Source organism: Streptomyces sp. NPDC000410 (assembly GCF_040300305.1).
GTDB lineage: Bacteria > Actinomycetota > Actinomycetes > Streptomycetales > Streptomycetaceae > Streptomyces.
The window spans coordinates 554,993-666,108 of the sequence record NZ_JBEPDM010000001.1 but is presented as its reverse complement, the minus strand read 5'-3'; the positions used below and the strand labels follow the sequence as shown (position 1 = coordinate 666,108).

At 69.4% G+C, this 111,116-nt stretch carries 120 protein-coding genes, 4 tRNA genes and 1 pseudogene (1 of these 125 cut by a window edge); 93 read left to right on the top strand and 32 right to left on the bottom strand.

The window, feature by feature from the left end; translation table 11 throughout:
- Positions 1–922, bottom strand: partial view of an APC family permease gene (locus tag ABT342_RS03110; protein ID WP_351566092.1) — the 5' portion only. 356 nt of this gene lie to the left of the window's left edge; the window shows 922 of its 1,278 coding nt (coding positions 1–922); it begins with the start codon at positions 920–922; its stop codon lies off the left edge, out of view.
- A 126-nt stretch (positions 923–1,048) separates the two neighbouring features.
- On the opposite strand from ABT342_RS03110, the gene ABT342_RS03105 reads away from it, so the two are divergent.
- Positions 1,049–1,318 carry a GlsB/YeaQ/YmgE family stress response membrane protein gene (locus tag ABT342_RS03105; RefSeq protein WP_351566089.1) on the top strand — a complete coding sequence of 90 codons (270 nt, stop codon included), beginning with the start codon at positions 1,049–1,051 and terminating at the stop codon, positions 1,316–1,318.
- A 14-nt stretch (positions 1,319–1,332) separates the two neighbouring features.
- On the opposite strand, the gene ABT342_RS03100 is transcribed toward ABT342_RS03105, so the two are convergent.
- From ABT342_RS03100 to ABT342_RS03090, 3 genes are all read right to left on the bottom strand, one after another.
- Positions 1,333–1,995 carry an alpha-ketoglutarate-dependent dioxygenase AlkB family protein gene (locus ABT342_RS03100; RefSeq protein ID WP_351566086.1) on the bottom strand — a complete coding sequence of 221 codons (663 nt, stop codon included), beginning with the start codon at positions 1,993–1,995 and terminating at the stop codon, positions 1,333–1,335.
- Entirely contained in the window at positions 1,992–2,501 is a 510-nt protein-coding gene (locus ABT342_RS03095; RefSeq protein WP_351566325.1) for a methylated-DNA--[protein]-cysteine S-methyltransferase, read from the bottom strand. The genes ABT342_RS03100 and ABT342_RS03095 overlap by 4 nt, the downstream gene beginning before the upstream one ends.
- Before the next feature lie 305 nt (positions 2,502–2,806).
- The gene (locus ABT342_RS03090) at positions 2,807–3,295 is read right to left on the bottom strand and encodes a YajQ family cyclic di-GMP-binding protein (RefSeq protein ID WP_351566083.1); all 489 of its coding nucleotides are present in this window, start codon (positions 3,293–3,295) and stop codon (positions 2,807–2,809) included.
- 207 nt (positions 3,296–3,502) lie between these two features.
- On the opposite strand from ABT342_RS03090, the gene ABT342_RS03085 reads away from it, so the two are divergent.
- A tRNA-Tyr gene (locus tag ABT342_RS03085) sits at positions 3,503–3,584 on the top strand.
- A 366-nt stretch (positions 3,585–3,950) separates the two neighbouring features.
- Positions 3,951–4,142: pseudogene (locus tag ABT342_RS03080) on the top strand (IS5 family transposase); the annotation flags it as partial.
- A 55-nt stretch (positions 4,143–4,197) separates the two neighbouring features.
- On the opposite strand, the gene ABT342_RS03075 reads toward ABT342_RS03080, so the two are convergent.
- From ABT342_RS03075 to ABT342_RS03065, 3 genes are read right to left on the bottom strand one after another with little or no spacing between them, the layout of a single operon-like run.
- A complete protein-coding gene (locus tag ABT342_RS03075) occupies positions 4,198–4,608 on the bottom strand; it encodes a hypothetical protein (protein WP_351566080.1) in 411 nt (136 codons plus the stop codon).
- Between the two features lie 35 nt (positions 4,609–4,643).
- Positions 4,644–5,114, bottom strand: a complete 471-nt coding sequence (locus ABT342_RS03070) for a protease inhibitor I42 family protein (protein ID WP_351566077.1) — start codon at positions 5,112–5,114, stop codon at positions 4,644–4,646.
- Positions 5,115–5,127: 13 nt separating this feature from the next.
- Positions 5,128–5,916, bottom strand: a complete 789-nt coding sequence (locus ABT342_RS03065; RefSeq protein ID WP_351566074.1) for a hypothetical protein — start codon at positions 5,914–5,916, stop codon at positions 5,128–5,130.
- Between ABT342_RS03065 and ABT342_RS03060 the strand changes: the two genes are divergently transcribed.
- On the top strand, positions 5,876–6,643 hold the full coding sequence (locus tag ABT342_RS03060) for a hypothetical protein (protein ID WP_351566071.1): 768 nt from the start codon (positions 5,876–5,878) through the stop codon (positions 6,641–6,643). The genes ABT342_RS03065 and ABT342_RS03060 overlap by 41 nt on opposite strands.
- Before the next feature lie 71 nt (positions 6,644–6,714).
- Here ABT342_RS03060 and ABT342_RS03055 read toward each other — a convergent pair whose 3' ends face one another.
- The 4 genes from ABT342_RS03055 to ABT342_RS03040 all read right to left on the bottom strand — a co-directional run bounded on the left by ABT342_RS03055 (position 6,715) and on the right by ABT342_RS03040 (position 10,287).
- Complete coding sequence (locus ABT342_RS03055) at positions 6,715–7,098, bottom strand: hypothetical protein (protein WP_351566068.1); 384 nt, start codon at positions 7,096–7,098, stop codon at positions 6,715–6,717.
- A gap of 388 nt (positions 7,099–7,486) precedes the next feature.
- On the bottom strand, positions 7,487–7,675 hold the full coding sequence (locus ABT342_RS03050; RefSeq protein WP_351566065.1) for a helix-turn-helix transcriptional regulator: 189 nt from the start codon (positions 7,673–7,675) through the stop codon (positions 7,487–7,489).
- A gap of 532 nt (positions 7,676–8,207) precedes the next feature.
- Entirely contained in the window at positions 8,208–8,864 is a 657-nt protein-coding gene (locus tag ABT342_RS03045) for an SDR family oxidoreductase (RefSeq protein ID WP_351566062.1), read from the bottom strand.
- Between the two features lie 175 nt (positions 8,865–9,039).
- The gene (locus tag ABT342_RS03040; RefSeq protein WP_351566059.1) at positions 9,040–10,287 is read right to left on the bottom strand and encodes an amidohydrolase family protein; all 1,248 of its coding nucleotides are present in this window, start codon (positions 10,285–10,287) and stop codon (positions 9,040–9,042) included.
- Positions 10,288–10,539: 252 nt separating this feature from the next.
- Here ABT342_RS03040 and ABT342_RS03035 point away from each other — a divergent pair.
- The 6 genes from ABT342_RS03035 (at position 10,540) to ABT342_RS03010 (ending at position 13,274) form a co-directional block, all read left to right on the top strand.
- A tRNA-Thr gene (locus tag ABT342_RS03035) sits at positions 10,540–10,612 on the top strand.
- A 47-nt stretch (positions 10,613–10,659) separates the two neighbouring features.
- A tRNA-Met gene (locus ABT342_RS03030) sits at positions 10,660–10,732 on the top strand.
- 87 nt (positions 10,733–10,819) lie between these two features.
- Positions 10,820–10,984: a 50S ribosomal protein L33 gene (rpmG, locus tag ABT342_RS03025; protein ID WP_028427720.1), complete on the top strand. Its 165-nt coding sequence runs from the start codon at positions 10,820–10,822 to the stop codon at positions 10,982–10,984.
- Between the two features lie 109 nt (positions 10,985–11,093).
- Positions 11,094–11,546, top strand: a complete 453-nt coding sequence (locus ABT342_RS03020; protein WP_351566055.1) for an FAS1-like dehydratase domain-containing protein — start codon at positions 11,094–11,096, stop codon at positions 11,544–11,546.
- 5 nt (positions 11,547–11,551) lie between these two features.
- Positions 11,552–11,980 carry a MaoC family dehydratase gene (locus ABT342_RS03015; RefSeq protein WP_351566053.1) on the top strand — a complete coding sequence of 143 codons (429 nt, stop codon included), beginning with the start codon at positions 11,552–11,554 and terminating at the stop codon, positions 11,978–11,980.
- A 142-nt stretch (positions 11,981–12,122) separates the two neighbouring features.
- Positions 12,123–13,274 (top strand): UDP-N-acetylmuramate dehydrogenase, encoded by a 1,152-nt coding sequence (locus tag ABT342_RS03010; RefSeq protein ID WP_351566322.1) that lies wholly within the window; start codon positions 12,123–12,125, stop codon positions 13,272–13,274.
- Positions 13,275–13,367: 93 nt separating this feature from the next.
- Here the strand turns inward: ABT342_RS03010 and ABT342_RS03005 are convergent, their stop codons facing one another.
- Entirely contained in the window at positions 13,368–14,003 is a 636-nt protein-coding gene (locus ABT342_RS03005; protein ID WP_351566051.1) for an NAD(P)-dependent oxidoreductase, read from the bottom strand.
- A 90-nt stretch (positions 14,004–14,093) separates the two neighbouring features.
- Between ABT342_RS03005 and ABT342_RS03000 the strand changes: the two genes are divergently transcribed.
- On the top strand, positions 14,094–14,690 hold the full coding sequence (locus ABT342_RS03000) for a TetR/AcrR family transcriptional regulator (protein WP_351566048.1): 597 nt from the start codon (positions 14,094–14,096) through the stop codon (positions 14,688–14,690).
- Between the two features lie 225 nt (positions 14,691–14,915).
- Here ABT342_RS03000 and ABT342_RS02995 read toward each other — a convergent pair whose 3' ends face one another.
- A complete protein-coding gene (locus ABT342_RS02995; RefSeq protein WP_351566045.1) occupies positions 14,916–15,974 on the bottom strand; it encodes an adenosine deaminase in 1,059 nt (352 codons plus the stop codon).
- A 150-nt stretch (positions 15,975–16,124) separates the two neighbouring features.
- Entirely contained in the window at positions 16,125–17,351 is a 1,227-nt protein-coding gene (locus ABT342_RS02990) for a pyridoxal phosphate-dependent aminotransferase (RefSeq protein WP_351566042.1), read from the bottom strand.
- 181 nt (positions 17,352–17,532) lie between these two features.
- On the opposite strand from ABT342_RS02990, the gene ABT342_RS02985 reads away from it, so the two are divergent.
- The 17 genes from ABT342_RS02985 to ABT342_RS02905 all read left to right on the top strand — a co-directional run bounded on the left by ABT342_RS02985 (position 17,533) and on the right by ABT342_RS02905 (position 39,008).
- A tRNA-Trp gene (locus ABT342_RS02985) sits at positions 17,533–17,605 on the top strand.
- 105 nt (positions 17,606–17,710) lie between these two features.
- Complete coding sequence (gene secE, locus ABT342_RS02980; protein WP_266381527.1) at positions 17,711–17,998, top strand: preprotein translocase subunit SecE; 288 nt, start codon at positions 17,711–17,713, stop codon at positions 17,996–17,998.
- 77 nt (positions 17,999–18,075) lie between these two features.
- The gene (nusG, locus tag ABT342_RS02975) at positions 18,076–18,963 is read left to right on the top strand and encodes a transcription termination/antitermination protein NusG (RefSeq protein WP_351566038.1); all 888 of its coding nucleotides are present in this window, start codon (positions 18,076–18,078) and stop codon (positions 18,961–18,963) included.
- A 166-nt stretch (positions 18,964–19,129) separates the two neighbouring features.
- Positions 19,130–19,564 carry a 50S ribosomal protein L11 gene (gene rplK, locus ABT342_RS02970; RefSeq protein ID WP_003956479.1) on the top strand — a complete coding sequence of 145 codons (435 nt, stop codon included), beginning with the start codon at positions 19,130–19,132 and terminating at the stop codon, positions 19,562–19,564.
- A 106-nt stretch (positions 19,565–19,670) separates the two neighbouring features.
- Complete coding sequence (rplA, locus tag ABT342_RS02965) at positions 19,671–20,393, top strand: 50S ribosomal protein L1 (protein ID WP_351566034.1); 723 nt, start codon at positions 19,671–19,673, stop codon at positions 20,391–20,393.
- Positions 20,394–20,548: 155 nt separating this feature from the next.
- Positions 20,549–21,424, top strand: a complete 876-nt coding sequence (locus ABT342_RS02960) for an SCO4651 family lipoprotein (protein ID WP_351566031.1) — start codon at positions 20,549–20,551, stop codon at positions 21,422–21,424.
- 297 nt (positions 21,425–21,721) lie between these two features.
- A complete protein-coding gene (gene rplJ / locus ABT342_RS02955) occupies positions 21,722–22,252 on the top strand; it encodes a 50S ribosomal protein L10 (RefSeq protein WP_351566028.1) in 531 nt (176 codons plus the stop codon).
- A 116-nt stretch (positions 22,253–22,368) separates the two neighbouring features.
- Positions 22,369–22,755 (top strand): 50S ribosomal protein L7/L12, encoded by a 387-nt coding sequence (rplL, locus tag ABT342_RS02950; RefSeq protein ID WP_351566025.1) that lies wholly within the window; start codon positions 22,369–22,371, stop codon positions 22,753–22,755.
- A 549-nt stretch (positions 22,756–23,304) separates the two neighbouring features.
- Positions 23,305–26,787: a DNA-directed RNA polymerase subunit beta gene (gene rpoB, locus ABT342_RS02945; protein ID WP_351566022.1), complete on the top strand. Its 3,483-nt coding sequence runs from the start codon at positions 23,305–23,307 to the stop codon at positions 26,785–26,787.
- A 132-nt stretch (positions 26,788–26,919) separates the two neighbouring features.
- The gene (locus ABT342_RS02940) at positions 26,920–30,819 is read left to right on the top strand and encodes a DNA-directed RNA polymerase subunit beta' (RefSeq protein WP_351566019.1); all 3,900 of its coding nucleotides are present in this window, start codon (positions 26,920–26,922) and stop codon (positions 30,817–30,819) included.
- An 824-nt stretch (positions 30,820–31,643) separates the two neighbouring features.
- Positions 31,644–32,015: a 30S ribosomal protein S12 gene (rpsL, locus tag ABT342_RS02935; protein WP_003948652.1), complete on the top strand. Its 372-nt coding sequence runs from the start codon at positions 31,644–31,646 to the stop codon at positions 32,013–32,015.
- Positions 32,016–32,017: 2 nt separating this feature from the next.
- Positions 32,018–32,488 carry a 30S ribosomal protein S7 gene (gene rpsG, locus ABT342_RS02930; protein ID WP_006347241.1) on the top strand — a complete coding sequence of 157 codons (471 nt, stop codon included), beginning with the start codon at positions 32,018–32,020 and terminating at the stop codon, positions 32,486–32,488.
- Between the two features lie 39 nt (positions 32,489–32,527).
- Positions 32,528–34,654: an elongation factor G gene (fusA, locus tag ABT342_RS02925; protein WP_351566016.1), complete on the top strand. Its 2,127-nt coding sequence runs from the start codon at positions 32,528–32,530 to the stop codon at positions 34,652–34,654.
- A gap of 153 nt (positions 34,655–34,807) precedes the next feature.
- Entirely contained in the window at positions 34,808–36,001 is a 1,194-nt protein-coding gene (gene tuf, locus ABT342_RS02920; RefSeq protein WP_351566013.1) for an elongation factor Tu, read from the top strand.
- A gap of 188 nt (positions 36,002–36,189) precedes the next feature.
- Positions 36,190–36,645 (top strand): hypothetical protein, encoded by a 456-nt coding sequence (locus tag ABT342_RS02915; protein WP_351566010.1) that lies wholly within the window; start codon positions 36,190–36,192, stop codon positions 36,643–36,645.
- Positions 36,646–36,654: 9 nt separating this feature from the next.
- Positions 36,655–38,469 (top strand): alpha/beta hydrolase, encoded by a 1,815-nt coding sequence (locus tag ABT342_RS02910; RefSeq protein ID WP_351566007.1) that lies wholly within the window; start codon positions 36,655–36,657, stop codon positions 38,467–38,469.
- A 2-nt stretch (positions 38,470–38,471) separates the two neighbouring features.
- Positions 38,472–39,008 carry a hypothetical protein gene (locus ABT342_RS02905; protein ID WP_351566004.1) on the top strand — a complete coding sequence of 179 codons (537 nt, stop codon included), beginning with the start codon at positions 38,472–38,474 and terminating at the stop codon, positions 39,006–39,008.
- Positions 39,009–39,045: 37 nt separating this feature from the next.
- Here the strand turns inward: ABT342_RS02905 and ABT342_RS02900 are convergent, their stop codons facing one another.
- From ABT342_RS02900 to ABT342_RS02885, 4 genes are all read right to left on the bottom strand, one after another.
- Complete coding sequence (locus ABT342_RS02900; protein ID WP_502965449.1) at positions 39,046–41,151, bottom strand: PIG-L family deacetylase; 2,106 nt, start codon at positions 41,149–41,151, stop codon at positions 39,046–39,048.
- A 270-nt stretch (positions 41,152–41,421) separates the two neighbouring features.
- A complete protein-coding gene (locus ABT342_RS02895; protein ID WP_351566001.1) occupies positions 41,422–42,420 on the bottom strand; it encodes an SDR family NAD(P)-dependent oxidoreductase in 999 nt (332 codons plus the stop codon).
- A gap of 60 nt (positions 42,421–42,480) precedes the next feature.
- Positions 42,481–45,456: an RNA repair domain-containing protein gene (locus ABT342_RS02890; protein WP_351565998.1), complete on the bottom strand. Its 2,976-nt coding sequence runs from the start codon at positions 45,454–45,456 to the stop codon at positions 42,481–42,483.
- Positions 45,456–47,114, bottom strand: coding sequence for an RNA ligase family protein (locus tag ABT342_RS02885; protein ID WP_351565995.1), 1,659 nt, complete (start codon positions 47,112–47,114; stop codon positions 45,456–45,458). The genes ABT342_RS02890 and ABT342_RS02885 overlap by 1 nt, the downstream gene beginning before the upstream one ends.
- Before the next feature lie 102 nt (positions 47,115–47,216).
- On the opposite strand from ABT342_RS02885, the gene ABT342_RS02880 reads away from it, so the two are divergent.
- The 4 genes from ABT342_RS02880 (at position 47,217) to ABT342_RS02865 (ending at position 50,331) form a co-directional block, all read left to right on the top strand.
- Positions 47,217–47,699 carry a hypothetical protein gene (locus tag ABT342_RS02880; protein WP_351565992.1) on the top strand — a complete coding sequence of 161 codons (483 nt, stop codon included), beginning with the start codon at positions 47,217–47,219 and terminating at the stop codon, positions 47,697–47,699.
- A 191-nt stretch (positions 47,700–47,890) separates the two neighbouring features.
- On the top strand, positions 47,891–48,328 hold the full coding sequence (locus ABT342_RS02875) for a hypothetical protein (protein ID WP_351565989.1): 438 nt from the start codon (positions 47,891–47,893) through the stop codon (positions 48,326–48,328).
- Between the two features lie 51 nt (positions 48,329–48,379).
- Positions 48,380–49,819, top strand: a complete 1,440-nt coding sequence (locus ABT342_RS02870; RefSeq protein ID WP_351565986.1) for a hypothetical protein — start codon at positions 48,380–48,382, stop codon at positions 49,817–49,819.
- Positions 49,820–49,950: 131 nt separating this feature from the next.
- A complete protein-coding gene (locus tag ABT342_RS02865; protein WP_351565983.1) occupies positions 49,951–50,331 on the top strand; it encodes a hypothetical protein in 381 nt (126 codons plus the stop codon).
- A gap of 46 nt (positions 50,332–50,377) precedes the next feature.
- Here ABT342_RS02865 and ABT342_RS02860 read toward each other — a convergent pair whose 3' ends face one another.
- Entirely contained in the window at positions 50,378–51,250 is an 873-nt protein-coding gene (locus ABT342_RS02860) for a hypothetical protein (RefSeq protein WP_351565980.1), read from the bottom strand.
- A 114-nt stretch (positions 51,251–51,364) separates the two neighbouring features.
- Positions 51,365–51,805 (bottom strand): ATP-binding protein, encoded by a 441-nt coding sequence (locus tag ABT342_RS02855; protein WP_351565978.1) that lies wholly within the window; start codon positions 51,803–51,805, stop codon positions 51,365–51,367.
- Between the two features lie 155 nt (positions 51,806–51,960).
- Between ABT342_RS02855 and ABT342_RS02850 the strand changes: the two genes are divergently transcribed.
- Both ABT342_RS02850 and ABT342_RS02845 read left to right on the top strand, forming a co-directional pair.
- Positions 51,961–52,839, top strand: coding sequence for a helix-turn-helix domain-containing protein (locus ABT342_RS02850; protein WP_351565975.1), 879 nt, complete (start codon positions 51,961–51,963; stop codon positions 52,837–52,839).
- Entirely contained in the window at positions 52,836–53,045 is a 210-nt protein-coding gene (locus tag ABT342_RS02845; protein ID WP_351565972.1) for a DUF397 domain-containing protein, read from the top strand. Before ABT342_RS02850 ends, ABT342_RS02845 begins: the two co-directional genes overlap by 4 nt.
- Before the next feature lie 73 nt (positions 53,046–53,118).
- Here ABT342_RS02845 and ABT342_RS02840 read toward each other — a convergent pair whose 3' ends face one another.
- On the bottom strand, positions 53,119–53,535 hold the full coding sequence (locus tag ABT342_RS02840; RefSeq protein ID WP_351565970.1) for a PIN domain nuclease: 417 nt from the start codon (positions 53,533–53,535) through the stop codon (positions 53,119–53,121).
- A complete protein-coding gene (locus ABT342_RS02835) occupies positions 53,532–53,801 on the bottom strand; it encodes a type II toxin-antitoxin system VapB family antitoxin (protein ID WP_351565968.1) in 270 nt (89 codons plus the stop codon). The genes ABT342_RS02840 and ABT342_RS02835 overlap by 4 nt, the downstream gene beginning before the upstream one ends.
- Positions 53,802–54,546: 745 nt before the next feature.
- Between ABT342_RS02835 and rpsJ the strand changes: the two genes are divergently transcribed.
- From rpsJ to ABT342_RS02665, 34 genes are all read left to right on the top strand, one after another.
- Positions 54,547–54,855, top strand: a complete 309-nt coding sequence (gene rpsJ, locus ABT342_RS02830; RefSeq protein ID WP_003948644.1) for a 30S ribosomal protein S10 — start codon at positions 54,547–54,549, stop codon at positions 54,853–54,855.
- 13 nt (positions 54,856–54,868) lie between these two features.
- Positions 54,869–55,513 carry a 50S ribosomal protein L3 gene (gene rplC / locus ABT342_RS02825; protein WP_351565966.1) on the top strand — a complete coding sequence of 215 codons (645 nt, stop codon included), beginning with the start codon at positions 54,869–54,871 and terminating at the stop codon, positions 55,511–55,513.
- Between the two features lie 8 nt (positions 55,514–55,521).
- Complete coding sequence (gene rplD, locus ABT342_RS02820) at positions 55,522–56,172, top strand: 50S ribosomal protein L4 (protein ID WP_351565963.1); 651 nt, start codon at positions 55,522–55,524, stop codon at positions 56,170–56,172.
- On the top strand, positions 56,172–56,486 hold the full coding sequence (rplW, locus tag ABT342_RS02815) for a 50S ribosomal protein L23 (RefSeq protein ID WP_351565961.1): 315 nt from the start codon (positions 56,172–56,174) through the stop codon (positions 56,484–56,486). The genes rplD and rplW overlap by 1 nt, the downstream gene beginning before the upstream one ends.
- A gap of 39 nt (positions 56,487–56,525) precedes the next feature.
- A complete protein-coding gene (gene rplB / locus ABT342_RS02810) occupies positions 56,526–57,362 on the top strand; it encodes a 50S ribosomal protein L2 (RefSeq protein ID WP_351565959.1) in 837 nt (278 codons plus the stop codon).
- Positions 57,363–57,374: 12 nt separating this feature from the next.
- Positions 57,375–57,656: a 30S ribosomal protein S19 gene (gene rpsS, locus ABT342_RS02805; RefSeq protein ID WP_003956461.1), complete on the top strand. Its 282-nt coding sequence runs from the start codon at positions 57,375–57,377 to the stop codon at positions 57,654–57,656.
- A 43-nt stretch (positions 57,657–57,699) separates the two neighbouring features.
- On the top strand, positions 57,700–58,047 hold the full coding sequence (rplV, locus tag ABT342_RS02800) for a 50S ribosomal protein L22 (RefSeq protein ID WP_009327087.1): 348 nt from the start codon (positions 57,700–57,702) through the stop codon (positions 58,045–58,047).
- Entirely contained in the window at positions 58,047–58,880 is an 834-nt protein-coding gene (gene rpsC / locus ABT342_RS02795; RefSeq protein ID WP_351565956.1) for a 30S ribosomal protein S3, read from the top strand. Before rplV ends, rpsC begins: the two co-directional genes overlap by 1 nt.
- Positions 58,881–58,885: 5 nt before the next feature.
- A complete protein-coding gene (gene rplP / locus ABT342_RS02790; RefSeq protein WP_014047785.1) occupies positions 58,886–59,305 on the top strand; it encodes a 50S ribosomal protein L16 in 420 nt (139 codons plus the stop codon).
- Positions 59,305–59,529 carry a 50S ribosomal protein L29 gene (gene rpmC / locus ABT342_RS02785; protein WP_351565954.1) on the top strand — a complete coding sequence of 75 codons (225 nt, stop codon included), beginning with the start codon at positions 59,305–59,307 and terminating at the stop codon, positions 59,527–59,529. Before rplP ends, rpmC begins: the two co-directional genes overlap by 1 nt.
- Positions 59,529–59,813 (top strand): 30S ribosomal protein S17, encoded by a 285-nt coding sequence (rpsQ, locus tag ABT342_RS02780; RefSeq protein ID WP_351565951.1) that lies wholly within the window; start codon positions 59,529–59,531, stop codon positions 59,811–59,813. Before rpmC ends, rpsQ begins: the two co-directional genes overlap by 1 nt.
- 144 nt (positions 59,814–59,957) lie before the next feature.
- A complete protein-coding gene (rplN, locus tag ABT342_RS02775) occupies positions 59,958–60,326 on the top strand; it encodes a 50S ribosomal protein L14 (RefSeq protein WP_003956455.1) in 369 nt (122 codons plus the stop codon).
- A 2-nt stretch (positions 60,327–60,328) separates the two neighbouring features.
- Complete coding sequence (gene rplX, locus ABT342_RS02770) at positions 60,329–60,652, top strand: 50S ribosomal protein L24 (protein ID WP_351226551.1); 324 nt, start codon at positions 60,329–60,331, stop codon at positions 60,650–60,652.
- Positions 60,652–61,209, top strand: a complete 558-nt coding sequence (gene rplE, locus ABT342_RS02765; protein ID WP_153486744.1) for a 50S ribosomal protein L5 — start codon at positions 60,652–60,654, stop codon at positions 61,207–61,209. Before rplX ends, rplE begins: the two co-directional genes overlap by 1 nt.
- Positions 61,210–61,214: 5 nt before the next feature.
- On the top strand, positions 61,215–61,400 hold the full coding sequence (locus ABT342_RS02760; protein ID WP_003956452.1) for a type Z 30S ribosomal protein S14: 186 nt from the start codon (positions 61,215–61,217) through the stop codon (positions 61,398–61,400).
- Between the two features lie 211 nt (positions 61,401–61,611).
- A complete protein-coding gene (rpsH, locus tag ABT342_RS02755) occupies positions 61,612–62,010 on the top strand; it encodes a 30S ribosomal protein S8 (RefSeq protein ID WP_017949652.1) in 399 nt (132 codons plus the stop codon).
- Positions 62,011–62,032: 22 nt separating this feature from the next.
- Positions 62,033–62,572, top strand: a complete 540-nt coding sequence (gene rplF / locus ABT342_RS02750) for a 50S ribosomal protein L6 (RefSeq protein ID WP_351565946.1) — start codon at positions 62,033–62,035, stop codon at positions 62,570–62,572.
- 3 nt (positions 62,573–62,575) lie between these two features.
- On the top strand, positions 62,576–62,959 hold the full coding sequence (gene rplR / locus ABT342_RS02745; RefSeq protein WP_351565943.1) for a 50S ribosomal protein L18: 384 nt from the start codon (positions 62,576–62,578) through the stop codon (positions 62,957–62,959).
- Positions 62,960–63,002: 43 nt separating this feature from the next.
- Positions 63,003–63,608, top strand: coding sequence for a 30S ribosomal protein S5 (gene rpsE, locus ABT342_RS02740; RefSeq protein WP_005313527.1), 606 nt, complete (start codon positions 63,003–63,005; stop codon positions 63,606–63,608).
- Positions 63,608–63,790, top strand: a complete 183-nt coding sequence (gene rpmD, locus ABT342_RS02735) for a 50S ribosomal protein L30 (RefSeq protein ID WP_005313525.1) — start codon at positions 63,608–63,610, stop codon at positions 63,788–63,790. Before rpsE ends, rpmD begins: the two co-directional genes overlap by 1 nt.
- A 2-nt stretch (positions 63,791–63,792) precedes the next feature.
- Positions 63,793–64,248 carry a 50S ribosomal protein L15 gene (gene rplO / locus ABT342_RS02730; protein WP_351226540.1) on the top strand — a complete coding sequence of 152 codons (456 nt, stop codon included), beginning with the start codon at positions 63,793–63,795 and terminating at the stop codon, positions 64,246–64,248.
- A 197-nt stretch (positions 64,249–64,445) separates the two neighbouring features.
- On the top strand, positions 64,446–65,765 hold the full coding sequence (gene secY / locus ABT342_RS02725) for a preprotein translocase subunit SecY (protein ID WP_351565938.1): 1,320 nt from the start codon (positions 64,446–64,448) through the stop codon (positions 65,763–65,765).
- Positions 65,765–66,424, top strand: a complete 660-nt coding sequence (locus ABT342_RS02720) for an adenylate kinase (protein ID WP_351565935.1) — start codon at positions 65,765–65,767, stop codon at positions 66,422–66,424. Before secY ends, ABT342_RS02720 begins: the two co-directional genes overlap by 1 nt.
- A gap of 160 nt (positions 66,425–66,584) precedes the next feature.
- Positions 66,585–67,421, top strand: a complete 837-nt coding sequence (gene map, locus ABT342_RS02715; protein WP_351565933.1) for a type I methionyl aminopeptidase — start codon at positions 66,585–66,587, stop codon at positions 67,419–67,421.
- Between the two features lie 140 nt (positions 67,422–67,561).
- Positions 67,562–67,783 carry a translation initiation factor IF-1 gene (gene infA / locus ABT342_RS02710; RefSeq protein ID WP_003956442.1) on the top strand — a complete coding sequence of 74 codons (222 nt, stop codon included), beginning with the start codon at positions 67,562–67,564 and terminating at the stop codon, positions 67,781–67,783.
- Between the two features lie 59 nt (positions 67,784–67,842).
- Positions 67,843–67,956, top strand: a complete 114-nt coding sequence (gene rpmJ / locus ABT342_RS02705) for a 50S ribosomal protein L36 (protein WP_003956441.1) — start codon at positions 67,843–67,845, stop codon at positions 67,954–67,956.
- Positions 67,957–68,142: 186 nt separating this feature from the next.
- Positions 68,143–68,523, top strand: a complete 381-nt coding sequence (gene rpsM, locus ABT342_RS02700) for a 30S ribosomal protein S13 (RefSeq protein WP_007265919.1) — start codon at positions 68,143–68,145, stop codon at positions 68,521–68,523.
- A 109-nt stretch (positions 68,524–68,632) separates the two neighbouring features.
- Positions 68,633–69,037 carry a 30S ribosomal protein S11 gene (rpsK, locus tag ABT342_RS02695; protein WP_003948617.1) on the top strand — a complete coding sequence of 135 codons (405 nt, stop codon included), beginning with the start codon at positions 68,633–68,635 and terminating at the stop codon, positions 69,035–69,037.
- A 116-nt stretch (positions 69,038–69,153) separates the two neighbouring features.
- Positions 69,154–70,176, top strand: a complete 1,023-nt coding sequence (locus tag ABT342_RS02690) for a DNA-directed RNA polymerase subunit alpha (protein WP_003956430.1) — start codon at positions 69,154–69,156, stop codon at positions 70,174–70,176.
- 160 nt (positions 70,177–70,336) lie between these two features.
- The gene (gene rplQ, locus ABT342_RS02685; RefSeq protein WP_351565928.1) at positions 70,337–70,828 is read left to right on the top strand and encodes a 50S ribosomal protein L17; all 492 of its coding nucleotides are present in this window, start codon (positions 70,337–70,339) and stop codon (positions 70,826–70,828) included.
- A 78-nt stretch (positions 70,829–70,906) separates the two neighbouring features.
- Complete coding sequence (gene truA / locus ABT342_RS02680; RefSeq protein WP_351565925.1) at positions 70,907–71,761, top strand: tRNA pseudouridine(38-40) synthase TruA; 855 nt, start codon at positions 70,907–70,909, stop codon at positions 71,759–71,761.
- Positions 71,762–72,086: 325 nt separating this feature from the next.
- Complete coding sequence (locus ABT342_RS02675) at positions 72,087–73,511, top strand: glycosyltransferase family 2 protein (protein ID WP_502965448.1); 1,425 nt, start codon at positions 72,087–72,089, stop codon at positions 73,509–73,511.
- Entirely contained in the window at positions 73,508–74,719 is a 1,212-nt protein-coding gene (locus ABT342_RS02670; RefSeq protein WP_351565920.1) for an ArnT family glycosyltransferase, read from the top strand. The genes ABT342_RS02675 and ABT342_RS02670 overlap by 4 nt, the downstream gene beginning before the upstream one ends.
- Positions 74,716–76,203 (top strand): glycosyltransferase family 39 protein, encoded by a 1,488-nt coding sequence (locus ABT342_RS02665; protein ID WP_351565917.1) that lies wholly within the window; start codon positions 74,716–74,718, stop codon positions 76,201–76,203. The genes ABT342_RS02670 and ABT342_RS02665 overlap by 4 nt, the downstream gene beginning before the upstream one ends.
- On the opposite strand, the gene ABT342_RS02660 is transcribed toward ABT342_RS02665, so the two are convergent.
- On the bottom strand, positions 76,197–77,054 hold the full coding sequence (locus ABT342_RS02660; protein ID WP_351565914.1) for a hypothetical protein: 858 nt from the start codon (positions 77,052–77,054) through the stop codon (positions 76,197–76,199). The two genes, ABT342_RS02665 and ABT342_RS02660, sit on opposite strands and share 7 nt — an antisense overlap.
- Before the next feature lie 56 nt (positions 77,055–77,110).
- On the opposite strand from ABT342_RS02660, the gene ABT342_RS02655 reads away from it, so the two are divergent.
- The 5 genes from ABT342_RS02655 (at position 77,111) to ABT342_RS02635 (ending at position 83,230) form a co-directional block, all read left to right on the top strand.
- The gene (locus ABT342_RS02655) at positions 77,111–78,733 is read left to right on the top strand and encodes an ABC-F family ATP-binding cassette domain-containing protein (RefSeq protein ID WP_502965441.1); all 1,623 of its coding nucleotides are present in this window, start codon (positions 77,111–77,113) and stop codon (positions 78,731–78,733) included.
- Between the two features lie 378 nt (positions 78,734–79,111).
- Entirely contained in the window at positions 79,112–79,555 is a 444-nt protein-coding gene (gene rplM / locus ABT342_RS02650; RefSeq protein WP_351565911.1) for a 50S ribosomal protein L13, read from the top strand.
- Positions 79,556–79,597: 42 nt separating this feature from the next.
- Positions 79,598–80,119, top strand: a complete 522-nt coding sequence (gene rpsI / locus ABT342_RS02645; protein ID WP_351565908.1) for a 30S ribosomal protein S9 — start codon at positions 79,598–79,600, stop codon at positions 80,117–80,119.
- 188 nt (positions 80,120–80,307) lie between these two features.
- Positions 80,308–81,666 (top strand): phosphoglucosamine mutase, encoded by a 1,359-nt coding sequence (gene glmM, locus ABT342_RS02640; protein ID WP_351565905.1) that lies wholly within the window; start codon positions 80,308–80,310, stop codon positions 81,664–81,666.
- Between the two features lie 157 nt (positions 81,667–81,823).
- Positions 81,824–83,230, top strand: a complete 1,407-nt coding sequence (locus ABT342_RS02635; protein WP_351565902.1) for an alpha/beta hydrolase family protein — start codon at positions 81,824–81,826, stop codon at positions 83,228–83,230.
- Here ABT342_RS02635 and ABT342_RS02630 read toward each other — a convergent pair.
- Positions 83,225–84,175, bottom strand: a complete 951-nt coding sequence (locus ABT342_RS02630; protein WP_351565899.1) for a DUF389 domain-containing protein — start codon at positions 84,173–84,175, stop codon at positions 83,225–83,227. The genes ABT342_RS02635 and ABT342_RS02630 overlap by 6 nt on opposite strands.
- Before the next feature lie 59 nt (positions 84,176–84,234).
- Complete coding sequence (gene coaA / locus ABT342_RS02625) at positions 84,235–85,227, bottom strand: type I pantothenate kinase (protein ID WP_351566312.1); 993 nt, start codon at positions 85,225–85,227, stop codon at positions 84,235–84,237.
- A gap of 67 nt (positions 85,228–85,294) precedes the next feature.
- Here coaA and glmS point away from each other — a divergent pair, with 67 nt between their 5' ends.
- From glmS to ABT342_RS02590, 7 genes are all read left to right on the top strand, one after another.
- Positions 85,295–87,142, top strand: a complete 1,848-nt coding sequence (gene glmS / locus ABT342_RS02620; protein WP_351565896.1) for a glutamine--fructose-6-phosphate transaminase (isomerizing) — start codon at positions 85,295–85,297, stop codon at positions 87,140–87,142.
- Positions 87,139–87,507, top strand: coding sequence for a holo-ACP synthase (locus tag ABT342_RS02615; protein ID WP_351565893.1), 369 nt, complete (start codon positions 87,139–87,141; stop codon positions 87,505–87,507). The genes glmS and ABT342_RS02615 overlap by 4 nt, the downstream gene beginning before the upstream one ends.
- A 158-nt stretch (positions 87,508–87,665) precedes the next feature.
- Positions 87,666–89,099, top strand: a complete 1,434-nt coding sequence (locus tag ABT342_RS02610) for an NAD(P)H-hydrate dehydratase (RefSeq protein WP_351565890.1) — start codon at positions 87,666–87,668, stop codon at positions 89,097–89,099.
- A gap of 185 nt (positions 89,100–89,284) precedes the next feature.
- Positions 89,285–90,487 (top strand): alanine racemase, encoded by a 1,203-nt coding sequence (gene alr / locus ABT342_RS02605; RefSeq protein ID WP_351565888.1) that lies wholly within the window; start codon positions 89,285–89,287, stop codon positions 90,485–90,487.
- Positions 90,488–90,499: 12 nt separating this feature from the next.
- Positions 90,500–91,690, top strand: a complete 1,191-nt coding sequence (locus tag ABT342_RS02600) for an alpha/beta fold hydrolase (RefSeq protein ID WP_351565885.1) — start codon at positions 90,500–90,502, stop codon at positions 91,688–91,690.
- A gap of 141 nt (positions 91,691–91,831) precedes the next feature.
- Positions 91,832–92,338, top strand: coding sequence for a tRNA (adenosine(37)-N6)-threonylcarbamoyltransferase complex ATPase subunit type 1 TsaE (gene tsaE / locus ABT342_RS02595; RefSeq protein WP_351565882.1), 507 nt, complete (start codon positions 91,832–91,834; stop codon positions 92,336–92,338).
- Between the two features lie 427 nt (positions 92,339–92,765).
- Entirely contained in the window at positions 92,766–92,957 is a 192-nt protein-coding gene (locus ABT342_RS02590; RefSeq protein WP_351565879.1) for a hypothetical protein, read from the top strand.
- Between the two features lie 62 nt (positions 92,958–93,019).
- Here the strand turns inward: ABT342_RS02590 and ABT342_RS02585 are convergent, their stop codons facing one another.
- The gene (locus ABT342_RS02585; protein WP_351565876.1) at positions 93,020–93,574 is read right to left on the bottom strand and encodes a hypothetical protein; all 555 of its coding nucleotides are present in this window, start codon (positions 93,572–93,574) and stop codon (positions 93,020–93,022) included.
- Between the two features lie 103 nt (positions 93,575–93,677).
- On the opposite strand from ABT342_RS02585, the gene tsaB reads away from it, so the two are divergent.
- From tsaB to ABT342_RS02555, 6 genes are all read left to right on the top strand, one after another.
- Positions 93,678–94,331, top strand: a complete 654-nt coding sequence (gene tsaB / locus ABT342_RS02580; protein ID WP_351565873.1) for a tRNA (adenosine(37)-N6)-threonylcarbamoyltransferase complex dimerization subunit type 1 TsaB — start codon at positions 93,678–93,680, stop codon at positions 94,329–94,331.
- A complete protein-coding gene (rimI, locus tag ABT342_RS02575; protein WP_502965440.1) occupies positions 94,328–94,861 on the top strand; it encodes a ribosomal protein S18-alanine N-acetyltransferase in 534 nt (177 codons plus the stop codon). The genes tsaB and rimI overlap by 4 nt, the downstream gene beginning before the upstream one ends.
- The gene (gene tsaD, locus ABT342_RS02570) at positions 94,854–95,951 is read left to right on the top strand and encodes a tRNA (adenosine(37)-N6)-threonylcarbamoyltransferase complex transferase subunit TsaD (protein ID WP_351565870.1); all 1,098 of its coding nucleotides are present in this window, start codon (positions 94,854–94,856) and stop codon (positions 95,949–95,951) included. Before rimI ends, tsaD begins: the two co-directional genes overlap by 8 nt.
- On the top strand, positions 95,948–96,205 hold the full coding sequence (locus ABT342_RS02565; RefSeq protein ID WP_351565867.1) for a hypothetical protein: 258 nt from the start codon (positions 95,948–95,950) through the stop codon (positions 96,203–96,205). Before tsaD ends, ABT342_RS02565 begins: the two co-directional genes overlap by 4 nt.
- A gap of 92 nt (positions 96,206–96,297) precedes the next feature.
- Positions 96,298–97,146 (top strand): polysaccharide deacetylase family protein, encoded by an 849-nt coding sequence (locus ABT342_RS02560; protein WP_351565864.1) that lies wholly within the window; start codon positions 96,298–96,300, stop codon positions 97,144–97,146.
- Positions 97,147–97,233: 87 nt separating this feature from the next.
- A complete protein-coding gene (locus ABT342_RS02555) occupies positions 97,234–97,884 on the top strand; it encodes a hypothetical protein (RefSeq protein ID WP_351565861.1) in 651 nt (216 codons plus the stop codon).
- A 16-nt stretch (positions 97,885–97,900) separates the two neighbouring features.
- Here the strand turns inward: ABT342_RS02555 and ABT342_RS02550 are convergent, their stop codons facing one another.
- Positions 97,901–99,082 (bottom strand): THUMP-like domain-containing protein, encoded by a 1,182-nt coding sequence (locus ABT342_RS02550; protein WP_351565858.1) that lies wholly within the window; start codon positions 99,080–99,082, stop codon positions 97,901–97,903.
- Between the two features lie 109 nt (positions 99,083–99,191).
- Between ABT342_RS02550 and ABT342_RS02545 the strand changes: the two genes are divergently transcribed.
- From ABT342_RS02545 to groL, 3 genes are all read left to right on the top strand, one after another.
- Positions 99,192–100,127, top strand: a complete 936-nt coding sequence (locus tag ABT342_RS02545; RefSeq protein WP_351565856.1) for a polysaccharide deacetylase family protein — start codon at positions 99,192–99,194, stop codon at positions 100,125–100,127.
- Between the two features lie 265 nt (positions 100,128–100,392).
- Positions 100,393–100,701, top strand: coding sequence for a co-chaperone GroES (gene groES / locus ABT342_RS02540; protein WP_015035628.1), 309 nt, complete (start codon positions 100,393–100,395; stop codon positions 100,699–100,701).
- A 162-nt stretch (positions 100,702–100,863) separates the two neighbouring features.
- Positions 100,864–102,492, top strand: coding sequence for a chaperonin GroEL (gene groL, locus ABT342_RS02535; RefSeq protein WP_351565853.1), 1,629 nt, complete (start codon positions 100,864–100,866; stop codon positions 102,490–102,492).
- Between the two features lie 120 nt (positions 102,493–102,612).
- Here groL and ABT342_RS02530 read toward each other — a convergent pair whose 3' ends face one another.
- From ABT342_RS02530 to ABT342_RS02515, 4 genes are all read right to left on the bottom strand, one after another.
- Complete coding sequence (locus ABT342_RS02530) at positions 102,613–103,305, bottom strand: ester cyclase (protein WP_351565850.1); 693 nt, start codon at positions 103,303–103,305, stop codon at positions 102,613–102,615.
- A 50-nt stretch (positions 103,306–103,355) separates the two neighbouring features.
- Positions 103,356–104,405, bottom strand: a complete 1,050-nt coding sequence (locus ABT342_RS02525) for a hydroxyacid dehydrogenase (RefSeq protein ID WP_351565847.1) — start codon at positions 104,403–104,405, stop codon at positions 103,356–103,358.
- A 177-nt stretch (positions 104,406–104,582) separates the two neighbouring features.
- Positions 104,583–105,356, bottom strand: a complete 774-nt coding sequence (locus ABT342_RS02520; RefSeq protein WP_351565844.1) for an SDR family NAD(P)-dependent oxidoreductase — start codon at positions 105,354–105,356, stop codon at positions 104,583–104,585.
- 107 nt (positions 105,357–105,463) lie between these two features.
- Positions 105,464–106,135 carry an MOSC domain-containing protein gene (locus ABT342_RS02515; protein WP_351565841.1) on the bottom strand — a complete coding sequence of 224 codons (672 nt, stop codon included), beginning with the start codon at positions 106,133–106,135 and terminating at the stop codon, positions 105,464–105,466.
- A gap of 80 nt (positions 106,136–106,215) precedes the next feature.
- Between ABT342_RS02515 and ABT342_RS02510 the strand changes: the two genes are divergently transcribed.
- Positions 106,216–107,106, top strand: a complete 891-nt coding sequence (locus ABT342_RS02510; protein WP_351565838.1) for a LysR family transcriptional regulator — start codon at positions 106,216–106,218, stop codon at positions 107,104–107,106.
- Between the two features lie 121 nt (positions 107,107–107,227).
- Here ABT342_RS02510 and ABT342_RS02505 read toward each other — a convergent pair whose 3' ends face one another.
- Complete coding sequence (locus ABT342_RS02505; protein ID WP_351565835.1) at positions 107,228–107,551, bottom strand: WhiB family transcriptional regulator; 324 nt, start codon at positions 107,549–107,551, stop codon at positions 107,228–107,230.
- Positions 107,552–107,935: 384 nt separating this feature from the next.
- On the opposite strand from ABT342_RS02505, the gene ABT342_RS02500 reads away from it, so the two are divergent.
- The 3 genes from ABT342_RS02500 to guaB all read left to right on the top strand — a co-directional run bounded on the left by ABT342_RS02500 (position 107,936) and on the right by guaB (position 111,006).
- Positions 107,936–108,547 (top strand): response regulator transcription factor, encoded by a 612-nt coding sequence (locus ABT342_RS02500; protein ID WP_003948568.1) that lies wholly within the window; start codon positions 107,936–107,938, stop codon positions 108,545–108,547.
- A gap of 241 nt (positions 108,548–108,788) precedes the next feature.
- A complete protein-coding gene (locus ABT342_RS02495) occupies positions 108,789–109,376 on the top strand; it encodes a sigma-70 family RNA polymerase sigma factor (RefSeq protein ID WP_351565832.1) in 588 nt (195 codons plus the stop codon).
- 127 nt (positions 109,377–109,503) lie between these two features.
- Positions 109,504–111,006 (top strand): IMP dehydrogenase, encoded by a 1,503-nt coding sequence (gene guaB, locus ABT342_RS02490; protein ID WP_351565829.1) that lies wholly within the window; start codon positions 109,504–109,506, stop codon positions 111,004–111,006.
- The last annotated feature ends 110 nt before the right edge of the window (positions 111,007–111,116 follow it).

Here is a 111,116-nt window from a genome sequence, read left to right as displayed (position 1 = left end):
GGAGATGGCCGTCCCGGGCCATCGCCAGTGTCGTGCGCGAAACACCGAGGATCAGCGCCAGCAGCGAGCCGAGCGCGGCCACTGCCGCGCCCACCCGCACCACCGGGGCCAGCCAGTCCGCACCGGCCGCCCGGACGGCGTCCGCGAGCGGAGCCGTCGCCTGCCCCAACTGCCCCGCACCCAGCACGGAAAGGATCGCCACCGCCACGCATACGTACACGACGAGCGCGATACCGAGCGCCAGCGGAATCGCCCGCGGGATCGTCCGGGCCGGATCCCGGACCTCCTCGCCGAGCGTCGCGATCCGCGCGTACCCGGCGAACGCGAAGAAGAGCAGACCGGCCGCCTGCAGCACCCCGCCGACCGCACTGCCGACCCCGCTGTCGGGGAGGCCCGCCCCCAGCCGCCCGAGATCGGCCGGCGCCGATGTGAGAGAGGAGACGACCACCGCCGCCAGGACCGCCAGGACGACCGCCACGATCGCCCGGGTCAGCCAGGCCGACTTCTGAACACCCCCGTAGTTCAGGGCAGTCAGCCCCACGACCGCGGCGACCGCCACCGCATGCGCCTGCTCGGGCCACGCGTAGGCGCCGACGGTCAGCGCCATCGCCGCACACGAGGCGGTCTTGCCGACGACGAAGCCCCAGCCCGCCAGATAGCCCCAGAACGGGCCGAGCCTCTCCCGCCCGTACACATAGGTCCCGCCCGAAGCGGGGTACCGGGCCGCGAGCCGTGCCGACGCCATCGCGTTGCAGTACGCCACCACCGCGGCCAGCCCCAGCCCCACGAGCAGCAGCGGCGCCGAGCCTGCCGCCCCGGCCGCAGGCGCCAGGGCCACGAAGATCCCGGCCCCGACCATCGACCCCAGCCCGATGACGACGGCGTCGAAGACCCCCAGCGACCGCCGCAGTTCCTGTGTCATACGACGCACCCTACGGACGGTCGCAACCGCGCCCCGCACCGCAGTCGTCCTCCGCGACAACACTGCAAGAAAGACAGCACAGCACCGCACGACGACAGCACCGCACGAAGAAAGGCAGGTCACGGCATGGGCATCATCAGCTGGATCGTTCTGGGGCTGCTCGCCGGGGCGATAGCCAAGATCCTTCTTCCCGGCCGCGACCCGGGCGGGCTCATCGGCACCACACTCATCGGAGTCGCCGGTGCCTTCATCGGCGGCTGGATATCGTCCCGCTGGCTGGACCGGCCGATCACCAAGGAGTTCTACGACGGCGCCACGTGGATATCGGCCATCGGCGGGGCGCTCGTGCTGCTGATCGCGTACCGGATCCTGTTCGGCCACTCGCGCTCGCGCTGACCAGAGCGCGGTCGTCAGCCGGCGAGCCCCGTCTCGCGCAGGGTGATGTTCAGCCGGCCGGTCAGGCCCAGCTCCGGGTCGGCCGTGCCGGGGTACACCTTGGGCACACCGTGATACGCGAAGCGCGATGCCCCGCCGAAGACGAACAGGTCTCCGGACGCCAGCTCCACATCCGTGTAGGGCCGTCCCCGGCTCTCGGTGTTCCCGAAGCGGAAGAGGCAGGTGTCGCCGATGCTGAGGGACACCACCGGCGCGCTCGACCGCTCGTCCTTGTCCTGGTGCATGCCCATCTTCGCGGCGCCGTCATAGAAGTTGATCAGCGCGGTGTCCGGGGCGTAGCCGCCGTGGTCCCCGTCCCGCTCGCCGTACGCCTCGTCCAGCGCCTCACGCCCCAACTCCACCAGCCAGCCCGGGAACTCGGCGACCGGTTCGCCGTTCACATCGTCGGCCGTGCGCGTATAGCGGTACGGCTGCCAGTGCCAGCCCACGCACACCGTCCGCACGGACATCACCCCGCCGCGCGGCAGCCTGGTGTGCCGGATCGGCACCGGCTCGCGCGCCCAGCCCCGGCACGCCTCGACCAGCTCGCGCTGCCGCGCCATGGCCAGCCACCCGGGCACGTGCACCGCGCCGGGCGCCACCACGACCCGTTCCTTGGGAAAAAGCCCGCCGCTCACGACACCAGCGCGCCTTCCAGGCCGAGCAGCCGCTCCTTGCGCTCCACCCCGCCCGCGTAGCCGCGCAGCGCGCCATCGGCGCCGATCACCCGGTGGCAGGGCCGCACGACGAGCAGCGGATTGCGCCCGATCGCGGTCCCCACCGCCCGTACGCCTGCCCCCGCCGAACCGACCCGCTCGGCGATCTGCCCGTACGTCACCGTCTCCCCGTACGGAATCTCCTCCAGCGCCCGCCAGACCCGCCGCTGGAAGTCGGTGCCGGCGTCGCCCCGCGCGTACTCGATCGTGAAGTGGGTCAGCTCGCCGGCGAAGTACGCCCGCAGCTGCCCCGCGATCTCCTCGAACGCCGCCGGATCGTGCCGCCAGCCGTCCTGGACGACCGCCGCGCCCTTCTGCCCCGGCAACGAGAGCGACGCGAGTGCCGTGCCGCCCGGGGCGGTGGCGGACGGTTCGCCGACCAGCAGCAGCTCACCCAGCGGGCTGGCCACGGTCGCGTACGCCGTCACGGCCTCGCTCGCGCCCTCGCGCACGGCCCGGTCCACGGCGTCGCTCGCGGTCGGGTCCAGGGTCCGGTCCACGGCGTCGCTCGCGGTCGGGTCCAGGGTCCGGTCCACGGCCTCGGCCACAGCCAGATCCACGGCTCGGTCCACGGCTCGGTCCACGGTCTCGTCCATGGCTTCGTCCTCTCCTCGTACCGTCTCGCAGCTACGAGTCTGACCCGGTGGGCCTGCTGCGGCTGGCGGTATTCGGACATCGTGCACATGGGGCGGTGGCGAAGCGGCCCGGCCGCTCCGCCCCCGAACGCCCGGATTCAGCGGTAGTTCACGAACTGCAGCGCGAAGTCGAAGTCCTTGCCCTTCAGCAGCGCGATCACGGTCTGCAGGTCGTCCCGGCTCTTCGAGCTGACCCGCAGCTCGTCGCCCTGCACCTGCGCCTTGACGCCCTTCGGGCCCTCGTCACGGATGACCTTGGCGACCTTCTTGGCGTTCTCCTGGGAGATGCCCTCCTCGATCGAGGCGAAGATCTTGTACTCCTTGCCGGAGAGCTGCGGCTCGCCCGCGTCCAGCGACTTCAGCGAGATGCCGCGCTTGATCAGCTTGGACTGGAAGATGTCGAGGATCGCCTTGACCCGCTCCTCACCGCTCGCCTGCATCAGGATCTTGTCGCCGGACCACTCGATGGTGGCGCCGGTGCCCTTGAAGTCGTAGCGCTGCGAGATCTCCTTGGCGGCCTGGTTGAGGGCGTTGTCGACCTCCTGCCGCTCGACCTTCGAGACGATGTCGAAACTGGAGTCGGCCATGTGCTGTGGCTCCTTGAAGTCGGGGGCGAAAACGGGTGCGTGGGCAGCCTGCGGGGCTGCTCGGACCATTGTGGTCAGCCTAGTCACCCGCGCCCCGCACGGGCGCTGATCAATCCGGTGGCGTAGCACCCCCGGATATCAGGTATCGTTTACGTCGTTGCCACGGAGCGCCGCCGAAATGCGGGGTCTCCAGCGGTGACATCCCATGGCGGTGTGCCCGAGTGGCCAATGGGAGCGGACTGTAAATCCGTCGGCTTAGCCTACCCAGGTTCGAATCCTGGCGCCGCCACGCGACAAGACGGCCCCTGATCTGCGGAAACGCGGATCAGGGGCCGTTTTCGTACGTGAGGTGGGCAGATGAGACTGTCTCGCTCCGTCTCCCTGTTTCGCATCTTTACCAGCGGCTGTGGACGAGGCGTGGACGGAGTCCGAGCCAGCTTGACCGTCCGACGGAGGTGCGCTGTTCCGCCGTGGCGGACTGCGCGTCCGGCCGGGCCGCTATTCTGGTCCGCGTTTCATCACGGGTGGGGAATGAGACGAGCAGGGGCCTCCATCGCCGCTTGCGTGGTTGCGGCCACGATGCTCTCGCGGGTTGCGAGGGGAACACTGTGACGGACGCACCGGAGCCCCGGTCCAGACTTCGCCCCAGGCCCTCAGCCGCAAGAAGCGCGGCTCGCGCGGCGGCCGGCCGCCGAAGTTCGACGCTCAGGACTACAAGCCTCGGCACGCGATCGAGTGCGGCATTAATCGCCTCGAAAGGCATCGGGCCGCGGCCATGCGGTACGACAAGCTCGGCGGTCCGCTACGAGGCGGCCGTCCTCGTAACGGCCATCAACAGTGGCTGTGAACAGCACATTCGATACACGCCCTGGTGCCTCTCCGGCCAGCAACTCTCGTTTGGATCAGGCCGGACCGGGCCCCGCTGTCGCGTCCCGGCTGGTGCGGCGCATCGCGACGATCTCCGCGACCGTCTCCAGCCAGTGGGCCGCGCGCGTCTCGTCACCCGGGGCCTCGGCCACCTGCGCGGCCGTCTCCAGCCAGTCCCGCAGGAACGCGGACGCCTCACGCGACGGCAAGGGCTCGGGCAGTCCGGCCGCGTAGGCGAGGCCGCCGGCCCGGACGATCTTCGCCACGTACGTCACCGAGCGCGGCAGCACACCGAGCCGGTCAAGGGTGACGGCGGCGGCGATCGCACCGTCGCCGAAGAGCGCGGTGCGGAAGGTGTCGCGGCTGAGGCCGTGGCGCAGCAGCGCCTCGATGTCGGTGGCGGCGAGCACCTCGTCGTCGGTGCGTGTGGAGCGGTCGTGGACCATGGTGATTCCGTCCCGTCGTTCCGTTCCCGTGCAGGTCAGCGGACGGTGATGGTGTAGATGTAGTAGGCGACCTCGTCGTCCGACTTCGTCGGGGCCGCCGTGGTCGTGGCCGTCGGGACCGGGCTCGCGCTCACCTCCGCGGCGCTCCCGCACAGGCCGTGCGGGCAGAACAGCAGTTTCACCGTCGTCCTGCCGGCCGCGTGCGCCTTGAAGTCGAAGAACTGGGCGCCGTCGCCGCTGCCGATGCGGTCTTCGTCGCCGCCTTCTTCCTCCTCGCGTCTGCCCTGGTACGTGACGACGTCCTTGTCGGGGTGCGGGCTCGCCAAGTACCAGTTCTGGCCGAGGGCGGGGTTGGCCGGGACCTCGAGCGTGAACGTGTCGCCCTTGTCGACGGAGACGCTCCGCTCGCCCGGCCCGAAGGCGGCGGGTCCGGTGGAGCCGCCGCATCCGGAAAGGGTGACGAGGGCGGCGGACGAAGCGGCCGCAGTACGCACAATGTTTCGCATTCGCACGGTGAGTTCAGTCCTGCTGGATGTAGACGCGGTTGACGTCGCCCTTGTTGGCCTTGGAGTAACGGTCGTCGGTGGCGGCCTCGAGATCACCGTTGATGAAATCGTCTTCGCTGATCCAGGACGTGGTGCCCCACGGGTTGTAGATCTGCAGCTTGCCGTTCTCCTGCCCGATGATCATCAGGCTGTGGCCGTGGCGGTCGCCGTTCTCGTCGACGCGCGTGATGTTGATGGGCACGGGCTTGCCCTCGGCGACGGACTTCTCGATGTCGGGCAGGACGCCGCGCCGGTCGTCGGCGCTGTCCATCTCCTTCTGGTCGTACTTGTCGCCGGTATGCGGGCCGAGCTCCTTGTTGGAGATCTCTTCCTGCCCGTCGGAGTCCATGCCGGCCGGTTGACGGTCCCACCACCAGCCGTCGTACTCGCCGTCGCCCTCGTCGTTCATCCGGAACTGCTCGTCGTGCAGGCGCTTGCGGAAGTGGTCGGGGTCGTCGTCGGTGCCGTCGGGGCCGCCGGTGAGTTCGAGGGCGTACACCGGGTCGACGAGGGCGCGGGCAGTGACTGTCGAGGACGGGACGCAGGTCTCGTCATCCTGGTTCCAGAGCTCACCACGGAAATCCTGCTGCTCCTTGCCGGAGGAGACGGAGTTCGTGGTGACCGGTGTCAGGTGCTCCGAGAGCCACGCCGAGTCCTTGCCGTGGATCTTCCCGCCGAACTTCTCGACCTCGCCGACGTCGTAGCCCGAGGCGAGGGCCTTCATGAGGTACGCCTTCTCCTGCTGGCTCGACGCGTTCGCCAACAGCTTTTCCATGCGGGCCCGTTCGGCGGGCGACATGTTTTCCATGGCGCGGCCCGAGCGTTCGAGGTCGTTGGCGCTGAGGATCTCGTTCAGCTCGGGGTCGCCGCCGGGGTTGGCGGTGTCGGCGAGGGCGAGGCGGGTCGGCGGCGGTCAGTTCGTCGGTGTCCATCTGGCCGGCGCGGGCCTCGGCGGCGAACTTGTTGAGGTCGCGGGCCGCGATGCGGGCGGCGTTGTCGGCGTTGGCGGCTGCCGTGTGCAGGTCGTCGATGCCTTGGGAGGCCAGCGAGCGGGCCTTGAGGCGGAGGGCTTCCTCGTCGTCGTCCTCGTGCCAGTCGTCGAAGAAGCCGTCCTCGCCGCCGAGCATGGTGCGGGCGTCGCGCAGCTTGCCGCGGCCGGTGCCGTCCATGGTCTGCGCGGCCTCCAGCGCGTCGGACAGCGCGATCAGTGCCTTGCCGCCGCCCTGGAACGCCTCGAGCATCTGCTGGGCGTCGCGGGAGGCGGCGCCCACCACCTCGGAGGCGAGGACGCTCGTGTCGCCGATCCAAACCCGCGGAAGACCCGTGCGGGCGATCTTGTCGATCCGGTCGCTCACCGCGTCGGCTGCGTCGGTCTGGCCGGTGTAGCGCTTGCCCAGGGCCTCGATCACCTTCGGGTCGCCGACCGGTGCCGAGACGCCGAGGGCGTCCTCGATCGCGTCGATCAGGTCGTTCTTGCTGCCGGCCGATGAGATGCGCCCGCGCGGGCCGTCGAGCTTCTGCTTGCGGTCGTTCGTGGATTCCGTCATGGACGCGTACCCCGTCAGTAGGCGGCCAGCGCGGACGGGCGCTGGGCGTGGGCAGGCATCGTGTTGACGCCCGAGTCGGCCGCCGAGCCGACGGAGACTGCGTGGACTCCCGTACGGACGTCGATGTCGGAACCGCGGTACGCGTGGCTTGAGAGGCGGATCTTGTCGGCGAGTTCGTGCAGAGCCGCTTCGAGGACCTTGGTCTCGGCCTCCCAGGCGGCCGCGAACGCGTTGAACGCGGGCCCGGTGTCGGAGCCGCCGAGGGCGTCCTGCGTGTAACACATCGTGCCGGCGACAGCCTTGCGGATGTTGCCCACGTCGTTGCCGGAACCGTCCAGTTCGCCGGCCTGGCCCGACATCCCCTTGTGCTTGACCTGGTAGCCCTCCGCAGAGGTCATGGCCGTTCCCCCGTTTCCCGCGTCCCCGACCCACCTTCCGAACAGGGAAGTTGGGCCAGGTCATAACCGTCAGGAAGCTAGCAGAAGACTGCCCTTGGGGTGCGGCCCTCCGCCGTATCGGTGAACCGCGGTGCTACGTGACCAGTACCTCGTAGTTTCCGCCCGTCGCAGGGCGCGTCCGGACTGTCCGGCTAAGGCTCTGACCAGCGGATACGGGCCGGGCAGCTCTGAGAGTAGGTGTCCGGGCTGTCCAGTCGAAGACGGCTGCAACACCAGCCCCGGTGTTGCAGCCCGTCGGCGCAGCCGGCCCGTGGGTCGTGTCGCCGGAGGCGACTCTTCTCCTGGCGCCGCCACGTGAGAGATGGCCCCTGATCTGCGGAAGCGCGGATCAGGGGCCATCGGCGTCCAGGGCGCTGCGCCGGATGCGGAGATGTCCGTTGGGGAGGCGCTTCACCTCGGGGCCGTAGCCGCGGTTGCGCCAGCGGTACCAGGTGGCCCGGGTGATGCCGATCTCGGCGAGGACGTCGGTCAGGGGCAGCAGTTCGTCGGCGGGCTGACGGACAGTGCGGACGGTCACCAGGAGGCTCCTTCGGCAGCAAGCGGGGCCATGACGGGAGGGGCGGGCGCCGCAGAAACCGCAGAATCCGCAAGAATCCCCGGACTTGCGGTCTGACCTGCGGTGTTGGGGTGGTGGGGGTGGTTGCCGCAAAGATCGCGAGAATTTCCGCAGAAATAGGGGGCGGGCGCCGGGCCAGCGTGCCGCCAAGCCACGTCGACTGGCTCGTCCTGGGTGACTGCACTCTCGTCCTGGACCACGGAGGCGCTGGCGGTCACGCCGGAACGAGCCCCAAGGTCGCTGACGCAGCCGTTCGCTACCGTGCCTCGGGCGAGCCGCTGCAGATCATGTGGGGCGCATCAGGCCCGTACCGGAAACGGTTGGGTGGTCAGATCGCTTACCCGTAGTGGGCGTTGACGAATCGGTGGAGTCGCGACCTGCGTCGACAGCCCGGACAGCCCGGACAAGACGATGTGAGGCTGTCCGGCTGCGGGCGGCGGGCGGACGCGGCGCTCAGCAGTCGGCCAGGCTGCCGCGCACGTCGGCCGCGGTGTCAGTTGCCGGCGATGTCCTTCACCGCGACCGTCACCGGCACCGTCCCGCCGATCAGTTCCAGGGTCAGACCGGCCGTCGCCGGGGTCTCCAGGAGTTCGGCGATGACCGCCGCCACGTCATCCCGCGGCACCGGGCCGCGGCCGGTCGAGGCCTCGAGCCGGACCAGGCCCGTTCCCGCGTCGTTCGTGAGCATTCCGGGGCGCAGGATCGTCCAGTCCAGGTCGGCCTTGGTGCGTACGTACGCGTCGGCCTCGCCCTTGGCCCGCAGGTACACGTCGAAGACGTCGTGGCCCTGGTGGGCCGGGTCGGCGCCCATCGACGAGATGACGACGTACCGGCGGGCGCCCGCGCGTTCGGCCGCGTCCGCGAAGAGCTTCGCGGCGTCGCGGTCCACCGTCGCCTTGCGGGCGGCGCCGCTGCCCGGGCCGGCGCCCGCGGCGAAGACCACGGCGTCGGCACCCTGGAGCACCGCCGCGACCTGCTCCACCGAGGCCGACTCCAGGTCCAGCAGGACCGGCTCGGCGTTGGCCTCCCGGAGGTCGTCGCCCTGGTCCCGGTTGCGAATGATTCCTGCGACCTCGTGCCCGGACGCCGAGAGCAGCCGCTCGAGGCGCAGCGCGATCTGACCGTGTCCTCCAGCTATGACAATGCGCATGCTCACGACCGTACGCCGGTCCGGTACGACCCGCTCGCGACGCCCGCGTCCACGGCCCGTCCCCGCGTCTACGGGGCCATGTGCACGGCCCCGGGTCCCGACCCTCGGGACGCCCGCTTCCACGACCCGCGCCCACGGTCCACAGTCGTAGCCCCGGGTCCCCGGGTCCCCGCGTTCACGGCCCCGGATCCCCGCGCCCCTGGCGCGGCAGGTCGAGGGCGAACGCCGCCGCCGAGTCGCAGTACTCACGGACCGCGCTCGTCCGCGCCACCACCCGCCCCCGATGCACGACGATCCGGCTGTACGCGAGCGACAGCACGCCCGTCAGCTGCTCCCCGCGCACGGCGAGCAGTTCGGCCGGGAAGCCCGCCTCCACCCGCACCTCGGCCAGGCCCATCGCCGCCCGGGCCGCCGCGCTGACCGCCTCGTACGCCTCGGGGGCGCCCAGTCCGCCCTGCGAGGCCAGCAGGAACGCCGCCTCCAGCGGGTCGCCGCGCCCCACCGGGTTCGTCACGTCGCGCATGGCCCCGCTGCCCGCCGCGACCCGTACTCCGGCCGCCCGCAGCAGCCGTACGGGCGCACCGCCGCGCTGTTCCGTGCCCGCGCAGCCGCCCTGCGGCAGGCACACCACCGTCACGCCGGCCGCCGCCAGCTGATCCGCGGTCCGGGAAGCGACCTCGGTGGGCAGCCGGGCCAGGCCCGCGCAGGGGCCGATCGAGACCCCTGGCCGCAGCCCGCCCGCCATGGCCGCGAGCCGGGCCAGGCGCGCGGGGTCGTCACCGTCGGTGTGCAGATCGACGGGGCAGCCGTGCTCGGCGGCGACCTCCAGCACCGCCTCCGTGTAGCCGGTCGGGTCAGGGTCGAGGTCGGGGGAGCCGCCCACCACGGACGCGCCCATCTTCATCGCGTCGCGCAGCATCGCGAGTTCGTCGGCGCCGGCCAGGCCCGTGAGCAGCCGGGGCACGGCCACGGTGGTCAGATCCGTCAGCCCGCGCAGCGAACGCCGCGCCTGGAGGACCGCCTCCATCGGGCCGAGCCCCTGCACGTCGCCGATCCGTACATGGGAGCGCAGCGCGGTCGCCCCGTGCCCGAGCTGGAGCAGGGCCGCCTCGGTGGCGCGCCGCTGGACGTCCTCGGTGGCGTACGACACGGGCCCCGCGCCCTGGAGCGCGGTCAGGGCGGTGTCGCCGTGGGCATGCGGCTCGGCGGGGGCGGGGAGCAGCAGGAACCCGCTCAGATCGACCCGCGCGGAGTGCGCCTTCGGTGCCGCGCTGAGGCTTCCGGCGGTACCCACGGCTTCGATACGGCCGCCGCTGAGCCGTACGTCGACGGTCCGGCCGTCGGTGAGGCGGGCGCCGCACAGGAGCAGCGCGGTGAGGTCTGCGGTGGCGCCGTCGGGCGGCTGCGCCTGGCTGTCGGGCATCGAGTCGCTCCTCGCTCAGGACGACGGTCGGGAACGATCGGGGAGGGGCAGGGACGATCAAGATCACGCGGCGTGGGTCGAGCCTAGGGGCGCATCGCCCGCGCTTCGAGGAGGAGCGCAATAGTCGTACCGGTCTGACGTCGTACCGGTGTGACTACCGGGTGCGTACGGGGCGGGCGAGATGCCCTGGGCGAGGGGCCCGTAAACGGATTTGGGCGATCGGCGGCCGACCGTGTAATGTCTTCATCGCTCGCCCCAATAGCTCAGTCGGCAGAGCGTCTCCATGGTAAGGAGAAGGTCTACGGTTCGATTCCGTATTGGGGCTCTGATGTTGTGTGATCCCCGCCTTCGGGCGGGGTGATCCGACATCGAAGCGGTGTAGCTCAGTCGGTAGAGCAAGCGGCTCATAATCGCTGTGTCACCGGTTCAAGTCCGGTCACCGCTACACACAGTAGCCGATTGTGGGGTCGGTCCTTCGATCGGCTACTCTTTTTGCGTTCATCCGTCCATCCGTCCGTCAAGGAGCACTCACGTGGCTGCCACCGACGTCCGCCCGAAGATCACGCTGGCCTGCGTGGAGTGCAAGGAGCGGAACTACATCACCAAGAAGAACCGGCGTAACAACCCGGACCGTCTTGAGATGAAGAAGCACTGCCCGCGCTGCAACCAGCACACGGCGCACCGCGAGACGCGCTGAAGCTGAAACCAGGCTCGAATGCGAGGCCGTCCCCATCACGGGGGCGGCCTCGCATCGTTATGTACCGGTGTTACCGGTAAGGCAATAAACCCCAGGAGGTAGCGAGTCCATGGCGCTCGACCAGTCCTTCGTCGGGCGGACCTATCCGCCCACCGCGCCGTACGAGGTCGGCCGGGAAAAGATCCGCGAGTTCGCGGAGGCGGTCGGTGACGCGAATCCCGTGTACACCGATCCCGACGCCGCGAAGCAGTTGGGCCACTCGGATGTGATCGCTCCGCCGACTTTCGTGTTCGCGATCACTTTCAAGGCGGCGGGCGAGGTCATCGCCGATCCGCAACTGGGGCTGGACTACAGCCGTGTGGTGCACGGCGACCAGAAGTTCGTCTACGGCCGCCCGGTCCGGGCCGGGGACCGGCTCACGGTCACCTCGACGATCGAGGGGATCAAGTCCCTCGCGGGCAACGACATCCTGGACGTCCGCGGTGAGGTGCACGACGAAGCCGGCGAGCTCGTCGTGACCGCCTGGACCAAGCTGGTGGCGCGCGCCGCCGAGGAGGCGTGATCGTGATGGCAGCGAAGATCGCATACGCGGACGTCGAGGTCGGCACCGAGCTGCCCGCGCAGAGCTTCCCGGTGACCCGGGAGACGCTGGTGCGGTACGCGGGCGCCTCCGGGGACTTCAACCCGATCCACTGGAACGAGAAGTTCGCCAAGGAGGTCGGGCTGCCGGACGTCATCGCGCACGGCATGTTCACCATGGCCGAGGCGATCCGCGTGGTGACGGACTGGGCGGGGGACCCGGGCGCGGTCGTCGAGTACGGGGTCCGCTTCACCAAGCCCGTGGTCGTACCGAACGACGACGAGGGCGCGCTCATCGAGGTCAGCGCCAAGGTCGCGGCGAAGCTGGACGACAACCAGGTCCGTGTGGACCTGACGGCGATGTCGGCCGGCCGGAAGGTGCTGGGCATGTCGCGGGCGGTCGTACGGCTCGCCTGACGGCTCCAAGGGCTCCGGGGCGAGGCGGCCCGCCTGACGGCCGGCGGCTGAGGGAGCTCCGGAGGGGGCGTACCGCTCGGGCCTGGGCGGCTGACGGGCTCCGGGGGCTCCGGGGCGAGGCGGCCCGCTTGACGGCCGGCGGCTGAGGGAGCTCCGGAGGGGGCGTACCGCCCTCGGCCGGAGCCGTACGCGGGTCCGCCCGGCCGGGCGGACCCGGGCGGCCCGTACCCTTGTGCGCGTGCAGGAACTCCACGACGCCCCCCTCGCCCCGCTGACCACCTTCCGGCTCGGCGGACCGGCCACCCGCCTCGTCACCGCAACCACGGACGACGAGGTGATCGCCGCGGTCCGCGCGGCGGACGCCGCCGGTACGCCGCTGCTGCTCATCGGCGGCGGCAGCAACCTGGTCATCGGCGACAAGGGCTTCGACGGTACGGCCCTGCGCATCGCGACCACCGGATTCCGCCTCGACGGCACGAGGCTGGAGCTCGCCGCGGGCGAGGTGTGGACCGACGCCGTCGCGCGCACCGTCGAGGCCGGCCTCGCCGGTCTCGAATGCCTGGCGGGCATCCCCGGCTCGGCCGGGGCGACCCCGATCCAGAACGTCGGGGCGTACGGCCAGGAGGTCTCCAGCACCATCACCGAGGTCGTCGCCTACGACCGCCGCGCGGGCGAGACGGTCACGCTCACGAACGCCGAGTGCCGCTTCTCGTACCGCCACAGCCGCTTCAAGGCCGACCCCGACCGCTATGTCGTCCTGCGCGTCCGGTTCGAGCTGGAGGACGCGGGGGGCCTGTCCGCGCCCATCAAGTACCCGGAGACCGCGCGCGTCCTCGGTGTCGAGGCCGGGGACCGGGTCCCGGCGGCGACGGCCCGCGAGGCGGTGCTGAAGCTGCGCGCCGGGAAGGGCATGGTGCTGGACGCCGAGGACCACGACACCTGGTCGGCCGGGTCGTTCTTCACCAACCCGATCCTGACCGCGGCCGAGTACGAGACCTTCCTCACGCGGGTACGGGACCGGCTCGGCGACGGCACGACCCCGCCCGCGTACCCCGCCGGGGACGGCCACACCAAGACCTCCGCCGCGTGGCTGATCGACAAGGCCGGCTTCACCAAGGGGTACGGCGCCGGCCCGGCCCGTATCTCCACCAAGCACACCCTCGCCCTCACCAACCGCGGCGAGGCCACCACCGAGGATCTCCTCGCGCTCGCCCGTGAGGTCGTCGCCGGGGTCCGGGACGTCTTCGGGGTCACCCTCGTCAACGAGCCCGTGACGGTCGGCGTCAGCCTCTAGCCGCAGCCGCAGCCGCAGCCGCAGCCGCAGCCGCAGCCGGGCCGAGCGCCGGCGCCGCGGCCGGCTCAGCAGTACCGGCTCAGCAGCGCCGGCTCAGTACGCCACCGCGACCGGCTGCTTGACCGTGGCCGGGTCCGTGGCCATCGCCAGCATCGCGTGCGCCACGTCCGCGCGGGAGATCTTCGCACCGCCGCGCAGGTTCGTGCCGACGGCAGTGCGGTAGCGTCCGGTCAGCGGGCCATCGGTCAGCCGCGGCGGACGCACCGCCGTCCAGTCCGTGGCGCTGCGCCGCATGTCGTCCTCCATCACCCGCAGGTCGTCGTAGTGCTTCCGCAGCACGCGCGACACCAGCGGCGTGGCCACGTACCGCAGGAGGAACGTCTCGTTCTCCGGTACGGGACCGAGGGGCGCCGCGCTCACCGCGAGGAACCGGCGCGTCCCCGTCGCCTCCAGCGCCTCGACGACCGGGCGGGTGAGCCGGGAGGTGACGCCGGCCTGCTTGGTGCCGCGCGGGCCGAGGCCCGAGAGCACCGCGTCCCGGCCCGCGACGGCCTGCCGAAGGGCCTCCGGGTCGTCGAACCGGGCCACCCGCACCTCCAGCCGCTCGCCCGTCACCGTCAGCCGTGCCGGATCGCGGACCACGGCCGTGACCTCGTGGCCCGCCGCCAGGGCCTGCCGGACGATCTCCTGGCCGATACCGCCGGTCGCGCCGAACACCGTGAGCTTCATGTCAGTGTCTCCAGAGGTGGTGGGTGAGTACTTACTCACCTATAGAGTGGGTAAGCACTCACCCACCCGTCAAGCCCGAATGGAGCGCCCATGCAGAAGCCCGCCCGTGAGCGCATCCTCGACGCCGCCCACGAACTGATGCTCACCGTCGGCCTGGCCCGTGCCACCACCAAGGCGATCGCCAAGGCCGCGGACTGCTCCGAGGCCGCGCTCTACAAGTACTTCGCGAGCAAGGAGGACCTGTTCGTGACGGTGCTCCGGGAACGGCTGCCGCAGCTCGCCCCACTTCTGGACCGCCTCGTCGCCGACCCGGGCGAGCGCACGGTCGAGGAGAACCTCACCGAGATCGCCCGCCGGGCCGCGCTCTTCTACGCACAGAGCTTCCCGATCGGCGCGTCGCTGTACGCCGAGACGAAGCTCAAGGCCCGCCACGACGACGCCATGCGGGAGCGGGGCCTGGGACCGCACGTGCCGATCGAGAGCCTCGACGCCTATCTGCGCGCCGAGCGGGAAGCGGGCCGCATCGCCCCGGACGCGGACACGTTCGCCGCGGCGTCCCTGCTCCTCGGCGCCTGCGCGCAGCGGGCCTTCGCCTACGACGCGACCGTCGGCAAGCGGCCCCCACAGCCGGTCGACGACTTCGCCAAGGCCCTCGCCCGCACGCTGCTCAGAGGTATCTCCGCGTAGGACGTACCAGGCCCGCACCGCGGCCCGGATGCTTGCGCAGGCCGTACGGGACGCCCGCCTGCCGCCCCGGGCGCCCGCGCCGACCGTCGCTCAGGGGCGCCGCCGGCCCGCACCGCGGCCCGATCCGATCCAGCGCCGGCGCACCGAGCTCGGCCCTGCTCGGCCGCCGGTCCCGATCGCGAGTCCCGCATCCCGGCCTGGGGTCCGCCCCCGGCGGGCGTGGGTTCAGACGGTTGCCGTCAGCCAGTCGTCGATGCCCGACAGCAGCTTCTTCCGTACGTCCTCCGGCGCCGCCGACGCGCGCACCGACTGGCGGGCCAGTTCGGCCAGTTCGGTGTCCGTGAAGGCGTGGTGGCGGCGGGCGATCTCGTACTGTGCCGACAGCCGGGAACCGAAGAGCAGGGGGTCGTCCGCGCCCAGCGCCATCGGTACCCCCGCGTCCCACAGGGTCCGCAGCGGTACGTCGCCCGGCTTCTCGTAGACGCCGAGGGCCACGTTCGACGCCGGGCAGACCTCGCAGGTCACCCCGCGCTCGGCCAGCTTGCGCAGCAGGCGCGGGTCCTCGGCCGCCCGTACCCCGTGGCCGATCCGCGAGGCGTGCAGGTCGTCCAGACAGTCACGTACGGACGCGGGCCCGGTCAGTTCGCCACCGTGCGGGGCCGCCAGCAGGCCGCCCTCCCGCGCGATCGCGAACGCCCGGTCGAAGTCCCGGGCCATGCCCCGCCGCTCGTCGTTGGACAGCCCGAAGCCGACCACCCCCCGGTCCGCGTACCGCACGGCCAGCCGGGCCAGCGTGCGCGCGTCCAGGGGGTGCTTCATGCGGTTGGCGGCGACCACGACCCGCATCCCGAGCCCGGTCTCACGGGCCGCCTGGTCCACGGCGTCCAGGATGATCTCCAGCGCCGGGATGAGCCCGCCCAGCATCGGCGCGTACGAGGTCGGGTCGACCTGGATCTCCAGCCAGCCCGAACCGTCCCTGACGTCCTCCTGGGCCGCCTCCCGAACCAGCCGCTGGATGTCCTCGGGCGCGCGCAGACACGACCGCGCGATGTCGTAGAGCCGCTGGAAACGGAACCAGCCGCGCTCGTCCGTCGCCCGGAGCTTCGGCGGTTCGCCGCCGGTCAGGGCGTCGGGGAGATGGACGCCGTACTTGTCGGCGAGTTCGAGCAGGGTCGAGGGCCGCATCGACCCGGTGAAGTGCAGATGCAGATGCGCCTTGGGCAGCAGGCTGAGATCGCGGACTTTCGGGGGGTTCGGGGGGTGCCCCCCTGACTGGTGCAGCATTACAGGATCCTGCCGCAGACACCCGCCGCGCGGCAGCCCCTTTCCCCGATCGTGTTCTTGCCCGAACGAAGAAACGGGCCCCCGGCCGTTCAGCCGGGGGCCCGTTCCGTCCGCGAGAGCGGCGACAGATTCAGCGGGTGGCCGCGAGGATCAGTCGCGGGCCTCCGCCAGCAGCTTCTGGATCCGCGAGACACCCTCGACCAGGTCCTCGTCGCCCAGCGCGTACGACAGCCGCAGATAGCCCGGCGTACCGAAGGCCTCGCCCGGGACGACCGCGACCTCGACCTCGTCCAGGATGAGCGCCGCGAGCTCCACCGACGTGGCGGGGCGCTTGCCGCGGATCTCCTTGCCCAGCAGGCCCTTGACCGACGGGTACGCGTAGAACGCGCCCTCCGGCTCCGGGCAGACGACGCCGTTGATCTCGTTCAGCATCCGCACGATGGTCTGGCGGCGGCGGTCGAAGGCCTCACGCATCTTCGCGACGGCGGTGAGGTCGCCCGAGACGGCGGCCAGGGCCGCGGCCTGCGCCACGTTCGAGACGTTGGAGGTGGCGTGCGACTGCAGGTTGGTCGCGGCCTTCACCACGTCCTTGGGGGCGATGAGCCACCCGACCCGCCAGCCGGTCATCGCGTACGTCTTCGCGACACCGTTGACGACGATGCACTTCTCGCGCAGCGCCGGGACGAGCTGGGGCAGCGAGGTGAACGTCGCGTCGCCGTAGACCAGGTGCTCGTAGATCTCGTCCGTCAGCACCCACAGGCCGTGCTCGGCGGCCCACTCGCCGATCGCGCGGGCGTCGGCCTCGCTGTAGACGGCACCGGTCGGGTTGGACGGGGAGACGAAGAGCACCACCTTGGTGTTCTCCGTGCGCGCCGCCTCCAGCTGCTCCACCGAGACCCGGTAGCCGGTGGTCTCGTCCGCGACGACGTCCACCGGGACACCGCCCGCGAGACGGATCGACTCGGGGTACGTGGTCCAGTACGGGGCCGGGACGATGACCTCGTCGCCCGGGTCGAGGATCGCCGCGAAGGCCTCGTAGATCGCCTGCTTGCCACCGTTGGTCACCAGGATCTGGGCGGGGTCGACCTCGTAGCCGGAGTCGCGCAGGGTCTTCTCGGCGATGGCCTTCTTCAGCTCGGGCAGGCCCCCGGCCGGGGTGTAACGGTGGAACTTGGGGTTCTTGCAGGCCTCGATCGCGGCCTCGACGATGTAGTCGGGGGTCGGGAAATCGGGCTCGCCCGCGCCGAAGCCGATCACCGGGCGGCCGGCGGCCTTGAGGGCCTTGGCCTTGGCGTCGACGGCGAGGGTCGCGGACTCGGAGATCGCGCCGATGCGGGCGGAGACCCGGCGCTCGGTGGGAGGAGTTGCAGCGCTCATACGGCCATCGTCCCAGACCCCCGAGGCCCCGGGCACAAGGGTTTCGCGAAGCGGACAACCACGTACCGAAACCGCCGCGACGCTATCTGTTCGACGCCGGGCCTCTGACCACGTACACTCACTGCTCGTTGGCCCTCACCGACCACCTCATCGCATGGGGTAGGTTTGGGGGGAACCACAAAGGGTCGTAGCTCAATTGGTAGAGCACTGGTCTCCAAAACCAGCGGTTGGGGGTTCAAGTCCCTCCGGCCCTGCTACACACACCTTCGCCAGGATGTGTGCGCAGGTACGTACTTCATGCACCGCCGTGCGGCTCCACCGGGCGCGGCACGGCCACGACCCGGAATCAGGTGAGAGACGTGACGGACGCCGTTGGCTCCATCGACATGCCTGATGCCGAGGACGAGGCGCCGGAGTCCCGGAAGAAGACCCGGAAGGGCGGCAAGCGCGGAAAGAAGGGCCCTCTGGGCCGTCTCGCGCTGTTCTACCGCCAGATCGTCGCCGAGCTCCGCAAGGTCGTATGGCCTACTCGCAGCCAGCTGACGACCTACACCACTGTGGTGATTGTCTTCGTTGTCATCATGATCGGGCTGGTGACCGTGATTGACTATGGCTTCCAGGAAGCAGTCAAGTACGTCTTCGGCTGATCCCGCGGAGGGCGCCTTCACTCGGCGCCCGTTTTCGCATGTTCCACCCCATCTGTATCCAGGAAGAAGCAGCCACCGTGTCTGACCCGAACCTGAACGACGAGTCCGCTGAGGACCAGCTCGACATCGTCGAGGCGGCCGACGAGGACCAGGCAGAAGCTGCTGACGCCGCCGCGGGCGAGCCCGCCGAGGAAGCCGCGATCCACGTCGAGGAAGAGATCGACGCCGAGGCCGACACCGACGTCCCGGACGAGGCCTTCGACGACGAGGACGAGGACGCCGAGATCGTCGAGGCCGAGGCGGACGAGGACGCCGAGGAGGCGCCGGCCGCCGAGCCCGAGGCGCCCGTCGACCCGGTCGCCGCGCTCCGCGACGAGCTGCGCGGTCTGCCCGGCGAGTGGTACGTGATCCACACCTACGCGGGCTACGAGAAGCGCGTGAAGGCCAACCTCGAGCAGCGTGCCGTCTCGCTGAACGTCGAGGAGTTCATCTACCAGGCCGAGGTGCCCGAGGAAGAGATCGTCCAGATCAAGAACGGCGAGCGCAAGAACGTCCGGCAGAACAAGCTGCCCGGCTACGTGCTCGTCCGGATGGATCTGACGAACGAGTCCTGGGGCGTCGTCCGCAACACCCCCGGCGTCACCGGCTTCGTGGGCAACGCCTACGACCCGTACCCGCTGACCCTGGACGAGATCGTCAAGATGCTCGCCCCGGAGGCCGAGGAGAAGGCCGCCCGCGAGGCCGCCGAGGCCGAGGGCAAGCCGGCTCCGGCCCGCAAGGTCACCGTCGAGGTCCTGGACTTCGAGGTCGGCGACTCGGTCACCGTCACCGACGGCCCGTTCGCCACGCTCCAGGCCACGATCAACGAGATCAACGCCGACTCGAAGAAGGTCAAGGGCCTCGTCGAGATCTTCGGTCGCGAGACCCCGGTCGAGCTGAGCTTCGACCAGATCCAGAAGAACTGACTCTTCTGGAACATACGCCTCCGAACAGGTCAGAGCGGCTCTCGCAGCCGCTCTGACCTGCTCGGTTTTTGGCCGCGCAGTGGTACCCGTTATCGTTGTGCGGTATGCCTCCATCCGGATGATCGGGTGGCGGGCGGAAAACTCTCACTAGGACCCGGAGAGAGCAATGCCTCCCAAGAAGAAGAAGGTCACGGGGCTTATCAAGCTCCAGATCCAGGCCGGCGCGGCCAACCCGGCTCCGCCGGTCGGCCCCGCGCTGGGTCAGCACGGCGTCAACATCATGGAGTTCTGCAAGGCCTACAACGCCGCGACCGAGTCGCAGCGTGGCATGGTCGTGCCGGTGGAGATCACGGTCTACGAGGACCGTTCCTTCACCTTCGTGACCAAGACTCCGCCGGCCGCCAAGCTGATCCTCAAGGCCGCGGGTGTGGACAAGGGCTCCGGCGAGCCGCACAAGACCAAGGTCGCCAAGCTGACGCGCGACCAGGTCCGTGACATCGCCACCACCAAGATGCCCGACCTGAACGCCAACGACCTGGACGCCGCCGAGAAGATCATCGCCGGCACCGCCCGTTCCATGGGCATCACGGTCGAGGGCTGATTCAGTCCCCGTACGACCTGAGTGGCAGGGCCAGGCGCTGGCCCGGACCACGACTCCACACCTGCCACGCGGCGGAGCCGCATGGTGTAACTCCACAGGAGAAGAAGTGAAGCGCAGCAAGGCTCTCCGCAACGCGGACGCCAAGGTCGACCGGGAGCGTAACTACGCCCCGCTCGAGGCCGTCCGCCTTGCGAAGGACACCGCCTCCACCAAGTTCGACGGAACCGTCGAGGTCGCCTTCCGCCTGGGTGTTGACCCGCGCAAGGCCGACCAGATGGTCCGCGGCACCGTGAACCTTCCGCACGGCACCGGTAAGACCGCCCGGGTCCTGGTCTTCGCGACCGGTGACCGTGCTGCGGCCGCGGAAGCCGCCGGCGCCGACATCGTCGGCTCCGACGAACTGATCGACGAGGTTGCGAAGGGCCGTCTGGACTTCGACGCCGTCGTCGCCACCCCGGACCTCATGGGCAAGGTCGGCCGCCTCGGCCGCGTGCTCGGTCCCCGTGGTCTGATGCCGAACCCGAAGACCGGCACCGTGACCATGGACGTCGCCAAGGCTGTCACCGACATCAAGGGCGGCAAGATCGAGTTCCGCGTCGACAAGCACTCGAACCTGCACTTCATCATCGGCAAGGTCTCCTTCGACGAGACGAAGCTGGTCGAGAACTACGCCGCGGCGCTGGAGGAGATCCTCCGTCTGAAGCCGTCCGCCGCGAAGGGCCGCTACATCAAGAAGGCGACCCTGACCACCACCATGGGCCCCGGCATCCCGCTGGACTCCAACCGCACCCGCAACCTCCTCGTGGAGGAGGACCCGGCCGCGGTCTGAGCCTGACAGCTCAAAACGGTCCGAACGAAACCGGCCCCCGCACCTCTCAGGAGGTGCGGGGGCCGGTTTTATTTATGTGGCGTTGTCAGTGCGAGCCGGTAGTGTCGCGAGGGTTTGCGCAATGCGCCTGAAAACTTCACATCCATGGGGGGATCATGAAGACTTCTGTACGCAAAAAGGCCACCGGAGCCGTCCTCGCGGCTGCCCTGCTGTGCGGTGGCGCCACTGCCTGTACGTCTTCCTCGACCTCGGGCACCAGCAGCAGCCCGGACAAGAAGGCGGGCCAGAAGCCGCTCAACGTCGAGCCCGCCGCCGCCGTGAAGCAGGCCGCCGAGTCGACGGAGAAGCTCACGTCCTTCTCGTACCGGATGAAGGGCCAGACCCCGGAGGGCCAGCAGGTCACCGGCGAGGCCGGGATGAACCTGAAGCCGCTGGCCATGAAGATGCAGATGTCGTCCGGTGGCGAGACGGTCGAGTTCCGGCTCACCGGCGACGGCTTCTACATGGGGGGTGGGAAGCCCGACCCCGAGACCGGCAAGAGCTGGCTCAAGTTCCCCGCCGCCGCGCTGAAGGAGGCCGCCGGCGGGTCGGCGTCCGGGTCCGGGTCCGGGCAGGCGAGCCAGGCCGAGCAGAACCCGGCGACGGAGGCCGGGATGATGGAAGGCGCCGAGAACGTCAAGAAGGTCGGCACCGAGACCGTCGACGGCGTCGAGACCACCCACTACACGGGCACCGTCACCCTCGCCGCCATGCGGGCCGGCCTCAAGGACGAGGACGCCGCCACCAAGCAGCGCCGGGAGAAGCAGCTCAAGCAGTACGAGAAGCAGGGCCTGAAGCAGCTCACCATGGACATGTGGATCGACGGTGACAACCACACCAAGCAGTTCCGCACGCGTGGTGCGACCAAGACCGGTCCGCTCGACATGACCATGACGTTCTTCGACCTGAACGAGCCGGTCACGGTCACGGCCCCGCCGGCCGCCCAGGTCATGGACCTCGGCGCCGAGATGGCCGAGGGCCAGCAGGGCTGATCACCGGTCTGAGCCACCGGTCTGGCGCGGGAGCCGATTTGCATGCTAGGCCGGTGTCTCATACCCTCTTCAGGAAGCCAAAGACCGCTGGTCGTTGCCATGCCCCGCAAGGGTGTGGCGGCCGAAGGATCCGCTAGCTGCGGACGACCCGCGCAGGTGACTGTGGATGAGCTCCCGGATGTCCCTCTTTGAGGGTGCAGTCGGTCGAGCCACGCCCCGTGCGCCTGCGCCGGGGCGTTTCGTTTTGTTCAGCCCCTTCTGAGCGGTCCTCATCACCCGGAAGGAGGCCGACGCTCTATGGCAAGGCCCGACAAGGCTGCCGCGGTAGCCGAGCTCGCGGACCAGTTCCGCGACTCGAACGCCGCTGTGCTGACCGAGTACCGGGGTCTCACCGTGGCGCAGCTCAAGACGCTGCGTCGTTCGCTCGGTGAGAACGCCCAGTACGCCGTGGTGAAGAACACGCTGACCAAGATTGCGGCCAACCAGGCCGGGATCACCGCGCTCGACGACCAGTTCGCTGGTCCGACCGCGGTCGCCTTCATCACCGGTGACCCGGTGGAGTCGGCGAAGAGCCTGCGTGACTTCGCCAAGGAGAACCCGAATCTCATCATCAAGGGCGGTGTCCTTGACGGTAAGGCGCTGACCGCCGATGAGATCAAGAAGCTTGCGGACCTCGAGTCCCGCGAGGTTCTGCTCAGCAAGCTGGCCGGCGCGTTCAAGGGCAAGCAGTCCCAGGCTGCCTCGCTCTTCCAGGCGCTGCCGTCGAAGCTCGTCCGCACCGTGGACGCGCTTCGCGCCAAGCAGGCCGAGCAGGGCGGTGCCGAGTAATTCGGCTCGCGCATTGATCAGCGCCACGTAGACGGCGCTGATCGCAGCGGGCCCAACGTACGCCCGCCGACATGTACATCCCGGCACCAGCCGAATTAGTGGAAGGATCGCCCATCATGGCGAAGCTCAGCCAGGAAGACCTGCTCGCGCAGTTCGAGGAGATGACCCTCATCGAGCTCTCCGAGTTCGTGAAGGCGTTCGAGGAGAAGTTCGACGTCACCGCCGCCGCGGCCGCCCCGGTCGTCGTCGCCGGTGGTGCCGCTGGTGGCGCCGCCGAGGCCGTCGAGGAGAAGGACGAGTTCGACGTCATCCTCACCGGCGCCGGCGAGAAGAAGATCCAGGTCATCAAGGTCGTGCGTGAGCTGACCTCCCTGGGCCTGAAGGAGGCCAAGGACCTCGTCGACGGCACCCCGAAGCCGGTCCTCGAGAAGGTCGCCAAGGACGCCGCCGAGAAGGCCGCCGAGTCCCTCAAGGCTGCCGGCGCCTCCGTCGAGGTCAAGTGACCTCGCGAGTCGTCTGACTCTCGCGCTGTAACGCGCACACACTGAAAGGCGATCACCCATCTGGGTGGTCGCCTTTCGGCGTTCCCGGCCACACCAGGGTGGTCGTCTTGCACTGTCCGCTGCGGAGAGTAAGGTGATCTTCGCCGTGCGCCAGGTGACGGTCCCCACCGAGTGGGGGGCCTTGACGAACCGCACGCAGCGCGCAATTCTCAGGACGCGTCGTCACAACGATCCGAGTCCGAGGCATGGATCGACGCACGAACGGGCAGTATCGGTGTGCGCCCCCAGCGCACGGCATACCGCGGAGTTGAGAACAACGAGGGTCTCAAAAAACCCGACCTGGACATCAGTGGGCCAAGTGGCTACACTGACCCTTTGCGCTGCCTGTTAGCTGCCCCCTGCCCGTCACCAGGGGCATACCCTCGCAAGAGCATCGTTGACTGAGCACCTCTGACCTGGCCTTTTGGCTAATCAAGGAACGTCTGTCTTCGTGCCTCGCTGGGGACCGGTACGCGCGTAGTGAGTCCGAGCCCTCGGAAGGACCCCCTCTTGGCCGCCTCGCGCAACGCCTCGACCGCGAATACGAACAACGGCGCAAGCACCGCCCCGCTGCGCATCTCCTTTGCAAAGATCAAGGAGCCCCTCGAGGTTCCGAACCTCCTCGCGCTGCAGACCGAGAGCTTTGACTGGCTGCTCGGCAATGCCGCCTGGAAGGCTCGTGTCGAGGCGGCTCTGGAGTCCGGACAGGACGTCCCCACCAAGTCCGGTCTGGAGGAGATCTTCGAGGAGATCTCGCCGATCGAGGACTTCTCCGGGTCGATGTCGCTGACCTTCCGCGACCACCGCTTCGAGCCCCCGAAGAACTCGATCGACGAGTGCAAGGAGCGCGACTTCACGTACGCCGCGCCGCTCTTCGTCACGGCCGAGTTCACCAACAACGAGACCGGTGAGATCAAGTCCCAGACGGTCTTCATGGGCGACTTCCCGCTCATGACCAACAAGGGCACCTTCGTCATCAACGGCACCGAGCGTGTCGTGGTGTCGCAGCTGGTCCGCTCGCCGGGTGTCTACTTCGACTCCTCCATCGACAAGACGTCCGACAAGGACATCTTCTCCGCCAAGATCATCCCCTCCCGGGGTGCCTGGCTGGAGATGGAGATCGACAAGCGCGACATGGTCGGTGTCCGCATCGACCGCAAGCGCAAGCAGTCCGTCACCGTCCTCCTGAAGGCTCTCGGCTGGACCACCGAGCAGATCCTCGAGGAGTTCGGCGAGTACGAGTCGATGCGCGCCACCCTGGAGAAGGACCACACCCAGGGCCAGGACGACGCGCTGCTCGACATCTACCGCAAGCTGCGCCCGGGCGAGCCGCCGACGCGCGAGGCCGCGCAGACGCTTCTTGAGAACCTGTACTTCAACCCGAAGCGTTACGACCTCGCCAAGGTCGGCCGCTACAAGGTCAACAAGAAGCTCGGCGCGGACGAGCCGCTGGACGCCGGCGTGCTCACCACCGACGATGTCATCGCGACCATCAAGTACCTGGTCAAGCTGCACGCCGGTGAGGTCGAGACGGTCGGCGAGAACGGCACGCAGATCGTCGTCGAGACCGACGACATCGACCACTTCGGCAACCGTCGTCTGCGTAACGTCGGCGAGCTCATCCAGAACCAGGTCCGTACGGGTCTGGCTCGTATGGAGCGCGTCGTGCGTGAGCGCATGACCACCCAGGACGTCGAGGCGATCACGCCGCAGACCCTGATCAACATCCGGCCGGTCGTCGCCTCCATCAAGGAGTTCTTCGGCACCAGCCAGCTGTCCCAGTTCATGGACCAGAACAACCCGCTCTCGGGCCTGACCCACAAGCGCCGTCTGTCGGCGCTGGGCCCCGGCGGTCTGTCCCGTGAGCGGGCGGGCTTCGAGGTCCGAGACGTGCACCCGTCCCACTACGGACGCATGTGCCCGATCGAGACCCCCGAAGGCCCGAACATCGGTCTGATCGGTTCGCTCGCCTCGTACGGCCGTGTCAACGCGTTCGGCTTCGTCGAGACGCCGTACCGCAAGGTCGTCGACGGCCAGGTCACCGACGAGGTGGACTACCTGACGGCCGACGAGGAGGACCGCTTCGTCATCGCGCAGGCCAACGCCGCGCTCACCGATGACCTGCGCTTCGCCGAGTCCCGCGTGCTGGTCCGCCGCCGTGGCGGCGAGGTCGACTACGTCCCGGGCTCGGACGTGGACTACATGGACGTCTCGCCGCGCCAGATGGTGTCGGTCGCGACCGCCATGATCCCGTTCCTCGAGCACGACGACGCCAACCGTGCCCTCATGGGCGCGAACATGATGCGCCAGGCCGTTCCGCTCATCAAGGCGGAGGCCCCGCTCGTCGGCACCGGCATGGAGTACCGCTGTGCCACCGACGCCGGCGACGTCATCAAGGCGGAGAAGGACGGTGTGATCCAGGAGGTTTCGGCCGACTACATCACCGTCGCCAACGACGACGGCACGTACACCACGTACCGCGTCGCCAAGTTCTCCCGCTCCAACCAGGGCACCTCGGTCAACCAGAAGGTCGTCGTCTCCGAGGGCGACCGGGTCATCGAGGGCCAGGTCCTCGCCGACGGCCCGGCCACCGAGAACGGTGAGATGGCGCTCGGCAAGAACCTGCTGGTCGCGTTCATGCCGTGGGAGGGTCACAACTACGAGGACGCGATCATCCTGTCGCAGCGCCTCGTGCAGGACGACGTCCTCTCCTCGATCCACATCGAGGAGCACGAGGTCGACGCCCGTGACACCAAGCTCGGCCCGGAGGAGATCACCCGGGACATCCCGAACGTCTCCGAGGAGGTCCTCGCCGACCTCGACGAGCGCGGCATCATCCGGATCGGTGCCGAGGTCGTCGCCGGCGACATCCTGGTCGGCAAGGTCACCCCGAAGGGTGAGACCGAGCTGACCCCGGAGGAGCGCCTGCTCCGCGCGATCTTCGGTGAGAAGGCCCGTGAGGTCCGTGACACCTCGCTGAAGGTGCCGCACGGCGAGACCGGCAAGGTCATCGGCGTCCGCGTCTTCGACCGCGAGGAGGGCGACGAGCTTCCCCCCGGTGTGAACCAGCTGGTGCGCGTGTACGTCGCGCAGAAGCGCAAGATCACCGACGGTGACAAGCTCGCCGGCCGTCACGGCAACAAGGGTGTCATCTCCAAGATCCTGCCGATCGAGGACATGCCGTTCCTGGAGGACGGCACCCCGGTCGACATCATCCTCAACCCGCTGGGTGTCCCGTCCCGAATGAACCCGGGACAGGTCCTCGAGATCCACCTCGGCTGGCTCGCCAGCCAGGGCTGGAAGGTCGAGGGCAGCGAGGAGTGGATGCAGCGTCTGCAGGCCATCGGCGCGGACGACGTCCAGCCCGGTACGAACGTGGCGACGCCGGTCTTCGACGGCGCCCGTGAGGACGAGCTGGCCGGCCTCTTCGAGCACACCATCCCGAACCGCGACGGCGAGCGCATGGTGCTCCCGTCCGGCAAGGCCCGGCTGTTCGACGGCCGCTCCGGTGAGCCGTTCCCGGACCCGATCTCGGTCGGGTACATGTACATCCTCAAGCTCCACCACCTGGTCGACGACAAGCTGCACGCCCGGTCGACCGGTCCGTACTCGATGATCACCCAGCAGCCGCTGGGTGGTAAGGCTCAGTTCGGTGGCCAGCGCTTCGGTGAGATGGAGGTGTGGGCGCTGGAGGCTTACGGCGCCGCGTACGCCCTCCAGGAGCTGCTGACCATCAAGTCCGACGACGTCACCGGCCGCGTGAAGGTCTACGAGGCCATCGTCAAGGGCGAGAACATCCCGGAGCCCGGCATCCCCGAGTCCTTCAAGGTGCTCATCAAGGAGATGCAGTCCCTGTGCCTCAACGTGGAGGTGCTGTCCTCGGACGGCATGTCCATCGAGATGCGCGACACCGACGAGGACGTCTTCCGCGCCGCGGAGGAGCTCGGTATCGACCTGTCCCGGCGCGAGCCGAGCAGCGTCGAAGAGGTCTGACAGGTTGGCCGGCCGCCCCCACAAGGCGGCGGCCGGCCCGCCCCGGACCCTCCCCCTACGCCCTGCGGGCGTGGGAGGACCCCCATCAGACCATTGATTTTGAGACACGACCCTGAGAGGGATTGACGCATAGTGCTCGACGTCAACTTCTTCGACGAGCTCCGGATCGGCCTGGCCACCGCTGACGACATCCGTCAGTGGTCCCACGGCGAGGTCAAGAAGCCCGAGACGATCAACTACCGCACGCTCAAGCCCGAGAAGGACGGACTCTTCTGCGAGAAGATCTTCGGTCCGACCCGGGACTGGGAGTGCTACTGCGGCAAGTACAAGCGCGTCCGCTTCAAGGGCATCATCTGTGAGCGGTGTGGCGTCGAGGTCACCCGCGCCAAGGTGCGCCGTGAGCGGATGGGCCACATCGAGCTGGCCGCCCCCGTCACCCACATCTGGTACTTCAAGGGCGTTCCGTCGCGTCTGGGCTACCTGCTCGACCTGGCCCCGAAGGACCTCGAGAAGGTCATCTACTTCGCGGCGTACATGATCACGTACGTCGACGACGAGCGCCGCACCCGTGACCTGCCGTCGCTGGAGGCCCACGTCTCCGTCGAGCGCCAGCAGATCGAGAACCGCCGCGACTCCGACCTGGAGGCCCGCGCCAAGAAGCTCGAGGCCGACCTGGCCGAGCTCGAGGCCGAGGGCGCCAAGGCCGACGTGCGCCGCAAGGTGCGCGAGGGCGCCGAGCGCGAGATGAAGCAGCTGCGCGACCGTGCCCAGCGCGAGATCGACCGTCTCGACGAGGTGTGGAGCCGCTTCAAGAACCTCAAGGTCCAGGACCTTGAGGGCGACGAGCTGCTCTACCGCGAGCTGCGTGACCGCTTCGGCACGTACTTCGACGGCTCGATGGGTGCCGCGGCGCTGCAGAAGCGCCTGGAGTCCTTCGACCTCGACGAGGAGGCCGAGCGCCTCCGCGAGATCATCCGTACCGGCAAGGGCCAGAAGAAGACCCGTGCGCTCAAGCGCCTCAAGGTCGTCTCCGCGTTCCTGCAGACCAGCAACAGCCCCAAGGGCATGGTTCTGGACTGCGTCCCGGTCATCCCGCCGGACCTGCGTCCGATGGTGCAGCTGGACGGTGGCCGCTTCGCGACCTCCGACCTGAACGACCTGTACCGCCGGGTCATCAACCGGAACAACCGTCTGAAGCGTCTGCTCGACCTCGGTGCCCCCGAGATCATCGTGAACAACGAGAAGCGGATGCTCCAGGAGGCCGTCGACGCGCTGTTCGACAACGGCCGCCGCGGTCGCCCGGTCACCGGTCCCGGTAACCGCCCGCTGAAGTCCCTCAGCGACATGCTGAAGGGTAAGCAGGGTCGCTTCCGTCAGAACCTGCTCGGTAAGCGAGTCGACTACTCGGCGCGTTCCGTCATCGTCGTCGGCCCGCAGCTGAAGCTGCACCAGTGCGGTCTGCCCAAGGCCATGGCCCTGGAGCTCTTCAAGCCGTTCGTGATGAAGCGCCTGGTCGACCTGAACCACGCGCAGAACATCAAGAGCGCCAAGCGCATGGTCGAGCGCGGCCGCACCGTCGTGTACGACGTCCTCGAAGAGGTCATCGCCGAGCACCCGGTGCTGCTGAACCGTGCGCCCACGCTGCACCGCCTCGGCATCCAGGCCTTCGAGCCGCAGCTGGTCGAGGGCAAGGCCATCCAGATCCACCCGCTCGTCTGCACCGCGTTCAACGCGGACTTCGACGGTGACCAGATGGCCGTGCACCTGCCGCTGTCCGCGGAGGCGCAGGCCGAGGCCCGCATCCTGATGCTGTCCTCGAACAACATCCTGAAGCCGGCCGACGGCCGTCCGGTCACGATGCCGACCCAGGACATGGTCCTCGGTCTGTTCTTCCTGACCACCGACGGTGAGCTCCGTGACACCAAGGGCGAGGGCCGCGCGTTCGGCTCCACGGCCGAGGCGATCATGGCGTTCGACGCCGGCGAGCTCGCGCTGCAGTCGCAGATCGACATCCGCTTCCCGATCGGCACCGTTCCGCCGCGCGGCTGGGTTCCCCCGGTCGCCGAGGAGGGCGAGCCGGAGTGGCAGCAGGGTGACTCGTTCCGTCTGCGTACGTCGCTGGGCCGCGCGCTCTTCAACGAGCTGCTGCCCGAGGACTACCCCTTCGTCGACTACTCGGTCGGCAAGAAGCAGCTCTCCGAGATCGTCAACGACCTCGCCGAGCGCTACCCCAAGGTCATCGTGGCGGCGACGCTCGACAACCTGAAGGCGGCGGGCTTCTACTGGGCGACCCGTTCCGGCGTCACCGTGGCCATCTCCGACGTCGTCGTTCCCGAGGCGAAGAAGGAGATCGTCAAGGGCTACGAGGCGCAGGACGAGAAGGTCCAGAAGCAGTACGAGCGCGGTCTCATCACCAAGGAAGAGCGCACTCAGGAGCTCATCGCGATCTGGACCAAGGCGACCAACGAGGTTGCCGAGGCCATGAACGAGAACTTCCCCAAGACGAACCCCATCTTCATGATGGTTGACTCGGGTGCCCGAGGAAACATGATGCAGATGCGTCAGATCGCCGGTATGCGTGGTCTGGTGTCGAACGCCAAGAACGAGACGATCCCGCGTCCCATCAAGGCGTCCTTCCGTGAGGGTCTCTCCGTCCTCGAGTACTTCATCTCGACGCACGGTGCCCGTAAGGGTCTGGCCGACACCGCCCTGCGTACCGCCGACTCGGGTTACCTGACCCGTCGTCTGGTGGACGTCTCGCAGGACGTGATCATCCGCGAGGAGGACTGTGGCACCGAGCGCGGTCTGAAGCTGCGGATCGCCGAGAAGGGTGCCGACGGCAACCTGCGGAAGACGGACGACGTCGAGACCTCCGTGTACGCGCGGATGCTCGCCGAGGACGTCGTCGTGGACGGCAAGGTCATCGCGCCGGCCAACGTCGACCTGGGTGACGTGCTCATCGACGCCCTCGTGGGCGCCGGCGTGGAGGAGGTCAAGACCCGCTCGGTCCTGACCTGTGAGTCCGCGGTCGGTACGTGTGCGTACTGCTACGGCCGTTCGCTCGCCACCGGCAAGCTGGTCGACATCGGTGAGGCGGTCGGCATCATCGCCGCCCAGTCCATCGGTGAGCCCGGTACCCAGCTGACGATGCGTACCTTCCACACCGGTGGTGTGGCCGGTGACGACATCACCCAGGGTCTGCCGCGTGTCGTCGAGCTCTTCGAGGCCCGTACCCCGAAGGGTGTCGCCCCGATCTCCGAGGCCTCCGGCCGCGTGCGGATCGAGGAGACCGAGAAGACCAAGAAGATCGTCGTCACCCCGGACGACGGCAGCGACGAGACGGCGTTCCCGATCTCGAAGCGTGCCCGTCTGCTGGTGGGCGAGGGCGACCACGTCGAGGTGGGCCAGAAGCTCACCGTGGGTGCCACCAACCCGCACGACGTGCTGCGCATCCTCGGCCAGCGCGCCGTCCAGGTCCACCTGGTCGGCGAGGTCCAGAAGGTCTACAACTCGCAGGGTGTGTCGATCCACGACAAGCACATCGAGATCATCATCCGGCAGATGCTGCGCCGCGTGACGATCATCGAGTCCGGCGACGCGGAGCTGCTGCCGGGCGAGCTCGTGGAGCGCTCGAAGTTCGAGACCGAGAACCGTCGTGTGGTCACCGAGGGCGGTCACCCCGCCTCCGGCCGTCCGCAGCTGATGGGTATCACCAAGGCCTCGCTCGCCACCGAGTCGTGGCTGTCGGCGGCGTCCTTCCAGGAGACGACCAGGGTCCTGACCGACGCGGCGATCAACGCCAAGTCGGACTCCCTGATCGGCCTCAAGGAGAACGTCATCATCGGTAAGCTCATCCCGGCCGGTACGGGCCTGTCCCGCTACCGCAACATCCGGGTCGAGCCGACCGAGGAGGCCAAGGCCGCGATGTACTCGGCCGTCGGCTACGACGACATCGACTACTCGCCGTTCGGCACGGGCTCCGGCCAGGCCGTTCCGCTGGAGGACTACGACTACGGTCCGTACAACCAGTAAGGCGTACGTCTGACCGAAGGGCGGTCACCCCGTTGCGGGGTGGCCGCCCTTCGGCGTTCTGCTGGATCAGCTTGCGCAGAGTGGGCATCAGATCCGGGTAGGCGATGCAGAGCTGATTTGCCGTCACCTTCCAGCCGGACTCCTTGAGGGCGATCGTGCTCTCGTAGTCCTCGACCGGATTCGCGTGGCCCCGAGAAGACCTCGCCGCGCCGGGGCGGAGCAGGCTGAGCAGGGCCTCCGTGCGGTGGAAGGAGCCGACGCCCGAACGGTGTCGAAGGGGACGTCACGGCGGGGGCGCGAGCCGGCGGCGGCGGTGGCCGCGACCCGCGGACCGGCTTATGCGCGATGATCGCGCATCGGATAAGGCGTGACCGAACGTGACACAACATGCCCCAGGCTTCGTCCGGCGGGCTCCTCCCCAGTCACCCGGCAAGGAGATTTTTCTCCACAGAACCTCCACGCTTGCGCCACGAGGTGAAGAGTTGCAGGTCGCTGTGGGGCATTATGTGCGGTGCGTGAAGATCGAACAGCACCGTGTCGCGAACCCTCTCCCGGGCCCGTCTTCCGAGGCCGGGCGGCCCTGGCGTGCGTGGGCATTTGTTTTGACCGGAGTGCATACGGTAGGTACGCTCAGACCTTGTGCCTGGGGTGTGCCTGGGCTCATGTGCGTGTCCTCAACCGCACAACGAGCCAAGACCGGTCACCGCAATCTGCGCCCTTTCCGCCTCACGGCGGGAGTCTGCAGCATTCGACACACCCGACCGCGTGGGTCGGCGACGTTCCAGGTTAGCTTCACTACACGGCACACAGAAACCGGAGAAGTAGTGCCTACGATCCAGCAGCTGGTCCGTAAGGGCCGGCAGGACAAGGTCGAGAAGAACAAGACGCCCGCACTGGAGGGTTCCCCCCAGCGTCGCGGCGTCTGCACGCGTGTGTTCACGACCACCCCGAAGAAGCCGAACTCGGCCCTCCGTAAGGTCGCGCGTGTGCGTCTGACCTCCGGCATCGAGGTCACGGCCTACATTCCGGGTGAGGGACACAACCTGCAGGAGCACTCCATCGTGCTCGTGCGTGGTGGCCGTGTGAAGGACCTGCCGGGTGTTCGCTACAAGATCATCCGCGGTTCCCTCGACACCCAGGGTGTCAAGAACCGCAAGCAGGCCCGCAGCCGCTACGGCGCCAAGAAGGAGAAGTAAGAATGCCTCGTAAGGGCCCCGCCCCGAAGCGCCCGGTCATCATCGACCCGGTTTACGGTTCTCCTCTGGTGACCTCGCTGATCAACAAGATTCTGCTGAACGGCAAGCGCTCCACCGCCGAGCGCATCGTCTACGGCGCCATGGAAGGCCTCCGCGAGAAGACCGGTGCCGACCCGGTCATCACGCTGAAGCGCGCTCTCGAGAACGTCAAGCCGTCTCTTGAGGTCAAGTCCCGCCGTGTCGGTGGCGCCACCTACCAGGTGCCGATCGAGGTCAAGCCCGGTCGCGCCTCCACCCTCGCGCTGCGCTGGGTCGTGGGTTACTCCCGCGCCCGCCGCGAGAAGACCATGACCGAGCGCCTCATGAACGAGCTGCTGGACGCCTCGAACGGCCTCGGCGCTTCGGTCAAGAAGCGTGAGGACACGCACAAGATGGCCGAGTCCAACAAGGCCTTCGCGCACTACCGCTGGTAGTCGCTACCCACATCGAGAACCGAGAGAAGACTGAGCCTTATGGCCACCACTTCGCTTGACCTGGCCAAGGTCCGCAACATCGGGATCATGGCCCACATCGACGCGGGCAAGACGACGACCACCGAGCGCATCCTGTTCTACACCGGTGTTTCGTACAAGATCGGTGAGGTCCACGACGGCGCTGCCACGATGGACTGGATGGAGCAGGAGCAGGAGCGCGGCATCACGATCACGTCCGCCGCGACGACCTGTCACTGGCCGCTCGAGGACGTCGACCACACCATCAACATCATCGACACCCCGGGTCACGTCGACTTCACCGTCGAGGTGGAGCGTTCCCTGCGTGTGCTCGACGGTGCCGTGACGGTGTTCGACGGCGTCGCCGGCGTCGAGCCGCAGTCCGAGACTGTCTGGCGTCAGGCGGACCGCTACGGCGTTCCGCGTATCTGCTTCGTCAACAAGCTGGACCGTACGGGTGCCGAGTTCCACCGCTGCGTGGACATGATCAGCGACCGCCTTGGCGCGCAGCCGATCATCATGCAGCTCCCGATCGGTGCCGAGGCGGACTTCAAGGGCGTCATCGACCTGGTCCGCATGAAGGCCCTGGTCTGGTCCGCCGAGGCCGCCAAGGGCGAGATGTACGACATCGTCGACATCCCGGCCACCCACACCGAGGCTGCCGAGGAGTACCGCGGCAAGCTCGTCGAGGCCGTCGCCGAGAACGACGAAGAGATCATGGAGCTGTACCTGGAGGGCCAGGAGCCTTCCGAGGAGCAGCTGTACGCCGCGATCCGTCGTATCACCATCGCCTCCGGCAAGGGCAAGGGCACCACGGTCACCCCGGTGTTCTGTGGCACCGCGTTCAAGAACAAGGGCGTCCAGCCCCTGCTCGACGCGGTCGTGCGCTACCTCCCGTCGCCCGTCGACATCGAGGCCATCGAGGGCCACGACGTCAAGGACGCGGACCTGGTCGTCAAGCGCAAGCCGTCCGACGACGAGCCGCTGTCCGCGCTGGCGTTCAAGATCATGAGCGACCCGCACCTGGGCAAGCTCACCTTCGTGCGCATCTACTCCGGCCGTCTGGAGTCCGGCACCGCGGTGCTGAACTCCGTGAAGGGCCGCAAGGAGCGCATCGGCAAGATCTACCGCATGCACGCGAACAAGCGTGAGGAGATCGAGTCGGTGGGCGCCGGTGACATCGTCGCCGTCATGGGCCTGAAGCAGACCACCACCGGTGAGACGCTCGCGGACGAGAAGAACCCGGTGATCCTGGAGTCCATGGACTTCCCGGCGCCGGTCATCGAGGTCGCGATCGAGCCCAAGTCCAAGGGTGACCAGGAGAAGCTGGGTGTCGCCATCCAGCGTCTCGCGGAGGAGGACCCCTCCTTCCAGGTGCACACCAACGAGGAGACCGGCCAGACCGTCATCGGCGGTATGGGCGAGCTTCACCTCGAGGTGCTCGTCGACCGTATGAAGCGTGAGTTCAAGGTCGAGGCCAACGTCGGTAAGCCGCAGGTCGCCTACCGCGAGACGATCCGCAAGGCCGTCGAGCGCGTGGACTACACCCACAAGAAGCAGACCGGTGGTACCGGTCAGTTCGCCAAGGTGCAGATCGCGATCGAGCCCATCGAGGGCGGCGACGCCGCGTACGAGTTCGTGAACAAGGTCACGGGTGGCCGCATCCCGAAGGAATACATTCCTTCCGTGGACGCCGGCGCCCAGGAGGCGATGTCGTTCGGCATCCTCGCCGGTTACGAGATGACGGGCGTCCGCGTCATTCTTCTCGACGGTGCCTACCACGAGGTCGACTCCTCCGAGCTCGCGTTCAAGATCGCCGGTTCGCAGGCCTTCAAGGAGGCCGCGCGCAAGGCGTCCCCCGTGCTCCTTGAGCCGATGATGGCCGTTGAGGTCACCACGCCCGAGGACTACATGGGCGATGTCATCGGTGACATCAACTCCCGCCGTGGCCAGATCCAGGCCATGGAGGAGCGTGCCGGTGCCCGTGTCGTCAAGGGCCTGGTGCCGCTGTCGGAGATGTTCGGCTATGTCGGCGACCTCCGTAGCAAGACCTCGGGTCGCGCAAGCTACTCGATGCAGTTCGACTCCTACGCCGAGGTTCCGCGGAACGTCGCCGAGGAGATCATCGCGAAGGCCAAGGGCGAGTAACTCACCCGAGTACACGCTTTAGGCTTGACGCCGTAACCGTCGGGGCGTTTCCCACAAACCCGTGAGGCTCGCCCCGGCGGACGGCACCACCAGCAAAGATCACCCTGGCGCCGATGAGTAAGGCGTACAGAACCACTCCACAGGAGGACCCCAGTGGCGAAGGCGAAGTTCGAGCGGACTAAGCCGCACGTCAACATCGGCACCATCGGTCACATTGACCACGGTAAGACGACCCTCACGGCCGCCATTACCAAGGTGCTGCACGACGCGTACCCGGACCTGAACGAGGCCTCGGCCTTCGACCAGATCGACAAGGCTCCTGAGGAGCGCCAGCGCGGTATCACGATCTCCATCGCGCACGTCGAGTACCAGACCGAGTCGCGTCACTACGCCCACGTCGACTGCCCCGGTCACGCGGACTACATCAAGAACATGATCACGGGTGCGGCGCAGATGGACGGCGCCATCCTCGTGGTCGCCGCCACCGACGGCCCGATGCCGCAGACCAAGGAGCACGTGCTCCTGGCCCGCCAGGTCGGCGTTCCGTACATCGTCGTCGCCCTGAACAAGGCCGACATGGTGGACGACGAGGAGATCCTGGAGCTCGTCGAGCTCGAGGTGCGTGAGCTCCTCTCCGAGTACGAGTTCCCGGGCGACGACCTGCCGGTCGTCAAGGTCTCGGCGCTCAAGGCGCTCGAGGGCGACAAGGAGTGGGGCCAGTCGGTCCTGAACCTGATGGCCGCCGTCGACGAGGCGATCCCGCAGCCCGAGCGTGACGTCGACAAGCCGTTCCTGATGCCGATCGAGGACGTCTTCACGATCACCGGTCGTGGCACCGTCGTCACCGGCCGTATCGAGCGTGGTGTCCTCAAGGTCAACGAGACCGTCGACATCGTCGGTATCAAGCAGGAGAAGACCACCACCACGGTCACCGGCATCGAGATGTTCCGCAAGCTGCTCGACGAGGGCCAGGCCGGTGAGAATGTCGGTCTGCTCCTCCGTGGCATCAAGCGCGAGGACGTCGAGCGCGGCCAGGTCATCATCAAGCCCGGTTCGGTCACGCCGCACACCGAGTTCGAGGCCCAGGCCTACATCCTGTCGAAGGACGAGGGTGGCCGTCACACCCCGTTCTTCAACAACTACCGCCCGCAGTTCTACTTCCGTACCACGGACGTGACCGGCGTCGTGACCCTCCCCGAGGGCACCGAGATGGTCATGCCGGGCGACAACACCTCCATGAAGGTCGAGCTGATCCAGCCGGTCGCCATGGAGGAGGGCCTCAAGTTCGCCATCCGTGAGGGTGGCCGGACCGTCGGCGCCGGCCAGGTCGTCAAGATCACGAAGTAATTCGCGTTCTGACCTGGTAGCTCCGCGAGCGAGCTCCTGAAAAAGGGCCCGCACGACTTCTGTCGTGCGGGCCCTTTTTGCTGTGCCCGGTGAGCTGGGGTGTTTGATTTTCGGCCCTGTGCTTGGGAATCATGGCGGCGTGGCCCGGGGGGCGCCCGGGACGGGGATACATAAACGGGGAGCCACATATGGCTTGGGACGAGTGGGAGCAGCTCAAGGCGGATGCGGCGGGGCGTGGTTCGGGGCAGATGCAGTTGAACCAGCTTCCGGCTGATCCGGGGGGCAGTGCTCCCGCCGCTTCGGAGGATCTGAAGTCGGACAAGAAGGCCTGGGTGAAGGCCGGCGAGGGCGTCAAGGGCCTGAAGGACGGCGCCGGCAAGGCGCTCGCGTCGCTGGAGGACGGGCAGGCGGGGCTGGGGGACGGGGCGGGGGTGCAGAGCGCGGCGGCGCAGAAGGAGCTGTACGAGTCCTGGAAGAAGTACGTCGGTGACGTGAACGGCCGTTGTGAGGCGCTGGGCGGGCTGCTGGAGCGGTCGGGGCACGACCTTGCCAAGTCGGACGAGGCGGTCCTTGCGGATATCGACAAGCTCAAGTCGCAGTACAGGGACACCGAGGCCGTCGGCGGCCAGGCGAAGGGGAAGTGATCGGCGGTCATGGATCTCGCGACGCTGAAGGGCTTAAAGCCGGAAGAGTACGAGCAGGCGGCGGACGGTTACCGGGCGGTCGGTGACATGGCCAGTGCAGCCAAGGACACCATCAGCAACGAGGTCTCCGCAGGCATGCGCAAGGACAATCTGGAAGGCAAGGCGGCGACGGCCGCCCTGGGGGAGCTTCAGGAGCTCTCGAAGAACTTCCACTACGCACAGACCGAGTGCGGCCTCGTCAGTACGGCGCTGAATGGTTTCGCCTTCGACATGGCGGCGGCGAAGCGGAAGCTGGACACGGCGCTGGCGGACGCCGCCGCGAACGGCTGCACGGTGAACCAGGACGGCTCGGTGTCGTATCCGGCGGGCCGCAAGCCGGGCGAGGAGAAGGATTCCCCCGCCGGCACGGTGTCCGGGAGCGCCGGGGGCAGCGAGACGTCCGACGCGATCGAGCGCCAGGCGATGAACATCCATCCGAACCCCAACTACGGCAAGGCGATGGGGTACGCGAACCGGATCGCCGACGCGCTGAAGGAAGCGACGGACGCGGACGCGAAGTGGGCGCCGAAGCTGCGTGCGCTGAAGGCCGACGACGATCTGAAGGTCTCCAAGCAGGACTGGGCCGACGCGCAGTCGGACATGGGTGGGGTGCGCGAGGCGGGCAAGAGCTACATCGAGTCCTTGCCGGAGCCCCCGAAGTCCGGCGACCCGAAGGACAACGCCTCGTGGTGGAAGGGCCTCAGCCCGGAGGAGCAGGCGGCGTGGCTCTCCCTGCGGCCCGACACCGTGGGGGCGCTCGACGGGCTGCCCTCCACGGTGCGCGACGAGGCGAACCGCGTCGTCTTCGAGGAGAAGCGGGGCCAGCTCCAGATGGAGCTGGACTCGATCCCGAAGCCGCCCGCCAACGAGTGGACCTGGATCACGGCCGGCAGGGTCCCGGTCAAGGTGCACACCGACGAATGGATGGACTGGCACAGGCAGTACGGGGACCGGTACGAGCAGCTCAACAAGACCCTGGGCGGCATGGGGAAGATCCAGGAACGCTTCGACGCGACCGGCCAGAAGGGCCTGCCCGAGGCGTACCTGCTCGGATTCAGCCCGGAAGGCAACGGCCGGGCCATCGTCGCGAACGGGAATCCGGACACGGCCGACCACCAGGCGGTCTACGTGCCGGGTACGGCAGCGAACCTGGGCAAAATCGGCGGCGACATCAACCGGATGGTCGAGCTGTGGCGCGTTGCCGATGCCGCCCCCGGCAACGACTCGGTTTCCACGATCACCTGGCTCGGGTACGACGCCCCGCAGGACATGGTCAAGGACTCGCCGTTCAGCCACTACGCCAATGACGGCGCCCCGGCCTACAACCGCTTCCTGGACGGCCTCGACGCGTCGCGCGCCGTCGATTCGGACCCGCACCGCACGGCGGTCGGCCACTCGTACGGCACGACCCTCATCGGCTCCGCGGCCCGGCAGGGTGACCTGAACGTGGACGACGTGATCCTGGCCGGCAGCCCCGGCGTGCAGGTGAGCAAGGCCGAGGAACTGGACGTTCCCAAGGGACACGTCTGGAACCAGGAGGCCGACGGGGACTACGTCCCGGACATCGGCCGGTTCGGGCACGGCGGGACCGACTGGGACGGCCCTTGGACGATTCCCAGCGACGAACGCTTCGGCGCCAACCAGATGTCCACGGACACCGAGGGCCACAGCTACTACTGGAAGAAGGACACCCAGAGCCTCCTGAACCAGGGCCTGGTTGTGGTCGGGCAGGGCGACGACGTGAAGATGGAAGAGCGGCGCCCCGCCTATGAAAGGACCCGATAGCGGTGAAGACCGGACCGGGTGCCTCGGCGCTCCTCCTGTCCCTCGCCCTCATGACCCTCACCGGATGCGGCATGACTGACACCAATGAGTCGTCCGACAACCTTCCCCTCGCGGGCACCAGCACCTCGGCGGCTGCCGCCGACAAGGCGGAGAAGGTGTCCAGCGAGATCTACGACCTGATCGGCATCAAGGGGAAGGCGTCCGAAACCGGGCCCGGCGTCTCCGAGTGCGAGGGCAAGGATCCGGAGAAGTACTTCCAGATCTTCCATCCGTGGAGCTTCACCCCGGCATCGGCCGACCAGCTCGACGGCGTGATGGAGCGGCTCAAGAAGCAGCTGCCCGAGCACGGCTGGAAGGTCGTCGAGTACGGGCCCGACACCAGCAAGAACAAGAACATCAACCTCACGGCCGACAACGACGCCAAGAAGTACAGCGTCAACATCGTGCACCGTGCGAAGTCCGACCCGCCGCACCTGGCCCTGACGGTCGTGTCCGGCTGCTACCAGGTGCCGGACGGCGAGAAGGTCGAGCACTTCTGAGGCTGCCGCCCAGGGGTCGTCCGACGCGGCGGGCCGGTCAGCCCGCCGCGTCGGTGCGCGGCGTCCACGACCACGGGCGCGCGTCCGCGCCCATGCCGACCGCCATGGCGCCGGAGCGGCCGAGATGCAGGACGGGGAAGTCCAGCGCCTCGGCACCCTGCGTGCGCGTGAGCACCCGCCCGCCGGAGCGGAGCTGGATCCGTCCGCGGAGGTCCTTGCCGAGCAGTACGGGCCCCTGGGGCGTGGCGGCCGCGCTCAGCGTGCCGTAGCCGTCGAAGCCCTCCTTGCGGGCACGGGCGGGGCTGCCTCCGGCGCGTACGGCCGTCACGGACGCGACCGCCGGCCCCCGGTAGTACAGCTCGACGCCGCCGTCGGCCACCGGCAGGGCGGCGAGCGGATCACCAGGAACGGGCAGCAGCGCGCCGCCCTCCCGGAAGGAGATCTCCCCTCCCGCCGCGTTCTGGGTCCAGTGGTGCACGGTCTCGCGGCCCGCCGCGAACACGTGCACCCGCCCGGTGCCGTCCACGACCGCCGACAGCCCGTCCTGGACCTCGCCGCCGCCGAGATCGCGCCAGCGGCCCCAGCTGCCGCCGGTGTCCCGTACGCGCGTGCTGATGCCCTTGTCGGCGTTGCGTACGAAGAGATGGACCCGTCCGTCGGCGCCGGTCACCGCGACGGGCACACCGATACGGCGGCCGCGGTCGTCGTCGCGCTCGGGGTTGCCGAGCCCGTCCCAGGCGAGGAACCCGCCGCCGGGGGAGCGCTGCTCCAGCAGCACCACCTCGCGCCGGTTCGGCCCGCCGTGCCCGCCGAGCGCGGCGAACCGCAGCCCGAACAGCAGCACCCGCCCGTCCGGGAGCGTCGCCGAGCCCAGCGCCGGCGCCAGCGGCCCGCCGCCGAGGTCCTCCGGGTCGCCCCACTGACCGCTGCCGCGCCCGGTCTCCCGCCAGCGCACGGCCCGCAGCCCCAGCACCCCGTACGCGGAGAGCCGCCCGTCCGCCTCTTCGGCGACGACGGTCCGGGCACCCGGGTAGCGGTGGTGGGTCGAGCGGACCCAGCCCTTCTTGTTCGTCAGCGGGCGCGTACCGCCCACGTTGTAGTCACCGCAGCCCGACGTGTTCGCGCACTCCCAGTCCGGGTCGCCGCCGTACGGGACGAGGTGCGCGGCCTTCTCCCGGAGCACCGCGGAGGGGAGGTTCTTCGGCCAGTGCCGGTTGTAGTACCCGCGGAACGCCGTCGCGACGAAGCCCGGCACCTGCCCGCCGTCCTTCGTCGCCTCGGCGACCCAGCGCAGCATCGCGGCCCAGCTGAACGACGCCACGGCGGTGTGGTCGGCGTGGTCCGAGTAGCCGCGCTGCTCGCTGTCCTTCTTGCGGGTCGCCTCGTCGCTGTGCTGGATGTCCGGGTCCGGGTCCAGGGTCTGGATCACGGTCGGCCGGTACTGCTCCATCAGCCCGACGAGGACGTCGACGAGCTCGCCGTGGTCGTACGAGTCCGTCTTACGCACCGGCGAATCGGCGGCGATGACGGTGTGCAGGTCGACCGCCCGCTCGTGCCAGAGGCCGGGGATCGCCTCCCAGCGGCGGCGCGCGTGCATCGGCAGATTGAGGAAGATCAGCTCGACCCGGCGGTGGCCGTTGGTGAGCGTGTTGATCTCGGCGCGGTGGTTGCCGGCGAGGGTGGCGACGCCCTTCTGCCAGCCGGTGAACTTGTCGAGGCCGAGGAGCGTGGCGTACGCCTGGCGCAGGCCCTGGTGGCGGGCGGAGGAGTACGCCGCCTTGTCGGCGGGGACGTTCCAGTTCCCCGGTATGTGGTTCTTTCCGTCGTGCTCGCCCGCGCTCACGTACACGCACAGCAGGGGCACCCCGGCGTCCAGCATTCGCTGGCTGTCCGGGTTCATGAAGTACAGGTCGTCGTCCGGGTGGGCCAGGATCTGCATCAGCTGCGCGCGGTGCGCGTTGGCTATGGGGATCCCGGGCGCGGGGTCGGCCGAGGGGGTGGCGCGGCGGGGCGCCGGTACGGAGCAGGCACTGAGGGCGGCGGCTCCGGCGAGGGCGCTCATCGCGGCGACGACGGTACGACGACGGGGCGACAGCGGGGCGCGGGGGCCGCCGGGTATCGCGCCGGGGCCGTCTGCGGGCATGCCTCGCGCAGCGCTGTCGTTCACTTGTGGTGCTCCGTCCGCTTCCCCCCGCAGCGGGCGGGCCGTGCCCCCGTCTGCGTACCGTCATCTCCCCAGGTCGCGGAGGGCCGGGCCGGGTCGGAGCCGCCTTCCGCGAACAGCTAGACGGATTTATGACGCGCAGGGTTGCGTGCGATGTCGCCTTTTGTTCGCCGGTTTGTTCGCGGGCTTTGTTCGCCGGTTTCGTTTCGCGGGTTCCGTACGTCGGCGGAGCGCTCCGGGTGCGGCGGTTCAGGCGGCCGGAGCGAACGCGTCGACCCCGGTGAGCCCGGCCGAGAGCGCCCACAGCCGGGCCGCCCGCTCCGGGTCCGTCGCGTAGGGGCGTACGCCGCTGGTGAGCCCGCCCATGCCCGTGGGCGCGCCGGTGGGTGTGGGCTCCGCGATCTCGCAGTCCTCGCAGTACACCCCGCCCATGCCCGCCAGCCGCGGGGACGTCGCCGCCCACACCTGTGTGGCCGCCCCCTGCGCGGGCGTCTTGAAGCCGGGGTCCACCAGGTTGCCCTGCTCGTCGATCCAGCCGGCGGCGAGCATCTCCTCCTTGGCGAGGTGACGTACCAGGTCCGTGAAGATCTCACCAGGATGGACGGAGAACGCGCGCACTCCGGCATCCCGGCCGAGCGTGTCGAGCTGCACTGCGAACAGCACGTTCGCGGTCTTCGCCTGCCCGTACGCCTGCCACTTGTCGTAACCGTGCTCGAAATGCACGTCGTCCCAGCGGATGTCGGAGAGCTGGTGCCCCCGGGACGACACCGAGACGACGCGTGCACCCGGTGCGCCGCCGTCGCGCGCGAGCGCGGGCCAGAGGCGGTTGACGAGGGCGTAGTGGCCGAGGTGGTTCGTCGCGAACTGGGCCTCCCAGCCGTGCGGTCCGACGCGGGTCTCCGGGCAGGCCATGATCCCGGCATTGTTGATCACCAGGTCGATGGCGCGGCCGGAGGCGAGGAAGCGTTCGGCGAAACCGCGGACGCTGTCGAGGTCGGCGAGGTCCAGGTCGTCGACCTCGACGCCGTCGACGCCCGCGAGCGCCTCCTCGGCGGCGGCACGACGCCTGGCGGGTACGACGACCCGGGCGCCGGCGCCGGCCAGCGCCCGGACCGTCTCCAGGCCGAGGCCGGAGTAGCCGCCGGTGACGAGAGCGAGCTTTCCGGTGAGGTCGATCCCGCGCAGGACTTCCGCCGTGGTGCTGCGGGCTCCGAAGCCGGAGCCGATGGCGTGCTGAGGAGTGGTCATCCCCCGACGCTAGGAATTGAAGCGCGCTCCAAGTCAACCGACACGTCGGGTCAGGTCGGGTCAGCTCAGGGTGGGCACCTCGCCGCACTCCGCCCAGGTGAGCGTCGTCCCGGGTAGTCCCCTGAGCCACCGCTCGGCGATCTCCGCGAGGCGGGCGCGGTCCGGGGGAGTGGCGCCGAGTCCGACGGCGTAGCTGATCCCGGCCGGACCGGACGCGAACGGGCGCGGCCAGGCGTGGGCGTCCGGAGCGCCTGCCTCCGTGAGGGCGGTGAGCAGAGCGCGCATACGGCCCCGGGCACGGCCCTCGTCCGGCCCGGCGGGGACGTTCACGACCGCCCAGGCCGCGTGACGGCGGTGGAGGGGCGGCGGGGCCAGGACCTCGGACCAGGGTGCCCCGGCCTCCAGGAGCTCCCAGGCCCGGTAGAGCTCCTGGGCGAGCAGGTCCCGGCCGCCCGCGCTCACCTGGTCGGTGCAGGAGCGGACCGGCTCGGTCGGGGTCATGACCATCGGCTCACGCCAGTCCCAGACGGCCCAGGCCGCGAAGAAGCGCCGCAGAAGGTCGTCGACGGGGCCGGTCGTGGAGCTGGCGGAGGGTCCGGCCGCGGCGTCGGCTGCGGGCCTGGTCATGGCCGCGCTCGCGGTCGCAGTCGCGACCTCGGTCGCGGTACCGGTCCCGGCCTTGCTCACGGGCTTGGCCTCGGGGCCGGGTTCGGCCTCGGTGGCGGTGGCGCTCGCGGCCTTGGCCACGTCCTCGCTCACGCTCACGCTCTCGCTCGCCGTCCGGGCCGCGAGGACCGACCAGGCCAGGCCGGGCAGGCCGCCGAACGGGGCCGAGTCCAGGCCGCGGGCGCGGGCCCATGCCTTGACCTCGCCGGCCAGACGGACGAACGTCTCCCGGTGCCCGGCCGTCATGGCGAGTACGGCGTCCGCGTCGCTCACCGCGCTCAGCGCGACCGCCGCCTCCTCGCCCAGCTCGCCGCGGCGCGCGACCGCTTCGGAGGGCGGCACCGTTCCTGTGGCGACGACGACCAGATCGACGCCGAGCCCGTCGACGTACAGCCGCAGCCCAGGCACCCTCGCCCCGATCACCTCGCGCACGCCCGTGGCCTCGGGGAGCCCGGCCAGCACCCGGGCCCGTACCTCCGCGATGTCGACGGCGTCGCCCGGCAGCGCCGCCACCAGGTCCAGGTCGGAGCCGGGCAGCGCGCACCCCATGCGCCGTGAGCCGACGACGTACACGAGGCCGTCGGGGAGCGCGTCGGACACGCGCTGCGCGGTGCGCCGGGCGTGGGCGGCCTCCTCCACGGCCTCGCCCACCGCCTCCTCCACACCTTCAGGTACGTCGCCGGCTTCGCCGTCCTCCCGCACCCACCGCACCTCGCCCGTCCCCAGCGCCACCGTCGCCCGGACCCGCATCGGCTCGTCCCCCCGACGTGACAGCAGGACCAGCTCCCCGACCCGCGCGGTCATACCGTCCAGCAGGGCCTCGCACTTCGCGGCGAGGTCGTGCGGATCACGGGTCCGCCCGAGAGAGAGGTGAGGCGTGAAGCCCTTGGCGCGCCCCTCGCACAGCGGGAAACGCGCTTCCAGCGCGGCGCGCAGCAGGGCCCACGGCTCCTCCCCGTCCGCCGCCGGGTCCAGCCACACGGTGGAGTCCTCCCGGTGACCGAACCACTGCACCCCTTCCAGCCGGGCGGTGAACACCGGTGTCTCGGCCGCCGCCGCGGCGAGCAGCGGGGCCGCCCGCTCGAAGTCGGACTCGGGTACGAAACCGAAGAGCACGTTCACGTGCGGCGGCCAGCGGCGGATCTGGCGGTCGTGTTCCCGCCGGATGAGCTGGATCGGCGGCCACAGCTCCTGCGGCGGGATCCAGGCCACCGCCGTACGGGCCGTCGGCCGTACAGCGAGGACGCCGTCGCCGGGCCCGGCCGCGCCGTCGAGGACCAGGTCGGCCCGTACGGCGTAGTGGTCGGAGACGTACAAGCCGTCCGTCGGGGTGTCACCGACCAGCGCGACCGCGTCCACCCGCAGCGCCTCGCCGCGCAGCAGCACCCGGTCCAGCCGCGAGGCCCGCCCGGACAGCGACGCCACGGCGGCGAGCGGATTGACGCCCGGGTCGAACGTCGGCGTCCGGTCGCCGAGGCCGTGCACGTGGAGCCACGCGTCCCGCATCCCGAGCGTCGTCTCCGGCAGGTCGCCGCCGTCGTTGAAGTCGCCCAGCAGGATCAGTTCGCCGCCCTCGACGCCCGCCAGCCCCTCCGCGAGCGCGACGAGCTCGGCCTCCCGCCGTCCGGCCCCGTTCTCGGAGTGGTCGCTGCTCAGATGGGTCGCGGCGATCGCGAGCGGGCGGTCGTCCCCGGTGTCCACGACCACGGCCGTGACGGCCTTGTGCGGGCCGAGCACGTGCAGGCCCGCCTCCCGCACCGGCAGCCGGCTGAGCAGCAGCAGCCCGCAGTCGTCGACGTCCTTCCCGTACGGGTCGGTGCCGAGGGTGTACGCGTCCCGCACCCACCGCTCCGCCAGCAGCATCGCGAGCAGACCGGCCTCGACCTCCTGCAACGCGATGACGTCCGCGTCCGCCTCGCGCAGGGCGTCGAGGAGGAGCGGCCGGCGCCTGGCGGTGTCGATGCGGTCGCTGTCGTACCGGTCCCACAGCGTGTTCCACGTCAGTACGCGCAGACCGGTGGTGGCGGGCAGTCCCCGGGGCTCATCGGCCGGAACCCAGCCGCGCGCCGGATCGAAGACGTACGGGGTGCGCGCCGCGAAGAACGGCGCCCGCAGCCGCCGCGGGTTCCGTATCCGCCCGGCATCGGTCGCGTCGATCCGGTCCACGCCCGACGACCGGTCCCAGACCAGTTCGCCGTCCGCCTCGAAGAACAGCACCCGGTGCCACGGGATCTCGCCGCCGGGGTCGAACGCGTCCAGCGGCATCCGCTTGGGCGCGGCGCCCCGCTGGTTGATCCCCATCACGAACCGGGCCGGGTCGAAGCGCGGATCCCAGCGGACCCGGTGATAGATCTCCTCGCTGGTACGCACTACGCCTCCTCCTCGACGGACCCGCCCGCTCCGACGTACCAGGTGCGGTGCGCCGCCTGGCCGGGGTACGGCGGGACGAACCGGTGCAGCTGCGCGGCGAGCACCTGGGGCGGCACCGGGTGCGCCCGGTCGGCGTTGCGCCGGGCCAGCTCGTCCTCGTCGACCAGCACCACCGCGTGGGTGATGAGCGCGTCGCGGCGGTGCGCGACCGCGTGCACCAGGGAACGCTGGTGCGGGTTGAGCGATGTGGCGTCCCACACCACGGTGCCACCTTCCGCGAGCGCGGTGTCGAGGCGGCTCAGTCCGTCCCTCAGCACATCGCCGTTGGCCCGCTGATCGGCCCGCGCGCCACGGCCCTCACGCAGCTCGTCGAGTGATACGTACGCGTCCACGCCCGGCAGCCCGCGGGCGAAGGTGCTCTTGCCGCTGCCGGACGGCCCGACCAGGTGGATCAGCCGCGGAAACGCGCCGGACCGCCACCGCCAGGTCGCGGCCACCGCCTCCTCGACGGTGTGGACCCGCCCCTGCGCGTACGCCTCCCGGGCCTCGGCGAGGCACCGCGCGGCGGCGTCCGCGTCCAGCCCGCCGAAGGCCTCCCGCAAGGCTTCCAGCCCTCCGGCCTCCTCGGCATGCAACGCGGACCACTCCACCTGCTCACGCGCCTCGGCATCCGGCGCTACCGCCCCCGCGACGGCGTGCAGGACGTCCAGGTCGACGGCGTACGACATCCGTACGAGCCCGGCCCTGCGGTCCTCGTCGGGATACGGGCGGTGCAGCCCGGCGTGCAGCCCGACCAGATCGGCCACGCGCCGCGCGAGCGGCATCCCGAGCGCCCCGGCGAGCTTCCCCGCGAGCGCCCCTCGCCGGCTCCGGTGCAACAGCCCGGCCAGCACCCCCGCGAGCCGCGCCTCCCCGGTCCGCCCGACCCGTGCGGCCACCGCTGCGGCGGCGGCCTCGTCCCCCTCCGCCATCCCCAGGGCCTCCAGCAACGCCCCGGCGTCGGGCGCGCCCCCGGACCTCACGTCCCACAGCGCGGCCTGCGGCCCTCGCCCGTTCTCCACCACCGCGGCGTGCATCCAGTGCGTACTGGTCTGTACGTGCCCGGCCCGCACCCACTTCGCCACGCGCCGCCCGAACTCCTCCGCCGCGAAGCCGTCGACGGTCCGTACGACGTACCCCTCCTGCACGGCGGGATCGAGCTTCAGCCGCCGCAGCACCCGCTCGTCGAAGACCCCTCGCCACAGCACGGGCGCCACGGGCACCCCGAGCCCCCGCAGAAACGCGACGGTCCGGTCCCAGTCCAGGCACCGCCCGTCCCCGTCCCACACCGAGAACCCGTAGAACCAGCTGTCCAGCCGCCCGTACGCGAGCGAATGCCGGGCGTACGTGTTCTCCCCGCACACCCGCCACCCGCCCGGAATCCCGTGCCCGATCCGCCCCTGCAGCGCCTTCACCCACGCCCGCGACGGATGATGCGCCGAGTCCAGCGACCGGGCGTGCAGCCCGTCCGCGTACAGCGTCGTGTTCTCCCCGTCGAGCTTCTCGGTCACCACGACCTCACGCCCGACAAGCCCGGACAGATCCACGACCCGCACGTCGTCGGAGGCGGCGCCGGGGGACCAGGGCAGGTGCGGCGTGCGCGGATAGTGCGTCCGCATGATCATCTCCCCCGGTGCGACGGCGTGCCCGGTCACTGTAGGAGCGGGCGCCGATCTGATCCATGGATTAACGTGCTGTGATCGTCTGAGGGGAAGTCGGAGATGGACATGACGGCAGGGCCCGCCTTCCCGGATGGGTGGTTCGACCGTCGGCAAACGTATGTCGCCCTCTTTCCGAGGACGGGTGACGATTGGTACGCCACTGTCGTAGCGGCGGTACAGGAATTTCCGGCCTTGCGATGCGTCGATCGGCAGGCGCTGGAAGAGAACCTGACGGAGATCTCAGACATCGGCGCCTTCGACCTGTGCAAACTCATTTCTTTCGGGTCTCTCCTCCAAGGCCCGCACGCCTCTCTGCGTCAGCCGGACACCCATCGCGATGAATGCCTTGCGCGAGTGCTGGAAAGCCTGGGGCCGAGCGCCCGGTTCTGGACGAATCACGGACATGCCGAGCACGGTGACGCGGCGCACTTCCTGGCGTCTTCCTTTCACGTCAACGGCCTCGCTGACGCCACCATCGACGTGTGCCTCGTCGGGGTGTCGACAGAGTCCGTCCTCACGCTGTGGCGATTCGAGAACGACTGACCCGCAATCATCGGATGTCGGTCGGTGGGTTGTCGCAGAGATCCCCGGAGAACGGTCCCCCCTCGGCACATCCGCTGCCCCCCCGGGAATCGGCCACACCGTTGCTGAGGCTGGCTGAGCTCATGCTTTCCCGTTGTGAAATCCCGGTCCGTATGTTACGCAGAGAGCGATCATCGTCACTGGGGGGAATCATGGCCTGGGAAGAGTGGGATCAGATCAAAGCCGAGGTGACCACCCGGCAGGCTGACCAGATGAGGCTGAACCAGCTCGCCCCGGAGCGGGGAGGCGGCGGAACCACCCCGGATCTGGCTTCCAGTCCAGCCAAGAAGCAGGCGGCGGTGAAAGCGATCAACGATGACCTGGAGCCTGGCGTCGAGCGAGACGGCAAGCATGCCGCCGTGAGCGTGAGCGCGGTGGTCAAGGAGTTCGGGGCGAGGGACGGGCACGGCTGGGACACTTCGGGCGCGCTGAAGAAGGCCCACGAGGCGTGGGAGAAGCAGGTCAAGATGCTGCGCGGACGCCTGGCAACGGAGAAGGGCCTTCTCAGCGCGACAGCCATCGGCCTTCAGAACAACGACATCGATATCGCCGGGCAGCTGGCGCAGCAGTCGCGGATCGATGGCTACTGAGCTGTTGACCGACCGGCTCAAGGGGGATGCGTGCCGACTTACCACGAAGTGATGAGTACCGACCTGTCCAAGCTCACCGACGCGGCCGACAAGTGGGACGAGATCGCCGGCAAGTTCAAGAAGCTCGAGGACCAGTACAAGCGAGATGTCCATGGCATCTCGCTCGGAACGTCGTGGCAGGGGCTGAGCGCCCAGGCCGCGAACGGCAGGTTCACTGTGACGCTCAAGGAGTTCCAAGGGGCCCAGCGAGAGGCAAAGGCGGTCGCCTCCATCCTGCGCGAGGCTCACACTCAGCTCACCGACCTTCGAAACAGGATCAAGGGAGTGCGCGCCGATGCCATCAAGGACGGCATGCGCGTCTCCGATCAGGGAGTGGTCGCCTTCGACACCGGACAACTCAGCCAGGGCGAGCGCACCGCGTACGCGCACGACCCCAGCTATCAGGAGAGCGGCCGCGTGATGGCGGCGGAGTGGGCTCAGCGCCTCGACCAAGCGGTCAAAGCGGTCAGTGACGCTGATGACGGCATACGTATCGCACTTGAAACCGCCGTTCTCGACTCCGACTTCCTCGACGGCACGTTCAACGGTTTCAACAGGAACCCTTCGGACAGCCCGTACTCCTCCCTTGAGGAGGCAGGCAAGGCCGCCAACATGCCCAAGGACAGGGAGAAGGTCCCGGAGTGGTGGCACGGCCTCGATCCGGTCACCCGCGGGATCCTGCTCCGAGAGCGCGGTGACGAGCTGCGGGCAGCGGGGATCATGGACCCGCTGTACAAGTGGACGAGCCCGGACAAGGGCTCAGGAGCCTTCGGCACAGAGGAGCCCACCCCGCGCGACCTATGGTTCCTCGCCCGAGCACAGGCGATCGCCGCCGCTGGCGACGTCACGGGAGAGGTTGGTGCGTCCCGAGGTTTGGAGCACTACCTTCGTGGCACTGGTGAGCCGCTCAGCCTGGACATCGACCGGATACTGCATGACGAGCCCGGATTCCGCTCCGAGATCGCAACACTTCACATTGCCGAGAACCAGGACGCCTGGCAGCAGAAGGCTCTCGATGAATTCGCGAAGGCCGGTGGCGACAAGACCGTTGTCGTCCCGGTGGAGAGCCGGGCTCTTGGCCGGACATTCCCAGAGGGCGAATGGTTTCATGCGGTCGGGTCGCACCAGCAGAACGTCTCGGGAATGGTCACAGTGAGTCCAGGCGAGGGCGGCAAGCCCAAGGTCTCGCTCGACTACCAGGTCAACGTGTGGGACCGCTACAACTGGGACGTCGGCAAGGGGGCGACGTTTCCCGGGGGCATCTACATCCCGGACGAGGAAATGGGACGACTGCACAAGGTGGGCTTCGCGCAGGAATTCGACATGCGCGGCAGCAGCTCCACTTTCACGCACGACCTGAACAGCGGCGCGGCCCCCACAGTGACACCGGCGGACCCCGGCCGGGAGGGCACCCGCGGAGACGTCTCGCGAGGCGACGAGGAGAACAGGTGAACACTCGGCGCATGGTCTGGCCCCGACTGTGCGCGGGTCTAGCTGTCGCGCTGCTCCTGACCTCTTGTTCCGCCCCGGGCTCAGACGATCCCAATGTGTCCGACGGGCGCACCTCCACATGGGGTGAGGGTATGGGCGCCCCCACGGCATCGGACTTCATGAAAGTGAAGGTGCCCAAGGGTGCGACGGAGGTGAAGGGAGCCGTCCAGATCAATCCCCGGGAGGACATCCACCTTCTCTCCTTCGTCACGGACGAGGAGAACGCCGCTCGGATCGCAGAGGACCTCCGGTCCGAGGAGCCGCTGCGCACCAGAAAGTACATGATCCCGCCGACGGCCGAACTCTTCGGGCACCTCGGGCTTGACGAGCCGCAGACTCTTGAGGGTGTGCGCTGGGCGGGTGTGTGCCCGCCCTGCGTTGGTGACCAGCGTCGGAGCGAGGTCGCGTGGATCGAGATCTACGTCCATGCCGGGGCCCAGGGCAAGGCCCGGGTGTACCTGCAGGCGTACTGACCTCGCTCGCAGACGCAGACTTGGCGTCTGTGAGCGAGGGACAGGGCTACTCCTCCGCGAAGATCTCCTCGGCGGCGGAGACGGTGACGGCGCGCGTGAGCCATTGGCGCAGAATCTCAGGGTCGTCACACCCGGTGACGCGCTCGCGGATCTCGTCGGAGATGTCCATGCCGCGCTGTTCCAGGACGAGAAGGACGTCCTCGGCGCCGCGCTGAACACGGCCTTCGTCTCGGATCTCTTCTGAGAGCCACGACTTGTAGAAAGAAAGGTCCACGGCCACCAGGTTCCTCCACTGTTGTGCGGCCGGGCGGTTGGCCAGGCCCTGTGCTGTGAGTTCGACGATCGGGGCGGCGACGGTCTCCGGTGTGTCCCGCAGCGCTGTGGACAGTGCTTTGAGTATGGCACCGATGTCCGGGTCGGCCACATGCGTGATCGCGGACAGGGTGGCCAGCGCCAGATCCGCCTTCGCCTCGGCCGGGTCGGTGATCACCGGCAGGTTGTGCGGGCCCGCCACGAGCGGGCGCAGGGTGAGTGCGGCCCACTGTCTGGGGCCCATGTGGACCGGGCGCGCCGCCCAGTCGGCCGTGGCGGGGTCCTGGCAGACGACCAGCAGCAGGGGCTGCAGTCGGTACTTCGTGTGCAGGTACGACAGGTAGTACGCCCAGCTGGCGGGCTTGTCCGGATCCTTCTTGCCTTGGGCCTCGATCGCGAGGAGGAAGGACTCGCCGTCCGCCATGTCGAGTCGTAACAGGGTGTCGACGCGGCGCTCGACCGGGCGTGTCTCGGTCAGGTCGGTGGGCATCACGGTGACTGAGGTGGGGGAGGGGAAGGCGAGGCCCAGCACCTTGGAGACGCGGGAGAAGAGTCCCGGGTGGTCCTGGAAGATGCGGTGCATCGCCTCGTGGGGCGGGCTGACCATGTGGGTCCTTGCGGTCGCGGGACGGTGGAGAGTTGCCGCTGGCACATGCCAAGGCGTTGTCGTTGCCGAGCGTAGGAAGGCAACGCGCACTGCTGCCCGGTGAATTGGGGATGTTCACCCACAGGGGTGAGCGAGGTCGAGTTCGGCCCACACCGTCTTGCGCGGGACCGGACCCGACGTCACGCCCCAGCGGTCCGCGAGTGCTTCGACGAGTAGCAGCCCGCGCCCCGATTCGTCGTCGGGGGAGGGGGCGTAGGGGTGACACCTCGGAAGCCGGTCGCCGCGCGTGTCGGTCACCTCGACACGGAGGGCCCGGTCTGTCGTGCCGAGGGTGAGGCGGAAATCCCGGCCCAGCACGCGGCCGTGCGTGACCGCGTTCGCGGCGAGCTCGGCGATGAGGTGCGCGGCGGATTCGGCTACTCCGTACGGCAGGTCCCAGGCGCGCAGCCGCTCGGTGGCGAGCAGGCGTGCGAGGCGGGCGCCGCGTGGCGTGGGGGACAGCTGCACGGCGAAGTGGCGGGTGGGGGAGTGGAGTTGGGCGGTTTTCTGGTTCACGTCACTCAGCGTGGCGGGACGTGCCTACGCTGAACAGTGACACAGCGGATGCGTGCGGTGACTGTCCGGAGCTTGTCCGGTGCTGTCCGGGCTGTCCGGAGGCCCATACGGGCAGGGGGTGTCGCAGGTACGGCGCTACGTCGGAGGTGGCACGGATGCTGGCTGAATCGAACGGTACGGAACAGCCCCAGGGTGAGGCGGACGAACCCGGCTGGGAGATCGACCCCGACGACGAGTCGGGTGTGGCGGTCGTCGCGACGGTGGGGCGGCAGCTCAAGCTGCGGCGGGAGGCGGCTGGCATGCGGGCAGCCGAGTTCGGACTGGCGATCGGGTACGGAGAGGACCTGGTCTACAAGGTCGAGTCGGGCAAGCGGATCCCCAGGCCGGAGTACCTGGACAAGGCGGACGAGGTCCTCGACGCCGGCGGGCTGATCGCCGCGATGAAGAAGGACGTGGAGGAGGTCCGGTACCCGAAGAAGATCCGGGACCTGGCGAAGATGGAGGCTAAGGCGGTTGAGATCGCTGTGTACGCCAACCACGGCATCCATGGCCTGCTGCAGACAGAGGGGCATGCGCGGGTGCTGCTGGAGACCCGCCAGCCGCCGTACTCGCAGGACGAAGTGGAGCGAGGTGTAGCGGGCCGCATCGCCAGGCGATCGGTTTTCGAACGGTCGCCAGCGCCGTCGCTCAGCTTTGTGCAGGAGGAAGCATCGCTGCGACGTCCGATCGGCGGCACAATGGAGTGGCGCCGACAGCTCGAACGTCTCCTGGAGGTGGGCCAGTTGCGGAACGTCTCACTTCAGGTGATGCCGATCAACGTGGAGACCCATCCTGGGTTGGGTGGCGGGATCGAGGTGCTGAAGTTCGGAGACGGCACAGCGGTGGGACGCTCCGACGGCGCATTCAACGGACGCCCGGTCTCCGACCCGAAACAGCTCAGGATCCTTGAGCTGCGGTATGGCATGATCCGGGCCCAGGCTCTCACGCCACGGGCGTCACTGGCATTCATCGAGCAAGTGCTGGGAGAAACATGATCCGCAAGACCTCTGCCGGGAAACCCGACACGCTCGTCTGGTTCAAGAGCAGCTACAGCGACAGCAGCAGCGGGAACGACTGCGTCGAGGTCGCCGCCACCCCCGACACCGTCCACGTCCGCGACTCCAAGAACACCGCGGGCCCCCGCCTCGCCGTCGCCCCCGCCACGTGGGCCGGCTTCGTGGCGTACGCGTCCGAGCGCTGACGCCACAGCAGCACAACGGCAACGCCCCGCCCCCGGTCGTCCCGGGCGCGGGGCGTGCTGCTGAGGAAAGGGATCAGTCCGCCGTGCCCGGTTCCGCGACCCAGCGGGTCCACTGGCCGGTGATCTCCGCGATCATGTCGAAGTCGCCGTCGTAGTGAAGGATCGTGAGGCCCTCGCGTTCGGCGACGGCGGCGATCAGCAGATCCGAGAACGACAAGGCGCGGGAGCCTCGAATCAGCGCTTCGTTCTGGATCTGGAGTGCGCGCTCCAGCTGCTCGTCGTCGCAGGGGGTGTAGGAGAAGCCGCGCATCCAGCTGCGCAGGCGCATGGCCTCTTCCTTGGTGCGCGCGCTGTGGATCATCTCGTATTCGGTCGGTGCGCAGATGGCGAGCAGCCCGCGCTCGTCGAGGTCGTCCAGGACCTCGGCAGCCGCGTCCCTGTCCCAGCGGCAGAGGGCGGATGTGTCGACAAGGAAGGCCGCTGTGTTCACACGGCCTCCCGCGCGGCGCTCTTCGCGTCCTTGTCGCCGGCCTTCCGCTTCAGCGTGCCATCGCGGTTCTTCGGGCCGGTGGACTCGATGATCTCGGTGGTGTCGATCTCGCCGCTGCGGATGGCGTCGCGGAGTTCGCGGCGCAGTCGGCGCTTCACCGCGTACTCCACCGCCGCACGGACAGCGGCGGCCTTGGTGGTGGTGCCGTACAGGTGCATCGCCTCGGCCACGATCTCGTCGTCCAAGTCGATCACGGTTCGGGACATTCTCACTCCTCTCCGTGGTGTCGATATCGGCCAATGGCGCAACGCTGATATCGCCCAGAGGTCACGGCCGCCGAGAGGAAGATGCGATCAGCGTCATTTCCGCGTCCGGCCCCTTTCAGGCCCGGTGCCTGCGGACAGCTCTGCGCGATGTACGCCCAGCGCCCGGCCCCCACCGCCAGGAACACCACCGACGGCGCCGGCCACCACCGCCCTCCCGCAGACCACCAGCGCGGAAGATCGCGAGACGAAACGGGTCGCGAGAGACGCGGCACCCGGACCCGCAGACCCACTCCGCGTGCCGCGGTTTGACAGCGAACCCCATCGGGGTAATCTCTTCGGCTCGATTGGCGTCGGCAGTGGCCCGTATGGCAGACTGTCCGGGTTGCTCGGTTGAGTGCCGATGCTGCGCGCCTCCCGCCGGGAGGACCGGAAGCGAGTCCCACAGTACTCGTCGTCCCAACTGCCCTCGGGCAGCGCTGGGGCGGACGTACGGGAATCTTCCGGGAAGTGTCAGCGGGGCCCCGGCCAGGCGCCCGGTGGGTGTTGTTCCCCCGGCTTGCGGTCCTCGGTGGTCCGTACCCCCTTCGCTGGGAAATCCTTCGGGAGATCTTCGTAGAGGGAGTGCGACACGCCCGACCGCGTGGGTCGGAGGAAGAGCGTGCGGACGCAGTCGTGGAAACGCGACAGCGGAACGCGATCGCACCGGGTCCCAGAGCGTTACGAGAGACAGGACTACGAAGTAGCCATGGCGGGACAGAAGATCCGCATCCGGCTCAAGGCCTACGACCACGAGGTCATCGACTCCTCGGCGAAGAAGATCGTCGAGACGGTGACCCGCACTGGTGCGTCGGTCGCGGGCCCGGTGCCGCTGCCCACTGAGAAGAACGTGTACTGCGTCATCAAGTCGCCGCACAAGTACAAGGACTCGCGCGAGCACTTCGAGATGCGCACGCACAAGCGCCTCATCGACATCCTCGACCCCACGCCGAAGACGGTTGACTCGCTCATGCGCCTCGACCTGCCGGCGGGCGTCGACATCGAGATCAAGCTCTGAGGTGACGCGCGAGATGGCTAAGAACATCAAGGGCATCCTGGGCGAGAAGCTCGGCATGACGCAGGTCTGGGACGAGAACAACCGGGTCGTCCCGGTGACCGTCGTCAAGGCCGGTCCGAATGTCGTCACCCAGGTGCGTACGAACGACACCGACGGCTACGAGTCGGTCCAGATCGCCTTCGGCGAGATCGACCCGCGCAAGGTGAACAAGCCCCTCAAGGGTCACTTCGCCAAGGCCGACGTCACCCCGCGCCGCCACCTGGTGGAGCTCCGCACCGCTGACGCCTCCGAGTACACGCTCGGCCAGGAGATCACCGCCGAGGTCTTCGAGGCCGGCGTGAAGGTCGACGTCACCGGTAAGAGCAAGGGCAAGGGCTTCGCCGGTGTCATGAAGCGCCACAACTTCCGTGGTGGCAAGGCCTCCCACGGTGCCCACCGCGTGCACCGCAAGCCCGGTTCCATCGGTGGCTGTGCCACTCCGGGCCGTGTCTTCAAGGGCATGCGCATGGCCGGTCGCATGGGCAACGAGCGTGTGACCACCCAGAACCTGACCATCCACGCCGTTGACGCGGAGAAGGGCCTGCTGCTCATCAAGGGCGCGGTTCCTGGTCCGAACGGCGGCCTCGTCCTGGTCCGTACCGCGGCCAAGGGGGCCTGAGGTAACCGATGAGCACCATTGACATCCTTTCGCCCGCTGGCGACAAGGCCGGGACCGTCGAGCTCCCCGCGGAGATCTTCGACGCCAAGGTCAGCGTTCCGCTGATCCACCAGGTCGTCGTCGCGCAGCTGGCCGCTGCCCGTCAGGGCACGCACAAGACCAAGACCCGCGGCGAAGTCCGTGGCGGTGGCAAGAAGCCTTACCGCCAGAAGGGCACCGGCCGCGCCCGTCAGGGTTCGACCCGCGCTCCGCAGTTCGCCGGCGGTGGCGTCGTCCACGGCCCCGTGCCGCGTGACTACTCGCAGCGGACCCCGAAGAAGATGAAGGCCGCCGCCCTGCGCGGTGCCCTCACCGACCGGGCCCGTCACTCCCGCATCCACGTCGTCTCCGGCGTGGTCGAGGGTGACGTCTCCACCAAGGCCGCCAAGACGCTGTTCGGCAAGATCTCGGAGCGCAAGAACCTGCTCCTGGTCGCCGACCGCGCCGACGAGGCCGCGTGGCTTTCCGCCCGCAACCTGCCCCAGGTGCACATCCTGGAGCCGGGCCAGCTGAACACGTACGACGTGCTCGTCTCCGACGACGTGGTCTTCACCCAGGCCGCCTTCGAGTCCTTCGTGTCTGGCCCCAAGGCCGCTGACAACGAGGGGAGCGAGGCCTGATGGCCGAGATCACCAGCAAGACCTTCACGGACCCGCGCGACGTTCTCGTCAAGCCGGTTGTCTCGGAGAAGAGCTACGCGCTGCTCGACGAGAACAAGTACACGTTCATCGTCGCGCCCACCGCCAACAAGACCCAGATCAAGCAGGCCGTCGAGGCGGTCTGGTCGGTCAAGGTCACCGGGGTGAACACGATCAACCGCCAGGGCAAGCGCAAGCGCACCAAGAGCGGTTTCGGCAAGCGCGCCAACACGAAGCGCGCCATCGTGACCCTCGCTGAGGGCGACCGTATCGACATCTTCGGCCAGGCCTCCTAACGGAGCGCCCTGGTCCGAATATCGGACGAGGACTGAGAAATGGGTATCCGCAAGTACAAGCCGACGACTCCGGGCCGTCGTGGCTCCAGCGTCGCCGACTTTGTCGAGATCACGCGGTCCACGCCGGAGAAGTCGCTGGTCCGCCCGCTGCACAGCAAGGGTGGCCGTAACAACCAGGGACGCATGACTGTCCGCCACCAGGGTGGCGGCCACAAGCGTGCGTACCGGGTGATCGACTTCCGCCGTCACGACAAGGACGGCGTCCCGGCCAAGGTCGCGCACATTGAGTACGACCCCAACCGCACCGCGCGCATCGCGCTCCTGCACTACGCGGACGGCGAGAAGCGCTACATCATCGCCCCGCGTGGCCTGAACCAGGGCGACCGGATTGAGAACGGCCCCGGTGCCGACATCAAGCCCGGCAACAACCTGGCGCTGCGCAACATCCCGGTCGGTACGACCATCCACGCCATCGAGCTGCGGCCCGGCGGCGGCGCGAAGTTCGCCCGTTCCGCGGGTGCCTCCGTGCAGCTGCTGGCGAAGGAGGGCACCATGGCCCACCTTCGTATGCCTTCCGGTGAGATCCGCCTGGTCGACGCGCGCTGCCGCGCCACCGTCGGCGAGGTCGGCAACGCCGAGCAGTCGAACATCAACTGGGGCAAGGCCGGCCGTATGCGCTGGAAGGGCATCCGCCCGACCGTGCGTGGTGTCGTGATGAACCCGGTCGACCACCCGCACGGTGGTGGCGAGGGCAAGACCTCCGGTGGTCGCCACCCGGTCTCGCCCTGGGGCAAGAAGGAAATGCGTACTCGTGATCGCAACAAGGCGAGCAACAAGTACATCGTCCGCCGCCGCAAGACGAACAAGAAGCGCTAGGAGCGGGTTTAGATGCCGCGCAGTCTCAAGAAGGGGCCCTTCGTCGACGACCACCTGATCAAGAAGGTGGACGTACAGAACGAGGCAGGCACCAAGAACGTCATCAAGACCTGGTCCCGTCGCTCGATGATCGTCCCGGCCATGCTGGGCCACACGATCGCGGTGCACAACGGCAAGACCCATGTCCCGGTGTTCGTCACCGAGTCCATGGTCGGCCACAAGCTCGGCGAGTTCTCGCCGACTCGCACCTTCCGCGGCCACGTCAAGGACGACCGGAAGTCGAAGCGCCGCTAATCGCGGGGTGGAAACGACTATGACTTACACCGAAGGGACAACCATGGAAGCCAGGGCCCAGGCGCGGTACATCCGCGTCACGCCCATGAAGGCCCGCCGCGTGGTGGACCTCATCCGTGGCATGGACGCCACGGAGGCTCAGGCGGTCCTGCGTTTCGCCCCGCAGGCCGCGAGCGTGCCGGTCGGCAAGGTGCTGGACAGCGCCATTGCCAACGCCGCGCACAACTACGACCACACGGACGCCTCTTCGCTGTTCATCAGCGAGGCGTACGTCGACGAGGGCCCGACCCTGAAGCGGTTCCGTCCGCGTGCCCAGGGCCGTGCCTACCGGATCCGCAAGCGGACCAGCCACATCACCGTGGTCGTCAGCAGCAAGGAAGGAACCCGGTAATGGGCCAGAAGGTAAACCCGCACGGGTTCCGGCTCGGCATCACCACGGACTTCAAGTCCCGGTGGTACGCCGACAAGCTGTACAAGGACTACGTCAAGGAAGACGTCGCCATCCGTCGGATGCTGACGCAGGGCATGGAGCGCGCCGGCATCTCGAAGGTGGAGATCGAGCGCACCCGTGACCGTGTCCGTGTGGACATCCACACGGCTCGTCCGGGCATCGTCATCGGCCGCCGCGGCGCGGAGGCCGACAAGATCCGTGGCCAGCTGGAGAAGCTGACCGGCAAGCAGGTCCAGCTGAACATCCTCGAGGTCAAGAACCCCGAGGTCGACGCTCAGCTGGTGGCCCAGGCCGTCGCCGAGCAGCTGTCCTCCCGCGTCTCCTTCCGTCGCGCCATGCGTAAGAGCATGCAGTCGGCGATGAAGGCGGGCGCCAAGGGCATCAAGATCCAGTGTGGTGGCCGTCTCGGCGGCGCCGAGATGTCCCGCTCGGAGTTCTACCGCGAGGGCCGTGTGCCGCTGCACACGCTCCGCGCGAACGTCGAGTACGGCTTCTTCGAGGCCAAGACCACCTTCGGCCGCATCGGCGTGAAGGTCTGGATCTACAAGGGCGACGTCAAGAACATCGCCGAGGTCCGCGCCGAGAACGCCGCTGCCCGCGCCGGCAACCGCCCGGCCCGTGGTGGCGCTGACCGCCCCGCCGGCCGTGGTGGCCGTGGTGGCGAGCGTGGCGGCCGCGGTCGCAAGCCGCAGCAGAGCGCTGCTGCCGAGGCCCCCAAGGCCGAGGCCGCTGCCCCTGCTCCGGCTGCTGAGAGCACCGGAACGGAGGCCTGACCGAAATGCTGATCCCCCGTAGGGTCAAGCACCGCAAGCAGCACCACCCGAAGCGCAGCGGTATGTCCAAGGGTGGCACGCAGGTTGCGTTCGGCGAGTACGGCATCCAGGCGCTGACCCCCGCGTACGTGACGAACCGTCAGATCGAGGCCGCTCGTATCGCGATGACCCGTCACATCAAGCGTGGCGGCAAGGTCTGGATCAACATCTACCCGGACCGTCCCCTGACGAAGAAGCCCGCCGAGACCCGCATGGGTTCCGGTAAGGGTTCCCCGGAGTGGTGGATCGCGAACGTCAAGCCCGGTCGGGTGATGTTCGAGCTGTCCTACCCGAACGAGAAGATTGCTCGTGAGGCGCTCACCCGCGCTGCTCACAAGCTTCCGATGAAGTGCCGGATCGTTCGGCGCGAGGCAGGTGAGTCGTGATGTCGGCCGGTACCAAGGCGTCCGAGCTGCGCGAGCTGGGCAACGAGGAGCTTGTCAACAAGCTTCGCGAGGCCAAGGAAGAGCTGTTCAACCTCCGCTTCCAGGCGGCGACCGGCCAGCTCGAGAACCACGGCCGGCTCAAGGCCGTCCGCAAGGACATCGCCCGGATCTACACCCTCATGCGTGAGCGTGAGCTCGGCATCGAGACGGTGGAGAACGCCTGATGAGCGAGAAGAACGTGACTGAGAAGACCGAAGAGCGCGGCTTCCGCAAGACCCGCGAGGGTCTGGTCGTCAGCGACAAGATGGACAAGACCGTCGTCGTCGCCGTCGAGGACCGTGTCAAGCACGCGCTGTACGGCAAGGTCATCCGCCGTACGAACAAGCTCAAGGCGCACGACGAGCAGAACGCTGCCGGCGTCGGCGACCGCGTCCTCATCATGGAGACGCGTCCGCTGTCGGCGACCAAGCGCTGGCGCATCGTCGAGATCCTCGAGAAGGCCAAGTAATTTTGCGGGGGGCTTCAGCCCCCCGCATGCCCCCCGCTGGGGGAACCCCATGGGGGCGAGTCCCCAGCACTAGTTCCGCCAGGCTCGGCGGGGTGTCCGCACGGGCACCCCGCCGGGAACCGGCAGACGATTCAGGAGATAGACGTGATCCAGCAGGAGTCGCGACTTCGCGTCGCCGACAACACTGGTGCCAAGGAGATCCTTTGCATCCGTGTTCTCGGTGGCTCGGGTCGCCGCTACGCGGGCATCGGTGACGTCATCGTCGCCACCGTCAAGGACGCGATCCCCGGTGGCAACGTGAAGAAGGGTGACGTCGTCAAGGCGGTCATCGTTCGCACCGTCAAGGAGCGCCGCCGCCAGGACGGCTCGTACATCCGCTTCGACGAGAACGCCGCTGTCATTCTCAAGAACGACGGCGACCCTCGCGGCACCCGTATCTTCGGCCCGGTCGGCCGTGAGCTGCGCGAGAAGAAGTTCATGAAGATCATCTCGCTCGCGCCGGAGGTGCTGTAAGCATGAAGATCAAGAAGGGCGACCTGGTCCAGGTCATCACCGGTAAGGACAAGGGCAAGCAGGGCAAGGTCATCGCGGCCTTCCCCCGCGAGGACCGTGTCCTGGTCGAGGGTGTCAACCGGGTCAAGAAGCACACGAAGGCCAACCAGCCGGGCCGTGCGTCGCAGGCCGGCGGCATCGTCACCACCGAGGCCCCCATCCACGTGAGCAACGTTCAGCTCGTCGTGGAGAAGGACGGCAAGAAGGTCGTGACCCGCGTCGGTTACCGCTTCGACGACGAGGGCAACAAGATCCGCGTTGCCAAGCGGACGGGTGAGGACATCTGATGGCTACCACCACCACTCCGCGTCTCAAGACGAAGTACCGCGAGGAGATCGCGGGCAAGCTGCGTGAGGAGTTCTCGTACGAGAACGTCATGCAGGTTCCCGGCCTCGTGAAGATCGTGGTCAACATGGGTGTGGGCGACGCCGCCCGCGACTCCAAGCTGATCGAGGGTGCCATCAAGGACCTCACCACGATCACCGGCCAGAAGCCGGCCGTCACCAAGGCCCGTAAGTCCATCGCGCAGTTCAAGCTGCGTGAGGGCCAGCCGATCGGTGCCCACGTCACGCTCCGTGGCGACCGCATGTGGGAGTTCCTGGACCGCACCCTGTCGCTCGCGCTCCCGCGCATCCGCGACTTCCGTGGTCTGTCCCCCAAGCAGTTCGACGGCCGTGGCAACTACACCTTCGGTCTCACGGAGCAGGTCATGTTCCACGAGATCGACCAGGACAAGATCGACCGTGTCCGGGGTATGGACATCACCGTGGTCACCACGGCGACCAACGACGCTGAGGGCCGCGCCCTTCTCCGTCACCTCGGCTTCCCGTTCAAGGAGGCGTAAGCGAGATGGCGAAGAAGGCTCTCATCGCGAAGGCTGCCCGCAAGCCCAAGTTCGGCGTGCGCGCGTACACCCGCTGCCAGCGCTGCGGTCGTCCGCACTCCGTCTACCGCAAGTTCGGCCTGTGCCGCGTGTGCCTTCGTGAGATGGCTCACCGTGGCGAGCTGCCGGGCGTGACCAAGAGCTCCTGGTAATTCCCGGTTTCACGGGAATTGCTGGAGTCTCTCGGTAAGCATCTGGTCGACGGGGGCCCTCTCCACATGCCGTAGGCTTGTGGGGTTGGGCGCCCGTCGCCCGTACGACTTACTACGCCGTAGGTCCCCGCGCCGCACCCGTCCCGCCCATGTGTGGGGAGAGGGATGGCGCATACAGGAAACCCCGGCGAGAGAGGCCGAAGGCCAATTCATGACCATGACTGATCCGATCGCAGACATGCTTACGCGTCTGCGGAACGCGAACTCGGCGTACCACGACTCCGTGACCATGCCGCACAGCAAGATCAAGTCGCACATCGCGGAGATCCTCCAGCAGGAGGGCTTCATCACGGGCTGGAAGGTCGAGGACGCCGAGGTCGGCAAGAACCTCGTTCTCGAGCTGAAGTTCGGCCCGAACCGTGAGCGCTCCATCGCGGGCATCAAGCGGATCTCCAAGCCCGGTCTCCGGGTGTACGCGAAGTCCACCAACCTGCCGAAGGTGCTCGGCGGCCTGGGCGTGGCCATCATCTCCACGTCCCACGGGCTCCTCACCGACAAGCAGGCCAGCAAGAAGGGTGTGGGCGGGGAAGTCCTCGCCTACGTCTGGTAGTCGGGAACGGAGGAGAAGAAACATGTCGCGTATCGGCAAGCTCCCCATCTCGGTTCCCGCCGGCGTGGATGTCACCATCGATGGCCGTACGGTCCAGGTGAAGGGCCCCAAGGGCACCCTGACCCACACCGTTGCCGCGCCGATCGAGATCGTTAAGGGTGAGGACGGCGTTCTGAACGTCACCCGCCCCAACGACGAGCGTCAGAACAAGGCCCTTCACGGCCTGTCCCGCACGCTGGTGGCCAACATGATCACCGGTGTGACCGCGGGGTACACCAAGGCGCTCGAGATCAGCGGTGTCGGTTACCGCGTTGCCGCGAAGGGCTCCAACCTGGAGTTCCAGCTCGGCTACAGCCACCCGATCCTGGTGGAGGCCCCCGAGGGGATCTCCTTCAAGGTCGAGTCGCCGACCAAGTTCTCGGTCGAGGGCATCGACAAGCAGAAGGTCGGCGAGGTCGCCGCCAACATCCGCAAGCTTCGCAAGCCCGACCCCTACAAGGCCAAGGGTGTGAAGTACGCGGGTGAGGTCATCCGCCGCAAGGTCGGAAAGGCTGGTAAGTAAGCCATGGCATACGGCGTGAAGATTGCCAAGGGCAAGGCCTACAAGGGCGCTGCTCTGAAGCGTCGCCACATCCGCATCCGCAAGAAGATCTCGGGTTCGGCGGAGCGTCCGCGTCTCGTCGTCACCCGGTCCAACCGCGGGATCACCGCTCAGGTCATCGACGACCTCAAGGGCCACACCGTGGCCTCGGCGTCGACCCTCGACGCGTCCATCCGCGGCGGCGAAGGCGACAAGTCGGCGAAGGCGAAGCAGGTCGGCCAGCTCGTGGCCGAGCGTGCCAAGGCCGCCGGCGTCGAGAGTGTCGTGTTCGACCGTGGCGGCAACAGGTACGCCGGGCGCATCGCCGCCCTTGCGGACGCCGCCCGCGAAGCCGGTCTGAAGTTCTGAGCCGGTTCCGTAGCTCAGCGGAAAACGAAGAGAGGTAATTCCAATGGCTGGACCCCAGCGCCGCGGAAGCGGTGCCGGTGGCGGCGAGCGGCGGGACCGGAAGGGCCGTGACGGCGGCGCAGCTGCCGCCGAGAAGACCGCTTACGTTGAGCGCGTTGTCGCGATCAACCGTGTCGCCAAGGTTGTGAAGGGTGGTCGTCGCTTCAGCTTCACCGCGCTGGTCGTGGTGGGCGACGGTGACGGCACCGTGGGTGTCGGTTACGGCAAGGCCAAGGAGGTGCCGGCCGCCATCGCCAAGGGTGTGGAGGAGGCCAAGAAGCACTTCTTCAAGGTCCCCCGTATCCAGGGCACCATCCCGCACCCGATCCAGGGTGAGAAGGCCGCGGGCGTCGTCCTGCTCAAGCCGGCTTCCCCCGGTACCGGTGTTATCGCCGGTGGCCCGGTGCGTGCCGTGCTCGAGTGCGCCGGCGTTCACGACATCCTGTCGAAGTCCCTGGGCTCCGACAACGCGATCAACATCGTGCACGCGACCGTGGCGGCCCTGAAGGGTCTGCAGCGTCCCGAGGAGATCGCGGCTCGCCGTGGTCTGCCGCTCGAGGACGTCGCTCCCGCCGCCCTGCTCCGTGCGCGTGCCGGGGCGGGTGCGTAATGGCTCGCCTCAAGATCACGCAGACGAAGTCGTACATCGGCAGCAAGCAGAACCACCGCGACACCCTGCGTTCGCTCGGGCTCAAGCGCCTGAACGACGTGGTCGTCAAGGAGGACCGCCCCGAGTTCCGCGGCATGGTGCACACCGTCCGCCACCTCGTGACGGTTGAGGAGGTCGACTGATCATGGCGGAGAACAACCCGCTCAAGATCCACAACCTCCGTCCCGCCCCGGGCGCCAAGACCGCCAAGACCCGTGTGGGTCGTGGTGAGGCGTCCAAGGGTAAGACGGCCGGTCGTGGTACCAAGGGTACGAAGGCCCGCTACCAGGTTCCGGAGCGCTTCGAGGGTGGGCAGATGCCCCTCCACATGCGTCTTCCGAAGCTGAAGGGCTTCAAGAACCCGTTCCGCACCGAGTACCAGGTCGTGAACCTGGACAAGCTGGCCGCGCTCTACCCGCAGGGTGGCGAGGTCACGGTGGCCGACCTGGTCGCCAAGGGTGCGGTGCGCAAGAACAGCCTCGTCAAGGTCCTGGGCCAGGGCGAGATCTCCGTGGCGCTGCAGGTTTCGGTTGACGCCGTCTCCGGCTCCGCCAAGGAGAAGATCGCCGCCGCCGGCGGCACCGTCACCGAGCTCGTCTGAGACGACTCGATGGCTTGAACATCAACCGGGGATGCCCACGCAAATGGGGCATCCCCGGTTGGTCGTTCCAAGGGGAGCATGTCCGCCGGTAAGGTGGCGTGCGTTGTTGCTGTACTTAACTGCTGTACTTATACCTATTCGTCGAACCTCAAGACCGTCACCTCTGACGCAGTAGCGCGGGGGTCGCAGGAGGCACCGTGCTCACCGCGTTCGCCCGGGCGTTCAAGACGCCCGACCTGCGCAAGAAGCTGCTCTTCACGCTCGGCATCATCGTGCTGTACCGGGTCGGGGCACACATCCCCGTTCCCGGCGTCAGCTACGAGAACGTGCAGATCTGTGTGGACCAGGCCTCGAAGGGCAACAACAGCCTCTTCGGTCTCGTCAACATGTTCAGCGGCGGTGCGCTGCTGCAGATCACGATCTTCGCGCTCGGCATCATGCCGTACATCACGGCGAGCATCATCCTGCAGCTGCTGACCGTGGTCATTCCGCGCCTGGAGGCCCTCAAGAAGGAGGGCCAGTCCGGCACGGCGAAGATCACGCAGTACACGCGTTACCTCACGGTCGCCCTGGCCGTGCTTCAGGGCACCGGTCTGGTGGCCACCGCCCGCAGCGGTGCGCTGTTCAGCGGCTGCCCGGTCGCCAGCGAGATCGTCCCCGACCAGTCGATCTTCGTGACGGCCACCATGGTGATCACCATGACCGCCGGTACGGCCGTGGTCATGTGGCTCGGCGAGCTGATCACGGACCGCGGTATCGGCAACGGCATGTCCATCCTGATGTTCATCTCCATCGCCGCCGGCTTCCCCGGCGCGCTGTGGGCCATCAAGGAGAGCGGCAAGCTCGCCAAGGGCTGGATCGAGTTCGGCACGGTCATCCTGATCGGCTTCGTGATGGTGGCGCTCGTCGTCTTCGTCGAGCAGGCCCAGCGCCGGATCCCCGTGCAGTACGCGAAGCGCATGATCGGCCGTAGGTCGTACGGCGGTACGTCCACGTACATCCCGCTGAAGGTGAACCAGGCGGGTGTGATTCCTGTCATCTTCGCGTCGTCGCTGCTCTACATCCCGGCCTTGATCGCCCAGTTCTCGAACTCCACCGCAGGGTGGAAAACCTGGATCGAATCGCACTTCGTCACTGGTGACCACCCGTACTACATCACCGTGTACTTCTTCCTGATCGTGTTCTTCGCCTTCTTCTATGTGGCGATCTCGTTCAACCCCGAGGAAGTCGCGGACAACATGAAGAAGTATGGTGGCTTCATCCCGGGTATCCGGGCTGGTCGACCTACCGCCGAGTATCTGAGCTACGTGCTCAACCGGATCACCTGGCCGGGCTCGCTGTACTTGGGTCTGATCGCTCTTGTGCCGACGATGGCGTTGGCGGGCTTCGGTGGTGCGAACCAGAACTTCCCGTTCGGTGGCACCAGCATCCTCATCATCGTGGGTGTCGGTCTCGAGACCGTGAAGCAGATCGAGAGCCAGCTCCAGCAGCGCAATTACGAAGGGTTCCTCCGCTGATGCGAATCGTCCTCGTCGGACCGCCCGGTGCCGGCAAGGGAACGCAGGCCGCGTACCTCGCCAAGAACCTGTCGATCCCGCACATCTCCACGGGCGACCTGTTCCGCGCCAACATCAGCCAGGGCACCGAGCTCGGCCTGCAGGCGAAGGCGTACATGGACGCCGGCAACCTGGTGCCGGACGAGGTCACCATCGGGATGGCCCGGGACCGCATGGCCCAGCCGGACGCCGAGAACGGCTTCCTGCTGGACGGCTTCCCGCGCAACGTCTCCCAGGCCGAGGCGCTCGACGCGGCCCTGGCGGCGGATGGTGTACGGCTCGACGCGGTGCTGGACCTGGAGGTCCCCGAGGACGAGGTCGTCAAGCGCATCGCCGGCCGCCGGATCTGCCGCAACGACAGCTCGCACGTCTTCCACGTGGCGTACAACGCGCCGAAGGCGGAGAGCGTCTGCGACGCCTGCGGTGGCGAGCTGTACCAGCGCGACGACGACTCCGAGGAGACCGTCCGCCGGCGGCTCGAGGTCTACCACACGCAGACCGAGCCGATCATCGACCACTACAAGGCCCAGGGCCTGCTGGTGACGATCTCCGCGCTCGGCAAGGTGGACGAGGTCACCGAGCGGGCCATGGAGGCTCTGCAGGGCGAGCGGGCGGCCTGAGCTCCCGCGCCGCTCTCGCGGAGCGCTCGCCGAGGCGCTTGCGCGCCGCGGGACCAACTCAATCGATGGCTGACGTGCGATACGGCCGCGGTGTCCGGGAGGGCACCGCGGCCGTATCGTTGATGTGCCGACTACACGATCATGAAAGGCGCGAGCCGCAATGGTGCAGATCAAGACCCCCGAGCAGATCGCGAAGATGCGCGAGGCGGGACTGGTCGTCGCCGCCATCCACGCGGCAACCCGTGAGGCCGCCGTCCCCGGCGCCACCACCCGGGACCTGGACGAGGTCTCCCGCAGGGTGATCGCCGAACACGGCGCCAAGTCGAACTTCCTCGGGTACGGCGGTTTCCCCGCCACCATCTGCACCTCGGTCAACGAGGTCGTGGTCCACGGCATCCCGGACGACAAGACCGTCCTCAAGGACGGCGACATCATCTCCATCGACGCCGGCGCGATCGTCGACGGCTGGCACGGGGACGCGGCGTACACGGTGTTCGTGGGCGACGGTCACGCCCCGGAGCTGATCGAGCTCTCCCGGGTGACCGAGGAGTCCATGTGGGCCGGTATCGCCGCCATGAAGAACGGCAACCGCCTCGTCGACATCTCGCGGGCCATCGAGACGTACATCCGCCGCCAGCCGAAGCCGGGCGGCGGCAAGTACGGAATCATCGAGGAGTACGGCGGCCACGGCATCGGCACCGAGATGCACATGGACCCGCACCTGCTGAACTACGTCACGCGCAAGCGCGGCAAGGGCCCGAAGCTGGTCCCCGGCTTCTGCCTGGCCATCGAGCCGATGGTGTCCCTCGGCACCCCCCACACCGAGGTCCTCGCCGACGAGTGGACCGTCATCACGACGGACGGCACGTGGTCGTCCCACTGGGAGCACTCGGTCGCGCTGACGGAGGAGGGTCCGCTGGTGCTGACTGCTCCCGACGGGGGCCGGGCGAAGCTCGCGGAGCTCGGCGTCACGGCCGCCCCCGACCCCCTGGCGTAACGATCACGGACGTGGGGCAAACTTTCCGGATTCGTCTTTTCCACAGGCCTGACGTAGACTGATGCGTCGGCTCTCGTGTACCCGTGTGTCCGCATGCGGAGGCGAGAGTCGATCAAGGTAGCCGATTCGAAAGGCGAAGCGTGGCCAAGAAGCAAGGTGCCATCGAAATCGAGGGCACCGTGATCGAGTCCCTGCCGAACGCCATGTTCAAGGTAGAGCTCCAGAACGGTCACAAGGTCCTCGCGCACATCTCCGGCAAGATGCGGATGCACTACATCCGTATCCTCCCGGACGACCGGGTCGTCGTGGAGCTGTCTCCGTACGACCTGACGCGTGGCCGGATCGTCTACCGGTACAAGTAGATCTTGTCCCCCTCCGCTTCGGCGGGGCGGTGGCACTGACCCGGAGAACCTCACATCCCATGAAGGTCAAGCCGAGCGTCAAGAAGATCTGCGACAAGTGCAAGGTGATCCGCCGTCACGGCCGGGTCATGGTCATCTGCGACAACCTGCGCCACAAGCAGCGCCAGGGCTGACGCACGCCGACCGACCTGCAATTTCGCAGTTCTTCGCGCGACGCAAGTAATACGTACATACGCAGAGCCCGCCCAGCCCGCAAGGGTCGGCGGCACCTCCGGCGGGGGCCGGGGACCCGGTCCGTACCTCATACGGCGGCCGGGAGCGGCTTTGTGGAAGACCCCCGAACACACAGGAGCCATTGAATGGCACGCGTTTCCGGTGTCGACATCCCGCGCGAAAAGCGTGTGGAGATCGCACTCACCTACGTCTTCGGTATCGGGCGCACCCGGTCCAAGGAGATCCTCGCCTCCACCGGCGTGAACCCGAACACCCGCGTTCGTGACCTGGCCGAAGAGGACCTCGTCAAGATCCGCGAGTACGTGGACGCCAACCTCCGCACCGAGGGTGACCTCCGCCGCGAGATCCAGGGCGACATCCGCCGCAAGATCGAGATCCAGTGCTACCAGGGCATCCGCCACCGTCGCGGCCTGCCGGTCCACGGTCAGCGCACCAGCACGAACGCTCGTACCCGCAAGGGCCCGCGTCGCGCCATCGCCGGTAAGAAGAAGCCGGGCAAGAAGTAGTCCACAGCGGACGCTGCGGGTTTTCGGGGGACGACCCCCGAGTTCCCGCACAGCCAGCGGTCTTCGCTGTAGGACCGACCACCTCCCTCTCCCCAGCTGGAGTTAAGACATGCCCCCCAAGGGACGTCAGGGCGCTGCCAAGAAGGTGCGCCGCAAGGAAAAGAAGAACGTCGCTCACGGCCACGCGCACATCAAGAGCACGTTCAACAACACCATCGTTTCGATCACCGACCCCACGGGCAACGTGATCTCCTGGGCCTCCGCCGGCCACGTCGGCTTCAAGGGCTCGCGCAAGTCCACCCCGTTCGCCGCGCAGATGGCTGCCGAGTCGGCCGCGCGTCGGGCGCAGGAGCACGGCATGCGCAAGGTCGACGTCTTCGTCAAGGGTCCGGGCTCCGGCCGTGAGACCGCGATCCGTTCCCTCCAGGCCACCGGCCTCGAGGTGGGCTCGATCCAGGACGTGACGCCGACGCCGCACAACGGCTGCCGTCCGCCCAAGCGCCGTCGCGTCTGACGCTTCGCGCCTTTGAACGTCCGGGCGGTACGGCTCCTTCGGGCCGTGCCGCCCGTACCCTTGTAGTACCTGTCGGGCGTCAAATAGTGGGCGTCCACGACTGAAGGAAAAACACCATGCTGATCGCTCAGCGTCCTTCGCTGACCGAAGAGGTCGTCGACGAGTACCGCTCGCGGTTCGTCATCGAGCCGCTGGAGCCGGGCTTCGGCTACACCCTCGGCAACTCCCTCCGCCGTACGCTCCTCTCCTCGATCCCGGGCGCCGCTGTCACGTCCATCCGGATCGACGGTGTCCTGCACGAGTTCACCACCGTGCCGGGCGTCAAGGAGGACGTCACCGACCTCATCCTGAACATCAAGCAGCTGGTCGTCTCCTCGGAGCACGACGAGCCGGTCGTGATGTACCTGCGCAAGCAGGGCCCGGGTCTGGTCACCGCCGCCGACATCGCGCCCCCGGCCGGTGTCGAGGTCCACAACCCCGACCTGGTCCTCGCCACGCTCAACGGCAAGGGCAAGCTGGAGATGGAGCTGACCGTCGAGCGCGGTCGCGGCTACGTCTCCGCCGTGCAGAACAAGCAGGTGGGCCAGGAGATCGGCCGTATTCCGGTCGACTCCATCTACTCGCCGGTGCTCAAGGTCACGTACAAGGTCGAGGCGACCCGTGTCGAGCAGCGCACCGACTTCGACAAGCTGATCGTCGACGTCGAGACCAAGCAGGCCATGCGTCCGCGTGACGCCATGGCGTCGGCCGGTAAGACCCTGGTCGAGCTGTTCGGTCTGGCGCGCGAGCTCAACATCGACGCCGAGGGCATCGACATGGGCCCGTCGCCGACGGACGCGGCCCTGGCCGCCGACCTGGCGCTGCCGATCGAGGAGCTGGAGCTCACGGTCCGCTCGTACAACTGCCTCAAGCGCGAGGGCATCCACTCCGTGGGTGAGCTCGTGGCTCGTTCCGAGGCCGACCTGCTCGACATCCGCAACTTCGGTGCGAAGTCGATCGACGAGGTCAAGGCGAAGCTGGCCGGCATGGGCCTGGCCCTCAAGGACAGCCCGCCCGGATTCGACCCGACGGCCGCGGCCGACGCCTTCGGCGCCGACGACGACGCGGACGCGGGCTTCGTCGAGACCGAGCAGTACTAAGAGATTGTCGGGGGGCTCACGCCCCCCGAACCCCCTGATGAAACACGCGGGGGTGAACGACGTCCCCGGCACCGCCGGGGGGTGCGCGAGGGGCGAAGCCCCTCGTACAGGCTGACACCGGTACCTGACACGGCCGGTGCAGATCACAAGGAGAAACACCATGCCGAAGCCCGCCAAGGGTGCCCGTCTGGGCGGCAGCGCCGCGCACGAGAAGCTGCTTCTCGCGAACCTCGCGAAGTCGCTGTTCGAGCACGGCCGCATCACCACGACCGAGGCCAAGGCCCGCCGCCTGCGTCCGGTCGCCGAGCGTCTGATCACGAAGGCGAAGAAGGGCGACATCCACAACCGTCGCCTGGTGCTGCAGACGATCACGGACAAGGGCGTCGTCCACACGCTCTTCACCGAGATCGCTCCGCGCTACGCCGAGCGTCCGGGTGGCTACACCCGGATCACCAAGATCGGCAACCGTCGTGGCGACAACGCCCCGATGGCCGTGATCGAGCTCGTCGAGGGCGAGATCGCGAAGAAGGCGACCGTCGCCGAGGCCGAGGCCGCCACCAAGCGTGCGGTCAAGGAGTCCGACGAGGCCAAGGCCGCTGAGGCCGAGGTCGTCGAGGACGCCAAGCCGGCCGACGAGGCCAAGGACGCCTGAGCGTTCTGACGGCTGATGGAAGGGCCCGTTCCCCTCACGGGGGACGGGCCCGTTCCGTAGGTAGAAGAGGATGGACGCGTGAGCGACGACGTGAAGCCCGGCTTCGTACGGGTGCGGCTGGACCTGTCGTACGACGGGAAGGACTTCTCCGGCTGGGCCAAGCAGGCCCGCGGGCAGCGGACCGTACAGGGCGAGATCGAGGACGCCATCCGCACGGTGACGCGGTCCTCCGAGACGTACGAGCTGACCGTCGCCGGGCGTACGGACGCGGGTGTGCACGCGCGGGGGCAGGTCGCGCACGTCGATCTGCCGCAGGGTGTGTGGGACGAGCACCGGGAGAAGCTGCTGCGGCGGCTCGCCGGGCGGCTCGCGCACGACGTGCGGGTGTGGAAGGCCGAGGAGGCCCCGCCCGGCTTCAACGCGCGTTTCTCCGCGATCTGGCGGCGCTACGCCTACCGGGTCACCGACCACCCCGGCGGTGTCGACCCCCTGCTGCGCGGCCACGTGCTGTGGCACGACTGGCCGCTGGACATCGACGCGATGAACGCCGCCGCCCGCGATCTGCTCGGGGAGCATGACTTCGCGGCGTACTGCAAGAAGCGCGAGGGCGCGACCACGATCCGCACGCTCCAGGAGCTGCGCTGGGAGCGCGGCGCGGACGGGATCCTCACCGCGACCGTGAAGGCCGACGCCTTCTGCCACAACATGGTGCGTTCGCTGGTGGGCGCGATGCTCTTCGTCGGCGACGGGCACCGTCAGGCGGACTGGCCGGGCAAGGTGCTGGCGGCCGGAGTGCGGGACTCCGCCGTGCATGTCGTACGGCCGCACGGGCTGACCCTGGAGGAGGTCGGGTACCCGGCCGACGACCTGCTGGCCGCGCGCAACCTGGAGGCCCGGAACAAGCGGTCGCTGCCGGGCCGAGGGTGCTGCTGACTCCCAGCTCTTAGTATTTTCGGGTTAACCGCGGATCTTGCTCGGTCAGCCGCCGCCGCAGGTCCCGGCTCCCGACTTAGGTTTCCCAGCACGCCGCCTCGTTCCGGTGCGAGGCGGACGGTCGGGAGATCTGACAATGAGTTCAATCGAGGCCGCCCGTACGACGCTCCTGCCGATGGAGGTCGAGGCCAGGGCCGAGGCCGCGGGCACGGCCGGACCACCCGGTCTGCTGCCGGTGCCGCCGTCGGACGAGGAGAGGTATTCCTACGCCAGGCGCCACCTCTGGGTGCTGACGGTCAGTTCGCTGATCAGCGTCACCTGCCTGGTGGTGAGTCAGTTCAGGCTCGCCGCCTCCACACCCCTGCTGTGGATCTTCGCGCCACTGCTGATGTTCAGCGTGGTCTATTACATGATCTCGCTCCGGGTGAACTCGTTCACCAGTGACTTCGACGTCGAAGGCCATCGGCGGCTCGTGCGCGAATGGCGGCCCGAGACGTATCCGTCGGTTGACGTCTTCCTGCCGGTGTGCGGCGAGCCCATCGAGGTGCTGCGCAACACCTGGACACACGTACGAGCGCTCGCGGACCGCTACCCCGGCGTCTGTGAGCCGTTCGTCCTCGATGACTCGGACTGCCCCGAACTGCGTGCCATGGCCGAGGACTTCGGCTTCCGCTACGGCTGCCGGCCGAACCGCGGCTGGTTCAAGAAGGCCGGCAACCTCCACTACGGCTTCGGCCGCACCGAGGGTACGTACGTCCTCATCCTCGACGCCGACTTCGCGCCGCGCGCCGATCTGCTGGAGGAGCTGCTCCCGTACCTGGAGGCGGACGAGCGGACCGCCATCGTCCAGTCCCCGCAGTTCTTCCGCGTGCTGAATGCCCAGAACTGGATCGAGCGCGGCGCCGGAGCCGTACAGGAGCTGTTCTACCGGGCCGTCCAGGTCTCCCGGCAACGCAACGGCGGCGCCATCTGCGTCGGCAGCTGCGCCGTCTACCGGCGCGCCGCGCTGGAGGAGAACGGCGGCACCACACTGATCGGGCACTCGGAGGACGTGCACACCGGTTTCGATCTGCGGCGCCTCGGCTGGGACCTGCGCTATGTACCGGTCGCTCTGTCGACGGGGGTGTGCCCGGACAGCGCCGGTGCCTTCTTCCACCAGCAGTACCGCTGGTGCGCGGGCTCCATGAGCCTGCTGAGCAGCAAGAAGTTCTGGCAGGCCAGACTCAGGTTGGCCAGCAGGCTCTGCTACATCTCCGGCTTCCTCTACTACATCCACACGGCCGTGTTCACCTTCGCCGCGCCCATCATCCCGATCGCGCTGCTGCTGGCGTTCCCCGACCAGCCCAGGGTCCAGTACTTCTGGCTGGTGTTGCCCAGCATCATCTACACGACGGTCGTCTTCCCGATGTGGCACCGGGTTCCGTACTGCCTGGAGGCATGGGCCGTCCGCATGATGTACGGCTGGGCGCACATGTTCGCCATCTGGGACATCCTGCGCAAGCAGGAGATGGGCTGGCAGGCCACGGGATCCTCCGGTACCAAACGGAACCGGACGAGACGGTTCTGGATCGGCCTGTGGGTGTGGGGCGGCGGCACCGCTGTGCTGTGGGTCGGCGCGGCGTTCTGGCGGATGTTCACGCTGAACCCGGTCGACTTCGTGCTGCTCCTGTCCTCCGGGCTCTTCTACGCGCTGATCGTCGCGCGGGCCCTGGTGCAGCCCCGGGCGTACGGGGCGGAGGCCGCCCGATGACGGCCACAGAGACTCCCGTTCAGGCCGCCCGCCCCCTTCCCCCGGTGCCGGAGGCGGCCTGGAGCGCGGCGGGTTCCCCGCGGCGCACCTGGGCCTTCCGGGCCGTCCTGCTCTGTGTGCTGGGCCTCCAGGCGGCCCTGTCGCTCCGGCTGGAGCGGACCGCCTCCCCGGACGAGGCCCTCTGGCTGAGTGCCGGACACGCGCAGGTGGACGGCGCCGCCGTGGGCGCGGCGGCCCTGGCCGCGCTCGCCGACGACGCGTTCGGGCTGACCGGTGCCCGCCTGCTGAGCCTGTGCTTCATGCTCGGCGCCACGAGCCTGCTGTACGCGCTGACCCGGCGGCTGTTCAGCGAGCGGGTGGCGATCGGCGCCGCCGCGCTGTTCGCCGTCACCCAGTCCGCGATCGTGCTCGGCGGCCTCGCCACCCACGACCCGGTGGCGGTCTTCCTGCTCGCCCTCGCGGCCTGGGCCGTCGTCCGCACCGACCGGGCACCCCTGGCCGCGGTGCTGTTCGCAGCCCCGGCCGCGGTCTTGGCGGTCGGTGTCGAGCACGCGTCCGCGCTGTACCTGCCCACGCTGGTCCTGCTCGCCGCGATGGTGTCCTGGCGGCACCACGGGCGCCTGAGCGTCCTGCGGGCCGTGCTGCTCACGGTGGCGCTGGCCGGGCCGCTGGCCGCCGGGCTGTACGGCGCCGGCTTCGCGCCCCAGCCGCCGGTGGAGTCGGCCTGGGAGCCGGCCTGGTGGAGCGCTCCGGTCGTCGCGACCGCGTGCGGCGGGGCCCTCGCGTACGCGCTGCGCGCCCGGATGAACGAATGGCCGCCTGCCCTGCGCTTCGGCGATCCCGGCCGTACCTGGCGGGTGCTGCTCGGCGTACTGCTGTGCGGTACGGCCCTGATCGCCCCGGTCTGCCAGCTCCAGCCGGGAGCCGGGCTGCTGTTCGCCGCGCCCATGGCCGGTATCGGGCTGACCAGGCTCACCGGCGCGCACTTCCGCCATCCGCAGATGGCCTGCCTCCTGTGGGTGGTCCTGCTCTGCCTGGGGATGGTCCGCTCGGCCGAGCGGTTCTCCTCCTGGCCCGACGCGAGCGGCCGCGACGAGGTGGTCAGGGAGCAGGCCCCGAAGAGCAACGCCGCGTTCCGGTCGCCGGGCGCTGTGCCGAACGGCTCCGGCGACGGCCGGGGCGCCTACCGGATCTGGGTGAATCGATGAACTCCAAGGCCGTGTCGCGGGACGCGGGCGACGTCATGCGCGGACCGCTCCCGTACTTCCTGCTGCCCATGGCCGCCGCGCTGGCCGCCATCCTGCCCGGCATCGGGCGGCGCCAGCTGTGGGGCGACGAGCACGCCACCTGGTGGGCGTCCTCGCTCTCGTTCCCGGACCTGGGGCGTCTGACCGAGCACGTCGACGCGGTGTTCACCCCGTTCTACGCCCTGATGCACGGCTGGAGCGCGGTCGCCGGCACCTCACCGGCCGCCCTGCGGCTTCCCGGAGGGCTGGCCATGGCGGTGTCGGCGGGTCTGGTGGGGCTGATCGGGCGGCGGTTGTTCACCCCGCGCACGGGCCTGGTGGCGGGGCTGCTCTTCGCCCTGGTCCCGATGGTCACGCGGTACGGACAGGAGGCGCGCCCGTACGCCTTCGCGATGCTCTTCGCCCTGCTCGCCACGCTGTTGCTGCTGCGCGCGCTGGAGCGGCCGACCTTCAAGGGCTGGACGCTCTACGCCGTGGCGATCTCCCTGACCGGCTTCAGCCATCTGGTCGCGCTGTGCGTGCTGGCGGTTCATGTCCTGCCCGTGCTGCGGGCCAGACGCGACGGCGACACCGTCGCGCACTGGGCGTTCGGCTGCGCCGCCCTGATGGGCACGTCCACGGTCGTCCCGATGATGGTCAGGGGGTTCGGGCAGTCCGGCCAGATCGCCTGGATCCAGGCGACGACGGACGACCTGGCCCGGTACCCGCTGGAGCTGTTCGGGTCCTGGTTCGTGGGGGCGGTGGTGATGGGCCTCGCGGTGGTGGGCCTGTTCACCGCCGGTCGCACGGCGCCCCTGCTCGCCGTCTGGGCCGTACTGCCGCCGGTGCTGACCTTCGTCACCACCGACGCGCTCCACCTGTTCCTGCCCCGGTACCTGCTGTTCACCGTCCCGGCCTGGGTGCTCCTCGCGGCGGCCGGTGCGGTCAGGTGCGCGGACGCGCTGACCGGCGCCGGGCGCCGGGGCGTGTGGTGGCGGGCCCGCGGCGCGCTCCTGGTGACCGGAGCGGCGGCCGGGTACGTCCTGCTGGTGCTGCCCGCCGTCGAGGCGGCCAGTCAGGACCTCCCGCACGAGCCCGACTACGCGGGCGTGGCACGGGTCGTGACCGCGGGACAGCGCCCCGGCGACGGAATCGTCTACCAGGGCGCCACCAGGGATCTGCGGCTCGCCCTCAACTACGAACTACGCGAGGGCGCCCGGCCCAGGGACGTGCTGGTGTGGCAGACGCCCCAGCGCAGGGGCTGGTACTCGGCGGCCGAGTGCTACCGGCCCGAGGACTGTCTGGGCGTCAGCGGCCGCCTGTGGCTGGTGACGAGCAAGGAGGGCGGCACGCCCGGCACCGCGAGGACGGGCACGGCGGCGGTGCTGGGCGAACGGTTCACGGTGGTCCGCACCGAGCGGCTGCGCGAGGTGACCGTCCAACTGCTGAGCCGCCGGGCTCACTGATTCTCGGCCGCCGCCGACGCCTGCATCTCGCCGCGCGCGATGATCTGACGGAACGTGAATTCCGCCAGGTCGTCGCCCGGCTGGAACGCCTTGGTGTCGCCCTTGGTGACGGACTTTCCGTTGAGGTACCCCGTCGCGGTGAAGTAGGCGTACCGGCCGTAGGAGTTGCCGACGAAGCGGCACACCGGTCCGCCCTTGCAGAAGCCCGCGACGCCGGAGCCGGAGAGCGGGGCGACGTTCTTGACCGACCGGCCGACGGCCGCCTGCGCCTTGGCCTCCGTCGGGAAGACCGCGACACCGACGGTGACGGCCACGCCGTCCTTGGTGTACGTGGCCCGGATGACCTGGTCGCAGCCGTTCGCGGTGAGGGCCGCGCCGAGCGCGCCCTGGGTGGCGGAGGCGCAGTTCGTGGTGCGGGCGGTGGGGCCCTTGCTGTAGCTACGGCCCGCCATCGTCACCTGCTTGCCCGGGAAGAGGGTGTCGGCGCTGAGCGGCGCCTTGTCCTTCTTCTCGTCGGAGATGAACTCCTTCGGGTTCGGCGGGGGCGGCGGCGCCACCGAGGAGAACGAGGGCTCGGGCTGGGTGGTCTCGTTCGGCAGCTCGGGGGCGGTGGGCAGCTCACTGGCGTTCTTGCCCGCCGACCGGCCGTTGTCCTTGTTCATGGTGACCACGGCCGTCGCCACGATCGCGGCGACCACGGCCGTCGCGAGCGCGCCGCCGCCGATCATCACCCACCGCTTGCGGCGGGTGCGCGCGGCGGAGGCGTCGGCGAGCGCGGCCCAGTCAGGCGTGTGCGACTGCTGTGCGTGTTGGTGCGGCTCCTGCGGCCACTGGGGTCCCCCAAAGCTCATGCCGCGCATCCTAATGGGGTTGGGGGAATGCGCGTCCGGCGGTGACAATGCCCGGCATGGGACATCTTGAGGCCGCGCATCTGGAGTACCACCTGCCCGACGGGCGGGTGCTGCTGGGCGACGTCTCCTTCCGGGTGGGGGAGGGGGCCGTGGTGGCCCTCGTCGGAGCGAACGGCGCGGGCAAGACCACGCTGCTGCGGCTGCTCTCCGGGGAGCTCCAGCCGCACGGCGGCAGCGTGTCCGTGAGCGGCGGCCTCGGGGTGATGCACCAGTTCGTCGGCTCGGTACGGGACGACCGTACGGTGCGTGACCTGCTCGTTTCCGTCGCCCAGCCGCGGATACGAGAGGCCGCGCGGACGGTCGACGAGGCCGAGCACCTGATCATGACCGTCGATGACGAGGCCGCGCAGATGCGGTACGCGCAGGCGCTGAGCGACTGGGCGGAGGTGCAGGGGTACGAGGCCGAGACGGTCTGGGACATCTGCACCATGGCCGCGCTCGGGGTCTCGTACGAGAAGGCGCAGTGGCGGCTCGTACGGACGCTGTCGGGCGGCGAACAGAAGCGGCTGGTGCTGGAGGCGCTCCTGCGCGGCCCGGACGAGGTGCTGCTCCTGGACGAGCCGGACAACTATCTGGACGTCCCGGGCAAGCGGTGGCTGGAGGAGCGGCTGCGGGAGACCCGTAAGACGGTGCTGTTCGTCTCCCACGACCGGGAGCTGCTGGCGACGGCCGCGCAGAAGATCGTGGCGGTGGAGCCGGGCCCTGCCGGGAGCGACGTGTGGGTGCACGGCGGGGGCTTCGGCACCTTCCACGAGGCGCGGCGGGAGCGGTTCGCGCGGTTCGAGGAGCTGAAGCGGCGCTGGGAGGAGAAGCACGCCCAGCTGAAGAAGCTCGTGATCAATCTGCGGCAGGCGGCGGCCGTGAGCCACGAGATGGCCTCGCGGTACGCGGCCGCGCAGACCAGGCTGCGGAAGTTCGAGGAGGCCGGCCCGCCGCCGGAGCCGCCGCGCGAGCAGGACATCCGGATGCGGCTGCACGGGGGACGTACCGGCGTGCGGGCCGTGACCTGCGAGGAGCTGGAGCTGAGCGGGCTGATGAAGCCGTTCTCGCTGGAGATCTTCTACGGCGAGCGGGTGGCGGTGCTGGGGTCGAACGGCTCGGGCAAGTCCCACTTCCTGCGGCTGCTGGCGGGCGACGAGTCGGTGGCGCACACGGGCTCGTGGAAGCTGGGGGCGCGTGTCGTGCCCGGCCATTTCGCCCAGACGCACGCCCATCCGGAACTGGCCGGGCGCACCCTGGTCGACGTCCTGTGGACGGAGCACGCCAAGGACCGCGGCGGCGCGATGAGCGCCCTGCGCCGCTACGAACTGGAGCGCCAGGGCGACCAGCCCTTCGACCGGCTGTCGGGTGGCCAGCAGGCCCGCTTCCAGATCCTGCTGCTGGAGCTGTCCGGCACGACGGCCCTGCTGCTGGACGAGCCGACGGACAACCTGGACCTGGAGTCGGCGGAGGCCCTCCAGGAGGGCCTGGAGGCGTACGAGGGGACGGTGCTGGCCGTCACCCACGACCGCTGGTTCGCGAAGTCCTTCGACCGCTACCTGGTCTTCGGTTCGGACGGGGTCGTACGGGAGACGAGCGAGCCGGTGTGGGACGAGCGGAGGGTGGAGCGGGCGCGGTGAGTGGGGGCTGGTGCCCCCGACGGCGGACGGAGTCCGGCGCAGCCGGCCGAAGCCGGGGAGGCCCCTTGGGGCCGAGTCGTGCGAGGACGGCATGGGGGAGGGGTCGAGCGAGCCGGTGTGGGACGAGCGACGGGTCGAGCGGGTGCGCTGACCTGGTGTCTCGCGGCGTTTTGACCCGTCGAGGGTGGCGCGGGTACTGTTGCGGTTTGTTATGCGTATTGGCTTCGTCGTTCTCACGCGAAGGGCCCTTACGCAAGTTCCCTGGAGCAGTTACCAGTGGCTCGCATACGGGCAGTGTTCCCGGCAGTGCAGGCCCCAGCTGCATGATCGCTTCAGGTGTGTCTGGACTCCATCCACTGAAGAAGCGAAGGCTACGAAGTGCGTACGTACAGCCCCAAGCCCGGCGATGTCACTCGCCAGTGGCACATCATCGACGCGCAGGACGTCGTCCTGGGCCGTCTGGCGACGACGGCTGCGAACCTCCTCCGGGGTAAGCACAAGCCCGTCTACGCCCCCCACATGGACATGGGCGACTTCGTCATCATCATCAACGCCGACAAGGTCCACCTGTCCGGCAACAAGCGCGAGCAGAAGATGGCGTACCGCCACTCCGGCTTCCCGGGTGGTCTGCGCTCCGTCCGTTACGACGAGCTGCTCGACAAGAACCCCGAGAAGGCCGTCGAAAAGGCCATCAAGGGCATGATCCCCAAGAACTCCCTGGGCCGTCAGATGCTCTCGAAGCTGAAGGTCTACGCGGGCGAGAACCACCCGCACGCTGCCCAGCAGCCGGTCCCGTTCGAGATCACCCAGGTCGCGCAGTAAGTCCGGCCACCCCCTAAGACGATAGAGATTCTGAGGAGCATCGTGGCCGACGAGACCACCACCGAAGTCCCCCTCGAGGGCGAAGAGACCTACGCCGAGGTCACCACCTTCGAGTCCGACGTCCCCGTCGAGGGCGAGTACACCAGCGAGTCGCTGGCCTCGCGCTTCGGCGAGCCGCAGCCGGCCGCCGGCCTGGGCCGTCGCAAGAACGCCATCGCCCGCGTCCGGATCGTTCCGGGCACCGGCAAGTGGAAGATCAACGGTCGCACCCTTGAGGACTACTTCCCCAACAAGGTGCACCAGCAGGAAGTCAACGAGCCCTTCAAGGTGCTCGAGCTCGACAACCGCTACGACGTCATCGCCCGCATCTCGGGTGGCGGCGTCTCCGGTCAGGCCGGCGCCCTGCGCCTCGGTGTGGCCCGCGCGCTGAACGAGGCGGACGTGGACAACAACCGCGGCCCGCTGAAGAAGGCCGGCTTCCTGAGCCGCGACGACCGTGCGGTCGAGCGCAAGAAGGCCGGTCTGAAGAAGGCCCGCAAGGCCCCGCAGTACAGCAAGCGCTAATCGCCTGCTGGCCTGTACGGCATACGTTCGCCCCGGCGGCACTCCGTGCTGCCGGGGCGTTCCGTTTTACCGGACGTTTTATCGGACCCGGGGGAACCCCGGGGTGACACCGCCCGATCCCCCGGGCGTATAACGGCAGGAAGGCCCTCACGGGGCCCCCGTCATCGGAGCATTTTCGGAGGACACCAGTGGGACGACTCTTCGGCACGGATGGTGTGCGCGGCGTCGCCAACGCGGATCTGACGGCGGAGCTCGCGCTCGGCCTGTCGGTCGCGGCGGCGCACGTGCTCGCCGAAGCGGGGACCTTTGAGGGGCATCGGCCGACCGCCGTGGTCGGACGGGATCCGCGTGCGTCGGGAGAGTTCCTGGAGGCCGCCGTCGTGGCGGGTCTCGCGAGCGCGGGCGTGGACGTCCTGCGCGTCGGTGTGCTGCCCACGCCGGCGGTGGCGTACCTCACCGGGGTGCTGGGCGCCGACCTCGGCGTGATGCTCTCCGCGAGCCACAACGCCATGCCCGACAACGGCATCAAGTTCTTCGCGCGCGGCGGCCACAAGCTGGCCGACGAGCTGGAGGACCGTATCGAGGCGGTCTACGAGGAGCACCGCACCGGTGCCCCGTGGGACCGGCCGACGGGTGCGGGCGTCGGCCGCGTGCGCGACTACGACGAGGGCTTCGACAAGTACGTCGCCCACCTCATCGCGGTCCTGCCGAACCGGCTCGACGGCCTGAAGGTCGTCCTCGACGAGGCGCACGGCGCCGCGGCCCGGGTCTCGCCGGAGGCGTTCGCGCGGGCGGGCGCGGAGGTCGTGACGATCGGCGCGGAGCCGGACGGGCTCAACATCAACGACGGGTGCGGGTCCACGCACCTGGACCTGCTGAAGGCCGCGGTCGTGGAGCACGGCGCGGACTTCGGCATCGCGCACGACGGCGACGCCGACCGCTGCCTCGCCGTGGACGGGGCGGGCAACGAGGTCGACGGCGACCAGATCCTGGCCGTGCTGGCCCTCGCGATGCGAGAGGCGGGCACGCTGCGCGGGGACACCGTCGTCGCGACCGTCATGTCCAACCTGGGCTTCAAGCTGGCGATGGAGCGCGAGGGCGTCCAGCTCGTGCAGACCGCCGTCGGCGACCGGTACGTCCTGGAGTCGATGAAGGAGCACGGGTACGCGCTCGGCGGCGAGCAGTCCGGCCACGTCATCGTCCTCGACCACGCGACGACGGGCGACGGAACGCTGACCGGCCTGATGCTGGCGGCGCGGGTCGTGGCCACGGGCCGTTCGCTGGCGGAGCTGGCGGCGGTCATGGACCGCCTCCCGCAGGTCCTGATCAACGTCCCGGACGTCGACAAGTCGCGCGTCGGCACGTCGGCGGAGCTGGGCGCGGCGGTCACGGACGCGGAGCGCGAGCTCGGCTCGACCGGGCGGGTGCTGCTGCGTCCCTCGGGGACCGAGCCGCTCGTGCGCGTGATGGTCGAGGCCGCGGACATCGACCAGGCACGCTCCGTGGCGGGGCGGCTGGCGGACGCGGTGAAATCGGCCCTCGGCTGACGTCTGTGACGTGACCCGAGGCCGTCGGGCCCCTTGCGGGGCATCCGCAGGGGGCCCGACGGCCTCGTAGGCGCGGGGAGCCCGGGTCGGCCGTTCGGGCCAGTGGCGTGTGTGGCGCGAGGGCGGCCGGCGGTGAGGGCCCGTACGGTCGGGTCGTATGACGGACGTACCCAAGGAGCGTGCCGCCGGTCCCGGTCGGCGCGCCGCGCTTGCCGGGCTCGTGGGCGGAGCCGGGGCCGTGCTGACCGCGGGATGCACCCCGTCGGGTGCGTCGCCCGCGAACGCGCCCACACCCAGCGGCACGGCGACGGCCTCCGCCCCCGCGGGCGGCGCGGCGCCCGGGGCGATGACGCTCTTCAAGGACCCGGCGTTCAACTTCAACGGGCTCCTCGCCCTCGGCGGGGCCGGCCACGGGGCCGGCGAAGTGGGCGAGGTGCTCACCGCCGTGAACGCCATCAACAAGGCCGGCCTCTCCTCGCAGACGTACGTCGAGACCTTCAGGAAGCTCGGCGACCAGCTGATGAAGGTGCCCGAGGGCAGCAGCCCCGACGGCCAGACCGCGCGCTTCCGTGCGCTGCGGGCCGCGCAGTACTACGGCCAGGCGCTCTTCTTCGTCCTCGGATCGAACGCCCCGGGAAACGAGGAGCGGCTCTACAAGGCCGGACGCGACGCCTGGGACACGTTCTGCGACCTGTGCGATCCGGTGCCGGTGAAGGCGAACGTCCCGTACGGGAAGACCCCGCTGCCGGTGTGGTTCTTCCGGCCGGACGCGTCCGACGAGCGCCGTCCCACCGTGATCCTCACCAACGGCAGCGACGGGCAGAACGTCGACATGTGGACCTACGGCGTCCCCGCCGCTCTGGACCGCGGCTGGAACGCGCTCGTGTACGACGGGCCCGGCCAGGGCCAGCTGCTCTTCGTGGACCAGGTGGTCTTCACGCCGCGCTGGGAGACCGTGGTCGGGCCGCTCGTCGACTGGCTGTCCGCCCGCCCGGACGTGGACACCCGCAGGATCGCCCTGACCGGGCTGAGCATGGCGGGCGACCTGGCCCCCCGGGCCGCGGCCTTCGAGAACAGGATCAAGGCCCTCGTGGCCATGCCCGGCTGTCTCACGCCGTGGCTGGGCTTCCCTCCGGTGATCCGGGAGATCCTCACCCCGAGCAAGGAGGAGACCAACACCATCTGGAACAAGGAAGTCGTCCCCGAGCTGCCCCCGGCCGATGCCGCGACGATGAAGAAGCGCTTCGAGCCCTTCTCGGTGCCGGCGATGCTCGCCGCCCGCGAGGGCAGGATGTTCACCGACTTCTACACGCCCGCGAAACTCATCCAGTCACTGGACATCACGGACGTCGTCAGCCGCATCAAGTGCCCCACCCTGGTCCTGGACTACGAGGACGAGCAGTTCTATCCCGGCCAGGCGCGCCAGATGTTCGACAAGCTGACCTCGCCCAAGGACTACGTGAAGCTCACCGCGGCCACCGGAGCGCAGCTGCACTGCTCCCCGATGGCCCCGCAACAGCACTGCGAGGTCGTCTTCGACTGGCTGGACGACACGCTGTCATGACCCGCCTGACGCGCGCGTCGCACGCCGCCTCTGCCTCGTCCACAGCCACTTCTGCGCATAGAGGGTCAGGGTGCCGGCGAGGATGATGCCCAGCAGGTTGAGCAGCAGCTGCTCGCTGGAGCCCCACGCCTGCCGGTACTCGGTGTAGCTGAGGGCCACGGCCGCGTTCGCCGCGGCCGGGACCGTCGTCACCGAGATCGCCACGCCCACCAGCGCGCCCGACTTGGCCGAGGTCAGCGAGAGCGTGCCGGCCACGCCCGCGAGCACCGCGACGACGAAGGAGAAGGCGTCGGGGCGGTAGATGAAGTTCGTGTCGGGGCGGGGCGCGTCGAGCATCGCGACGTCGAAGAGGCCGATGCCGTTCATGAAGAGGCTGAAGAGGACCGTCACCGCCATCGCCACCGCGAACCCCACGATGAGGGCCGCGAGGGAGCGCCAGGCGAGCCTCGGCATGCGCTGCACCACCGCCGTACAGAAACCGGCGAGCGGCCCGAACTCCGGGCCGACGGCCATCGCGCCCACGATCAGGATCGCGTTGTCGAGCACCACACCGCACGCGGCGATCATCGTCGCCAGCGCCAGGAACGCGATGTACGTGACGGAGAGCGTCGACTCCTCGTGGGTCGCGTCCGTCAGCTGCTCCCACAGCACCGCGTCCGCGCCCTCGCCCGGCGCCTCGTCCTCCGCCTTGTCGGCGCGCTTGGACAGCGACAGGTCGATGTTCTCGACGGCGATCGAGCCGTCCTTGTCCAGTCCGAGCTCCCGGAGGCGGCCGATCAGCTCGTCGCCGGCCTCGCGCGCCACGTCGCAGAGCACCAGGTCGCCCACCGGGTTGCGCGCGGCGCCCGTCAGTACGGCGAGATGGGTCGTACCGACCGTCTTCTCGACGGTACGGACGACCTCGTCGGTGCGGTCCGGCGGGACGATCAACCGCAGGTGCAGCACGCGGCGGCTCCTCAGAGTTCGCGGAGTTGAGAGTTCGCGGAGTTGAGAGTTCGCGGAGTTCAGAGTTTGCGGAGGGAGAGGCGCTGGACCTTGTGGTCCGGGCCCTTGCGCAGCACCAGCGTGGCACGTCCGCGGGTCGGCGCTACGTTCTCCAGCAGATTGACGCCGTTGATCGTGCGCCACATCGTGCGGGCATAGTCGAGTGCCTCCTCCTCGGACACCTGCGTGTACTTCCGGAAGTACGAGGAGGGGTCCTGGAACGCCGTCTCGCGCAGCTTGCGGAACCGGTTGAGGTACCAGCGCTCGATGTCCTCGGGGCGCGCGTCGACGTACACGGAGAAGTCGAAGTAGTCGGCGAGACCGACCCGCGTCCTGCCGTCCTTGCCGGGCAGGGCGGGCTGGAGGACGTTGAGGCCCTCGACGATGAGGATGTCGGGGCGGCGGACGGTGAGCCGCTCGCCGGGCACGATGTCGTAGATCAGGTGCGAGTAGACGGGGGCGGTGACCTCGTCCTTGCCCGCCTTGATGTCGGCGACGAAACGGGTCAGGGCGCGGCGGTCGTACGACTCGGGGAAACCTTTCCGCGACATCAGGCCGCGGTCCGTGAGCTCCTTCATCGGGTAGAGGAACCCGTCGGTGGTCACGAGTTCGACGCGCGGGTGCTCGGGCCAGCGGGCGAGCAGGGCCTGGAGGAGCCGGGCGACGGTGGACTTGCCGACGGCGACGGAGCCCGCGACGCCTATCACGAAGGGCGTACCGCGCTGGGTGCCATGGCCGTTGCCGGCGTCGCCGAGGAAGGTGTTGAGGGCACCGCGGAGATTGGCGGTGGCACCGACGTACAGATTGAGCAGCCGGGACAGCGGCAGGTAGATGTCCCGTACCTCGTCGAGGTCGATGACGTCACCCAGTCCGCGCAACCGCTCGACCTCGGCGGCGGTGAGGGGCAGCGGGGTCTTGTCGCGCAGCGCGCTCCACTCGTCGCGCGTGAGGTCGACATAGGGGGACGTCTCTGTCCGGTCGGGCCTGCGGCTTCGTGGCGGCGAAGTGATCACATGCTCATTGTCGGGGCAGGGCGGGGGGAACGCGGCGTGGTATCGCTCACGCCCGTAGGCTGCGGCCATGTGCGGAATCGTAGGTTACGTCGGCGGACAGTCGGCGCTCGATGTGGTCATCGCGGGCCTCAAACGGCTCGAATACAGGGGTTACGACTCTGCCGGAGTCGCCGTCCTCGCCGATGGCGGGCTGGCCGCGGCCAAGAAGGCGGGCAAGCTCCTCAACCTGGAGAAAGAGCTGGTCGACAGGCCGCTGCCGACCGGTTCGACGGGCATCGGGCACACCCGGTGGGCCACCCACGGCGCTCCGACGGACGCGAACGCGCATCCGCATCTGGACAACGCGGGCCGGGTCGCCGTCGTCCACAACGGGATCATCGAGAACTTCGCGGCACTGCGCGCCGAACTGACCGACCGCGGTCACACGCTGGAGTCCGAGACGGACACCGAGGTCGTCTCCCATCTGCTCGCCGAGTCGTTCTCGTCCTGCGGCGAGCTGGCGGAGGCGATACGGCTGGTGTGCCGTCGGCTGGAGGGCGCGTTCACCCTGGTGGCGGTGCACGCCGACGATCCGGAACTGGTGGTGGGCGCGCGGCGCAATTCGCCGCTGGTGGTGGGAGTCGGCGACGGCGAGGCCTTCCTGGCGTCCGACGTGGCCGCGTTCATCGCCCACACGCGCGACGCGATCGAACTGGGGCAGGACCAGGTCGTCGAGCTGCGCCGCGACGGCGTCACGGTGACGGACTTCGACGGCGCGCCCGCCGAGGTCCGCTCGTACCACGTGGACTGGGACGCGTCGGCCGCCGAGAAGGGCGGCTACGACTACTTCATGCTCAAGGAGATCGCCGAGCAGCCGAAGGCGGTCGCCGACACGCTGCTCGGCCGGATCGACGCGGCCGGGTCGCTGACGCTCGATGAACTGCGCATCCCGGACGCGGTGCTGAGGGAAGCGCAGAAGGTCGTGATCGTGGCGTGCGGGACGGCGTTCCACGCCGGGCTGATCGCCAAGTACGCCATCGAGCACTGGACGCGCATCCCGTGCGAGGTGGAGCTGGCGAGCGAGTTCCGCTACCGGGACCCGATCCTGGACCACCGGACGCTGGTGATCGCGATCTCGCAGTCCGGCGAGACCATGGACACCCTGATGGCGCTGCGGCACGCCCGCGAGCAGGGGGCGAGGGTACTGGCCATCTGCAACACCAACGGGTCGACGATCCCCCGGGAGTCGGACGCGGTGCTGTACACGCACGCGGGCCCGGAGGTCGCCGTCGCGTCGACCAAGGCGTTCCTGACCCAGCTGGTGGCCTGCTACCTGGTGGCGCTGTACCTCGGGCAGGTGCGCGGCACCAAGTGGGGCGACGAGATCCAGGCCGTCATCAGGGACCTCGCGCAGATCGCCGGCGAGGTGGAGCGGGTCCTGGAGACGATGGAGCCGGTACGGGAGCTGGCCCGGTCGCTGGCGGGCAAGAACACCGTGCTGTTCCTCGGGCGGCACGTGGGCTACCCGGTCGCCCTGGAGGGCGCGCTGAAGCTCAAGGAGCTCGCGTACATGCACGCCGAGGGCTTCGCGGCGGGTGAGCTCAAGCACGGGCCGATCGCGCTGATCGAGGAGGACCTGCCGGTGGTGGTGGTCGTGCCGTCGGCGCGGAGCCGGTCCGTCCTGCACGACAAGATCGTGTCGAACATCCAGGAGATCCGGGCACGCGGTGCGCGGACGATCGTGATCGCGGAGGAGGGCGACGAGGCGGTCGCGCCGTACGCGGACCATCTGATCCGCATCCCGGCGACGCCCGCGCTGCTCCAGCCGCTGGTCGCGACGGTGCCGCTGCAGGTGTTCGCGTGCGAGCTCGCCACGGCGCGCGGCAACGAGGTCGACCAGCCGCGCAACCTCGCGAAGTCGGTCACCGTCGAATGATCATCGGGGTGGGCATCGACGTCGCCGAGATCGACCGCTTCGGGGAGTCGCTGCGGCGCACACCGGCCCTGGCGGACCGGCTGTTTCTCGCGAGCGAGCTGTTCCTGCGCAGCGGGGAGCGCAGAGGGGTCGCCTCGCTGGCGGCCCGCTTCGCCGCGAAGGAGGCCGTGGCGAAGGCGCTGGGCGCCCCGGCGGGCCTGCACTGGACGGACTGCGAGGTCTACGTCGAGCCCTCGGGCCAACCGCGCCTGCGGGTGACCGGCACGGTGGCGGCACGCGCGACGGAGCTCGGGGTCCGCTCCTGGCACGTCTCCCTGAGCCACGACGCGGGAATCGCCTCGGCGGTGGTGATCGCGGAGGGGTGACCGAGGGGGTTTGTGCCCACCCGTTCCGCTGGGGCGGAACGGGTGGGCACAAACCACCCACCGGGCCGCAGTCGGGTACGTACCCCTGGTGGCTCCGAGCCGGGCCAGGCGCGCCGGATCGGGGTGCCCCGGCCCGGGTGGGCAGGCAGACTGCGGGCATGCGGATTGCCTACAGCGTGGAGACCGTACGGGCCGCCGAGGCCGAGCTGATGGCGCGGCTGCCCGACGGCGCCCTCATGCAACGCGCCGCCGCCGGGCTCGCCGCCGCCTGCGCGGGGCTGCTCGGGCGGGTGTACGGGGCCCGGGTCGTGCTGCTCGTGGGCAGCGGGGACAACGGCGGCGACGCGCTGTACGCGGGGGCGCGGCTGGCCCGCAGGGGCGCCGGGGTCGCCGCCGTCCTGCTCACCCCGGGGCGGGCGCACGAGGGCGGCCTCGCCGCGCTGCGCAAAGCCGGCGGCCGGGTCGCCGAGGACCCGTACGAGGTGCTGGCCGCGGCCGACCTGGTGCTGGACGGCATCACCGGGATCGGCGGCCACGGCGGGCTGCGCCCCGAGGCCGTGCCCGTCGCCCGCGCGGCACACGGCTCGAACGCGGTGGTCGTCGCCGTGGACCTGCCGAGCGGGATCGAGGCCGACACCGGGGAGGTGGCCGGGGAGGCGATGCGGGCCGATGCGACGGTCACGTTCGGCGCGTACAAGCCGGGCCTGCTGATCGACCCCGCCAAGGAGTACGCGGGCGCGCTCCGCCTCGTCGGCATCGGGCTGGAGCCGTACCTCCCGTCCGTGCCCGACCTGGAGGCCCTGCAACACGCGGACGTGGCCCACCTGCTGCCCGTGCCCGCCGCGGAGAGCGACAAGTACCGACGCGGTGTGGTCGGCGTCATCGCCGGCTCCACCCGCTACCCGGGCGCCGCCGTGCTCGCCGTGGCGGGCGCGCTGCGCGGCGGCGCCGGCGCCGTGCGGTACGTCGGCCCCGGCGCGGACGCCGTGATCGCCGCCTTCCCGGAGGCCCTGGTGCACGGCTGGCCGCCGTCGAAGGCGGGCCGGGTGCAGGCCTGGGTCGTCGGCCCGGGTCTCGGCGACAGCCCCGGCGTGGGCGAGGTGCTGGACTCCGACGTTCCGGTGCTGGTCGACGCGGACGGGTTGCGCGGCCTCGACCCGGACCAGGTCCGGGCCCGCACCGCGCCGACCCTGCTCACCCCGCACGCGGGCGAGGCGGCCGCGCTGCTCGGCGTGGCCCGCGAGGAGGTGGAGGGCGCGCGGCTGACCTCCGTACGGACGCTGGCCGCGAAGTACGGCGCGACCGTGCTGCTCAAGGGCTCCACGACCCTCGTGGCCGATCCGGACCCGCGCCGCGCGGTCCGGGTGAACCCGACGGGCACGTCGTGGCTCGCCACCGCCGGCAGCGGCGACGTCCTGTCCGGGCTGGCGGGCTCCCTGCTCGCGGCGGGCCTGGCACCGTTCGACGCCGCGTCGGTGGCCGCGTACCTGCACGGACTCGCCGCCCGGCTGACCTCCCGCGACGCCCCGGTGTCGGCCCAGGACGTGGCCGCGGCGATCCCCCGGGCGTGGCGCGACACGACGACGCCCTGATCGACGACCGGACCCCGCCGCACCCGCCCTGCCCCGGCACGACGGCCTGCCGGGCTCACGTACCCCGGAACCGCACCGCACCCCGCCGCGTCGTCGTCGGTGGCCTGGGGGCAGGCGGGTGACCAGGGGCGCTCGTGGTCCTCGCCACACGAACTATGTCGTAGGGCTCTGAGAGACTGACCGCGATGACTCTGAACGCACACTTCCGGGCACGCGCCGAGATCGACCTCGCCGCGCTGCGCTCCAACGTCCGCGCACTGCGCGCGCGGGCGCCTGGTTCCGCGGTGATGGCCGTGGTGAAGTCGGACGCGTACGGGCACGGGATGGTGCCCTGTGCCCGCGCCGCGCTCGACGCGGGTGCGACCTGGCTCGGCACCGCGACCCCGGAGGAGGCCCTCGCGCTGCGCGCGGCCGGCGTCGGCGGCCGGGTGATGTGCTGGCTGTGGACGCCCGGCGGACCCTGGCGCGAGGGCATCGAGGCCGGCCTGGACATGTCGGTCAGCGGCCTGTGGGCGCTGCGCGAGGTGACCGCCGCGGCGAAGGAGGCGGGCCGCCCCGCCCGTATCCAGCTCAAGGCCGACACCGGCCTCGGCCGCAACGGCTGCCAGCCCGCCGACTGGGCCGGACTGGTCGCCGAGGCCCGCGCCGCCGAGGAGGCGGGCACGGTGAAGGTGACCGGCCTCTGGTCGCACTTCGCGTGCGCGGACGAGCCCGGCCACCCGTCCATCGCGCTCCAGCTGGCCGCCTTCAAGGACCTGGTGGCGTACGCCGAGAAGGAGGGCATCGAGCCCGAGGTCCGGCACATAGCCAACTCCCCGGCCACCCTCACCCTCCCCGAGACCCATTTCGATCTCGTACGGCCGGGCATCGCCGTGTACGGGGTCTCACCGAGCCCGGAGCTCGGCACACCCGCTTCCTTCGGGCTGCGTCCGGTGATGACGCTCAAGGCGTCCGTGGCACTGGTCAAGCAGGTCCCGGCGGGCCACGGCGTGAGCTACGGACACCACTACGTCACGCCGGACGAGACGACCCTCGGCCTGGTCCCGGTCGGTTACGCGGACGGCATTCCGCGGCACGCCTCCGGCCGTGGCCCGGTGCTGGTCGGCGGCGCGTGGCGGCGGGTGGCGGGCCGGGTCGCCATGGACCAGTTCGTGGTCGACCTCGGCCCCGACGGCGGCGCGGTCGCGGAGGGTTCGGAGGCGGTGCTGTTCGGCGCCGGAGACCGGGGCGAGCCGACCGCACAGGACTGGGCCGAGGCGGCGGACACGATCGCGTACGAGATCGTGACCCGGATCGGGACGCGCGTCCCCCGCGTCCACCTCAATGATCTGCATGACCTCCATGACGGCGATGAGCGACCGGACGACGACGACCCGGACGACCACTAGGAGAGCGGCACGGTGAGCGAGAGCAGCGCGGGGGACGTGGCGGCGGCGGTGTCGAACGCCGCCACGGGCGGCTGGCGCAGGGCGGGCTTCGCCGGCGCGGCCATAGGGGTGATCGCCGCCGGTGCGGCGGCGGGCGTGGCGATAGAGCGGCTCACCGTGGGCCGCGGCATGCGGCAGAAGGCCCGGCTCGCGCTGGACGCCTCCGGTCCCTACGGCTCGCTGCGCGGCACACCGGGCCGGGCCGTCGCCGACGACGGGACGGCCCTCTACTACGAGACCGACGAGGTCGACCCGGAGACGGGCGGCGCCGCGCCGCGCAGGCGCCGGCTGTTCGGCCGCAAGTCACCCGCGCCGGTCACCGTGGTCTTCAGCCACGGCTACTGCCTCAGCCAGGACTCCTGGCACTTCCAGCGGGCCGCGCTGCGCGGTCTCGTCCGTACCGTCCACTGGGACCAGCGCAGCCACGGCCGCTCGGGCCGCGGCGCCGCCCAGTCCGGCCCTGACGGGGTGCCGGTCTCCATCGACCGGCTCGGCCGCGACCTCAAGGCGGTCATCGACGCGGCCGCGCCCGAGGGCCCGCTCGTGCTGGTGGGCCATTCGATGGGCGGCATGACGGTGATGGCGCTGGCCGCCGCGTATCCGGAGCTGATCCGTGAGCGGGTCGTCGGCGTGGCCTTCGTCGGTACGTCGGCGGGCGGGCTCGGCGAGGTGAACTACGGCCTGCCGGTGGCGGGGGTGAACGTGGTGCGCCGCGTGCTGCCGGGGGTGCTGAAGGCGCTCGGCTCGCAGGCCGAGCTGGTCGAGCGGGGCCGCAGGGCGACGGCCGATCTGTTCGCGGGCCTGATCAAGCGCTATTCGTTCAGCTCGAAGGACGTGGACCCGGCGGTGGCCCGGTTCGCCGAGCGGATGATCGAGGGCACCCCGATCGACGTGGTCGCGGAGTTCTACCCGGCGTTCGCCGAGCACGACAAGGCCGCCGCGCTGGAGGTCTTCCTGGAGGTCCCGGTGCTGGCCCTGGCCGGTGACCGGGACCTGGTGACGCCCAGCTCGCACAGTGAGGCGATCGCGGATCTGCTCCCCGACGCGGAGCTGGTCATCGTGCCGGACGCCGGGCATCTGGTGATGCTGGAGCACCCCGAAACGGTCACAGACCGGCTGGCCGATCTGCTGGCGCGTGTCGGGGTGCTCCTACCGTGCGGCTAACGTTGGCACGTGTGACTCCGTCCACCGCTGACGCGGCGGACTTCCAACCCATCCGGGTTGCGGTCCAGCCCGAACCGGCCTCCGAAAAGGCGAGAAAAAGCTAGCACGGCGCTTGGCGCCGGCGCAGCGAATGGGAAACCCATGGAAGCAACTCACAGCCCGGCCGCCGAGGCCGCCCTCACCCTCACGTCCCCGGACCAGATGCAGGAGCTGGGCCGCAGAATCGCGAAGCTGCTGCGCCCCGGCGATCTGGTGATGCTCACCGGCGAGCTCGGCGCCGGGAAGACGACGCTGACGCGCGGGCTCGGCGAGGGCCTGGGCGTGCGCGGGGCCGTCACCTCCCCGACGTTCGTCATCGCCCGGGTGCACCCCTCGCTGGTGGGCGGCCCGGCCCTGGTGCACGTGGACGCGTACCGGCTGGGCGGCGGGCTCGACGAGATGGAGGACCTGGACCTCGACGTCTCGCTGCCGGAGTCGGTGGTGGTCGTGGAGTGGGGCGACGGCAAGGTCGAGGACCTGTCCGACGACCGGCTGCATGTGGTGATCCACCGGGTCGTCGGCAACACGGACGACGAGCAGCGGCAGGTCACGCTGCGCGGTGTCGGCGCCCGCTGGGCGACCGCCGAGCTCGCCGGACTCATGGCCTGACCGACGGTCCGTGCCTGTGCCCGTGCCTGTGAGCGGGATCGGTTCCGTGCCGGTCCGTGCCTGTGCCTGTGAGCGGGATCGGTTCCGTGCCGGTCCGTGTCCGTGCCTGTGAGCGGGATCGGTTCCGTGCCGGTCCGTGTCCGTGCCTGTGAGCGGGATCGGTTCCGTGCCGGTCCGTGCCTGCGCCTGTGCCGCTGCCCGTGAGCGGATCGGTTCCGGGCCTGTCCGGAGCCGAACCGGTGTCGGTTCCGCGTCGGTTCAGGGGCGGTTTCGAGTCGGTTCAGGGCCGATCAGGGCTCGTTCCGGCATTGTTCCGACAAGCCGTCGGCAAAATGTTGCGCGCGCCGCTTCCGGCGTGGTCACATGGATAGCACGACCTGGTTAGGTCTACCTAACCACGCCTGCCCCCGGAGCCCAGGAGGCATCCATGTCGGCGTCCCAGCGTGAAGAGCAGCCCCAGTCGAGGCCGCGCCCGCGGCACCGGGCCCCGTCGCCGTCGGCGTTCTCGATGCGGGATCTGCTGGCGTCGTGCGCGGCGGCCAGCGAGGTCTCCACCCCGCCGCGCGAGCGCGATCCGGGCACGGGGGAGTGTGAGGAGAAGCGGCGCGACGCCGCGTAGCCCGTACGAGGGACGTCACATCCCCGAGCGGATGCCCGTACGGGGACCCCTTACGGAACCCTTTACGGCACGACGATGATCTTCGAGCCGACCGTCGCGAACGTCCACATCGCGTTGCCGTCCGCGCGCTTCATCCGCACGCCGCCCGTCCTGCCGTCCGGATCCGGGCTCGACATCGAACCGTCCACCGCGGCGCTGAACCCGATGGTCACGTTGTCGACGTTCGCGAACCGTACGACGTGTTCGATCCGCACCCCGTCCGACCCCTGGATGCTGCCGCTGCGCGAGGTCACGTCGTACCGGCCGGGCGGCGGGCTGATCGGGCTCGGCATGACCAGGAAGGTCCGCGTCGACCGCCCGTGCGCGTCCACCAGCCAGACCCGCCGCTCACTCAGCGAGTAGACGACCCGCATCCCCCCGCCGGAGTTCGCCGGCACGGTCAGCGGGTGCTCGCGCGGGTGCTTCTCGGCGGCGGGCAGGGTCGCGGGCGAGGTCGCGGCGGCCGGGTTCCTGAGGCCCGCGGGGACGTTCGCCGAGGCCTGGTAGGCGAGGAACCCGATCACGGCGATGGCCGTGGCGGCGAGCGCGGCCACGGGTCCCGAGCTGCTCCGTGCCACCTTTGCACCCCTTTCGCACGCGCGAACCTGGGCCGACGGTAGCAGCAGGAGACGGGCGGGACGGGGCGCCGTGCCCCCCGCGCCGGGGCCGTAGGCTGTTTGCGTGCTCTTGCTCGCCGTTGATACCGCCACTCCCGCCGTCACCGTCGCCCTTCACGACGGCACCTCCGTCGTCGCCGAGGCCACCTCGACCGACGCCCGCCGGCACGGGGAGCTGCTGCTGCCCGCCGTCGACCGCGTCCTCGCCGAGGCCGGGCTGAAACTCGACGCCGTCACGGACCTCGTCGTCGGCATCGGCCCCGGCCCGTACACAGGTCTGCGGGTCGGTCTCGTGACCGCGGCGACGTTCGGCTCGGCGCTCGGCGTCCCGGTCCACGGCCTGTGCACGCTCGACGGCCTCGCCTACGCGTCGGGTCTCGACGGGCCGTTCGTGGTGGCGACGGACGCGCGCCGCAAGGAGGTCTACTGGGCGCGCTACGACGACAGCCGTACGCGCGTGGGCGAGCCGGCCGTCGACCGCCCCGCCGAGATCGCCGAGCAGGTCGCCGGTCTCCCGGCGGTCGGTGCCGGAGCGCTGCTCTACCCCGAGGTCTTCCCCGACGCCCGCGGCCCCGAGCACCAGTCGGCCGCCGCGCTCGCCGCGCTCGCCGCCGAGAAACTGGCCGCCGGCGAGGAACTGCCCGCGCCCAGGCCGCTGTATCTGCGCCGCCCGGACGCCCAGGTCCCGAAGAACTACAAGGTGGTCACACCGAAGTGAGTACTGCCGTGCTGCGCGAGATGCGGTGGTGGGACATCGAGCCGGTGCTGGAGCTGGAGCACGAGCTGTTCCCGGAGGACGCCTGGTCGCCCGGGATGTTCTGGTCCGAGCTGGCGCACGCCCGGGGCCCGCGCGCCACCCGCCGCTACGTGGTCGCGGTGACCCCCGCCGAGAGCGGCGCCGCCGCGGGGCGCGGCGGCGGCCGGATCGTCGGGTACGCGGGTCTCGCGGCGGCCGGCGGACTCGGCGACGTACAGACCATCGCCGTCGCGCGCGAGCACTGGGGCACCGGACTCGGCGCCCGGCTGCTGACCGATCTGCTCCAGCACGCCACCCGCTTCGAATGCGAGGAGGTGCTTCTGGAGGTGCGCGTCGACAACACCCGCGCCCAGAAGCTGTACGAGCGTTTCGGCTTCGAACCCATCGGCTTCCGGCGCGGTTACTACCAGCCCGGCAACATCGACGCCCTCGTCATGCGACTGCACGTTCACGACGACGTACACGTACAAGGATCTGAGAACCATGGCTGACGAACCCCTCGTGCTCGGCATCGAGACGTCCTGCGACGAGACGGGCGTCGGCATCGTCCGCGGTACGACCCTGCTCGCCGACGCGATCGCCTCCAGCGTCGACGAGCACGCGCGCTTCGGCGGGGTCGTGCCGGAGGTCGCCTCGCGCGCCCACCTGGAGGCGATGGTCCCCACCATCGAGCGCGCCCTGAAGGACGCCGGGGTGAGCGCCCGCGACCTCGACGGCGTCGCGGTGACGGCCGGCCCGGGGCTCGCCGGCGCGCTGCTGGTGGGGGTCTCGGCGGCGAAGGCGTACGCGTACGCGCTGGGCAAGCCGCTGTACGGGGTGAACCACCTGGCCTCGCACATCTGCGTCGACCAGCTGGAGCACGGCCCGCTGCCCGAGCCGACGATGGCGCTGCTGGTCTCCGGCGGCCACTCCTCGCTGCTGCTCGCGCCCGACATCACCAACGACGTGCGGCCGATGGGCGCGACGATCGACGACGCGGCGGGCGAGGCCTTCGACAAGATCGCGCGCGTGCTGAACCTGGGCTTCCCCGGCGGCCCGGTGATCGACCGGCTGGCGAAGGAGGGCGACCCCTCGGCGATCGCGTTCCCGCGCGGGCTGAGCGGTTCGCGCGACCCGGCGTACGACTTCTCCTTCTCCGGGCTGAAGACGGCTGTGGCCCGCTGGATCGAGGCCAAGCGCAACGCGGGCGAGGAGGTGCCCGTACGGGACGTCGCGGCGTCCTTCCAGGAGGCCGTGGTGGACGTGCTGACCCGTAAGGCCGTACGGGCCTGCAAGGACGAGGGCGTCGACCACCTGATGATCGGCGGCGGCGTCGCGGCGAACTCGCGGCTGCGCGCGCTCGCCCAGGAGCGCTGCGAGCGGGCCGGGATCCGGCTGCGCGTCCCGCGTCCGAAGCTGTGCACCGACAACGGGGCGATGGTCGCGGCGCTCGGCGCGGAGATGGTGGCCCGCAACCGCCCGGCCTCGGACTGGGACCTGTCGGCGGACTCCTCGCTGCCGGTGACGGACCCGCACGTGCCCGGAGCCGCCCATGGCCATGACCATGTCCACGAGGTCAGCAAGGACAACCTTTACTCATGACCGTCGTCACGCTGATGTGGGAGGCGCGGGCGGTCCAGGGCCGGGGCGCCGAACTCCTGGAGTGGGCGCGGGCGCAGGAACTCGCGCGTGAGCCCGTACGGCGCGAGATCTTCCGCGCGCCGGGGGACCGGGTGCTGGTGCTGACCTGGTGGGACGCCGCGTACGACGCGGAACTGCCGGAGCTGCCGGAGCCGGACGCGGACCTGATCACGCGTCCGGTGCACCGCTGGCGCTTCGAGTCCCTCGGCCCGTAGCCGGCCGTACGCAACCTCGGACGTCTGTTCGCCGTCAAGCAGGGCGGATCCCTTGCGGATCGCTCGACGGCGTACGGACATGAGGTGCAGGGGTGGACAGACGGATCGCGGGAGCGGCGCTTGCGGGCGCCGCCCTTCTCGTATCGGGGCTCATATCGGGCTGTACGACGGAGCCGTCGGCGGCCGCGGACCGGGCCGCCCCCTCGGCGTCCGCCCCGGCGCCGGAGCGGCGCGACGATGCCGGCGGCGCGGCGGCGGCCAGGGAAGCCGCCTTCCACGCGTGGGGCCTCCCGCCGCTCGCCGAACCGCCCGCCCCGCCCGCGAAGAAGCCCCTCGGGGCCGGGGGTGCGCAGGTGCCGGTGATCAGCGAGATCCCCACCAAGGAGAAGATCGTCTTCCTGACGTTCGACGACGGGGCGGAGAAGGACCCCGAGTTCGTCAAGATGATGCGGGAGCTGAAGGTCCCCTTCTCGATGTTCCTGACCGACTCCGCGATCAACACGGACTACGACTACTTCACCTCCCTCCAGCAGCTCGGCAACGGCGTCCACAACCACACGCTGACCCACCCGAACCTGCGCACCCTCGGCCCCGAGGCGCAGAAGCGCGAGATCTGCGGCCAGCAGGACAAGCTGGGGCAGCGCTACGGCACCACGCCGCGCCTCTTCCGGCCGCCGTACGGCAACTGGAACGAGGACACCCGCGCCGCCGCCAAGGCCTGCGGAGTCGAGGCGATCGTGTTGTGGCGGGAGTCCATGCAGATCGAGAACATGCAGTACCAGCGCGCGGACAAGAAGCTGCACCCCGGCGACATCGTCCTCGCCCACTTCCGCGGCCAGGACGAGCTCAAGGGCCGGACCATGACCGAGATGACGGCGAACCTGCTGCGCAAGATCCAGGAGCAGGGCTTCACGGTGGCGCGCCTGGAGGACTACCTCTGAGGGCCGGCTGCTCCCGGACACCGCATTGCGACGGCCATCGTGGTGCCGCCGAACCGGCCCTGAAACAGCGGCGATAGCCTCGTACGCATGTCCCGACGCAACCCTCTGCCACCGCCTCCGCCCCCCGAGGAAATACGCGCCTGGCCCGACCGCGAGGCCCTGATCGCCGACCGTGCCGCGGTGCTCGGCGGCCTCACCAGACGGCTGCTCGGGGTGCCGCGCCTGATGCTGTTCCTGCTGGTGGTCGCGGGATTCCAGCTGGGCTGGGGGATCGTGGGGGCAGGGCTGGTGGCGGGCGGTCCGGACGACGGGCTGACCTTCATCTTCGCGTGGATGTTCGGCACCATCGCCGCGGTGCTTCTCGTCCCGCTCGTCGTCCTCGCCGGCTTCGCCGTCCGGCGCGACATCAGGGTGCGCCGACTGCTCGGCCAGTGGGCCGCCCTGACCCGCGATCCGGCCGGCGACGCCCGCTTCCGCGAGCCCGCGCGCAGCCTGAGCTGGCTGCTGGTGTCGTTCCTGCTCGGCCTGCTGGGCCTGTGGCTCTCCTTCGCGGTCCCGGCGGGCGCCCGGCCCGGCAGCTCCACGTACGGCGAGGTCGTGTACGGCATGGGGGTGGGCGTCATCTTCTGGCTGGCGGGGCTGTACGGCGTCACGAAGGCGGTGGCGCACTACCGTTGGGCGGTCCGCCTGACGAGCCCCGTCCCGCCGTCGGCCACGCCCGGGGGCGCGCACCGCTGACGGTCCGTCGCCGGAGTCAGCCGGCCGGCCGGCCGATCAGCATCGTCGGCGCGCCCGCCACCCGGGTCAGGAACACCGTCGCGGCGTTCGGGCCGCTCGGCTTCACCTTGCGGCGGACCTCCTCCGGTTCGACCGCCGAGCCGCGCTTCTTCACCGTCAGATGGCCGACCTGGCGCTCGCGCAGCAGGGCCTTGAGCCGCTTCAGGTTGAAGGGCAGCTCGTCGGTGATCTCGTAGGCGGTGGCGTACGGCGTCGGGCGCAGTTCGTCGGCCGTGATGTACGCGATCGTCTCGTCGATCAGTCCGCCGTCGAGGTCCTCGGCGGCCTCAGCCACCAGATGGGCGCGGATGACGGCGCCGTCGGGCTCGTACAGGAAGCGGCCGACCTTGCGGACCGCCGGGTCGGGCAGGCCGCGGCCGGTGAGGCCCGCGCCGGCGGGCAGGAGGGTCGCGCGGCGGGCGCCGGTGCCGGTGCCGAACCAGAGCACCGCCTCCTTCACGTCCCCGTGGTCCGAGATCCACTCGGCCTCGGCGGCCTCGGGGACCGCCTCGTGCGGGATGCCGGGGGCGACCTTGAGCGCGGCGTACCGGGCCGTGCGCGCCGCCCCGATCGCCCAGGACAGCGGCGGGGAGTACGCCTCGGGGTCGAAGATCCGGCCGCGTCCGCCCCGGCGGGCCGGGTCGACGAAGAGCGCGTCGTACCCGGAGGTGTCGACGTCGGCGACGTCCGCGCAGCGGACCTCGACGAGCCCGTCGAGTCCGAGGGCCGCCGCGTTCGCGCGGGCGACCTCGGCGGTGAGCGGGTCGCGGTCCACCGCCAGGACGGAGATGCCGGCGCGGGCGAGCGCGATCGCGTCCCCGCCGTTGCCGCAGCACAGGTCGGCCACGCTGCGGACGCCCAGTTCCGTGAACCGTGCGGCGCGGTACGCGGCGACGGAGGCGCGCGTCGACTGCTCGACCCCGTTCGGGGTGAAGTACATGCGGTACGCGTCCTCGGCGCCGAACTTCGCCACCGCCCGCTGCCGCAGCCGCGCCTGCCCGAGCGCCGCCGAGACCAGCTCGGCCGGGTGCTCGCGGCGCAGCCGGGTGGCGAGGGCCAGCTCCTGGGCCGGGTCGTGGTCGCGCAGCTCGGCGAGCAGCGCTTGGCCCTCGTCGCCGAGCAGGGGGCCGAGGAAAACGAAATCGGTCACCCGGCCCATTGTGGGCCAGCAGGGGGATGGTGCGCGCCGGGCGGTGGTGTCGGGCCCTCGCGGGGGAGCGGCGCTGACAGGATGCGGCGCCATGCAGCTAGTACGACAAAAAGGAAAAATGACCATTGGGTGGCGAGGGCGGTGCGTGGTGTTCTCCGCCCTGATCGTCGCCGCGGCCGGCTCGGGCTGTGCGACCGAAAGACCACCCGGACCCGCTCCCGGCCACGGCGGCCCCCTCCCGGCCGGGCCCCCGAGGCCCGCCCCCGGTCAGCCGCAGGCTGTCGGCCCGGCCGGTGCGCTCTCCGCGTATGTGGAACGTACGAAGAGGGCCAGGGCCGCCCGCGACGCGACGGCCAGGCGCTGGGGGCTGAAGAAGACCCCGCTGCCCGCACCGCCGCCGCCGGAGGAGAAGCCGAGGATCACCACGCGCAAGGGCTTCGAGATCACGGGCGGCCACGGCGGGCTCCCGCCGGTCTTCACCACCGTCCCGACCAAGGAGAAGATCGTCTTCCTGACGATCGACGACGGGGTCGAGAAGGATCCCGAGTTCGTGAAGATGATGCGGCAGCTGAAGATCCCCTACAGCGCCTTCCTCAGCGACTACGTCGTACGCGACGACTACGAGTACTTCGAGAAGATGCAGGACCGCGGCGTCGCCCTGCACAACCACACCCTCAACCACCGCTATCTGCGCGGGCTTTCGTACGAGGAGCAGAAGGAGGAGATCTGCGGGCAGCAGGACAGGATCGAGAAGCGCTTCGGGGAGCGTCCCTCGCTCTTCCGTCCGCCGTACGGCGCCTACGACAAGGACACGCTGAAGGCGGCGCAGTCCTGCGGGGTGAAGGCCGTGCCGCTGTGGGCGGCGGAGGCGTTCCCCGACCGCATGGAGTGGCGGGAGGTGGACAAGGACTTGCATCCCGGCGACATCATCCTCACGCATTTCCGGGGCAAGAAGGAGTGGAAGGGGTCCATGGAGGACATGATCCGCAACGTCATGAAGGTCGTGACCGACAAGGGGTACGCGGTCGCGCGGCTGGAGGACTACGTCCCGTAGGCCGAGCGGGGCCGGACGGGTCGAGCGGGGCCGGGCGGGGCCGGGCGAGGTCGAACGTGGGTACGCGCGAGACGCCGCGCCGCGCAGTGAATTGGCACTCCGCTTGACCGAGTGCTAATCGCGGTCATAGTCTCGGCCCTGGCACTCACCACTGGAGAGTGCCAACACAGCGACGGGCAGGTCCGGCACCCGCGACGACGGATCGACCTGGTCGCCACCTCAGACAAGCAAACCCCGTGAGATCTCCGAAGGGGGAGGTCGGATCGTGACGACCACCAGCTCCAAGGTTGCCATCAAGCCGCTCGAGGACCGCATTGTGGTCCAGCCGCTCGACGCCGAGCAGACCACGGCCTCTGGCCTGGTCATTCCGGACACTGCCAAGGAGAAGCCCCAGGAGGGCGTCGTCCTGGCCGTGGGCCCGGGCCGCTTCGAGAACGGCGAGCGCCTGCCGCTCGACGTCAAGACCGGCGATGTCGTGCTCTACAGCAAGTACGGCGGCACCGAGGTGAAGTACAACGGCGAGGAGTACCTCGTCCTCTCGGCCCGCGACGTGCTCGCGATCGTCGAGAAGTAGGTCGAGAAGTAAGACGCGCGTAGGACGGGGCCGGGGGTCTTCCCTCCAGACGCTCCGTACCGCAGCACATTGCTTTTGATCAGCGCCCCGGGCCCCGCGTATCGCCGGGCGCCCGGGGCGCTTTTCGTTCACCCAGTTTTCCGAGAGGGCTGAATCGCTCCCATGGCGAAGATCCTGAAGTTCGACGAGGACGCCCGTCGCGCCCTTGAGCGCGGCGTCAACAAGCTTGCCGACACGGTGAAGGTGACGATCGGCCCCAAGGGCCGCAACGTCGTGATCGACAAGAAGTTCGGTGCCCCCACCATCACCAACGACGGTGTCACGATCGCCCGCGAGGTCGAGATCGAGGACCCGTACGAGAACCTCGGCGCCCAGCTGGTGAAGGAGGTGGCGACCAAGACCAACGACATCGCTGGTGACGGCACCACCACCGCCACCGTGCTCGCCCAGGCCCTGGTCCGCGAGGGTCTGCGCAACGTCGCCGCCGGTGCCTCCCCGGCCGCCCTGAAGAAGGGCATCGACGCCGCGGTCAAGGCCGTCTCCGACGAGCTGATCGCCACCGCGCGTCCGATCGAGGAGAAGTCCGACATCGCCGCCGTCGCCGCGCTGTCCGCCCAGGACCAGCAGGTCGGCGAGCTCATCGCCGAGGCGATGGACAAGGTCGGCAAGGACGGCGTCATCACCGTCGAGGAGTCCAACACCTTCGGCCTGGAGCTCGACTTCACCGAGGGCATGGCCTTCGACAAGGGCTACCTGTCCCCGTACATGGTGACCGACCAGGAGCGTATGGAGGCCGTCCTCGACGACCCGTACATCCTGATCAACCAGGGCAAGATCTCCTCCATCCAGGACCTGCTGCCGCTGCTGGAGAAGGTCATCCAGGCGGGTGGCTCCAAGCCGCTGCTGATCATCGCCGAGGACGTCGAGGGCGAGGCCCTCTCCACCCTCGTCGTCAACAAGATCCGCGGCACCTTCAACGCGGTCGCGGTCAAGGCCCCCGGCTTCGGTGACCGCCGCAAGGCGATGCTCCAGGACATGGCCACCCTCACCGGTGCCACCGTCATCGCCGAGGAGGTCGGCCTCAAGCTCGACCAGGCCGGTCTGGACGTGCTCGGCTCCGCCCGCCGCGTCACCGTCACCAAGGACGACACGACGATCGTCGACGGCGGCGGCAAGAGCGAGGACGTGGCCGGCCGCGTCAACCAGATCAAGGCCGAGATCGAGACCACCGACTCCGACTGGGACCGCGAGAAGCTCCAGGAGCGCCTCGCGAAGCTGGCCGGCGGCGTGTGCGTGATCAAGGTCGGCGCCGCCACCGAGGTGGAGCTGAAGGAGAAGAAGCACCGTCTGGAGGACGCCATCTCCGCGACCCGCGCCGCGGTCGAGGAGGGCATCGTCTCCGGTGGTGGCTCCGCGCTGGTCCACGCCGTCAAGGTGCTCGAGGGCAACCTCGGCAAGGAGGGCGACGAGGCCACCGGTGTCGCCGTCGTCCGCCGCGCCGCCGTCGAGCCGCTGCGCTGGATCGCCGAGAACGCCGGCCTCGAGGGCTACGTCATCACCTCCAAGGTGGCGGAGCTGGAGAAGGGCAACGGCTTCAACGCCGCGACCGGCGAGTACGGCGACCTGGTGAAGGCCGGCGTCATCGACCCGGTCAAGGTCACGCGCTCCGCGCTGGAGAACGCCGCGTCGATCGCCTCCCTGCTGCTCACCACCGAGACCCTCGTGGTGGAGAAGAAGGAAGAGGAGTCGGCGGACGCGGGCCACGGCCACGGCCACGGTCACTCCCACTGAGCCCCACCGCTCAGGGCTTGCTCCAGAAGGCCCCCGTTCCCGGAGAGGGAACGGGGGCCTTCCCCGTACGGGGCCGAGTGGGCGGTGCCGCGTGTGCGGGGTGGGTGCGACCGGCCGCCGCTACATCTCCAGTGCCTCCAGCTGACCCATCAGCCCGAGCCGGTCGTACTGCCACCAGCCCTCGCAGATCATGCCCTCGCGCAGGAGGTGAACGGTCGTACCGGGCATGGACACCTTCTTGCCCGTGGCCTGCAGCCCCAGGAACTCGCCCTTGTGCGTGCCGTTCCAGGTCCAGCGCGTGCACACCCTGTTGCCCTCGGCGATCTGGTCCTCGATGGTGAAGGTGAAGTCGAAGCCGTCGCGCCACGTCCCGACCTCGCGGCGGAACGCCTCGACGCCGATCACGTCCGGCGTGTTGGCCGGGTCGTGGTCGTGGTAGTCCCTGGTGAGGATTCCGTCGAGGCGCCCGGGGTCTTCGGCGAGCGCGTCGGTGAAGAACCTGGCGCACATGTCCTTGTTCAGCTGCTCGTCGCGGATGACCTCCAGGTCGGTGAAGGTCGGCATCCCGTCGCAGAGGGCCACCATCTCCTGGAAGACGCGGTCCGTCTCGGGAAGGTTCGAGTTCTTCATCGCGTCCTCGTACGACGGGAACTCGACGATCTCGATCACATGGGTCGCGTCGGAGCGGTCCGTCGCGACGAGGCTGTGGGTGGCGGTGCGCTTGCCCTTGGTCTGCTCGACCCAGGTGTCCATGAGCTGGTTGAGCTCGTCCACACGATCCGTCTTGCAGTCGATCAACTGTACGAATGTCATGGTGTCTCCCCAGGAGCGGTGGGATACGCCCATTTTAGTGAGGAATGCCCTTATGCGGAGCGGTCCAGGGCCGAGGGCTCTACGGGATCGGCGAACGGCAGCCCCCGCGCGAACCGCTCGACCTCGTCCAGGGCCAGATCGGCCATCCGGTGCAGTTCACGGCCGAGTGACCCCGCGATGTGCGGGGTGAGCAGCACGTTCGGCAGGTCGTACAACGGCGAGTCGGCGGGCGGGACTTCGGGCTCGGTCACGTCCAGTACGGCGGAGAGCCGGCCGGACGTGACCTCCGGGAGCAGCGCTTCCTGGTCGACGAGCGAGCCGCGCGAGGTGTTGATCAGGGTCGCGCCGTCCGGCATCAGCGCGAGCCTGCGGGCGTCGATCATGCCCCGGGTGGCCGGGACCTCGGGGGCGTGCACGGTGACGATGTCGCTGCGCGCGCAGAGCACGTCCAGCGGGACCGCCTCGACGCCGAGACGAGCCGCTTCCGCGTCGTCGACGTACGGGTCGTGGAGCAGGACGCGCAGATCGAAGGGCCGCAGCAGCTCGATCACCCGGCGCCCGATCCGGGAGGCGCCGACGACTCCGACCGTACGGCCGTAGTTGCCGGCGCCCTCGAACTCGTGGTGCCAGTCGTGGGCGGCGCGGACCTCGCGGTAGCGCCGACGGGTGTGCAGGACCCGCTTGTTGGCGAAGAGGATCGCGCCGAGGGTGTACTCGGCCACGGGCAGGGCGTTGGCCGCGGCGGCGGAGGCGACGGTCATTCCGCGGTCCCAGCAGGCCGGGGTGATGTGGTGCTTGACGGATCCGGCGGCGTGGACGACCGCGCGCAGGCGGGGCGCCGCCGCCAGCACGCGCGCGTCGAGCGGAGGCGCTCCCCAGCAGGTGAACAGCAGGTCGGCCTCGGCGAGCGCGGCGGCGACGGCGGGGGAGGGGGCGGTCAGGTCGTGGGCGACGAGACGCGGATCGGTGCGCGCGAGGGAGGCGAGGCGGGCGCGGTGGTCGTCGGTGAGCAGGCGCTCGGCGACGCCGGGGCCCATGGCCAGCAGGACGGACGGCCGTCCGTCCGGGGAATCGGCGGCATTGTCAGTGGCGTGGTGCATGGTGGAAGTCGGGCTCCTCACAGGGGGTTGGGAGCTGCTGACGCGTCAGCTGACTGTCGTGTGTGGGGGGTGCACTGCCATGGGACTGCTTCGGCTGGTTCCGCTGTGGTTACTCGGTCAGTGGTTACTCGATCAATGGCTACTCGGTCATCGGTGGCTCGGTCACCGGTTGCCCGGTCACTTCGGGCCGTACTTGCGGCCGGCCTTCGAGCTGACCCCGCCCAGCAGATTGCGCGGCACCAGCTTCGTCACGCCCATCAGCGCCTTGTACCGGGGGTCCGGAATGGACAGCGTCTTGCCGCGCGCGAGATCCGCGACCGCCGCCGCCACCAGCTTGTCCGCGTCCAGCCACATCCAGCCCGGGATGTTGTCGGTCCCCATACCGGCCCGCTCGTGGAACTCGGTCCGTACGAACCCGGGGCACAGGGCCATCAGCCGCACCCCCGTACCGGCCAGGTCCTTGGCCGCGCCCTGGGTGAACTGCACGACCCACGCCTTGGACGCGCCGTACGTCCCGCGCGGTACGAACGCGGCCACCGACGCCACGTTCACCACCCCGCCCCTGCCCCGCTCCCGCATCGGCTCGGCCGCCGCGGACGTGAGGCGCAGCACCGCCTCGCAGTGCACCTTCAGCATCCTCAGCTCATCGGCCATGGACACCTCCAGATACCGGCCCTTGTTGCCGAACCCGGCGTTGTTCACCAGGAGGTCCACCGGGCGCTTGCGGTCGCCGAGCCGCGCCTCGACCGCGGTGATCCCGTCCTCCTCGGCCAGATCGGCGGTGAGCACCTCCGCCTCGATGCCGTGCCGGTCGTGGAGCTCGGTGGCCTGCTCCTGGAGCCGCTTGGTGGCTCGTGCCACCAGGACCAGATCGTGTCCGTCCGCCGCGAGCCGCCGCGCGAAGGCGGCCCCGATGCCCGCGGTCGCGCCCGTAATCAGTGCTGTCGTCATACGCGGCACGTTAGTGCCCCGCGCCGGGGGCTTCCCCGCGAGCCGTGCTTTGTGGCCAAGCCGGGGGCTTTGCGCACGCGTGCTTTGCGGCGAAGTCGGCGGCTTTGCTACGAGGCGTACTTGGCGGCGTACTCCCGCGCCGTGGCCAGCAGCCCGGACTCCATCCACTCGGCCGCCACCAGCGTGCGTGGCAGCAGCGTGCGCTCCACCGTTGCGGCACGGAACAGCAGGGCGACGGTGATGTCGTGGTCCGGCCGGTGCACGATCTCGACCGGGTCGCCCGCCTGGACCGGGCCGGGCTCGATCACGCGCAGCAGCGCGCCCGGCGCCCCCGCCCGGGTGAAGCGCCTGACCCAGCCGGGCACGCCCACGTGTCCCTGGAACGTACGGCAGGGGATACGGCCGCCGGTCACTTCGAGTACGACCCCCTCGGAGCCCACGCGCCAGCGCTCGCCGATGAGCGCGCCGTTCACATCGAGACCGGTGGTCGTGAGGTTCTCGCCGAACCCCCCGTTGGCCAGCGGCCGTCCGAGCTCCCGCTCCCAGTCGTCGAGGTCCTCGCGCGCGAAGGCGGTCACGGCTCGGTCGTTGCCCCCGTGGAACCGCAGGTCGCTGACCGAATCGCCCTCGACGCCGCTCCCGGCCACGCCCGTCGGGCCGGGCGCGAAGACCCGTACGGGGCCGTCGACCGGACGCTTGTCCACACCGGTGAGCCCGGACGCGGAGTCGGTGTACTCGACGGCCGTGAGCCGTCCCGCATTCACAGACAGAAGCTTCATACGGTCGACGCTAACCGAGCAGTGTCAAAGCATCCATTGAATAATTCGCTTGTCACCCAAGGCTCCCTTATGCTCAAGGGGTGATCGAGGCTCGTCATCTCCGTGTCCTGCGCGCAGTCGCCGCCACCGGTTCCTTCTCGGCTGCGGCGCGCGAGCTGGGCTGCACCCAGCCGGCCGTCAGCCAGCAGATGAAGGCGCTCGAAAGCGCCGCGGGGACCCCGCTGCTGATCCGGACCGGCCGCGAGATGCGCCTGACCCAGGCGGGTGAGGTGCTGGTGCGCCACGCCGCCGGCATCCTGGCCGGGCTGACCGCCGCGGAGGAGGAGGTCGCGGCGATCGCGGGGCTGCGTGCCGGCCGGGTCCGCCTGGTCTCGTTCTCCAGTGGCAGCTCCACGCTCGTGCCCACCGCGCTCGCGGCCCTGCGCGCCGCCCACCCGGGCACCCGCGTCTCACTGGTCGAGGCCGAGCCGCCGCGCTCGGAGGAGATGCTGCGGGAGGGCGACTGCGATGTGGCGCTCGCGTTCCGGTACGGCACCGGGGGCGCGGAGTGGGAAGACCTGGTCGTGCGGCCGCTGCTGAGCGACCGTCTCGTGGGCCTGGTGCCCGAGGGCCACCGGCTCGCGGACGCCGATGCGCTGTCGATCGCCGATCTGGCGGACGAGCCGTGGATCGCGGGCTGCCCGCGCTGCCGCCGCCAACTCGTGGCGGTCTGCGAGGAATCCGGGTTCACGCCCAGGATCGACTTCGCCACGGACGACTATCCGGCCGTGGTCGGACTGGTCGGCGCGGGGCTCGGCGTGGCCGTACTGCCGGAGCTGGCGCTGGAGTCGGTGCTGCACAAGGGCGCGCGCACGGTGGCCGTGGAGCCGTACGTGCACCGCGAGATCGTCGCGCTGACGCTCCCCGATCTGGCCCAGGTCCCCGCGGTCGCGGCCACCCTGGACCAACTCGCGCTGGCCGCGGCGCGCTGAACGTCCGTACCTGCGAACGGCCGTGAACGGCTGTCAATGACTGTCAACGGCGCTGAACTGTTGCCGGCCGACGCTGGTCCGAACGGTGCAGGAACGTTTCTTCGAAAGTGGTGGCCGGGTGTCAGCCGTGCGGCGCGCCGCCCGCCCCGGCCGCCGGGATCAGTCGGTTCCGCGCTCGCCCCATGAGCTCCTCACGCTCGTCCTCCGTCAGGCCACCCCATACCCCGTAGGGCTCCCGCACTGCCAGCGCGTGCGCCGCACACTCCGCGCGCACCGGGCACCGCATGCAGACCTCTTTCGCTGAGTTCTCGCGCGCACTCCTTGCCGCGCCGCGCTCCCCCTCGGGGTGGAAGAAGAGTGAGCTGTCTACCCCACGGCATGCCGCGAGCAGCTGCCAGTCCCACAGATCGGCATTCGGTCCGGGAAGGCGGGAGAAATCTGCCATAGCGCATGTCCCCTTGTAGCCGTGCTGAGTGGTTTGCCCTGAAGCTCCGACCGTACATCCACGGTGTAAGTAGATGTAAATATGACTCATTGCGAATCTAGCCTCAGACACTGAAAAAAGGGAAGAAGAGCAGCTAAATGGGGCATAGCGTCCACATGATGCGTCGGTGAGTTGTGTCGCTCTCCTTCGTGCGCGGGTCCTCACGTAGAGTGCCGAAGGTGCCCGCCGCACCCGTAACTCTTTCGAGTGACCGTCGTTGAGAGGGCGGAGGCGGTTGAGAGAACAAGCGCTCGGGCAGGAGCCCGGGAGCGTCAACCGCACAGGTGACGATACGTAACCAGCCTGGAGGCTCAAGGTGACGCGCATCAGCTGCGGAGGGCGGCCATGACATCCGTCCTCGTCTGCGACGACTCCCCGCTCGCCCGAGAGGCGCTCCGTCGCGCGGTCGCAACCGTGCCCGGCGTAGAGCGCGTGACGACCGCGGCCAACGGCGAGGAAGTCCTCCGCCGCTGGGGCGCCGACCGCTCGGACCTGATTCTGATGGACGTACGCATGCCCGGACTGGGCGGCGTCGAGACCGTCCGCCGGCTGCTGTCCGCCGACCCCGGCGCCCGGATCATCATGCTCACCGTCGCCGAGGACCTGGACGGCGTCGCGCTCGCCGTCGCCGCCGGTGCCCGTGGCTATCTGCACAAGGACGCCTCGCGCGCCGAGCTGCGGGCCACGGTCACCCAGGCGCTCGCCGACCCGACCTGGCGGCTCGCGCCGCGCAGACTGCGCTCGGCCGAGATGGGCGCCGCGCCCACGCTCACCGCGCGCGAGATCCAGGTGCTCGAGGGAATGAGCCACGGCAGGTCCAACGCCGAGATCGGGCGCGAGCTGTTCCTCTCCGAGGACACGGTGAAGACGCACGCCAGGCGGCTGTTCAAGAAACTGGGCGCCTCGGACCGGGCGCACGCGGTCGCGCTCGGATTCCGCTGGGGCCTGGTCCGCTGAGCGGTGCCGGGCGTACGGCCGTCCCCGCCCGCCGCCGGGTGGGCGGGTCGACCGGAGCGCTTGGGCGCATGTTTCCCGCGCGATGCCGCATCCTTGAGTTGTGGAGTTCCTCGGGGACGAGTCGGTCGAGCACAAGGGGAGGGCGCAGGGGATGACTTCCGGCGCACCTGCTCATAACGCTTCGGTGCACAACTACGGACACGGTGCCATGGAACAGCGGCAGCCAAGGCACCATGGACCGATGCGTGACGACGAGGCGGCGACACCCCCAGGGGCCATCGGTGCACTCGTCCACCGTGCCGTCGAAGGCGACGAGCAGGCGACACACGACCTGCTCGCGCATGTGCACCCGCTCGCCCTGCGCTACTGCCGCACGCGGCTGAACCGGCTGCCGGGTGATGCTCGCCACTTCGTCGAGGACCTCGCGCAGGAAGTCTGCGTCGCGGTCCTCATGGCGCTGCCGCGCTACAAGGACACCGGGCGCCCCTTCGAGGCGTTCGTCTTCGCCATCGCCACGCACAAGGTCGCCGATCTCCAGCGGGCGGCCATGCGGCATCCCGGCTCCACGGCCGTTCCGTCCGACGAGATGCCGGAGCGCCCCGACGATTCGCTCGGCCCCGAGGAGCGAGCCCTGCTCAGCGATGACGCCGAGTGGGCCAAGAAGCTCCTGGCCAACCTCCCGGAGAACCAGCGCGAGCTGCTGGTGCTGCGGGTGGCCGTGGGTCTGACGGCCGAGGAGACGGGGCAGATGCTCGGAATGTCTCCGGGTGCGGTGCGGGTGGCGCAGCACCGTGCGCTGAGCCGGCTGCGCGCGCTCGCCGAGCAGTAGCCCGGGGCAACGGGTCGTCCGTACGAACACACAAATCTGCTCGCTGATCTTGGTAGTGGAATGAGACACGGGCGGATCCCGTTAGCATGGACATCCGCACCGATCAAGGCCATTTGGGGAAGGTGTCATGACTGCCAACGTCGACGGAGTGCCCGAGAAATTCGCGACACTCGGGCTGACCTACGACGACGTGCTGCTGCTCCCGGGCGCGTCGGACATGGCGCCCGACCAGATCGACACCTCCTCGTTCATCTCGAAGAACGTCCGGGTGAACATCCCACTGCTGTCCGCCGCCATGGACAAGGTCACCGAGTCGCGGATGGCCATCGCGATGGCCCGCCAGGGCGGTGTCGGTGTCCTCCACCGCAATCTCTCCATCGCCGACCAGGCCAACCAGGTCGACCTGGTCAAGCGGTCCGAGTCCGGCATGGTCTCGGACCCGATCACGGTGAACCCCGACGCGACGCTCGCCGAGGCCGACGCGATCTGCGCCAAGTTCCGCATCAGCGGTGTCCCCGTCACCGACCAGGCGGGCAAGCTGCTCGGCATCGTGACCAACCGCGACATGGCCTTCGAGTCCGAGCGCGGCCGTCAGGTCCGCGAGGTCATGACCCCGATGCCGCTGGTCACCGGCAAGGTCGGCATCTCGGGCGTGGACGCGATGGACCTGCTGCGCCGCCACAAGATCGAGAAGCTGCCGCTCGTCGACGACCAGGGCGTTCTCAAGGGCCTCATCACCGTCAAGGACTTCGTCAAGGCGGAGAAGTACCCGAACGCGGCGAAGGACAAGGACGGCCGGCTGCTCGTCGGCGCCGCCGTCGGTGTCGCCGGTGACGCCTTCGAGCGCTCCCAGGCGCTGATCGAGGCCGGTGTCGACTTCATCGTCGTCGACACCGCGCACGGCCACTCCCGGCTGGTCGGCGACATGGTCGCCAAGATCAAGTCCAACGCGTCGGTGGATGTCATCGGCGGCAACGTGGCCACCCGCGACGGCGCCCAGGCGCTGATCGACGCGGGTGTCGACGGCATCAAGGTCGGTGTCGGTCCGGGCTCGATCTGTACGACGCGCGTCGTCGCCGGCATCGGAGTCCCGCAGGTCACCGCGATCTACGAGGCCTCGCTCGCGGCGAAGGCGGCGGGCGTCCCGGTCATCGGTGACGGCGGCCTCCAGTACAGCGGCGACATCGCCAAGGCCCTGGTCGCCGGTGCCGACACGGTGATGCTCGGCTCCCTGCTCGCGGGCTGCGAGGAGTCGCCCGGCGAGCTGATGTTCATCAACGGCAAGCAGTTCAAGTCGTACCGTGGCATGGGCTCGCTCGGCGCCATGCAGTCCCGCGGTGAACAGCGCTCCTTCTCCAAGGACCGCTACTTCCAGGAGGGCGTCGCCTCCGACGAGAAGCTCGTGCCCGAGGGCATCGAGGGCCAGGTGCCCTACCGGGGCCCGCTCTCCGCGGTCGTGCACCAGCTGGTCGGCGGTCTCCGCCAGTCGATGTTCTACGTCGGCGGGCGCACGGTGCCGGAGCTCCAGGACCGCGGCCGGTTCGTACGGATCACGTCGGCGGGCCTCAAGGAGAGCCACCCGCACGACATCCAGATGACCGTCGAGGCGCCGAACTACAGCCGTAAGTAGTCCGCGCACACACCGTCCGCGTCGTCCACGTAGTGAGAGGGGCGGCTCCAGGGGCTTCCTGGAGCCGCCCCTGACGTGTGCGTCGGGGATACTGGTAGGCGCAGACGTAG

Coding starts and splice junctions, on each gene's coding strand:
- ABT342_RS03105 (WP_351566089.1), top strand. CDS start 1,049: ATGGGCATCATCAGCTGGATCGTTCTGGGGCTGCTCGCCGGGGCGATA.
- ABT342_RS03090 (WP_351566083.1), bottom strand. CDS start 3,295: ATGGCCGACTCCAGTTTCGACATCGTCTCGAAGGTCGAGCGGCAGGAG.
- ABT342_RS03075 (WP_351566080.1), bottom strand. CDS start 4,608: ATGGTCCACGACCGCTCCACACGCACCGACGACGAGGTGCTCGCCGCC.
- ABT342_RS03070 (WP_351566077.1), bottom strand. CDS start 5,114: ATGCGAAACATTGTGCGTACTGCGGCCGCTTCGTCCGCCGCCCTCGTC.
- ABT342_RS03060 (WP_351566071.1), top strand. CDS start 5,876: ATGAGGTACGCCTTCTCCTGCTGGCTCGACGCGTTCGCCAACAGCTTT.
- ABT342_RS03055 (WP_351566068.1), bottom strand. CDS start 7,098: ATGACCTCTGCGGAGGGCTACCAGGTCAAGCACAAGGGGATGTCGGGC.
- ABT342_RS03045 (WP_351566062.1), bottom strand. CDS start 8,864: ATGCGCATTGTCATAGCTGGAGGACACGGTCAGATCGCGCTGCGCCTC.
- ABT342_RS03040 (WP_351566059.1), bottom strand. CDS start 10,287: ATGCCCGACAGCCAGGCGCAGCCGCCCGACGGCGCCACCGCAGACCTC.
- ABT342_RS03020 (WP_351566055.1), top strand. CDS start 11,094: ATGGCGCTCGACCAGTCCTTCGTCGGGCGGACCTATCCGCCCACCGCG.
- ABT342_RS03015 (WP_351566053.1), top strand. CDS start 11,552: ATGGCAGCGAAGATCGCATACGCGGACGTCGAGGTCGGCACCGAGCTG.
- ABT342_RS03005 (WP_351566051.1), bottom strand. CDS start 14,003: ATGAAGCTCACGGTGTTCGGCGCGACCGGCGGTATCGGCCAGGAGATC.
- ABT342_RS03000 (WP_351566048.1), top strand. CDS start 14,094: ATGCAGAAGCCCGCCCGTGAGCGCATCCTCGACGCCGCCCACGAACTG.
- ABT342_RS02995 (WP_351566045.1), bottom strand. CDS start 15,974: ATGCTGCACCAGTCAGGGGGGCACCCCCCGAACCCCCCGAAAGTCCGC.
- ABT342_RS02990 (WP_351566042.1), bottom strand. CDS start 17,351: ATGAGCGCTGCAACTCCTCCCACCGAGCGCCGGGTCTCCGCCCGCATC.
- rplK (WP_003956479.1), top strand. CDS start 19,130: ATGCCTCCCAAGAAGAAGAAGGTCACGGGGCTTATCAAGCTCCAGATC.
- ABT342_RS02960 (WP_351566031.1), top strand. CDS start 20,549: ATGAAGACTTCTGTACGCAAAAAGGCCACCGGAGCCGTCCTCGCGGCT.
- rplJ (WP_351566028.1), top strand. CDS start 21,722: ATGGCAAGGCCCGACAAGGCTGCCGCGGTAGCCGAGCTCGCGGACCAG.
- rplL (WP_351566025.1), top strand. CDS start 22,369: ATGGCGAAGCTCAGCCAGGAAGACCTGCTCGCGCAGTTCGAGGAGATG.
- rpsG (WP_006347241.1), top strand. CDS start 32,018: ATGCCTCGTAAGGGCCCCGCCCCGAAGCGCCCGGTCATCATCGACCCG.
- fusA (WP_351566016.1), top strand. CDS start 32,528: ATGGCCACCACTTCGCTTGACCTGGCCAAGGTCCGCAACATCGGGATC.
- ABT342_RS02915 (WP_351566010.1), top strand. CDS start 36,190: ATGGCTTGGGACGAGTGGGAGCAGCTCAAGGCGGATGCGGCGGGGCGT.
- ABT342_RS02910 (WP_351566007.1), top strand. CDS start 36,655: ATGGATCTCGCGACGCTGAAGGGCTTAAAGCCGGAAGAGTACGAGCAG.
- ABT342_RS02900 (WP_502965449.1), bottom strand. CDS start 41,151: ATGCCCGCAGACGGCCCCGGCGCGATACCCGGCGGCCCCCGCGCCCCG.
- ABT342_RS02895 (WP_351566001.1), bottom strand. CDS start 42,420: ATGACCACTCCTCAGCACGCCATCGGCTCCGGCTTCGGAGCCCGCAGC.
- ABT342_RS02885 (WP_351565995.1), bottom strand. CDS start 47,114: ATGCGGACGCACTATCCGCGCACGCCGCACCTGCCCTGGTCCCCCGGC.
- ABT342_RS02880 (WP_351565992.1), top strand. CDS start 47,217: ATGGACATGACGGCAGGGCCCGCCTTCCCGGATGGGTGGTTCGACCGT.
- ABT342_RS02875 (WP_351565989.1), top strand. CDS start 47,891: ATGGCCTGGGAAGAGTGGGATCAGATCAAAGCCGAGGTGACCACCCGG.
- ABT342_RS02870 (WP_351565986.1), top strand. CDS start 48,380: ATGAGTACCGACCTGTCCAAGCTCACCGACGCGGCCGACAAGTGGGAC.
- ABT342_RS02865 (WP_351565983.1), top strand. CDS start 49,951: ATGGGCGCCCCCACGGCATCGGACTTCATGAAAGTGAAGGTGCCCAAG.
- ABT342_RS02860 (WP_351565980.1), bottom strand. CDS start 51,250: ATGGTCAGCCCGCCCCACGAGGCGATGCACCGCATCTTCCAGGACCAC.
- ABT342_RS02850 (WP_351565975.1), top strand. CDS start 51,961: ATGCTGGCTGAATCGAACGGTACGGAACAGCCCCAGGGTGAGGCGGAC.
- ABT342_RS02845 (WP_351565972.1), top strand. CDS start 52,836: ATGATCCGCAAGACCTCTGCCGGGAAACCCGACACGCTCGTCTGGTTC.
- ABT342_RS02835 (WP_351565968.1), bottom strand. CDS start 53,801: ATGTCCCGAACCGTGATCGACTTGGACGACGAGATCGTGGCCGAGGCG.
- rpsJ (WP_003948644.1), top strand. CDS start 54,547: ATGGCGGGACAGAAGATCCGCATCCGGCTCAAGGCCTACGACCACGAG.
- rplC (WP_351565966.1), top strand. CDS start 54,869: ATGGCTAAGAACATCAAGGGCATCCTGGGCGAGAAGCTCGGCATGACG.
- rplD (WP_351565963.1), top strand. CDS start 55,522: ATGAGCACCATTGACATCCTTTCGCCCGCTGGCGACAAGGCCGGGACC.
- rplW (WP_351565961.1), top strand. CDS start 56,172: ATGGCCGAGATCACCAGCAAGACCTTCACGGACCCGCGCGACGTTCTC.
- rplB (WP_351565959.1), top strand. CDS start 56,526: ATGGGTATCCGCAAGTACAAGCCGACGACTCCGGGCCGTCGTGGCTCC.
- rpsS (WP_003956461.1), top strand. CDS start 57,375: ATGCCGCGCAGTCTCAAGAAGGGGCCCTTCGTCGACGACCACCTGATC.
- rplV (WP_009327087.1), top strand. CDS start 57,700: ATGGAAGCCAGGGCCCAGGCGCGGTACATCCGCGTCACGCCCATGAAG.
- rpsC (WP_351565956.1), top strand. CDS start 58,047: ATGGGCCAGAAGGTAAACCCGCACGGGTTCCGGCTCGGCATCACCACG.
- rplP (WP_014047785.1), top strand. CDS start 58,886: ATGCTGATCCCCCGTAGGGTCAAGCACCGCAAGCAGCACCACCCGAAG.
- rpmC (WP_351565954.1), top strand. CDS start 59,305: ATGTCGGCCGGTACCAAGGCGTCCGAGCTGCGCGAGCTGGGCAACGAG.
- rpsQ (WP_351565951.1), top strand. CDS start 59,529: ATGAGCGAGAAGAACGTGACTGAGAAGACCGAAGAGCGCGGCTTCCGC.
- rplX (WP_351226551.1), top strand. CDS start 60,329: ATGAAGATCAAGAAGGGCGACCTGGTCCAGGTCATCACCGGTAAGGAC.
- rplE (WP_153486744.1), top strand. CDS start 60,652: ATGGCTACCACCACCACTCCGCGTCTCAAGACGAAGTACCGCGAGGAG.
- ABT342_RS02760 (WP_003956452.1), top strand. CDS start 61,215: ATGGCGAAGAAGGCTCTCATCGCGAAGGCTGCCCGCAAGCCCAAGTTC.
- rpsH (WP_017949652.1), top strand. CDS start 61,612: ATGACCATGACTGATCCGATCGCAGACATGCTTACGCGTCTGCGGAAC.
- rplF (WP_351565946.1), top strand. CDS start 62,033: ATGTCGCGTATCGGCAAGCTCCCCATCTCGGTTCCCGCCGGCGTGGAT.
- rplR (WP_351565943.1), top strand. CDS start 62,576: ATGGCATACGGCGTGAAGATTGCCAAGGGCAAGGCCTACAAGGGCGCT.
- rpsE (WP_005313527.1), top strand. CDS start 63,003: ATGGCTGGACCCCAGCGCCGCGGAAGCGGTGCCGGTGGCGGCGAGCGG.
- rpmD (WP_005313525.1), top strand. CDS start 63,608: ATGGCTCGCCTCAAGATCACGCAGACGAAGTCGTACATCGGCAGCAAG.
- rplO (WP_351226540.1), top strand. CDS start 63,793: ATGGCGGAGAACAACCCGCTCAAGATCCACAACCTCCGTCCCGCCCCG.
- ABT342_RS02720 (WP_351565935.1), top strand. CDS start 65,765: ATGCGAATCGTCCTCGTCGGACCGCCCGGTGCCGGCAAGGGAACGCAG.
- map (WP_351565933.1), top strand. CDS start 66,585: ATGGTGCAGATCAAGACCCCCGAGCAGATCGCGAAGATGCGCGAGGCG.
- rpmJ (WP_003956441.1), top strand. CDS start 67,843: ATGAAGGTCAAGCCGAGCGTCAAGAAGATCTGCGACAAGTGCAAGGTG.
- rpsM (WP_007265919.1), top strand. CDS start 68,143: ATGGCACGCGTTTCCGGTGTCGACATCCCGCGCGAAAAGCGTGTGGAG.
- rpsK (WP_003948617.1), top strand. CDS start 68,633: ATGCCCCCCAAGGGACGTCAGGGCGCTGCCAAGAAGGTGCGCCGCAAG.
- ABT342_RS02690 (WP_003956430.1), top strand. CDS start 69,154: ATGCTGATCGCTCAGCGTCCTTCGCTGACCGAAGAGGTCGTCGACGAG.
- rplQ (WP_351565928.1), top strand. CDS start 70,337: ATGCCGAAGCCCGCCAAGGGTGCCCGTCTGGGCGGCAGCGCCGCGCAC.
- ABT342_RS02670 (WP_351565920.1), top strand. CDS start 73,508: ATGACGGCCACAGAGACTCCCGTTCAGGCCGCCCGCCCCCTTCCCCCG.
- ABT342_RS02665 (WP_351565917.1), top strand. CDS start 74,716: ATGAACTCCAAGGCCGTGTCGCGGGACGCGGGCGACGTCATGCGCGGA.
- ABT342_RS02660 (WP_351565914.1), bottom strand. CDS start 77,054: ATGAGCTTTGGGGGACCCCAGTGGCCGCAGGAGCCGCACCAACACGCA.
- ABT342_RS02655 (WP_502965441.1), top strand. CDS start 77,111: ATGGGACATCTTGAGGCCGCGCATCTGGAGTACCACCTGCCCGACGGG.
- ABT342_RS02635 (WP_351565902.1), top strand. CDS start 81,824: ATGACGGACGTACCCAAGGAGCGTGCCGCCGGTCCCGGTCGGCGCGCC.
- glmS (WP_351565896.1), top strand. CDS start 85,295: ATGTGCGGAATCGTAGGTTACGTCGGCGGACAGTCGGCGCTCGATGTG.
- ABT342_RS02615 (WP_351565893.1), top strand. CDS start 87,139: ATGATCATCGGGGTGGGCATCGACGTCGCCGAGATCGACCGCTTCGGG.
- ABT342_RS02610 (WP_351565890.1), top strand. CDS start 87,666: ATGCGGATTGCCTACAGCGTGGAGACCGTACGGGCCGCCGAGGCCGAG.
- alr (WP_351565888.1), top strand. CDS start 89,285: ATGACTCTGAACGCACACTTCCGGGCACGCGCCGAGATCGACCTCGCC.
- tsaE (WP_351565882.1), top strand. CDS start 91,832: ATGGAAGCAACTCACAGCCCGGCCGCCGAGGCCGCCCTCACCCTCACG.
- ABT342_RS02590 (WP_351565879.1), top strand. CDS start 92,766: ATGTCGGCGTCCCAGCGTGAAGAGCAGCCCCAGTCGAGGCCGCGCCCG.
- tsaD (WP_351565870.1), top strand. CDS start 94,854: ATGGCTGACGAACCCCTCGTGCTCGGCATCGAGACGTCCTGCGACGAG.
- ABT342_RS02565 (WP_351565867.1), top strand. CDS start 95,948: ATGACCGTCGTCACGCTGATGTGGGAGGCGCGGGCGGTCCAGGGCCGG.
- ABT342_RS02555 (WP_351565861.1), top strand. CDS start 97,234: ATGTCCCGACGCAACCCTCTGCCACCGCCTCCGCCCCCCGAGGAAATA.
- ABT342_RS02550 (WP_351565858.1), bottom strand. CDS start 99,082: ATGGGCCGGGTGACCGATTTCGTTTTCCTCGGCCCCCTGCTCGGCGAC.
- ABT342_RS02545 (WP_351565856.1), top strand. CDS start 99,192: ATGACCATTGGGTGGCGAGGGCGGTGCGTGGTGTTCTCCGCCCTGATC.
- groL (WP_351565853.1), top strand. CDS start 100,864: ATGGCGAAGATCCTGAAGTTCGACGAGGACGCCCGTCGCGCCCTTGAG.
- ABT342_RS02530 (WP_351565850.1), bottom strand. CDS start 103,305: ATGACATTCGTACAGTTGATCGACTGCAAGACGGATCGTGTGGACGAG.
- ABT342_RS02525 (WP_351565847.1), bottom strand. CDS start 104,405: ATGCACCACGCCACTGACAATGCCGCCGATTCCCCGGACGGACGGCCG.
- ABT342_RS02520 (WP_351565844.1), bottom strand. CDS start 105,356: ATGACGACAGCACTGATTACGGGCGCGACCGCGGGCATCGGGGCCGCC.
- ABT342_RS02515 (WP_351565841.1), bottom strand. CDS start 106,135: ATGAAGCTTCTGTCTGTGAATGCGGGACGGCTCACGGCCGTCGAGTAC.
- ABT342_RS02505 (WP_351565835.1), bottom strand. CDS start 107,551: ATGGCAGATTTCTCCCGCCTTCCCGGACCGAATGCCGATCTGTGGGAC.
- ABT342_RS02500 (WP_003948568.1), top strand. CDS start 107,936: ATGACATCCGTCCTCGTCTGCGACGACTCCCCGCTCGCCCGAGAGGCG.
- ABT342_RS02495 (WP_351565832.1), top strand. CDS start 108,789: ATGCGTGACGACGAGGCGGCGACACCCCCAGGGGCCATCGGTGCACTC.
- guaB (WP_351565829.1), top strand. CDS start 109,504: ATGACTGCCAACGTCGACGGAGTGCCCGAGAAATTCGCGACACTCGGG.